Consider the following 111315-nt stretch of genomic DNA (forward strand, 5'->3'; position numbering starts at 1 on the left):
ACGGGGCTCGAACCCGCGACCCCCGGCGTGACAGGCCGGTATTCTAACCAACTGAACTACCGCTCCTTGTAGCGTTTGAAGAATCCGGTTTGGTGGGTGCTGAGAGGCTCGAACTCCCGACCTACGCCTTGTAAGGGCGCCGCTCTACCAACTGAGCTAAGCACCCGGACTCTTCTGCTCGCTTCGCTAGGAACACCGTTCCCAGCGAGTCCGCTAGTTTAGCGCATCCTTTAGCGCTTTGCCAGGGCGAAATTTAGGTACCTTCGCTGCCTTGATCTTGATCGCGTCTCCCGTGCGCGGATTGCGGCCCGTGCGCGCCGTGCGCTTGCCCACTGCGAACGTGCCGAAGCCCACGAGCGTCACCGTCCCGCCCTTCTTCAACGTCGTGCTTACGCCTCCGATTACGGCTTCGAGCGCGCGTTGTGCGGCTGCCTTGGAGATATCGGCTTGCTGCGCGATATGGTCGATCAGTTCCGTCTTGTTCATTGTGATCCCCGAATCTGTATTGGCACGATGTGGTCGGTCCGATGCCGCATCGAAGCCGTTGCGTCGATACGATGCGCATCGCGAATGGTCGGATGCGGGGTCATTAAACGCAGACGAAACGGTACTGTCAACGAGGGTTGCGCCCGATGCAGCGTGCCTTTAGAAGATGTTGTCAACTCATTCGGCATGCCAAAAGAAAAACCCGCGAGGCAAAGCCTCGCGGGTTTAGCAGAACAGCGCGCAACAAGTGCTTCTTAGTGCGTCACGATTAATGCTTAACGACATCACCGGTCGCCGGCGCATCCTTCTTCGCCTCTGCTGCCACAGGCGTTGCTTTCGCATCGTCCTCAGCAGGCAGCGCTTCAGGCGCGCGTTCCAACGCCAATTCCAACACGCGATCGATCCAGCGAACCGGCACGATCTCGATGGCGTTCTTCACGTTGTCGGGGATATCGGCCAGGTCCTTGGTGTTCTCTTCAGGAATCAGCACGAGCTTGATGCCACCGCGATGCGCCGCCAGCAGCTTCTCCTTCAACCCGCCGATCGGGAGCACTTCGCCGCGCAGCGTGATTTCACCCGTCATCGCGACATCCGCGCGAACCGGAATACCGGTCAGCACCGACACCAGCGCCGTAGTCATCGCGATACCGGCGGACGGACCGTCCTTCGGCGTCGCGCCTTCCGGCACGTGGATGTGGATGTCCTTCTTCTCGAACGATTCATCCGTGATGCCGAGTCGGCGCGAACGCGAACGCACCACCGAACGCGCCGCTTCGACCGATTCCTTCATCACATCGCCGAGCGAACCGGTGCGGATCACGCCGCCCTTGCCAGGCATCACCGCCGCTTCGATCGTCAGCAGATCGCCGCCGACTTCCGTCCACGCGAGACCCGTCACCTGACCGATCTGGTTTTCCTTCGCGGCCAGACCGAAGTCGTACTTGCGCACGCCGAGGAAGGTATCGAGGTTGGAGCCATCGACCTTCACCGCGCCTTCGGCCTTCTTCAGCAGCAGCATCTTCACGACCTTGCGGCAGATCTTCGACACTTCGCGTTCGAGCGAGCGCACGCCCGCTTCACGCGTGTAGTAACGAATGATGTCGCGGATAGCCTGTTCCGTGACGTCGATCTCGCCTTCCTTCAGGCCGTTGTTGCGCTTCTGCTTCGGCAACAAATAACGTTGCGCGATGCTGACCTTCTCGTCTTCCGTGTAACCCGACAAGCGGATCACTTCCATCCGATCGAGCAGCGGCGGCGGAATGTTCAGCGAGTTCGACGTCGCCACGAACATCACGTCCGAAAGATCGAAGTCCACTTCGATGTAGTGGTCCGCGAACGTATGGTTCTGTTCCGGATCAAGCACTTCGAGCAGCGCGGAAGCCGGGTCGCCGCGGAAATCCATGCCCATCTTGTCGACTTCGTCGAGCAGGAAAAGCGGATTGCGCACGCCGACCTTGGTCAGGCTCTGCAAAATCTTGCCGGGCATCGACCCGATATACGTGCGGCGATGACCGCGAATCTCGGACTCGTCATGCACGCCACCCAAGGCCATACGCACGAACTTGCGGTTCGTGGCACGCGCGATGGACTGACCCAGCGAAGTTTTACCCACGCCCGGAGGTCCGACGAGGCACAGAATCGGCGCTTTCACCTTCTCGACGCGTTGTTGAACCGCAAGATATTCGAGAATGCGTTCCTTGACCTTTTCCAGACCGAAGTGGTCTTCATCCAACACGCGCTCGGCGTTGGTAAGGTCGTTGTTGACCTTGCTCTTCTTGCGCCACGGCAAGCCAATCAGCGTGTCGATGTAGTTGCGCACGACGGTGGCTTCAGCCGACATCGGCGACATCAGCTTGAGCTTCTTAAGCTCGGCGTCGGCCTTCTTCTTGGCTTCCTTCGGCATGCGCGCGGCGGTGATGCGCTTCTCGAGTTCTTCGAGATCCGCGCCTTCTTCGCCTTCGCCCAGTTCCTTCTGGATAGCCTTGACCTGCTCGTTCAGGTAGTACTCGCGCTGGCTCTTTTCCATTTGACGCTTCACGCGTCCACGGATGCGCTTTTCGACCTGAAGAATGTCGATTTCGGCTTCGAGCTGGGCAAGCAAATGCTCCAGACGCTCGATAACCGGGAACATCTCAAGAATGTGCTGCTTCTGGTCGAGTTTGAGCGGCAGATGCGCAGCGATCGTGTCTGCCAGACGACCCGCTTCGTCGATACCCGACAGCGAAGTCAGGATCTCCGGCGGAATCTTCTTGTTCAGCTTCACGTACTGATCGAACTGCGAGACGATCGCGCGACGCAGCGCTTCGGTTTCAGCGCTGTCGGCGTGATCCGGTTCGAGCGGCATCACGTCGCAGGAAAACTGCGTTTCCTGCTCTTCGATCGAGAGCGTCTTGGCGCGCTGCAGACCTTCCACGAGCACTTTCACCGTGCCGTCGGGCAGCTTGAGCATTTGCAGGATGTTGGCGACACACCCTACTTCGTACATGTCCTTTTCGGTCGGCTCGTCCTTCGCCGCCGTTTTCTGGGCGACGAGCATGATGTGCTTGCCGCCTTCCATGGCGGCTTCGAGGGCCTTGATCGACTTGGGCCGCCCAACGAAGAGCGGAATCACCATATGCGGGAAGACGACCACGTCGCGCAGCGGGAGCAGCGGCAGCGTAATGCGTTCCTGCGGCAGGAGTTGGGTTCCTGACATTTTCATTTCCCCATTAATGGAATCGGTTCGTTCGTAAGTAAGGCCGTGATGCGCTATTGCAAGCCTTTATCGGAAGGGAAAAGTCGTTAGTCCACGTTTTCGTCAGTCACGTCCACACAATAAACCGAAAAATAAAACAAAGGCCGTTCACGTCGCCATGAACGGCCTTTCGCCGACACACAGCTACTTCAGTTGGAACCCGCTACCTTCGGCGCATCTTCATAGATGAGCAGAGGCTTGCCGTCACCGTCGATAGTGTTGTCATCGACGATCACCTTCGACACGCCCTTCATGGTCGGGAGTTCGTACATCACGTCGAGCAACGCCTGTTCCAAGATGGAGCGCAGACCACGCGCACCGGTCTTGCGGCGAATTGCTTTCTGCGCAATGGCTTGCAGTGCGGCCGGACGAATCTCCAGCTCGACGCGTTCCATCGCGAACAGCTTGTGATACTGCTTCACCAGCGCGTTCTTCGGCTCGATCAAAATCTTGACGAGCGCCGCTTCGTCCAGCTTGCCGAGCGTGGCCACCACCGGCAGACGGCCGATCAGTTCGGGAATCAGACCGAACTTGATCAGATCTTCCGGTTCGACTTCGCGCAGCACTTCGCCGGCGTCGCGATCCTGCTTGCTCTTCACGCTCGCGCCGAAACCAATGCCGGTCTTCTCGGTGCGATCCGTAATGACCTTCTCCAGCCCGTCGAACGCACCGCCGCAGACGAACAGAATGTTGGTCGTATCGACCTGGATGAAATCCTGATTCGGGTGCTTGCGTCCGCCTTGCGGCGGCACCGACGCCATCGTGCCTTCGATCAGTTTCAGCAGCGCCTGCTGCACGCCCTCGCCCGACACGTCGCGCGTGATGGACGGGTTATCCGACTTGCGGCTGATCTTGTCGATTTCGTCGATATACACAATGCCGCGCTGCGCCTTATCGACTTCGTAGTTGCAGTTCTGCAGCAGCTTCTGAATGATGTTCTCGACGTCCTCGCCCACGTAACCGGCTTCGGTCAGCGTCGTTGCGTCCGCGATCACAAACGGCACGTTCAGCATGCGCGCGAGCGTCTGCGCGAGCAACGTCTTGCCCGAGCCTGTCGGTCCGATCAGCAGAATATTGCTCTTCGACAACTCGATTTCGTCTTTCTTGTCGAGATGCTTGAGCCGTTTGTAGTGGTTGTACACGGCCACCGCGAGAATCTTCTTCGCGCGTTCCTGGCCGATCACGTACTGATTGAGAATGTCGCTGATTTCCTGCGGGCTCGGCAGGTCCGATTTGGTCAGCCCGGCCTCTTCCGCCGCGCCAGCCGCTTCGTCGCGAATGATCTCGTTGCACAAGTCGATGCATTCATCGCAGATGAACACAGACGGGCCCGCAATGAGTTTCTTGACCTCATGCTGGCTCTTTCCGCAAAACGAGCAATACAGCAGCTTTTCGCTACTGGAACCTTTCTTGTCCGCCATAAAAGTGTAAGCCTCCGGACACTCTTGTTACATGATACGCCCTTCGATCAGACCACGCAGTCTGGTGCCCGCGCGGCCCGTCCGAAGCGCGTTTGCGCCATGCGCCAGTTACGTTTTTGATAACCGGCGCGGCGCTTGTTTCAACGCCTTAAGGACGCTTGTGAAGCACCTGATCGACGAGGCCATATGCCTGCGCATCGTCGGCCGACATGAAGTTGTCGCGGTCCGTGTCGCGCGCGATGCGCTCCACCGGCTGACCCGTGTGATGCGACAGCAACTGATTCAGGCGTTCCTTCAGATACAGGATTTCGCGCGCCTGAATTTCGATGTCCGACGCTTGTCCACGTGCGCCACCGAGCGGCTGATGAATCATCACGCGGGCGTTGGGCAGTGCAACGCGCTTGCCCTTTGCACCCGATGCGAGCAGGAACGCGCCCATGCTCGCCGCGAGACCCATGCACAGCGTGGTGACGTCAGGCTTCACGAACTGCATGGTGTCGTAGATCGCCATGCCCGCCGATACCGAACCGCCTGGGCTGTTGATGTAGAGGCTGATGTCCTTGTCAGGGTTTTCACTCTCAAGGAACAGCAACTGCGCGACGACGAGATTGGCCGACTGGTCATTCACTTCGCCAACGAGAAACACCACGCGCTCCTTCAGCAGGCGCGAGTAGATGTCATAGGCACGCTCACCACGGCCGCTCGTTTCCACGACCATCGGAACGAGGCCGAGCGCCTGGGCTTCGAAGTCCCGCGATGCGTGGGACGCCAACGTGTCGAGCAATTCAGCGCGAAAGGTCATGCAATTTCCTTATTCGGAATAGGGATACTGAACGACAAGGAACATTCACTAGAACGGCAAGCGAACGATCAAACTTTAATGCAAAAAAGGCGTGCGGGCCGTCTTCGTCCGACGACCCCGCACGCCCCTTACCTAACGCGTCAGGCTTGTGCCGTCGCGCTGGCCAGTTCCTCGAAGCTGACTTCCTTGTCGGTCACCTTGGCCTTGCCGAGCACGAAATCGACGACGTTGCTTTCAACGACGTACGCTTCCATCTCCGCGAGGCGCTGCTGGTTCGAATAATACCAGCGGACGACTTCCTTCGGGTCTTCGTAGCTCTTGGCGAATTCATCGACTTCGGCGCGGATCTGCTCGGGCTTTGCCTGCAGTTCGTTGGCCTTCACCAGCTCGGCCAGAACCAGGCCCAGCTTCACGCGGCGTTCGGCTTGTTCAGCGAACATTTCGGCCGGGATCGGTGCGTCGGCGGCGTTCGGCACGCCACGTTGTTGCAGGTCCTGACGGGCCATATCGACGAGACGTTGCTGATCCTGTTCGATCAATGCCTTCGGCACGTCGAGTTCGGAAATCTTCAGCAGCGCGTCCATGACCTGATTCTTCACGATCTGCTGCGTGCGGCGCTTGGCTTCGCGCTCAAGGTTGTCCTTGATCTCGCCGCGCATCTTGGTCAGATCGCCGTCTTCGATACCGAGCGACTTCGCGAACTCACCATCGATTTCCGGCAGATGCGGCCATTCAATCTTCTTCACGGTGATGGTGAACTGCGCCGTCTTACCAGCGACGTCCTTGCCGTGATAGTCCTCGGGGAACTTGAGGTCGAACTCACGCGATTCACTGACCTTCAGGCTCGTGGTCGCTTGTTCGAATTCGGGGAGCATGCGGCCTTCGCCCAGCACGAACGCGAAGTCTTCCGCGCTGCCGCCTTCGAACGCGACGCCGTCGAGCTTGCCGACGAAGTCAACGGTCACGCGGTCGCCGTTCTTGGCTGCGGTGTCTGCACCGCCGTCGCCGTGCTCGTCGCTTTCGCCGCGTGCGTGGAAGTGCACGCGCTGCTTGCGCAGGATGTCCAGCGTACGATCGACTTCGGCTTCCGAAATGGTCGTGACAGTGCGCTCGATTTCAGCCGTGGCGACGTCGCCCAGCTTGACTTCCGGATACACCTCGAAGGTGGCGTCGAAAGCGTAGTCTTGTTCTGCCGCTTCGGCCTTCGGCGCGAAGCTCGGCTGACCTGCCACACGCAGGTTTTCAGCGCGCGTGACGTCGAAGAATTCCTTGCCGACCTTGTCGCTCAGCACTTCTGCTTCGACCTGGCCGCCGTACTGCTGCGTCACCATCTTGAGGGGCACCTTGCCCGGGCGGAAACCCGGCATGCGCACGGTCTTGGCCAGTTGGCGGATACGCGAATCAACTTCCTTCTGCACGGTGTCTTTCGGCAGGGAGATGGTCACGCGGCGTTCGAGCTTGCCGAGGTTTTCAACTACGTTAGCCATGGCTTCAATCGTCCTAGAAAATCAGTGTTCGGTGTTCGGTTCTTCCGCGGTTCTTAAGGCGCGGGTCCGGTGGTTTCTGCTTCGGCCACGTCTTCGCGCGCCGCCGTACCCCGAAGGCCGGCATGATGCAGCGGCAATTCGAAGCCCGGACGGCCGCCGATGCGGCCTCGTCTACAGAACCAACGATTCTAGCAAACAATTCCGACGCGTCCGCGATGCGATCCCCGTCGTCGCCGGTTTGATGCGGAATTCGAGCGAATAAGCATGAAATTCGGCGTAAATCCGCGCTTTCCGACATGATCGGCATGCGCAACAATTCCGGTTATCGCGATGCCGCTATTTTGCGCCGCGCGCCTCGCTGATAAGCTTGGCGGCGCATGAAGCGCGTGCATCGGCTTGAGAACGTGCGTCCTATTGATGCTTCGCATGCGGCTTATGCGCGAAGCGCATACATGCGGTTTTTTCTGCGCGTTTCAAGCATCTTTCCTACCAGAACATTTAGAACATTCGAGACACCATGCCTAACGTCACGCCTGCTCCCGTCGTTGTTATCGCGCCCGATTCGTTCAAGGGATCGCTGTCCGCAGAAGGCGTCGCGAACGCCATCGCGGAAGGCATCCGGCGCGCCCGTCCGGACGCCGAAATCCGCATTCGTCCGATGGCCGATGGCGGCGAAGGCACGCTCGACGCCATGCTCGTAGCGGGCGGCGAGCGGCGCATGCTGAACGTGCGCGGTGCATCGGTGGCGCGGCGCGATGCGGCCACCGGCCTGCTCGCCGATGGCAGCGCGATCCTCGAAACCGCGGAAGTCGTCGGCATCACCGATCCGGACGGCATGTCCGTGCCCGTCACGGAGCGCAGCACGCTCGGCATGGGCGAAGCGATCCGCGCCCTGCTCGACTCCGGCGCGCGGCGCTTTTTCGTCGCGCTCGGCGGCAGCAGCACGAATGATGGCGGCGCAGGTCTGCTCGTCGGCCTCGGCCTGAAATTGTTCGATGCCGATAACAACGAACTCGAACCCGTGCCGTCCGCGCTGCCAAAGATCGCGCGTATCGACGCATCGGGGCTCGATGCGCGTGTGAAGGAGGCGGAGTTCGTCGGCATGTCGGACGTCGATAATCCGCTCAACGGCGATCACGGCGCGACCGCGATCTTCGGTCCGCAAAAAGGCGTGATGCCGGAACAGATTGCATCGATCGATGCGGCACTCGCGCATTTCGCCGATGTGCTCGAACCCGCGATGGGCGTGGCCAAACGCGACGAACCCGGCGCGGGCGCGGCAGGCGGATTGGGCTTCGCGCTGCATATGCTCGGCGCGCGTTTCGAGACCGGCGCGGAAGTCGTAGCGCGCGAAATCGGACTGGATGAAGCGCTCGAAGGCGCGGACTGGCTCATCACCGGCGAAGGCCGTTCGGATGTGCAGACGCTGCATGGCAAGGCGCCGTTCATTGCCTGCAAGCACGCGCGCGATGCGGGCGTCGCGGCGACTCTGTTGTCGGGCGCAGTGGATTCGGCTGCGTTGCCGCGTCTGTCGGAATACTTCAGCGGATGCTTCTCGCCCGCGCCGGGTCCGATCACGCTCGACGTCGCGATTCGGGACGCGGCGCGTTTGCTTGCCAACGAAGCCGAGCAAATGACGCGGCTGCGTTATGGCTCCGTTTGAGCGCTGGTTTCGTCCGTGTCCGCGCGCCAGTTTTGCAGCAGCCAATCTTCACGCAATTTGGCAGACACCGCGAAACGGAATCGGTTAGAATTTCGGGCTTGGCACAGTGGACCGGTGCCGGACACGGCGAAAAGACATAGCAGCGCCGGGCATGATCGAACAGCGGCGTGAACAACGCAACGTCGCGAAGTCATCAAACCCGAAGCGGCAGCCGTGCTGCGAGGGTGGCGAAATTGGTAGACGCACCAGGTTTAGGTCCTGACGCCCGCAAGGGTGTAGGGGTTCGAGTCCCCTCCCTCGCACCACCCAACACAAAAACCCCTTTGAATCGCAAAGGGGTTTTTGTGTTGGGTTTTCTATTTGTACTGCCGGAAATGCGGCTCAGGCCTTGATGTCGTGCAGCTCGATGTTCAGCACTTCGCCCTTCGGCTGCGAACGTCCCGCGAAATCCACACCCGACTGGCTCATCAATTTTTTGATTTCCTCAGGGATTCGATCGCTGGCGCGCGCGGCTGCGATCGGACGGTCGAGGTTGGTCAGGAATTCGCGCACGCCCGACGGCTGCCAGTACACGAACACATTCAGCGGAAACGACTGCTTCGCGCCCGTCTGACGGTTGGCCGTGATGTGCAGGCCCATCGTCGGCGAGACGCTCATCTGCCGCGGACACACGCGGAAGTCGAAGCCGAAGTCCGACGCCACGCTCTTGATGAGAAAGGGCAGGCATTTGTCGCCGAACTGCTTGTTTTCGGTTTTGCTGAGGGCCATGACGCCTCCGATAATCGGCCGGGGATGGATCGCCCCGTTCACGCGATTTCATTCGTTTTCATTCGATCCCACTCGATGCGCGAGTGTTGCGCTTCGGAATTTCGCCGTCAGTGGTTCGCCGCACATCCCGCGCGATGCGCCCGCCTGGCCACGCGGCTAAAATGAGCGCCCGCACGCTTAACGTGCTTCGTGCGTCAAATAAACCAAGGCGGCAAGCCAAAAGCCGTCGAAACCTTACCCGCCCCGCTTCGTGAATTTCGACGATTACTGCCAGCAAAAGGCCGCGCCCGAAGGCTCCGCCACTTATTACGCGCTGCATCGCGCGCCGGCATCGCGTCAGGCGCTGCTGACGGCGCTGTATGCCCTCTATCGCGAGTTGGAAGAAACCGTGAAGGAGACCAGCGATCCGACCATCGGCCGGACCAAGCATGCGTGGTGGCAAAACGAAATCGGCCGATTGGATAGCGGTGAGCCAACGCATCCGGTGACCAAGGCATTGCAGGCGCACGGCGGCGGCTCCATCGATACCACGCAACTGATGGCGTTGGTCGAAGGCTTCGGCATGGATCTCGATCAGGCGCGCTATCTCGACTGGCCGGGTTTGCGCCGCTATCTCGATCAGGTCGGCGGCGTGTTTGCGAGCGTGATTGCGGACAAAGCACCGTGGGCCGCGCCGCTCGGTTCGGCGCTGATGCTGGCCGAACGCGTGCAGGAAATCGGCAACGATGCGCGTCATGGCCGCATCTACATTCCGATCGATGAGTTGCAGCGCTTTAACGTAACGGCGGCGGACATCATCAATCGCAAGTACAACGATGCGTTCAGCGAACTGATGCGCTTTCAGATCGACCGCGCCCGCCGCGCGCTCGACGATGCGCTCGCCGCGATTCCGACTGCGGATCGCAAGGCGCATCGCGTGTTGCTGGCGCAGGCGGCGTTATCGCGGGCGCGGCTGGATGAGATCGAGCGCGAAGGTTTTCAGGTGCTTCATCAGAGCATTTCGCTGACGCCGATCCGCAAGCTGTGGATTTCGTGGCGCGCGCGTTAAACGAATTTCAACGGCTCGAAACGCGAGCCGAGAATCTTCGTCGAATCGATCGAACAGGCTTCCAGCGCCGTGGCGTAAATGCGGCGAAAGTCGATATCGACGGGAAGCGCGCCTTCGCTGCTCAGTTCGTTGAGACGCGGTGCGTCGCCATATAAGCCGCCGCGAACGCTGCCGCCAAGCACGAACATCGAAGACGCGGACCCATGTTCTGTGCCGCACGATGCGTTCTCGTACGCCGATCGTCCGAACTCCGAAATAGTCAGCACCAGCGTGCGATTCCAATCGCCCGATCGCATCAACTTCGAACGAAGCGATGCGAGTCCTTGCGCGAGTTGTGTGAGCAGCAACGCGTGGCGATCGGCTTGACGTTCGTGTGTATCGAAGCCGTGAAGCGTGATGTGCAGCATCCCATGTTTGCGCTGCGCAATCGTCTGAGCGACGGCCGCGAACGAAGGTTCATCGAACGCCGCAGCATGGTTCAGCCAGTTCGCGCTCGCATAATCATGCGATGCCGTCGCCCAAATCTGCTTCGACCGAAAGTGCGATGCGTGGCCATCCTCCGGGTCGCCCACGCCCTGCACGATTGCCATGTGACCGTTGCGCCACGCCGGCATCAACGCAGCCAGCGACGGATGCAACCCTATCGCGCGATCGATCGGCAACGCCGCTTCACGCGCGATGGCAAGCGTCGGTCGCAGCGCGCGATAACGCGGATCGGCGAACGGAACCACGGTATTGAGGCCATCGTTGCCGCCATCGAGTTCGACGATCACGAGCGTGTCGATCGAACGATGGGAAGCCAGGGCTGGCATGGCGGCGAAGGCGCCGGACCATCCCGCGAGCGATAGAAACGCGCGTCGATCCATCAACGCTTATAGAGATCGCGAACGGCTTCTTCGATGTGCTGACGCAAGAGCCGACGCTCATCGGCGGTCATCACGGTATGGCGCGGCGGACGCGCGGGCGGCGTGGCATCGAGTTGCTGCACGGGCTGCATGGCAGGCTTCGGATCGTGATCCGTGGCAGCGGGCGTTTTGGCGCTGCGTTGCTGCGCGCGAATCATGCGGCCCTGGCCTTCAAGGCGGCTGGGCGGATAGGAAGTACTGCGGTCGAACGAAGCAGGCGGACGAACAACGGGATCTTGCGCGTAGGCGTGATGCGCGCTCAGTGCGGCACAGAGCGCACTGGCGAGGAGCGTTTGTTTGAAGTTGCGCTCGGCGCGCCGAGGTCTGCGCCGCCGCGCTCCCTTCATGTTGTTCCCATCGTTGCTCGACAACCGGACAGCCTCATTCTTTTCATGCACGTCTCTTGGCCTGGTCATGCCGCACGACGCACTGGTCTAATGGAGTATCTACCGAATGGCGGGCTTAGGTACGGAGTGTACGCATTGGAGCATTGGGCCGTGCCACCTTCGCGGTAATTTTTGTAACTGACTGTTACACTGACTTTTGTTACAAACTAGTTGCTGGATCAACGCGCTAAGATGCCGCCATGGAAACCAAGAATCCTTCAAAAATTCTCGTTGTCGACGACGACCCGCGCTTGCGCGATTTGCTCCGTCGTTATCTCGGTGAACAGGGCTTCAATGTCTATGTCGCCGAGAACGCGCCGTCGATGAACAAGCTCTGGGTGCGCGAGCGTTTCGATCTGCTCGTGCTCGATCTGATGCTGCCCGGCGAAGACGGTCTGTCCATCTGCCGTCGTCTGCGTGGAAGCAACGATCGCACGCCGATCATCATGCTCACCGCCAAGGGCGAAGACGTGGACCGCATCGTCGGTCTGGAAATGGGCGCGGACGATTATCTGCCGAAGCCATTCAATCCGCGTGAACTGGTGGCACGCATTCATGCGGTGCTGCGCCGTCAGACGCCGTCTGAATTGCCGGGCGCGCCGTCCGAAACCACCGAAGTATTCGAGTTCGGCGAGTTCGCGCTGAATCTCGCTACGCGCACGCTCACGAAGAACGGCCAGGAAATCCCGCTGACGACCGGCGAATTCTCCGTGCTGAAAGTCTTCGCGCGCCATCCGCGTCAACCGCTGTCGCGCGAAAAGCTGATGGAACTCGCGCGTGGCCGTGAGTACGAAGTGTTCGATCGAAGCCTCGATGTGCAGATCTCGCGTCTGCGCAAGCTGATCGAACCCGATCCGAGCAGCCCGCGCTTTATTCAAACGGTCTGGGGTTTGGGTTACGTGTTCATTCCCGACGGCGCAGCTTAAACATTCGAGGGCGCTTCTTCGCTTCTTGTCATCGACCGAAGCGCCTTCGATTTTCCGAGCGAGTCCGCTACGCTTTATCCTCTTCACCGAACCGACCACGATCGACCCATGCGCATCGACAGGCGGCTCTTGGCGCTTGCGTTCGGCGGCCTGTTCTGGCGCACTTTCGCGCTTATCGCACTGCTTATCGCGGTCAGTCTCACCGCATGGTTCCAGAGCTTTCGCGTGATCGAGCGCGAGCCACGCGCGCAACGTGTCGCGTTGCAGCTCGTCGCGGTGGTCAAGCTCACGCGTACCGCGCTGCTCTATTCCGATCCCGATCTGCGTCGCGCCTTGCTTCAGGATCTCGAAAGCAACGAAGGCGTGCGCGTGTATCCGCGCGAGACCACCGACAAGTACAAGCTTCAGCCGGATGAATCGCTCAATCGATTGATCGAACGCGATGTGCGCGGGCGGCTCGGCAACGACACGATCATCGCGCAGTCGGTGAACGAGATTCCGGGCGTGTGGATCAGCTTCAAGATCGATGATGACGACTACTGGGTCGCGCTCGACCGCGATCAACTCGATACCGTCACGGGCCTGCAATGGGCCGGCTGGGGCGTGTTTGCATTGGCGCTGTCGCTGTTCGGCGCGGCGTTCATCACGAGTCTGGTGAACCGGCCGTTCGCGCGGCTGGCGCTGGCGGCACGCAAGGTCGGTTCGGGGCAAGCGCCCGATCCGTTGCCCGAACGCGGCATGGGCGTGGCGGCGGAAACCAATCGAAGCTTCAACCAAATGGTGCAGGATCTCGAACAGCTCGAAGCCGATCGTGCGTTGATGCTCGCCGGTATTTCGCACGACTTGCGCACGCCGCTGGCGCGTCTGCGGCTTGAAACGGAGATGAGTCCGTCGGACGAAGCGACCAAGCTCGCGATGATCGACGACATCGAGCAGATGGACATGATCATCGGTCGATTCCTCGACTATGCGCGGCCAATGCAGCGCATGCCCGAAGCCGTCGATCTGTCGATGATCGCGAGCGAACTCGCCGCACGCTTCCAAGCCGACGAAGGCGTCATCATGAAGACGGATCTGGCACAAGGCGCGGTGATCGAAGGCGATCCGACCGATGCGCGCCGCGTGGTCGGCAATCTGCTGGAGAACGCGCGCAAATACGGCCGCAGTGAATCCGACGACATCGCCCGCATCACCATGCAAACGCGCGTCACGCACGGCAAGGTCGAAATCTCGGTGATGGACGAAGGCCGCGGCATCCCCGACGATCAGGTCGCGCTTATCACACGGCCCTTCTATCGCGTCGATACGGCGCGTACGCAGGCGAACGGCACGGGTCTTGGCATGGCGATCGTGCAACGCCTTGTCACCCGACAACGCGGCACCTTGCGGTTGCGCAATCGCACACCGCTGGCGGGCTTCGAAGTCACCATCGATTTCCCGCCGATGAAAGGCGGCGCGCGCTTCGACGGCGCGCGCGACTAACACTTTCTGGCTATCGACGCGTCCGGAATTTAAATATCCGACGCTTTAGCCAAAAACTATTTTTCGATTATTTTCATAGCGCTAAGATGGAGCGGGTTAACGCTCGGCGCATCTGGCATGGAAGTGTCACGCGAGCGTTACGGCGATCCGGTAGTTTTGTTTGAAGTTTCACCTTTCAACGAACACAGGAGCACTGCATGAAGACCGTTGGCGATAAAGTCGAAGCGTTCACCGTCACCGCTGCAAAACCGGGTTTCAACCATCACGAAGAGAACGGCCAGTCCGCGTTCGAGGAGATCACCGAAACCTCGTTCCCGGGCAAGTGGAAGATCATCTACTTCTATCCGAAGGATTTCACGTTTGTTTGCCCGACGGAAATCGTCGAGTTCGGCAAGCTGGCGAGAGACTTCGAAGACCGCGATGCGGTGTTGCTCGGCGGCAGCGTCGATAACGAATTCGTCAAGCTGGCCTGGCGTCGTGAGCACAAGGATCTGAACAAGCTGAACCACTACTCGTTCGGCGATGTGAAAGGCGAACTGATCGATCAACTCGGCGTGCGTGACAAGGACGCGGGCGTGGCGCTGCGCGCGACCTTTATCGTCGATCCGGACAACACCATTCAACACGTGTCGGTGAATAACCTGAACGTGGGCCGCAATCCGGAAGAAGTCCTGCGTATTCTCGATGGCCTGCAAACCGACGAACTCTGCCCGTGCAATCGCGCGGTCGGCGGTTCGACGCTCTAAGTCCTGCATGACAGAAGCCCGCCACGCTACGCGCTGGCGGGCTTTTTAACGCCATCGAAAAAGGAGAGATGAATGGAATTCCTGTCCTCGATCAAGGAACTGGTTCCCGATTACGCGAAGGATATCCGCCTGAATGTGGATGGCACCATCGCGCGCTCGTCGCTCGAAGGTAACGATGCGGTCGGCGTGGCGCTCGCTTCTGCATACGCGGCGAAGGCGACGAAGCTCGTCGCCATTATTCGCGATGCGGGTGTTTTATCGCCCGAGGAAACCAACGCGGCGCTCACGGCGGCCGCGCTGATGGGCATGAACAACGTGTGGTATCCGTATCTGGAAATGGCCGATAACGCCGATCTCAAGACGCAGCCCGCGAACCTGCGGATGAACGCGTACGCATCGCATGGGGGCGTGGATAAGCGGCGTTTCGAGATGTACGCGCTGGCGGCGTCGATCATCGGCAAGTGCCACTTCTGTGTGAAGTCGCATTACGAAAATCTCGTCGCCGAAGGGATGTCAACGACGCAACTACGTGACGTTGGCCGGATTGCGGCGGTGATTAACGCAGTGGCGTTGACGATCGAAGCCGAAGGTAAATGACGACGCAAACGCCACGCTGATCCGACGCGTGGCGTGCTCTCACCACGCCATCAATCAATCGACGTCTTCCTCAGCAACACCGCCGCCTGCGCTTCGATCCCTTCCTTGCGCCCGAGATAGCCCAGCTTCTCGTTGGTCTTCGCCTTCACGTTGACGCGATCGATCGGCAAATCGAGATCCGCCGCGATATTCACGCGCATCGCTTCGATATGTGGCGCGAGCTTAGGCGCCTGCGCGATCACCGTGCTATCGACATTGGCGATATCGAAGCCCGCTTCCGTCACGCGCTTCATCGCTTCGCGCAGCAGCACGCGGCTGTCCGCGCCCTTGAACTCCGTCGCCGTGTCCGGAAAATGCCGGCCGATATCGCCGAGCGATGCCGCGCCGAACAGCGCATCCGTGATTGCGTGCAGCAGCACGTCGGCGTCCGAATGGCCGAGCAAGCCACGCTCATAAGGAATCGTCACGCCGCCGATGATGAGCGGTCGTCCTTCGACGAGCTGATGCACGTCGTAACCCTGTCCGATTCTGAAATCCATCGATCCAAACCTTGCAGTAGTAGATAAGTTCGTTATGCCTTTGCAGAAAGCATCGCGCCCGCGAGTGCGAAGTCTTCCGGATAGGTCACCTTGAAGTTGCGCAAGCTGCCCTGAACTAATTTGGGCGAGTGGCCGAGCCATTCGATCGCGCTGGCTTCGTCCGTCAGATCGTGGCCGTCATGTCGCGCACGTTCGATCGCTTCGCGCAGCATGCCGAGCCGGAACATCTGCGGCGTCTGCGCCTGCCACAAACCATCGCGCGATTCGGTTCGTGCAATCCGCACGCCCGTGGAAGGCGCGTCGGGCATGCTCGCTGCGACGCGTTTGAGCGTGTCCGCGACCGGCAGCGCGAGAATGCCGCCCACCGTATCATCGCGCAGTTCCGCGACAAGCTTGCGAATCAACTCGGGCGAAATGCCGGGGCGCGCGGCGTCGTGGACCAGCACCCAGTCGTCGTCGCGCGCGCCGAAGCGTTTCAGCGCGACCAGCCCGTTGTACACCGACGCCTGCCGTGTCACGCCACCGCAGCGCTCCACCGCGAAGCGCAGTCCGGCGAAGCGGCGCGCATCGAAATGGTGATCGTCCGGTGCGAGCACGACCAGGGTCTGCGAGAATTCGGAGCACGCGTCGAATGCCGCGAGCGTGTAGCCGAGCATCGGGCGGCCGGCGACGGTCTGATATTGCTTGGGCATCGGCGCGCCGGAGCGGCTGCCGGTGCCGGCGCAGGGAATCAGGGCGAACAAACGAGGGGCGGAGGCGGCGGACGAAGTCACGTGCAGTCGGTGGCCGAGTCAAAGTGAAGCCCGGATTTTATAATAGGTCTTTCGCGGCCATGTCCCGCGCGCCGTTCCGGCGCACATCGGCGGCCGCATCAACGCATAGCTTATGTCTTCCAAAGCCGTCAACGCGCAGTCCAGTTCTCCCATCGCGCTCGTCAAGGCCGGTCAGCGCTTCGTGTTCGATGGCGCCATCGGCTCGTCGGATGCCCTCGCCATCGCGCGCTATCACCTGGCGTATCGCGAGTCCGTGCCCTTGCTGACGGTCGTTTGCGCCAGCGCCGTCGATGCCCAGCGCCTCGCTGCCGAACTGCCCTACTTCGCGCCCGACGCCCGTGTGCGCCTGCTGCCCGACTGGGAAACGCTGCCTTACGATACGTTTTCGCCGCATCAGGACCTCGTTTCCGAGCGACTCGCCACGTTGCACGATCTCGGCGAAGGACGCTGCGACATTCTCATCGTTCCAGCGACGACGGCGCTGTACCGCATGCCGCCCGCCTCGTTTCTCGCGGCCTACACGTTCTCTTTCACGCAAGGTGAACGTCTGGACGAAGCGAAGCTCAAATCGCAGTTGACGCTCGCGGGATACGAGCACGTCAGTCAGGTCGTGCGTCCCGGCGAATACTGCGTGCGCGGCGGGCTGATCGACTTGTTTCCGATGGGCTCGCCGCTGCCATATCGGCTTGATCTATTTGACGATCAGGTCGATTCCATCCGCGCCTTCGATCCAGACACGCAGCGCAGCCTCTATCCCGTGAAAGACGTGCGCCTGCTGCCCGGCCGCGAATTTCCCTTCGATGAAGCCGCCCGCACCGCCTTCCGCAGCCGCTGGCGCGAAGTCTTCGAGGGCGATCCGAGCCGCTCGCAGATTTACAAGGACATCGGCAATGGCGTGCCGTCGGCGGGTATCGAGTACTACATTCCGCTGTTCTTCGAAGAGACCGCGACGCTGTTTCACTACTTGCCGCAAGGCTCGCAACTCACCTTCGTCGGCGATCTCGATGCGGCAATCAAACGCTTCACCAACGACACCAAGCAGCGCTTCGATTTTCTGTCGCATGACCGCGAGCGGCCGCTGCTGGAACCGCGTCGCCTGTTCCTGAGCGACGACGATTTCTTCACCTTCGCCAAACCGTTCGCGCAGCTCAAATTCCCGAGCGCGCCCGAAGGCGGCTGGTCCGCGCCGTTGCCCGGTCTCGCGCTCGACCGACAAGCCGATGAGCCTTTGCTTGCGCTGCGCCACTATCTCGACCAAACCGACGATCGCGTGATGCTGGTGGCGGAATCGGCGGGACGGCGCGAGACCATTCAGCAATTACTCGCCGATAACGGCCTGCGCGGCGAATCGCGCGATACGTTCCAGGAATGGCTCACCGCCGACGCCAAGTTCACGCTCGGCATCGCACCGCTGGCGAACGGCTTCTCGCTGCCTGCGGAAAAGCTCGCGATCATCACCGAGACGGAGTTGTACGGGCCGCTTGCGCGTCGTGCGGGGCGTCGTCGGCAGGAACAAGCCAGCAATGTCGATTCGATGGTGCGCGATCTCGCCGAACTCAAGGTCGGCGATCCGGTTGTGCACGCGCAACACGGCATCGGCCGATATATGGGTCTGGTGTCGATGGACCTGGGCGAAGGCGAAACCGAGTTCCTTCACCTCGAATATCAGAACGAGTCGAAGCTGTACGTGCCGGTGTCGCAATTGCACGTGATTTCGCGCTACAGCGGCGCGGACCCGGAAAGCGCGCCCTTGCATCAGCTCGGCTCGGGTCAGTGGGAAAAAGCCAAGCGCAAGGCCGCGCAGCAAATCCGCGATACCGCCGCCGAACTGCTGAACCTCTACGCCCGCCGCGCCGCGCGCGAAGGCTTCGCGTTCAAGCTCGAGCCGCGCGATTACGTGAAGTTCGCGGAGAGCTTCGGCTTCGAGGAAACGCCCGATCAGGCGGCGGCGATTGCAGCCGTCATCGGCGATATGACCAGCGGCAAGCCGATGGACCGTCTCGTGTGCGGCGACGTCGGCTTCGGCAAGACGGAAGTGGCGTTGCGCGCGGCGTTTATCGCGGTGATGGCGGGCAAGCAAGTAGCGATTCTCTCGCCTACCACGCTGCTCGCCGAACAGCATACGCAGACCTTCACCGACCGTTTCGCCGACTGGCCCGTTCGGATCGCGGAGTTGTCGCGCTTCAAGACGGGCAAGGAAGTATCGACGGCGGTGCAGCAGATCGACGAAGGCACGGTCGATATCGTCATCGGCACGCACAAGCTCTTGTCGAGCGATGTGAAATTCAAGCGCCTCGGACTCGTCATCATCGACGAGGAACATCGGTTTGGCGTGCGGCAGAAGGAAGGTCTCAAAGCCCTGCGCGCCGAAGTCGATGTGCTCACGCTCACCGCCACGCCGATTCCCCGCACGCTCGGCATGGCGCTCGAAGGTCTGCGCGATTTCTCCGTGATCGCGACCGCGCCGCAAAAGCGCCTCGCCATCAAGACCTTCGTGCGACGCGAGGAAGACGGCGTGATCCGCGAAGCGATGCTGCGCGAACTCAAGCGTGGCGGACAGGTGTACTTCCTGCATAACGAAGTCGAGACCATCGAGAATCGGCGTGCGATGCTGGAAGCGCTGGTGCCGGAAGCGCGGATTGCTGTCGCGCACGGTCAGATGCACGAGCGCGAACTCGAACGCGTGATGCGCGATTTCGTCGGTCAGCGCGCCAATGTGCTGCTCTGCACGACGATTATCGAAACCGGTATCGATGTGCCGAGCGCGAACACCATCCTCATGCATCGCGCGGACAAATTCGGGCTGGCGCAGCTGCATCAGTTGCGCGGACGTGTCGGGCGCTCGCATCACCAGGCGTATGCGTATCTGCTGGTGCATGATCCGCAGTCGTTGACCAAACAGGCGCAGCGCCGACTCGAAGCCATTCAGCAGATGGAGGAACTCGGTTCCGGCTTCTATCTCGCCATGCACGATCTTGAAATTCGCGGCACCGGCGAAGTGCTCGGCGATAAACAATCGGGCGAGATTCATGAGATCGGCTTCCAGCTCTACACCGACATGCTGAACGACGCCGTGCGCGCCCTGAAGGAAGGCCGCGAACCCGATCTCAACGCGCCGCTCGCCGCGACGACCGAAATCAATCTGCACGCGCCCGCCATACTGCCCGCCGATTACTGCGGCGACGTGCAGGAGCGTCTGTCGCTCTACAAGCGGCTGGCAAATTGTGAATCGAGCGATGCCATCGACGGCATTCTCGAAGAACTCGTCGATCGATTCGGCAAGCTGCCGCCGCAGGCACATGCGCTGGTGGAAACGCATCGTCTGCGGCTGGCGGCGAAGCCGCTCGGCATCTCCAAGATCGATGCGGGCGAAGTGTCCATCTCGCTGCAATTCATCCCCAATCCGCCGGTCGATGGCATGCGGATCATCGAGATGGTGCAGAAGAACAAGCACATCAAACTGGCGGGACAGGACAAGTTGCGCATTGAGTCGCGCAGTCCGGATCTTGCGGTGCGGATATCGACGGTGAAGGAGACGCTGCGCGCGCTGGGCGGACCGGTTCGTGTAACCGCTGCGGCACGTTAAAGCCACGTTAAAGCGCGATTTTGCTGCGCCTGCGGTAAGCCTCGATGCCCCATTTGGGCTATCATCAACGCTTACCGCAGGAGCAAAAAAATGTCACAGTCCGCTGCCCCGGCGCACATCGAACCATCCAATACGAGCACGCAACCGGCTTCCTTGCCGTGGATCGAACGACTCGTTTCGATCGATACCGTCAGCCGCAATCCCAATCTCGGTCTGATCGAAACCGTCCGCGACGATCTGCGTAAAGCAGGCATCGAAGCGACCATCACCACGGACCCGCGCGGTCAATGGGCCAACCTCTTCGCCACGGTGCCGGCGCACGATGGCACAACGAACGGCGGCATCGTTCTGTCGGGTCATACGGATGTCGTTCCGGTCGATGGTCAGGATTGGCAGAGCGACCCGTTCAAGCCCGAAACGCGCGATGGCCTGCTGTATGGCCGTGGCACGTGCGATATGAAAGGCTTCATCGGCGCGGCTTTGACGATGCTGCCGCAGATGCAGGCCACCAAGCTCGCCAAGCCGATCCACTTCGCACTTTCATACGATGAAGAAATCGGCTGCGCGGGCGCGCCGCTGATGATTCAGGATTTGCAGAAGCGCGGCGTGAAACCGGATGGCTGCATCGTCGGTGAGCCGACTTCGATGCGACCGATCATCGCGCATAAAGGCATCAACACGTATCAGTGCTGCGTGCGTGGCTTTGCGGCGCATTCATCGCTGACGCCGCGCGGCTTGAACGCGATCGAATATGCCGCGCGCCTGATCTGCTATATCCGCGACATCGCCGATGAATTCCGCGCGAAAGGTCCGTTCGACGAACTCTACGACGTGCCCTTCACCACCGCGCAAACCAGCACGATCAAAGGCGGCAACGCGATCAACACCGTGCCCGCCGAATGCAATTTCCAGTTCGAATTCCGCAATTTGCCGACGATGGACCCGGAGGCGATTTTCAAGCGCATCGAAACTTATGCGCATGAGACCTTGTTGCCGAAGATGCAGAAGGAACACGCCAACGGCGCGATCGAATTCTCGCGGATTGCCGCAGCGCCGGGACTCGATGCCACCGAACAGGCCGCGATCACGCAACTGGTGCGCGCGCTGACGGAGAATCAGGAGAAGCGCAAGGTCGCGTACGGCACGGAAGCGGGCTTGTTCGCGCTGGCCGGTGTGCCGAGCATCGTGTGCGGGCCGGGGAATATCGAGCAGGCGCACAAGGCGAACGAGTATGTGTCGCTGGAACAACTCGCGCAATGCGAAGCGTTCCTCGGCAAGTTCATCCACAGCATGTCGGTCGAAGCGCACACGCGCTGATTACACACGCTTATGTCCACGCATTCCGACAACACGATCGACGGCACGCCGATCCCCACGCTCGACGATATCGCCGGGCAGCATATGGCGTTGATACCTTGGGTCGCGCGCACGCCGATCTTCGAGAAGCACGATTTTCCGACGCTGGAAGATACGCCCATCACGTTCAAGTTCGAGTTGTTGCAGGCGAGCGGCACGTTCAAGGCGCGCGGCGCGTTTTCCAACATTCTCGCGTTGACGGATAGCGAGCGTGAAGCCGGCGTGACCTGCGTATCGGCGGGGAATCATGCGGTCGCGGTGGCGTATGCGGCGCATCGTATGCAAGTCGGTGCCAAGGTCGTCATCATCAAAAACGCGAGTCCGGCGCGTGTCGAGCTGTGTCGTCGATACGGCGCCGATGTGGTGTTCGCGGAGAACGTGGCCGAAGCGTTCGAAGTCGTGCGGCGCGTGGAGGCTGAGGAAGGACGCGTGTTTATCCATCCGTTCAATGGCTACAACACCGTGCTCGGCACGGCGACGCTCGGTTACGAGTGGGCCTCGCAAGCGCCTGATCTCGATGCGGTGATCATTCCGATCGGTGGTGGCGGATTGGCGGCGGGGGTATCGACCGCGATGCGGCTGGCGAATCCATCGCTCCACGTGTACGGCGTGGAACCGGAAGGTTCGGACGTGATGAAGCGCAGCTTCGAGGCGAATCACACCGTCAAGATGGGCGCGATGCAAGGTATCGCCGATTCGCTGATGGCGCCGCATACCGAGCAGTACAGTTACGAGCTATGTCGCCGGCATATCGACGAAATCGTCACCGTTTCCGATGATGCGTTGCGCGATGGTATGCGTCTTCTCTTCAGCGAGATGAAACTGGCGGTCGAGCCTGCGTGCGCGGCGGCGACGGCTGCCTTGCTCGGGCCGTTGCGTGAGCGCTTGCAGGGTAAGCGCGTGGGCGTGTTGTTGTGCGGGACGAATACCGATACGCAGACGTTCCTGCGGCATATCTCGGCCTGAAGCAAAAGAGCCTCACGCGGTGTGAGGCTCTTTTTGATCACAACACTTCAGCCAACCTTCGTCGCTCGCTCCGCAACATAAACCAGTTCGCCGCGATCACCCCTACCGTCACCAGCGCGATAAACAAAGTCGCCAGCGCGTTCATCTCCGGATTCAAGCCCAGCCGCACACGCGAGAACACGACCAGCGGCAGCGTCGTCGATCCGGGACCGGACAGGAACGCCGACAACACCAGATCATCGATCGACAGCGTGAACGACAGCAGCCAGCCTGCCACCAACGCCTGCGAAATCAGCGGCAGCGTGATCGAGAAAAATACCCGCAACGGCGTTGCGCCGAGATCGAGCGCCGCTTCCTCCAGCGACGGATTCAACTCCCGCACACGCGATTCCACGATGATCGCGACATACGAGATGCACAGCATCACGTGCCCGATCCAGATCGTGAACAAGCCGCGCCCCGCCGGCCAGCCGATCAGCTTCGCCATTTCGACGAACAGCAGCAGCAGCGAAATACCCTGAATGACTTCGGGAATCACCAGCGGCGCGTTGATCATGCCGGTATAAAGCGTGAAACCGCGAAAGCGCCCCATGCGCGCGAGCACGAATCCCGCCCACGTTCCAATCACGACCGACGCACACGCCGTCAAAAACCCAATACGCAATGACAGCCACGCCGCATTGATCAACTCATCATCGGTCCACAGCGCGCGATACCACTTCAGCGAAAACTCCGTCCACACTGTCACCAGCGGCGACTCGTTGAACGAATAAACAATCAGACTAAGAATCGGGATATACAGAAACGCAAACCCGATACCGAGCGCAGTAATCTGCAGCGGACGGCTCGGCTTGATCATCGCTTTTCCTCCAGTTGCTTCGCCTGGTAATACTGGAAGATCGCCATCGGTACAAGCAGCAATAAGACCATCGCGCAGGTGACGGCGGAGGCCATCGGCCAATCGGCGTTATCGAAGAACTCGTTCCACATGACGCGGCCGATCATCAGCGTATCCGCACCGCCGAGGAGTTCGGGAATCACGTACTCACCCACCGCCGGAATGAAAACCAGCAAGCAGCCCGCGATAATGCCGTTCTTCGACAGCGGCAAGGTAATCTGCAAGAACGCCTTCCACGGCTTCGCGCCAAGGTCATAAGCGGCTTCGAGCAAGGTCAAATCCATCTTCACCAAATGCGCATAAAGCGGCATCACCAGAAACGGCAAATACGAATACACCATGCCGATATACACCGCGATATTCGTGTGATAAAGCTCGATCGGTGAATGAATCAGCCCGATCGACATCAAAAAATTATTCAGCAATCCGTTGTTCTTGAGAATGCCGATCCACGCATACACGCGAATGAGGAATGACGTCCAGAACGGCAGCATCACGGCCATCATTAACAGATTGCGCGAGGCCGGATTCGATCGCGCGATGTAATACGCCATCGGATAGCCAATCAGAAGACACAGCAAAGTCGATACCGCCGCGACCAGCAGCGAATTCATATAGGTCGCGAAGTACAGACTGTCCTGCACGAGGAACAGATAGTGCGAGAAATCGAGCGCGATATTCATCACGCCCTCTTTCATCGCCACCAGTTCCGTGTACGGCGGAATACCAAGCTGGCTGTCCGCGAAGCTGATCTTCACGACCAGCAGGAACGGCACGAAGAACAGCAGCAACAGCCAGATATACGGCCCGGCAATCACCGCCGTGCGGCCCGAAAGCCCCAGACGCTTGAACACGTTCATGCGCAACTTCATGACGTCAGCACCACACCGGCGGACGCGCTCCATCGCACATAGACTTCGTCGTCGAATGTGGGCGAATCGATTTCGCCGATCGCCAGACTCGACAGGTTCGCGACCACGGTTTTGCCGCTATCGAGCGTGACGTGATACAGCGTATAGCCGCCCATATACGCGATATTGCTGACCTTGCCGCGTCCCCAGTTGTACGAACCTTCGGGCGGCTTTCTCATCAGCGCGATCCGCTCCGGCCGCACGGAAATAGTCACCGGCATGCCGAGCGGCCCAGTAATTCCGTGATTCACATACATGCGCACCGGCAAATCCGGCGTTTCGACGAACACGTGATCCGGTTCGTCTTCGACCACATGACCATCGAACAGATTGGTCGAGCCGATAAACTGCGCCGAGAAGCGCGTATTTGGATACTCGTACACCTGATGCGGCGTGCCCAATTGCACGATCTGACCTTCGCTCATCACGGCGAGTCGATTGGCCATGGTCATGGCTTCTTCCTGATCGTGCGTGACCATGATGCACGTGACGCCGACCGTATCGAGAATATTGACCAGTTCGATCTGCGTGCGCTGACGAATCTGCTTGTCGAGCGCGGACATGGGTTCATCGAGCAAGAGCAGTTTTGGACGCTTGACGAGACTGCGCGCCAGCGCCACGCGCTGCTGCTGCCCGCCCGACAACTGATGCGGCTTGCGCTTGGCGTACTTGTCCATCTGTACGAGTTTGAGCGCGTTCTGCACGCGGTCCTTCAACTCGCCGCCCTTCACGCCTTCCTGCTTCAGCCCAAACGCGACATTCGCCTCCACCGTCATATGCGGAAACAGCGCGTACGACTGGAACATCATATTCACCGGCCGTCGATACGGCGGCATCTGCGCGAGGTCTTCGCCATCGATCAGAATCTGCCCTTCGGTGACGCTTTCCAGCCCGGCGAGCATGCGCAGCAGCGTGGACTTGCCGCAGCCCGAACTGCCGAGCAGCGCGAACAATTCGCCCTTCCTGACCGACAGATTCACGCCGCGCACAGCAGTCGTCTCGCCGAACTTCTTGACGACATTGACGACCTGCACGAAGTTGTCGTCCGGATTCGCACCGGACAGAAAACCGCCCGGTTCCTGGCGACCAGAACCGGAAGCGGAATTTGGCGAATTGGGCGCTGCCTTCAACGCGCTCGACTGCTCACTCATGATTACCTGTTCGACTCCTGCATCAATCAATCGATTGTCGTGACTTGTGTTTCGCAACCCTGCCACGAACAAAGCCCCCGGCGGTCCAGGGGCTTCGTCATTTCAAAGAATAACCGGATTTCTCAACTCGACACTCAGCGCCCGGACTTGAACTCGGTCCACAGGCGCGTCTGCAAGCGCTGGATTTCGGGCGGCAGCGGCTTGAGCAGGAACAGCGTCTTCACCACATCCGACGACGGATACACCGCCGGATCGTTCGCCACGTCCTTATCGACATACTTCTTCGCTTCGGCGTTCGCGCTCGGATAGTACACGGCGTTGGTGATCGCGGCGTGGACCTGCGGCGTCTCGATATAGTTGATCCATTCGAGCGCGGAATCCTTGTTCTTCGCGTCCTTCGGAATGGCCATTACGTCGAACCAGATTGGCGCTCCGCCCTTCGGAATGTAGTAGTCGATCTTGTACGGCTTCTTGGCTTCCTGCGCGCGATGCTTGGCGATCACCACATCGCCCGACCAGCCGTACGCGAAGCAGATATCGCCGCCGACCATATCGTTGATATAGCCCGACGAGTTGAACTGCGTGATGTACGGGCGGATTTTCTTGAGCATCGCCAGCGCTTCGCGATAATCGGCCGGATTCGTGCTCATCGGATCCTTGCCGATGTAATGCAGCGCGGCGGCAAACATCTGATCCGGAGCATCCAGCACCGAAACGCCGCATGCCTTCAGCTTCTTGATGTTCTCGGGCTTGAACAAAATATCCCAATTGGCGAGATCGACGTTGTCGCCGAGAATCTTCTTGGCTTTATCGACGTTATAGCCGAGGCCGGTCGTGCCGTACGCCCAGGGCACCGCAAACTTGTTGCCGGGGTCCGCGCCTTCGAGCAGCTTCATCAAATCCGGATCGAGATACTTCAGATTCGGAATCTTCGATTTATCCAGCGGCGAAAAGATATTCGCGGCAATCTGCTTGCCCGCGTAATTGCTGGTCGGCACGACGATGTCGTAGCCCGAATTGCCCGTGAGCAGCTTGGCCTGGAGCGTGTCGTCGCTGTCGTAGTTGTCGTACTTCACCTTGATGCCGGTCTGCTTGGTGAAGTTGGGGATCGTGTCCTTGGCGATGTAATCCGACCAGTTGTACACGTTGAGTTGCTTGTCGGCTGCGTGTGCCGTCAACGGCATCAGGGCCAGCGCGCACGCTACGGCGCCTGCCAGCTTTGCCACCGAGGCCGCCAGTTTCTGGTTCATCTCGATTCTCCCTTGTTACGACTTATCACGGCGTGGCGCCGCGCGGGGCCGGTTTATCGTCCGGTGGTTCGCGCAGACCCGCGACTCCTTTAAAAACCCGAAAACTACCATTAAACGCGGACGCGACAAAAAACATTGCGCCGCATGTCGCGAGAAATGCACAAGGTTCGGGCAACTTCGCTCCGGTGGCTTGCCACGCGGGACTTTCCGCCGCATTCGAACCTGACGGACGGCTTGCTGGCGAGCCGTTCATCGAGTTACATCGACCGGAAAAGTGCGCGCATTTTAGCCCCTAATTCCCGATGAGGGGACCGAATAAAACCACACTCGTCAAAGTGGCTCATCGGACTATCTCGCCGATGCAATGTCATTATTCGTAAAAGGGCTTTGGCATCCCGCGCCGGTCTCATCCGTATAGCTGGAATGAGATACGCGAACGCGGGAACAAGCCGCCCGACGAATAGCCAGCGGAATGGACGTTGCTAGCCAATTCGACGTGCGTCGCGTGTATTTGCAATGGTTTGCATGAACGCGCCGCTACTTCAATCCGGCAACGCGCGCTGTTTGGAGCGATCAACTTTTGTCGCCCGCCGCCGTTGCAACGCTATTCGGGGTCGTCGTCTGCATGAACACCAATCCGTCCGCGCTTGCCCAGATTTCCGCCGCGACTGCCGAGGCGACGGTTCGTCGCGGCCGTCGTCAGGGTCCGCCACGCGCGCCGCGCGGACGCTGGTATTCGTTTGCCGGCGCGGGCGCGCTCGTCGCGGTCGGTTATATGGACCCCGGCAATTGGGCGACGGCGTTGGCGAGCGGCGCGCGCTATGGTTACCAATTGCTGTTCGTCGTGCTAATCGCCAGTTTGATGGGCATGCTGCTGCAATGGGTCGCGTCGCGCGTGGGCGTGGTGACCGGGCGCGATCTGGCGCAATTGTGCCGCGAACGGTATAGCCGGCGTACGACGATCGCGCTGTGGATCGCGTGTGAGATTGCGATCATCGCGTGCGATGTGGCCGAAGTCGTTGGCAGCGCGGTGGCGTTGCAATTGCTGTTCGGGGTATCGCTGACAGCGGGTGTGCTGATGTCCGCCGTCGCCACCTTCGCGATGCTCGCACTGCAAAGCCGCGGCCAACGCCCGCTGCAACGCGCGGTCACGGCGCTGATTCTGTTCGTGAGCTTTTGCTTCGTGGTCGAACTGGCCCTGGCGCATCCCGTGTGGATGGACGCGCTGCGCGGCCTCGCGCCCTCGCCGCAACTCGTACGCGATGCCGGCATGCTGTGGCTCGCTGCCGGCATTCTCGGCGCGACCGTGATGCCGCATAACTTGTATCTGCACTCGGCGCTCGTGAAAGACCACGTCCCGACTCGCGACGATGCCACCATCGGTCAGGCGTTGCGCGGCGTGAATATCGATACATTCGTGTCGCTGGGGATCGCGTTCGTGGTCAACGCGTCCTTGCTGATCGTCGCTGCGGCAGTGTTTCATGCGGGCGGCTACACGACCATTGACGATCTTGCGGATGCGCATCGGCTGATCGCGCCGCTGGTCGGCAGTCATTGGGCCAGTATCGCGTTTGCGGCGGCGCTGCTGGCGTGCGGGCTGAACGCGACGGTCACCGGAACGCTCGCCGGTCAGGCGGTGATGGAAGGCTTTCTGCAACTGAAGATGGCGCGCTGGGCGCGGGCGCTTTTGACGCGCGCGCTTGCAATCGGTCCTGCGCTGGTTGCGGTGGCAAGCTTCGGGCAGCACGGCTCGAATACGCTGCTGGTGGCCACGCAGGTCGTCCTGAGCCTGCAATTGCCGCTCGCGGTCATCCCGCTCGTGCGCTTCGCCTCCGATGCCGGTTTGATGCGCCGCTGGCGTGTCGCACGCGTGCCGCTTGCCTTGGCCTGGGGATGCGCGGGCGTGATCGTCGCGTTGAATGGGACGTTGATCTGGCAGGCGGTAACATCGAACTGACGGTCGGGCACACGCATTGCTCTGTCCGTTCGATTCTTTTGCCCGACCTTTCAGTTCAGTTTGGTATCTCAGCCATGCTGCCTGCGCGGGCGATTCGCTCAGGACACTCACTACATGGCTCAACGCCCGCTCGCTTTTTTTGTACTCGCTCTGGGCGCCGCTGGCAGCGCGCACGCAACCGTCGCCGTGCTGCAACCCGCGCGCGAAGCCGCCGCCGCGCAACCCGCGCGCGAAGCCGCCGCCGCGCAACCGCTCGAACTCACGCTCCTCTATACCGACGACGACACCAAACCGCTCAACGTCGATGTCCCGAAGCAACTGACCGTGAATCTCACCAACGGCGACTTGCCGCCCGCGCCGCTGACACTCGCGCGCGATCCGAAAGCGCCGGACCATCTGCGTCTGACGCCGGGACAATATCGCCGGGTGCGCTACACGGCGGCTTGGCCCGATACGGCGCGCGGCACGATCAAGATCGATCCGGTCGGCTTCGATGCCTCGCCGATGCTCGTCACGCTCAACCGTGGCGACAAGCAGGAACAAGTGGTTGCGGCGGAGCATCGCGAAGCGCAGGCCGCTACGCCTTCGCAACTCGCCAGCGCGACTGCCGCAGCGAACACCGCCGCCGTGCCCACCACGACGCAGGACACGATGCTTTCGGGCCGTTTCTCCAGCTTCGAACCGAGCTACTTCGCCGATGGCAAAAACGGCGATCAACTCGCCAAATTCCAGTTCAGCTTCAAATACCGCCTGCATCTTCCGGACGATCCGCGTTCACGCGGCTTCCTCGATAACCTGTACTTCGGCTATACGCAGACGGCGATCTGGAACCTGTCCGCCGATTCCGTGCCGTTTCGCGATATCAGCTTCCAACCGCAACTCTTCTATTACGTCGAAGACACCGGCTGGAAAAGCGCGCTGTTCACGCGTATGGGCGTGGCAGCGGGTATCGGACATGAATCGAATGGTAAAGGCGGCGACACGTCACGCGCGATCAACATCGTCTACGTGCGTCCGACCTGGGATTTCGGCGATCTCAACGGCAATCACCTGACGCTGTCGCCGAAGATTTACTACTACCTGTCGAAAAGCGGCAACGAAGATATCGCCGACTATCGCGGCTATGTGGACTTTCTCGTGAAGTACGGCAGCCCGGATAGCTGGCAACTCGCGACGACGATCCGCAAAGGCACCAAGCATTGGTACGGCAGCGTCGAATCGCAGTTGACGTATCCGCTGGCGAAGCTGGTCGGCAGCGCCTGGGGCGGCTATCTGTTCGCGAGCTATTTCAACGGCTACGGCGAAGATATCCTCGACTACAACCAGCGTCGTCACTGGATCGCGCGGATCGGCTACAGTATCACCCGTTGAGTTTTTTTACGGTTTCCTCGCTTTATGGCTTCGAATCTTCACGATCTGCCCGACAGCCCTTGCATCGGCGTGTGTTCCACCTTGTTCGACGATGTCTGCAAAGGCTGCGGCCGCACGGCGGGCGAAGTATCGAACTGGGTGTTTCTCTCGGATGAAGAGAAACGCGCAATCTGGGAACGCATCAGCCGCGAAGGTACGGCGATGCGCTTCAAGTACGACAAGATCTGATCGCTCGCATAAGAAAAAACGGCTCGCCTTCTTTCGAAAGCGAGCCGTTCTTTTTGAGGCGTCGTGAAACTTACTGAATCCCCTGACTCGACAGGAAATCCTCGTAATTCCCGCCAAAGTCGCGCAGCGTGCCATCCGTTTTCACTTCGATAATCCGATTCGCCAGCCCGCTCACAAACTCGCGGTCATGCGATACGAAAATCAGCGTGCCTTCGAACTTGTCCAGCGCGATCTGCAGCGATTCGATCGATTCCATATCCATGTGATTGGTCGGCTCGTCCATCAACAGGACGTTGTGGCGGCCGAGCATCAGCTTGCCCCAGATCATGCGGCCCTTCTCGCCGCCCGACAGCACCTTGACGTTCTTCTTGATGTCGTCCGCGTTGAAGAGCAGACGGCCGAGCGTGCCGCGCATCATCTGCTCGTCGTCGCCTTCCTTGCGATACTGGTCGATCCAGTCGGTCAGCGTCTCATCCTTCGGAAACTCTTCGTAGGTGTCCTGCGGCATATAGCCGACGTTCGCGTTTTCCGCCCACTTCACGTTGCCGTGATCGAGATCGAGCGCGCCCTTCAGCGCCTTGAGCAAGGTCGTCTTCCCCGCGCCGTTCTCGCCGATGATCGCAATTCGTTCGCCCGGCTGCACGCTCAGATTGAAGTTCTGGAAGATGGTCCGATCGTACTTCTTGGTGATCTCATCGGCCACGACGGCGATGTTATGCAGCTTTTTCTCGTACTCGAATCGAATAAACGGATTCTGACGCGACGACGGCTTGAATTCCTCGATCTTGATCTTGTCGATCATCTTCAGACGGCTGGTCGCCTGACGCGCCTTGGACTTGTTGGCCGAGAAACGGCGCACGAAGTCCTGAAGATCGGCGACGCGTTCCTTGGCCTTCTGATTCGCGGCCTGCTGACGCTCGCGCGCCTGCGTCGATGCCAGCATGTAGTCGTCGTAGTTGCCCGGCCACACTTTCAGCGTGCCGTAATCCATGTCCGCCATGTGCGTGCAGACCTGGTTCAGGAAGTGCCGATCGTGGGAGATGATGATCATCGTCGAGTTGTACTGGTTGAGCACGTCTTCCAGCCAACGGATCGAGTTGATGTCGAGGTTGTTGGTCGGCTCGTCCAGCAGCAGCACGTCCGGCTTTGAGAACAGCGCCTGCGCCAGCAGCACGCGCAGCTTCCAGCCTGGCGCCACGTTGCTCATCGGCCCGGTGTGATCCGAGATGTCGATGCCGATGCCCAGCAGCAGTTCGCCCGCGCGCGCTTCGGCCGTGTAGCCGTCGTATTCGGCGAACTTGGCTTCGAGGTCGGCGGCGCGCATGTAGTCGTCGTCGGTGGCGTCGGGGTTCGCGTAGATGGCGTCGCGCTCGGTCATGGCGGCCCACATTTCGGTGTGGCCCATCATGACGACGTCGAGCACGCGCATGTCTTCGTAGGCGAATTGATCCTGACGCAGCTTGCCCAGACGCAGATTCGGCTCAAGCATGACGTTGCCTGCGGACGGCTCCAGATCGCCGCCGAGAATCTTCATAAAGGTCGACTTGCCGCAGCCGTTGGCGCCGATCAGGCCATAGCGATTGCCTTCGCCGAACTTGACCGAGATGTTCTCGAAGAGGGGCTTGGGCCCGAATTGCATGGTGATATTGGCGGTAGACAGCACGGCGTGTCCTTTTGAATGGTGTACGGCGAAAAACCTGAGATTTTAACAGCTTTTAGCGGTGTTTTGATGGGCGGCGGTGCGGTGGCCGGCGCGACGCAAATAAAATAACCTGCCGAAAAAACGACGGGGCGCGGCCTCGTCAGCCGCGCCCCGCGCGTATTCCGGCTTAGTCTCGCCGGTCTTGACCCTTAAGTCCGCTCGGCGATAAATGCCTTCACGACGCCCGCATCTGCCGGGACGATATCGAACCTTTGTGGCAGTTTTTCAAGTCCTGCGAATGCCGCCGGCCGCTCCGGCTCACGATTCAACGCCTCACGAATCGTCTCGCCGAATTTGATCGGCTGGGCGGTTTCGAGCACGATCATCGGCACGCCGGGCTTCAGGTTTTCGCGCGCGACCTTCAAGCCGTCCGCCGTATGCGTGTCGATCATCGTGTTGTAGCGTTCGAACACGTCGCGGATGGTTTTTACGCGGTCGTCGTGATCGCTTTTACCCGATACGAAGCCGAATTCCTTCACGCGCGCGAAATCGCCGCTTGCCGCGAGATCGAAACCGCCCTTCTTTTCGACATCGTGGAACAGTTGCACCACGCGTGCCGGATCGCGGCCGAGCAGGTCGTACACGAAGCGTTCGAAGTTCGATGCCTTCGAAATATCCATGCTCGGCGAAGTCGTGTGATACGTCTCCGCCGCCCCGCGCACGCGATACACACCGCTCTTGAAGAACTCGTCCAGCACATCGTTCTCGTTGGTGGCGACCACGAGCTGATCGATCGGCAAGCCCATCATGCGCGCGATATGCCCCGCGCACACATTGCCGAAGTTGCCCGACGGCACCGTGAACGACACGCGCTCATCATTGCTCTGCGTCGCGGCGAAATAGCCCTTGAAGTAGTACACAACCTGTGCGACCACGCGCGCCCAGTTGATCGAATTGACCGTGCCGATCTTGTGCTTCGCCTTGTAAGCGTGATCGTTCGATACCGCCTTCACGATGTCCTGGCAGTGATCGAAATTGCCTTCGACCGCGATGTTGAAGATGTTCGGGTCTTGCAGCGAGAACATCTGCGCGGTCTGGAACGCGCTCATCTTCTTGTGCGGCGACAGCATGAACACGCGCACGCCGGTCTTGCCGCGCATCGCGTATTCGGCGGCGCTGCCGGTGTCGCCCGAGGTCGCGCCGAGGATGTTCAGCGTTTCGCCGTGTTTGGCCAGCGTGTACTCGAACAGATTGCCGAGCAGTTGCATCGCCATATCTTTGAAGGCGAGCGTCGGGCCGTTCGAGAGCTCCAGCAGCGAGATGGGCGTGCCGTTTTCAACGCCGAGCGTTTTCAGCGGCGTGATCTGCGCCGCGCTCTCCTCGTGGCGCACGTTGCTGTAGACCTGCGCGGTGTAGGTCTTGCGCGTGAGCGAGCGCAGGTCTTCGGCGGGAATGTCATCGCTGAATTTGGACAGCACTTCGAACGCGAGGTCCGCGTACGAGAGCGTGCGCCATTTGGCGAGTTCATCGGCGGAAACGCGCGGGTATTCGTTCGGCAGATATAAACCGCCGTCCTTCGCCAGACCGCCAAGCAGGATGTCGGAGAACGTGTGGCGCTCGTTCGAGCCGGCACCGCGCGTCGAGATGTAGTTCATGTCGCTTGACCGTAAATGAGCGTTATTGAGCGTTTCAGTTGAGCGAAGCCATACGCAGCTTCGTCACTCTCGAGACCACCGTGGACAAGGCTTCGATTTCGGCGATGGCCGCGTTCGCGTTCTTTTCCACCGTCTCGTGTGTGATCAGGATGATGTCCGTCTCGCCCTTGTTCGCCCCGCCGACTTCTTCCGATTCCTTCTGCAACAGCGCGTCGATGGAGATGCCCTTGTCGGCGAGAATGCGCGTGATGTTGGCGAGCACGCCGGTCACATCGGCCACGCGCAGGCGCAGATAGTAGCCGCTGGTCACATCATCGATCGGCAGGATCGGCGTGTTGGACAGCGAGTCCGGCTGGAACGCCAGATGCGGCACACGATGCTCCGGATCGGCGGTATGCAGGCGCGTCACGTCGACCAGATCGGCCACCACGGCCGATGCCGTCGGTTCCGCGCCCGCGCCCTTGCCGTAGTACAGCGTGGTGCCGACCGCATCGCCATGCACGACGACGGCGTTCATCGCGCCTTCCACGTTCGCCAGCAAGCGCTTCTCCGGAACCAGCGTTGGATGCGTGCGCAATTCGATGCCCTTCTCCGTGCGCCGCGCAATCCCCAGCAGCTTGATGCGATAACCGAGTTCCTCGGCATAACGAATATCGATCGCCGACAGTTTGCTGATGCCTTCCACATACGCGCGATCGAACTGCACCGGCACGCCGAACGCAATCGCGCTCATGATCGTGACCTTGTGCGCGGCGTCCACGCCTTCGATATCGAAAGTCGGATCGGCTTCGGCATAACCGAGTTCTTGCGCGGCCTTCAGCGCGGTTGCGAAGTCCAGCCCGCGATCACGCATCTCCGAGAGAATGTAGTTCGTCGTGCCATTGATGATGCCCGCAATATATTCGATGCGGTTGGCCGTCAGCCCTTCACGCAGCGCCTTGATGATCGGAATGCCACCCGCCACCGCTGCTTCGAACGCGACCATCACGCCTTTGGCGCGCGCGGCTTCGAAAATCTCCGTGCCGTGCACGGCGAGCAGCGCCTTGTTGGCCGTCACCACATGCTTGCCATTGGCAATCGCGCGCAGCACCAGCTCACGCGCCACGCCCGTGCCACCGATCATCTCGCAGACGATGCCGATGGAAGGATCATCGACGACCGCGCCGAAGTCATCCGTAACCGCGATGCCTTCGTCCTTCGCAGCCTGCGCCTTCGACGGCGTGCGCACCGCGACGCGCGCGATCTCGATGCCGCGACCCGCGCGGCGTTTGATTTCTTCCTGGTTACGGCGCAGCACCGTGAAGGTGCCGCTGCCGACCGTGCCGAAGCCCAAGAGTCCTACTTTGATCGGTTCCATGCAGCGTGCTTCTATAAAAGAGATTTAGGCGGAATGACGTTTTCGGTAGCCGTCGAGGAAGCGCGCGATGCGATTGATCGAATCGGCGAGATCGTCCATGTTCGGCAGGAACACGACGCGGAAGTGATCGGGCGTCGGCCAGTTGAAGCCGGTTCCCTGCACGAGCAGCGTGCGCTCTTCGAGCAGCAGATCGGTGATGAATTGCTGATCGTCCTGAATCAGGTACATCTTCGGATCGAGCTTCGGGAACATGTACAGCGCGGCCTGCGGCTTCACGCATGTGACGCCGGGAATGGCGGTCAGCATGTCGTAGGCGAGTTCGCGCTGTTTGTAGAGCCGGCCGCCCGGCAGGATCAGATCGTTGATGCTTTGATAGCCGCCGAGCGCGGTTTGAATCGCGTATTGGCCGGGCACGTTCGGGCACAGGCGCATGGACGCGAGAATGCCGAGGCCTTCGAGATAATCCTTGGCGCGGCGGCGGTTTTCTTCGATCAGACCGGAAATTGCCATCCAGCCCGCACGATATCCGCACGAACGGTAGCTTTTCGACAAGCTGTTGAAGGTGACCGTGATGACGTCTTCCGACAGCGCGCCCATGGCCGTATGCGTCTTGCCGTCGTAGACGATCTTGTCGTAGACCTCGTCGGCGAAGATGATGAGGCCGTGCTCACGTGCAATCGCGATCAGTTCGCGCAGCAGATCGTCCGAGTACAGCGCGCCGGTCGGGTTGTTCGGATTGATGACGACCAGCGCCTTGGTGTTCGGCGTGATCTTGGCACGGATATCGTCGAGATCGGGCATCCAGCCGTTGGACTCGTCGCACAGATAGTGGCGCGGCGTGCCCGCCGACAGGCTCACCGCCGCCGTCCACAGCGGATAATCCGGCGCGGGCAGCAGCACTTCATCGCCGTCGTTGAGCAGCGCCTGCATGGCCATCACGATCAGTTCGGACGCGCCATTGCCGATGTAGATATCGTCCAGTTCCACGCCCGGAACGCCCTTCTCCTGCGTGTAGTGCATGATCGCCTTGCGCGCCGCGAACACGCCCTTCGAATCCGAATAGCCCGACGAGCCGGGCAAATTGCGGATCATGTCCTGAATAATCTCGTCCGGCGCTTCGAACCCGAACGCCGCCAGATTGCCGATATTCAACTTGATGATGCGATGCCCTTCTTCTTCGAGGCGCTTCGCATGCTCGAGCACGGGTCCGCGAATGTCGTAGCAGACGTTTTGCAGCTTGTTGGATTTGAGAATCGGTTTCACGGCGGGCGGCTCTGGTGATGACGGAGTGGAATGCGTGCTTGTGTCCGGGCGCGGCGCCCGGAAATCGGCAAAACGAGATACTGCGGAGTTGCGCCTTCGGCCGGCGGCGCTTCGGATGGACAAGCCGCGCCAGGTAAGGCACGCGCGTTGCGGACCGGCTCATGCGGCGTGGACAGCGCGGGCGGCTTGTGGCCGGCCCAGCGGCTCCAGCAAGCCCGATGACCGAAAAGTTATAATTTACTGATTATGTGGCAGTTCCGCAATGCACCAAAGGACAGCGCGTCGCCGCGATGTCGGTGCATAAGCGCATGCCGCAGCCCTTCTGACCTCTAGCCTGCCGGATCATCGTTTTGAAACTCCATCAGGAAGCCAGCAACGCGCTCAACACGATCACGAGCTACGGCGACGATTTCGTCGCGATCAATCTCGAACGACACACGGGCAGCGTGATCGTGATGCCGCAGTCGCCCGTCGAGGCGTGGCCGGTGTCGTCGTTCGAGGCGCTCACCGCCGAACATTTCGATGCGCTTCTCCAGGCCGCGCCGGAAGTGGTGATTTTCGGCAGCGGATCGAGGCTGCGCTTTCCGCATCCGCGGCTGACGGCCCAACTGGCGAAGCATCGCATTGGCGTGGAAACGATGGACTTCGGCGCGGCCTGCCGCACGTATAACATCCTGATGTCGGAAGGCCGGCGCGTGGCGGCGGCGCTTTTGATCGAAGCCTGAGCCGATCTGCGCGAAAATCCTAAGCGAACCCTAAGCAATCGCGCGGCACAATCGCGCTCCGCTGACGAAGCGCCTGATCGTGCGCCAAATTGACGAATCGCGCCGCGCCGTGCGTTACACTCCCGCCCGGCGCGGGTTTCGCTGTGGGTTTCGCTGTGATTCTCACGGGCCGCGAGCCGCAATTTCGCTTTCGGCGCGCTTTCGGGGTGCATCATCAATCGTCGCGCAACCGGGCGCACGGTCATAACTGCCCGCTTCGTTTCACCAAAACGCCGCCTTGCGGCATCGGATAGGTTGACTTCATGAACGATACGCCCGCGCGGCTACCGCTCACCCGTCTCTCACTCATTCTTCTGGTTCTCGCGCTCGCGATCATCTGGTTCGGGCCGCTCGGGCTGCGCCATCTGGTGCCGAGCGACGAAGGCCGCTACGCCGAAATGGCGCGTGAGATGTTCGTCACCGGCGACTGGATCACGCCGCGCTACAACGGCTACAAGTACTTTGAAAAGCCGCCACTGCAAACCTGGGCCAATGCGCTCACGTTCGCGTGGTTCGGTATCGGCGAATGGCAGGCGCGGCTCTATACCGCGCTGACGGGCTTCGCCGGCGTGCTGCTGCTCGGCTATACCGGCACGCGCGTGTTTAACGCGGTGACGGGTTTCACGGCCGCCGTTGTGCTCGCGACCTGCCCGTACTGGAACCTGATGGGCCACTTCAACACGCTCGACATGGCTCTGTCGTTCTGGATGGAGCTGACGTTCTGCGCGCTGCTGCTCGCTCAGCGTCCCGGCCTGCCGACACGCGAAGTGCGCCTGTGGATGTGGCTTTGCTGGGCCGGCATGGGCGCGGCGGTGCTGTCGAAGGGATTGGTCGGTTTGATTCTGCCGGGCGCGGTGCTGGTGCTGTATTCGCTGATCGCGCGTGATTGGGCGTTGTGGAGGCGCTTGTATATCGGCAGTGGATTGATCGTGTTTCTGATCGTCGTCGCGCCGTGGTTCGTGCTCGTGCAGATAAAGAACCCCGAGTTCTTCAACTTCTTCTTTATCGTGCAGCAGTTCCAGCGCTATCTGACGCCTGCTCAGAACCGCCCCGGACCGTTCTATTACTTCGTGCCGGTGCTGATCGTCGGCTTTTTGCCGTGGCTGTCGGTGGTCGTGCAGAGCGTGCGCCACGCAGTCAAGACGCCGCGTCAGCCCAATGGCTTCGCGCCCGTCACGCTGCTGCTGATCTGGACCGCGTTCATCTTTCTGTTCTTCAGCGCTTCGCATTCGAAGCTGCTTTCCTATACTTTGCCGATTGCTCCGACTATCGCGCTGGTGATCGGGCTGTATCTGCCGTCGCTGACGAAGCCGCAATACCGCATGCATCTGATCGGCTACGCGGTGTTTTTGATCGCGGCGGCGTTCGGCGCGATTTTCATCGGACGGGCGGGCAGCGTGAATACGCCGAACGTGCTGTATCGCGAGTTTCAGGTCTGGGTGTATGCGGGGCTGGCGGTGGCTTTTGTCGTCACGCTGTTCGCAATCTGGCTGAACCGGCGCAGCGTGCTGGCGGGCGCGGCGGGATTGGGCGCGGCGTGGCTGCTGCTCGGCACCATCGCCGGGACGGGACATGACGTGTTCGGCACGCAGAGTTCGGGCGTGACGCTCGTGCCGGCCGTGAAGGCCGCGATGGCAAAGATGCCCGCCGACGCGCCGTTCTATTCCATCGCCAAGCTCGATCACACTATGCCCTTCTACCTCGGCCACACGATGATCATGGTGCAGGAAGCGGATGAACTGACCTTCGGCGTGCAGACGGAGCCGCAGAAGTGGATTCCCAGCATCGCCGAGTGGATCAAAGTGTGGGATTCGGAACGTTACGCGCTTGCGCTGATGCCGCCCGGCCGCTACGACGAACTCGCCGCGCAACATGTGCCGATGCAGGTGATTGCGCGCGACGAGCGGCGCGTGATTGTGGAAAAGCCGCAGCCGTAAGCAGATATGTTGCGGCGCACTGTGCCGTATCGCGCGGTACGACCGTTCGTCGATCGGCCGCGAACCGAGTATTCTTGAAAACTACCCGATGAACCCGATTTCCCTGATTTGCATTATCACCGGCGTAATGTTGAACGCTGTCGCGCAGTTGCTGCTCAAAGCAGGCGTGAACGCCGTCGGCCACTTCGACATCACGCCCGCGAACATCCTGCCGGTCGGTTTCAAGATCGCGACGCAGTTGCCGATCATCGGCGGTCTCACGTGCTACGTGCTGAGCGTTGGCGTGTGGATCGTCGGGCTGTCGCGCGTGGACGTGTCGATCGCCTATCCGATGCTCTCGCTCGGTTACGTGGTCAACGCGTTCGCGGCGTGGTATCTGTTCGGCGAAGTGCTGTCGGTGCAGCGGCTCGTGGGTATCGGCATCATTCTCGTCGGCGTCGTGGTGCTCGCGCGCGGCTGAAAATCTTTTCCTCACTTTTTAAGCAACTTGCCCATGACTCAGACTTCGCGGCCGTTCCTGCCCTTCGTCAAACCCGACATCGACGAAGAGACCATTCAGGGCGTCGTTGACGTGCTGCGCTCCGGCTGGATCACGACCGGCCCGCAGAATCAGCAGTTCGAAGCGGAATTGTCGGCGTATTTCGGCGGCCGTCCGGTGCGCGCGTTCAATTCCGGCACCTGCACGATGGAAATCGCCCTGCGCATCGCGGGCGTGGGTGACGGCGACGAAGTCATCACCACGCCGATGACCTGGGTATCGACGGCCAACGTGATTCTCGAAGTGGGCGCAACGCCGGTTTTCGTCGATATCGACCCGGCCACGCGCAATATGGACCTGAACCTGCTCGAAGCCGCCATCACGCCGCGCACGAAGGCGATCATGCCGGTCTATCTCGCAGGTTTGCCGGTGGACATGGACCAACTCTACGAAATCGCGCGCAAGCACAAGCTGCGCGTGATCGAAGATGCCGCGCAGGCGTTCGGTTCGACGTGGAAAGGCAAGCGCATCGGTTCGTTCGGCGATCTCGTTTCGTTCAGCTTCCACGCGAACAAAAACGTGACGTCGATTGAAGGCGGCGCGCTGGTCATGAACAATGACGACGAAGCGGAACTCGCACGGAAGTATCGTCTGCAAGGCATTACGCGCACGGGCATGGACGGCATGGATTGCGACGTGCTCGGCGGCAAATACAATCTCACTGATGTCGCGGCGCGCGTCGGTCTCGGTCAGCTCAGACAAGTCGAGCGTTTCACGCAGAAGCGCCGCGAACTCGCCCGCGCGTATTTCGATGCGTTCGAAGGCGGCGCGGCGGTGAAACTCGGCGTCGGTTTGCCGCCGGAGAATTTCACCGACAGCAACTGGCATATGTTCCAGATCGCGCTGCCGCTGGATCGGCTGAAGCTCACACGTGCGGAATTCATGGAGCAGATGAAAGCGCGCGGCGTCGGCACCGGCCTGCACTATCCGGCGCTGCATCTGTTCACGCTGTATCGCGCGCGCGGTTTCAAGGAAGGCATGTTCCCGCATTCGGAGCGCTACGGCGCATCCACGGTCACGCTGCCGCTCTTCACGCAGATGAGCACGGACGATGTCGCCCACGTCGTCGCTTCGATCAACGAGATTTGCGCTCAGCACGGATAACCCAGGGAAACCCACAGCAACATGAGTCATACGGACTTTCCGACGACCGGCCCCGAGCTTTCGGTCATCATCCCGGTGTACAACGAAGAAGCCGGCCTGGCCGAGCTGTTTTCGCGCCTGTACCCGGCACTCGATGCGCTCGACACGTCGTACGAGGTGATCTTCATCAACGACGGCAGCCGCGACAAATCCGCCGCGCTGCTGGCGCAGCAATTCCACGTGCGCCCCGACACCACGCGCGTGATTCTGCTGAACGGCAACTACGGCCAGCATATGGCGATTCTCGCGGGCTTCGAGCAATCGCGCGGCGATATCGTCGTCACGCTCGATGCGGATTTACAGAATCCGCCTGAGGAAATCGGCAAGCTGGTGAACAAGATGCGCGAAGGTTACGACTATGTCGGCACCATTCGCCAGCAGCGTCAGGACAGCATGTGGCGCAAGAAAGCCTCGCGCGCGATGGACCGTCTGCGCGAGCGCATCACCAAGATTCGCATGACGGATCAGGGCTGCATGCTGCGCGCATACAGCCGCCATATCATCGATACGATCAACCGTTGCGGCGAAATCAACACCTTCATTCCGGCGCTCGCTTACACCTTCGCGCAGAATCCGATCGAAGTGGATGTGGCGCATGAAGAGCGCTTCGCGGGTGAATCGAAATATTCGCTGTATAGCCTGATTCGCCTGAACTTCGATCTCGTCACCGGATTTTCGGTGGTGCCGCTGCAATGGCTGTCGTTTATCGGCGTGATTCTGTCGGTGGGATCGGCGGCGCTGTTTCTCTTGCTGTTGATTCGCCGCTTTATGTTTGGCGCGGAAGTTCAGGGTGTGTTCACCCTGTTCGCTATCACGTTCTTCATGCTCGGCGTGATCATCTTCGCGCTTGGGCTGCTTGGCGAATATATCGGGCGGATTTATCAGCAGGTCCGCGCGCGTCCGCGGTATCTCGTGCAGACCATTCTCGAACAACGCGATGGCTTGTCGATCGCCAAGCAGCCGCTGCAACAAGCCGTGCAGCAGGTCGCCGTCGTCACGCGTGAGGACAATGGCCGATGAAGCCGCCCGCAGTCGTTTTCGCGTATCACAACGTTGGCGTGCGTTGTCTGCAAGTGCTGCTGGCGCGCGGTGTGGATGTGGCGCTGGTCGTCACGCACGAGGACAGCGCGAGCGAGAATATCTGGTTCGGCAGCGTGGCGCAGGTCGCGGCGGAGCATGGCATCGAAACCATCACGCCGGCCGATCCCAAATCGCAGGAACTGCACGACGCCGTGGCCAAGGCCGCGCCGGATTTCATCTTCTCGTTCTACTACCGGAACATGCTGCCGGTGCCGCTGCTCGCGTTGGCGAAGCGCGGCGCGTACAACATGCACGGCTCGTTGCTGCCGAAGTATCGCGGACGCGTGCCGACGAACTGGGCGGTCATCAACGGCGAAACCGAAGCGGGCGCGACGCTGCATGAAATGGCCGCCAAGCCCGACGCTGGCGCGATCCTCGCGCAAACGCCTGTCCCCATCCTCCCCGACGATACCGCCGCGATGGTCTTCGACAAGACCGTCGTCGCCGCGGAGCAGACCTTGTGGCGCGTGTTGCCTGCCTTACTCCGAGGCGAAGCGCCGCATCTGCCGAACGATCTCGCCAGTGGCAGCTACTACGGCGGACGCAAGCCGGAGGACGGCCGTATCGACTGGACGCAGCCGGCTCAGCGCGTCTATAACCTGATTCGTGCCGTGGCGCCGCCTTATCCCGGCGCGTTCACGGATATCGGCGCACAGCGATTTATCGTCGCGCGCGCGCGGCTGGTGCCGGAAACCGGCGCGCCGGGTGTATCCATCGAAAGGCTCGGGGAGTTGCGCAGTTTGCCCCCCGGCCTCAGCGTGACGGATAATGCTTTGTTTGGCGTCTGCGGCGACGGCCGCGTTATCGCCATCCACGAATTGCGCCATCGGTCATTGAATACCGATTCACAACCCGTGGACGAAGAGCGCACCGTCGATCCCGCCGAATTCGGCCGAATCATTCAATCTTCTCGTCATTCATGAAAAAAGTTCTGATTCTGGGTGTGAACGGCTTTATCGGCCATCACCTGTCCAAGCGCATCCTCGAAACCACCGACTGGGAAGTCTTCGGGATGGACATGCAAACCGATCGTCTGGGCGACCTCGCGAATCACGAGCGCATGCACTTCTTCGAAGGCGACATCACGATCAACAAGGAGTGGGTCGAGTATCACGTCAAGAAGTGCGATGTGATCCTGCCGCTGGTGGCGATCGCCACGCCCGCGACGTACGTGAAGCAGCCGCTGCGCGTGTTCGAACTGGACTTCGAGGCGAATCTGCCCATCGTGCGTTCGGCGGTGAAGTACGGCAAGCATCTGGTCTTTCCTTCGACGTCCGAGGTGTACGGCATGTGCACCGACGAGCAGTTCGATCCGGAAAACTCCACGCTCTCCTACGGTCCCATCAACAAGCCGCGCTGGATTTACGCCTGCTCCAAGCAATTGATGGATCGCGTGATCTGGGGTTACGGCATGGAAGGCCTGAACTTCACGCTGTTCCGTCCGTTCAACTGGATCGGGCCGGGACTGGACTCCATCTATACGCCGAAGGAAGGTTCGTCGCGCGTGGTGACGCAGTTCCTCGGCCACATCGTGCGCGGTGAAAATATCAGCCTCGTTGATGGCGGCGCGCAGAAGCGTGCGTTCACGGATATCGACGACGGCATCGGCGCGCTGATGAAGATCATCGAAAATAAGAACGGCGTGGCGACGGGCAAGATCTATAACATCGGCAATCCGAAGAACAACTTTTCGGTGCGCGAACTCGCCAACATGATGCTCAAGCTCGGCAACGAGTTCCCTGAGTACGCCGATACCGCGAAGAAGGTGCAGTTGGTCGAAACCTCGTCGGGCGCGTACTACGGCGAAGGCTATCAGGACGTGCAGAACCGCGTGCCGAAGATCGACAACACCATGCAGGAACTCGGCTGGGCGCCGCAAGCCACGATGGACGACGCGCTGCGCAAGATTTTCGAAGCGTATCGCGGCAGCGTGGGCGAAGCGCGCAAGCTGGTCGAGCAGGCATAAGGCGCTAAGCGTGGCTCGCATCGTTCTCAAGATCGACGTCGATACGCTGCGCGGCACGCGCGAAGGCGTGCCGAATCTCGCGCGTATCTTCGATAAGTTCAGCGCCCGCGCGACGTTTCTGTTCAGTCTCGGGCCGGATCACACCGGCTGGGCGCTGCGTCGCGTGTTTCGGCCGGGGTTTCTGCAGAAAGTGTCGCGGACATCGGTCGTCGAGCATTACGGTGTGAAGACGCTGATGTACGGCGTGCTGCTGCCGGGACCGGATATCGGCAGGAAAGGCGTGTCGGAAATGCGCGCCATCCACGAAGCCGGTTTCGAATGCGGTATCCACACGTGGGATCACGTCTACTGGCAGGACAACGTGCGCGCGCGTGACCGCGAATGGACGGTCGCGCAGATGAAGCAGAGCCACGCGCGCTTTGTCGATGTGTTCGGTGCGCCGCCCGTCACGCACGGCGCGGCGGGCTGGCAGATGAACGGCTACGCCTTCGAACAAATCGATGCCTGGGGCATGCAGTACGCCTCCGACGGTCGCGGCCACACGCCCTACATTCCCGTGCTCGACGGCCGCACGCTGAATCACGTGCAGATGCCGACCACGCTGCCCACGCTCGACGAAGTGCTGGGCGTGGACGGCATCGACGAAAGCAATGTGGCCGCGCATCTGCTCAAGCGCACGGAAAACAATCCGCACGATCAGGTGTTCACGCTGCACGCAGAACTCGAAGGCCAGAAGCTTGCGCCCGTGTTCGAGCAATTGCTCGCCGGCTGGCGCGCGCAGGGACACAGCTTCGCCACGATGGGCGATTATCATGCGACGCTGGACCGTTCGAGCTTGCCCACGTACCCTGTGACGTGGGGCGAGATTCCGGGCCGCGCGGGCGAATTGATCGTTCAGCCGGGCTGAAGCCTCCCTGCTCCGATTGTCCGGTCCACGAAAATGCCGGACACGAACGTCCCAATCATAAAAACACCGGAGGAAGCTTCGTGCCAGTTGCAGTCGATCAGCCCGTACCCGACTTCACCGCACCCGCCACGGGTGGCGAATTCACGTTTTCCAGTCTGCGCGGCAAGAAAGTCGTGCTGTTTTTCTATCCGAAAGACAACACGCCGGGCTGCACGCAAGAGAACTCGGAATTCCGCGATAACTACGCCAAGTTCAAGAAGGTCGGCGCGGAAATCATTGGCATCTCGCGTGACAGCTTGAAGTCGCACGAGAACTTCAAGGCCAAGCTCGAATTGCCCTTCACGCTCGTATCGGATGCGGATGAAGCCATCTGCGCGCTGTTCGACGTGATCAAGATGAAGAAAATGTACGGCAAGGAAGTACGCGGTATCGAACGTTCGACCTTTCTCGTCGATGCCGACGGCGTGCTGCGCCACGAGTTTCGCGGCATTCGCGTGCCGGGGCATGTGGACGCCATCGTCGAGGCCGTAAAGGGCATTTGACGCGCGCAATTGACGCTTGTTATATTGGTTCGCAATGAGCGCCTGTTCTCCCCATTCCTCCCTTTCCAGCACGAGCCGCCGTGCGCCGTGTGGCGTGGTCGGCATGGATCCGGGCTACGTGGATCGGATGCGGTACAGGTGCGCTGAAGCTGTTTTGCAGTAGCAGTGAGCCGCTGGTTCCGGTAGTCGGAACGGCGGCTTTTTTGTTGGCGTCGCGCAAAAGCCACGCTTGACCGGCTCGCGCGATGTGACGGGACGCAACCTCAAGGAGCAGATCGAAACTTAGGCGAACCGGCGTTTTCGACAACGAAGCGCGCCACCGGGCGCAAACTGCCAGTTACGGATCGCTGCGAGGGCGAACGGGCAGGATGCGACAGGCGGCGCACGATACATGACCCGATTCCTTTCGAGGGAACACCATGCCTTTGCCTACCGCCCCGGCCAAGCTCGGCCACCTCCTTCCGTCTGAAGAGTACAAGGCCCGAGCACGGCCGTCGAAGCAGTCGAAGAAAACGGCTGCGGCCAGCGATGAAGACGCCTACGGCGGCGTCGAGACCGTCGCAGGCGAACGCCCCGCGTCGAACGCGGCGCACACGCTGCGCGCCATCGCCAGCGACGTGCTGAACCAGATTCCCGCCGAAGCGCCTGCGGAGGCCGCGGTGCCGTCGCCCGCGCCTGGCAACGCGACGGCTCGCGGCCGAAAATCGAAGCAGACTGCGGCCTTGCTGCAACCGAAAACCGAGGAAGCGGAAGCGCGCCTCGAGGCACCGGTTGCTGCACCGGCTGCGGCTGCATCGAAGGAAACGCGCGCGCAACCGAAGCGCCAGAAGCGCGTGTCGCAGGAAGCCGAATTGCGCAAGCTTTTCGTGCTCGATACCAACGTGCTGATGCACGATCCAAGCTCCCTCTTCCGCTTCGAAGAGCACGACGTCTATCTGCCGATGATGACGTTGGAAGAGCTCGACAATCACAAGAAAGGCATGTCGGAAGTGGCGCGCAATGCGCGTCAGGTCAGCCGCACGCTCGACGCGCTCGTCGCCAACGCGGGCAAGATGACCGAAGGCATTCCGCTCGCCGCGCAAGGCAATCGCGATGCGCTCGGCCGGCTGTACTTCCAGACCACGCTGACCGATATCGAACCGGTCGAAGGCTTGCCCATCGGCAAGGCGGATAACCAGATTCTGGGTGTCGTGCGGGCGTTGCAGAAGGAGCGGCCGGATCGGCAGGTCGTGCTGGTGTCGAAAGACATCAATATGCGGATCAAGGCGCACGCGCTTGGTCTGCCCGCCGAGGATTACTTCAACGATCAGGTTCTCGAAGACAAGGACCTGCTCTACTCGGGCGTGCGCGCGCTGCCGCAGGATTTCTGGACCAAGCACGCCAAGGGCATGGAAAGCTGGCAGGACACCAAGACCGGCACCACGTACTACCGCGTGACCGGGCCGCTGTGTCCATCGATGCTCGTGAACGAGTTCGTGTATCTGGAACCGCAGAACGGCGAGCCGTCGTTCCATGCGGTCGTGCGTGAACTGAACGGCAAGACGGCGCTCTTGCAGACATTGCGTGACTACGGCCATCACAAGAACAACGTGTGGGGTATCACGGCGCGCAATCGCGAGCAGAATTTCGCGCTCAACCTGCTGATGAACCCGGAAGTCGATTTCGTCACCCTGCTCGGTCAGGCCGGCACCGGCAAGACGCTGATGGCGCTCGCCGCAGGCCTGGCGCAAGTGCTCGATGACAAGCGCTACAACGAGATCATCGTGACGCGGGCGACCGTGCCGGTCGGCGAGGATATCGGCTTTCTGCCGGGCACCGAGGAAGAGAAGATGCAGCCGTGGATGGGCGCATTCGACGATAACCTCGAAGTCCTGCAAAAGACCGACGATGCAGCCGGCGAATGGGGCCGCGCGGCGACGCAGGAACTCATCCGTTCGCGTCTGAAGGTCAAGAGCATGAACTTCATGCGTGGTCGCACGTTTGTCGATAAGTACGTCATCATCGACGAAGCGCAGAATCTGACGCCCAAGCAGATGAAAACGCTGGTCACGCGCGCAGGTCCGGGGACGAAGATCATCTGTCTCGGGAATATTGCGCAGATCGATACGCCTTACCTGACAGAAGGCAGTTCGGGGCTGACATACGTGGTCGATCGCTTCAAGGGATGGACGCACAGCGGGCACGTGACTCTGGCGCGCGGCGAACGTTCGCGTCTGGCGGATTACGCGTCGGACATTCTGTAAGTTTCTTGCACGTTGGAAACGTGCCCGGCGGAGCAATCCGCCGGGCCGTTTTTTTGTCTGAACGTTTCGCAAAGGCCACATTTAGCGCGCAAAGTTCATGTGAATTCTTAAGAAATCTTGTCGCACGCCCGTTCGGCGGGCTAGTATCCGAGATATTGTCCTGTCCGTGGCGAGGCCGTGCTCGCCTGTTTGAAATGCGTCGAGTCGGCTTACTGCTGCTTGTTACCGTTTTGCTTGCCGCGTGTGGAAGCGCGCCGCAGCAGGCATCGCGCAAGCCATCGGCTGGTTCGAGCGCGACGCGGACTTATCAGCCGCCAGCCGGATTTCCGACGTTCGTGGACCACAGCATCGGCCGCGAAGAGATTTCGATTCAGGCGATGGCGCTGGTCGGTGTGCCGTATCGCTGGGGCGGCAATACGCCGGATGCGGGCTTCGATTGCAGCGGGCTGGTGCGATACGTGGTGGATCGCGCGGCATCGGTGAATCTGCCGCGTACGACGGCGGAGATGAGCGGGCGCGGTGAATCCGTCGAACCGGGCGAAGTTGCGCCCGGCGATCTGATCTTCTTCAATACGACCGGGCGGCCGCATTCTCACGTCGGTATTTACGTGGGCAAGTTGCGTTTCGTGAACGCGCCATCGACGGGCGGCACGGTGCGGCTCGATTACCTCACCAATCCGTATTGGGCGAAACGGTTCGACGGCATTCGTCGTGTGGCGCCGCCAAAAACCACGCCGTTCGATGCACCGACTTACACGGCGTCGGCGCCTGCGCCTACTCAGCCTGTTGCGAAACCGGCGCCGGTCACGCCCGTTGCCGCTGCCGATGCCTTCGAACCGCCGCCTTCATCGCTGAGCGCGGCACAACGGCAATCGCAAAACGCGGGTGGCATCGCACCGACGGTCGCGCGTCAGGCCGATGCCTTCGAACCACCGCCCTCATCGCTCAGCGCCGCTCAGCGACAAGCTCAGGCCGCAGGCGCGATCAACGCATCGCCTGATCCGATTCAGGCCGCCGCTGATGCCTTCGAACCGCCGCCCTCGTCCGCCCGCGCCGCGCAGCAACAAGCGCGCGACGCCGATCCACCCGTGCGCGTGATGCGCGCATCGACCCATTCGCTCACCACGCCCGCCGACGACCCCATCGCTCGCTTTGCCAACGGCAGCAACTGACGCCCGCTCCGCCTCTCTGCTATCGTGTTCCGATCCATCTCAAACCCGCGGCACTGAGCTTCGAAGGAGCGATACATCATGGATCTGGGTCTCGCCGGCAAGGTCGTCCTGATTACGGGCGGCAGCAAGGGAATCGGCTTCGCCTGCGCGAAAGCGTTCGCGAGCGAAGGCGCGAAAGTCGCGATCGTCTCGCGCAATGCCTCCAACCTCGCCCGCGCGCGCGAACAACTGGCCAGCGCCGGCCATCACGTTCATCTGGCGCGCGCCGATCTGCATGAAGCGCACAGCGCGGAAGACGTGGTTGAGGAAGCGAGCGCCGCGCTCGGTCCCATCGATATTCTGATCAACAGCGCAGGCGCCGCGCGCCGCTACGATCCCGATACGCTCGATGCCGCCGCCTACAAAGCCGCGATGGACGCGAAATACTTTTCCTACGTGTATCCGCAGCAAGTGGTGTTGAAGCGCATGGCCGAACGGTTGCGCAACGATCCGAACGCGGAGCCTGGCGCGATCGTGAACATTATCGGGATGGGCGGGAAGATTGCGACGGACATTCATATCGCGGGCGGCGCGGCGAATGCGGCGCTGATGCTGAATACCGTCGGCCTCGCGCATCACTATGCAAAGCTCGGCATTCGCATCAACGCGATCAATCCGGGTTCGACGCTCACCGAGCGCGTGGAAGAAGCGCTCGATCTGGAAGCGCAGCGCGCCGGCAAGACACGTGATGACGTGCTTGCCGACGGTCAATCAAAAGTGCCGCTCGGACGATTCGCGAAGCCCGAAGAAATCGCCGATGTCGCGTTGTTCCTGGCGAGCCACCGCGCGAGTTACGTTTCCGGCGCGATCATTCCGATGGACGGCGTGTCGTCGCCCATCATCTGAGATCTGAATCGCGTCAGGTCACAGAAACCGGTGACCGATCCACCAGCCGATGGCGGCCAGCAACGCGGACGCGGGAATCGTCAGAATCCACGCCCACACGATGTTGCCCGCCACGCCCCAGCGCACCGCGCTGAACTTCTGTGTCGCGCCGACACCGACGATTGCGCCAGTGATCGTATGCGTGGTGGATACCGGAATGCCGAGGAATGACGCGACGAACAGCGTGATCGCCCCGCCCGTCTCCGCGCAGAAGCCGCCGACCGGTTTGAGCTTGGTGATCTTCTGCCCCATCGTGCGCACGATGCGCCAGCCGCCGAACAGCGTGCCCAGCCCCATCGACAGATAGCACAGGCCGATCACCCAAATGGGCGGCGCTTCAGCCGTGGCGGATGCGTAGCCGGTCGCGATCAGCAGCATCCAGATAATGCCGATGGTCTTCTGCGCATCGTTGCCGCCGTGCCCGAGCGAATACAGCCCCGCCGAAACCAATTGCAGGCGACGGAACCGCCGATCCACCTTCGAAGGCGGCGTGCGGAAAAACATCCACGACACCAGCAGCATAAAAAACGAGCCGAGAATGAACCCGAGAATCGGCGAGATAAAGATAAACGCGACCGTCTTAAGCAAGCCGTCCCAGTTGAGCGATCCCCAGCCCGATTTGGCCAGCGCCGCGCCCACCAGCCCGCCGATCAGCGCGTGCGATGAACTCGACGGAATGCCGTAATGCCACGTGACGATGTTCCAGCCGATCGCCCCGACCAGCGCGCCGAAGATCACGTAATGATCGACGATGGAAGGATCGATCGTGCCCTTGCCGACCGTGGCCGCGACCTTCAGGTGAAAGATGAAATACGCGATGACGTTGAACGCGGCGGCAAACGCGACCGCTTGCTGCGGCTTGAGCACGCCCGTCGAAACGACTGTCGCGATGGAATTGGCCGCGTCGTGAAAGCCGTTCATGAAATCGAACGCAAGCGCGACGATCACGAGCAGGCTGACGGCCCAGATAGCGAGTTGAATCGAATGCATCGGATAGTGTTCAGGCGTTTTCGAGCACGATGCCTTCGATGATGTTGGCGACGTCCTCGCACTTGTCGGTGATCGTTTCGAGCAATTCGTAGATCGCCTTTAGCTTGATGAGCGTCTTCACGTCGTCTTCTTCGCGGAACAGCTTGGACATGGCCGAGCGCAGCACGCGGTCCGCATCCGATTCCAGACGATCGATGTCCTCGCAAATCTTGAGGATTTCGCTGGCGCGCTTCATGTCCGCGAGCAAGCCGACCGCCTGTTGCACGCGTTCGCACGACGCCGTGCAGATATGCGCAAGCTGGCTCGCTTCCGAGGTGACCGCGCGCACGTCGTATAGCGAAATGGCGGTGGCGACGTCCTCCATCAGATCGAGGATGTCGTCCATCGTGGTGATGAGTTTGTGGATTTCGTCGCGGTCGAGCGGCGTGATGAAGGTCTTGTGCAGCAGATCGATGGTTTCGTGCGTGAGCTTGTCCGCACGCTTTTCGTTGGTCTGGACGTTCTGCTTATGGATTTCGGCTTCGTCCAGATTGTCGATCAGCAATTCAAGCTCATGGCTTGCATCGACCATGCACTTCGCGTGCGCGTTGAAAATTTCGAAGAACTTGCCCTCGGTGGGCATGAAACGACCAAACATGAAAATCCCGCTAAGTGGGTCAATTAGGCAGACATCAAACTGACATATTGTACCTTTTGGCGGCATTTCGCGGCTGCGCGGGGTTGCCGCGCGTCAGCTCAACGATCAGGACTTGACAGCTTGAATTACTCGCTGCCGTAGAAATTCTGCGCGCCGGCGAAGTTGTCGAACTTCGTGTATTGACCATGGAACGTAAGACGAACCGGACCGATCGGACCGTTACGCTGCTTGCCGATAATGATTTCCGCCGTGCCTTTGTCCGGACTGTCCGGGTTGTACACCTCGTCGCGATAAATGAACAAGATCACATCCGCATCCTGTTCGATAGCGCCCGATTCGCGAAGATCGGACATGATCGGGCGTTTATTCGGCCGCTGTTCCAATCCGCGATTCAACTGCGACAGCGCGATCACCGGCACATCCAATTCTTTCGCGAGACTTTTCAGCGAGCGGGAGATTTCGGAGATTTCGGTCGCCCGGTTTTCGCCGCCGCTGCCCGAGCCCGACATGAGCTGCAAATAATCGACGATGATCAGCCCGAGCTTGCCGCACTGCCGCGATAAGCGTCGCGCGCGCGAACGCAATTCCATCGGATTCAGGCCGCCGGTTTCATCGATAAAAAGCTGCGCCTCGCTCATTTTCTGCACGGCGTGCGTGAGCTTCGGCCAATCTTCGTCGGTGAGACGGCCCGTACGCATGCGGTGCTGATCCAGCCGCCCGACCGAACCGAGCATACGCATGGTCAATTGCGTGCCGGGCATTTCCATCGAGAACACGGCAACGGGCAAGCCGTACTCCACCGCCACGTACTCACCGATGTTCATCGAAAACGCCGTCTTACCCATCGACGGACGGCCCGCGACGATGATCAGCTCACCGCCGTGCATCCCTGACGTCATGCGATCCAGATCGACGAAACCCGTTGGCGTGCCGGTGACATCGCTCGGATTGGCGGTGTGATAAAGCGTGTCGATACGCTCCACCACTTGCGTCAGCAGCGGCCCGATTTCCAGAAAGCCCTGCGTGCCGCGCGCGCCGTCTTCCGCAATCGAAAACACGCGCGATTCCGCTTCGTCCAGAATCTGGCGCACTTCCTTGCCTTGCGGATTGAACGCATCGGCGGAAATTTCATCGGCGACGGACACGAGACGACGCAGCACCGCGCGGTCGCGCACGATTTCGGCGTATCGGCGGATGTTGGCCGCGCTCGGCGTGTTCTGCGCCAGCGCATTGAGATACGCGAGCCCGCCCACTTCCTCGGCCTTGCCGGCATTGTTGAGGGCTTCGTAGACGGTAATCACGTCGGCAGGACGCGTGGACGCGATCAGCTTGCCGATATGCTCATAAATGATCCGATGGTCGTAGCGATAAAAATCGCTTTGCGCCATGACATCGGCGATACGGTCCCATGCGGCGTTGTCCAGCAGCAGGCCACCGATCACCGACTGCTCGGCTTCGATCGAGTGCGGCGGAACCTTCAGCGCATCGAGTTGCGGGTCTTTGGACGGAGCGTTCATGGGGTGGAATTATCGAACAATGCAGATGCGTGGACAAATAAAAAAATGGCAGACGCCGATTAAGCGCCTGCCATTCTTGTACAACTCGCGAGGCACGAAGCCTCGCGTCAACCTTAAGCGTGCTCGCCGAGCACCGACACCGTAACGTCGACCACGACGTCCGTGTGCAGCGCGACTTGAACCGAATGGTCGCCGATCATCTTCAGCGGACCTTGCGGCAGACGAACCTGCGCCTTTTCGATATCGCCGAAGCCTTGGCCCTTCAGAGCCGTAGCGATGTCAGCGTTGGTGATCGAGCCGAACAGACGGCCGTCCACGCCAGCCTTCTGCGAGATCTGAACGGTCAGGCCGTTCAGCTTTTCGCCTTGAGCTTGCGCTGCCGACAGCTTTTCTGCTGCAACCTTTTCCAGCTCGGCGCGGCGCGTTTCGAATTCAGCGATTGCGTCCTTCGTTGCGCGGCGTGCCTTCTTGCCGGGGATCAGGAAGTTACGTGCGTAGCCGTCCTTGACCTTGACGATATCGCCGAGGTTGCCCAGGTTGACGACCTTTTCCAAGAGAATGATTTGCATGTTTTGCTATCCCTGTTGCGTCGTCTGATTAGGCCTTGTGCAGGTCGGTGTACGGCAGCAGCGCGAGGAAACGTGCGCGCTTGATGGCCGTGTCGAGCTGGCGCTGATAGTGCGCCTTCGTGCCGGTCAGACGAGCCGGCGTGATCTTGCCGTTTTCGCCGATGAAGTCCTTCAGCGTTTCCGTGTCCTTGTAGTCGATGTACTCGACACCGGCTGCCGTGAAACGGCAGAACTTCTTGCGCTTGAAGAGCGGGTTTTGTTGCTGACGACGCTTGTCGAATTTCTTACCAGTCGGGCGGGGCATGATTAGTCCTTTCCAATGTCCTGCAATTCTGTGATGTGAAACACCAGGGTTCGCGCGTTGCGGCTCTTTTTCGCCAGAAAGCCCGTGAAGCGTGTTTCTACGCCCATCGGACAGCTTTCCAGTCTGCCGCTCGCTTCACCGGCCGCTACCGCCTGCAAAGTCAGTTCGATTTTCCGGGCGATGCCCGCTTCGACCACTTCTGCCGCGTGTTGCAACGTGCAGCTTGCGATGGGAATGCCGGCGGGCGTATATCGCACCGGTTCGCGTTCCACGACGCTTGCTGTCAGTTGCAGCCGGTTCACTGAATTCCTGGTGGCTGTGACAGTGTTGAACTGTCCTTAAGCCTGCGCTTCGGACGGCTGAGCAGCCGCCTTCTTGGCTTCTTCGCGCTGCACTTCCTTCATCATCGGCGACGGGCTGGTTTCAGCCTTCTTCATCTTGACGATGAGGTGGCGCAGCACGGCGTCGTTGAACTTGAATGCGTGTTCCAGCTCTTCGAGCGTGGCTTGATCGCATTCGATGTTCATGCAGACGTAGTGAGCCTTCGCGAGTTTCTCGATCATGTAGGCCAGTTGGCGGCGGCCCCAGTCTTCGATACGGTGGATCTGGCCACCGTGCGACGTGATCGTGCCCTTGTAGCGCTCGATCATGGCGGGCACTTGCTCGCTCTGATCCGGGTGCACGATAAAGACGATTTCGTAATGACGCATATTCACTCCTTGTGGATATAAGCCACCCGGGCGTCGGACCGGTGCGGCAAGTGAGAAGCCCGAGACTATAGCGCGATTCGGCTATGCGGGCAAGCCAAATCGGCGGTTTCCGAGTGACTTTGGCCGTAAATTCAAGTGCTTACGGCAGGCGCGCGCGGCGGCTGCGGTTCGCCCGGAAGCGTCAGCGGGCGTTTCCAGTAATCCGGCTGCGCGAAGATTTCCTTAAGATAATCAATGAAGTAGCGCACGCGTGCCGGCACATAGCGCTGCTGCGGATAGACCGCGAGGATGTCGTAATCCGGTAATTCGAATTCGTCGAGCACCGTTTCCAGTTCGCCCGATGCCAGTTGCCGCTGAATCTCCCATGTCGAACGCCAGCCCAGTCCCAGCCCTTCCAGCGCCCAGCGATGCAGCAGTTCACCGTCGTTGCAATCGAGATTGCCGCTGACGCGCACGGTCGCGAGCTTGCCGTTGCGTCGAAAGTACCAGCCGCGGTTCTGACCGCCTTGCAGGTTGAACGCGAGGCAATTGTGATTCGGCAGGTCTTCTAGCGTCTTCGGCCGTCCATGCTTCTTGAAGTAAGCGGGCGTGCCACACACCACGCGCCGATTATTCGCCAGCTTCACCGCGACGAAATTTGGATCGACCGCTCCGCCGATCCGTATCGACAAGTCGTAGCCCTCACGCACCAGATCGACGACGCGGTCGGTGAGATTGAACGACATCTGCAATTCTGGCTTGTCGCGCAAAAACGCGGGCGCATGCGGCGCAACGTGCATGCGCCCGAACGCCGCCGGCGCCGAGACGATCAGATGCCCGCCCACCGCGCGCCGTCCCGCCGATAGCTCGTTCTCCGCCTGATCCCACTCCGCCAGCAGATTCTTGCATCGGTCCAGAAACGCCGCGCCGTCTTCGCTGACCACCAGCCGCCGCGTCGAGCGATACATCAGCTTCACGCCGAGCCGCTTCTCCAGCGCGTCGATACGCCGCCCGAGAATCACCGGCGACACGCCCTCCTCCAGCGCCGCCGCAGCCAGACTGCCCGCCTCGGCCACGCGCACGAAGGTCTCTATCTGCTTGAAACGATCCATCTCTGTCTCCTGCCGTCGCGCGATTACAAACTTTTTGTACGGGAAAAAGCGACCGTAGCTGATCTTATCAAACCTTTTACACAGTTCTAAAGTTGGCACAACCCTACGAAACATGACTTGAAGGAGACAGACATGCCCAAGATGAGAGCCGTCGACGCAGCCGTCCTCGTGCTGGAGAAGGAAGGCATCGACACCGCGTTCGGCGTGCCCGGCGCGGCCATCAACCCGTTCTACTCGGCGATGAAGAAGTCGGGCGGCATCAGCCATGTGCTCGCTCGCCACGTCGAAGGCGCATCGCATATGGCCGAAGGTTATACGCGCGCCGCGCCGGGCAATATCGGCGTTTGCATCGGCACGTCGGGACCGGCGGGAACGGACATGATCACCGGCCTCTACTCGGCGCAGGCGGATTCGATCCCCATTCTCGCGATCACCGGCCAGGCGCCGCGCGCGCGTCTGTACAAGGAAGACTTCCAGGCCGTCGATATCGAATCGATCGCCAAGCCGGTCACCAAGTGGGCCGTCACGGTGCGCGAACCGGCGCTGGTGCCACGCGTGTTCCAGCAGGCATTCCATCTGATGCGCTCGGGCCGTCCGGGTCCGGTGCTGGTCGATTTGCCGATCGACGTGCAAATGGCTGAGATCGAATTCGATATCGATACGTACGAGCCGCTGCCGGTCTACAAGCCGAAAGCGACGCGCGCGCAAATCGAAAAAGCATTGTCGATGCTGAACGACGCGGACAAGCCACTGATCGTTTCGGGCGGCGGCGTGCTCAACGCAGCAGCCGAAGACTTGCTGGTGCAATTCGCGGAAACGCTCGGCGTGCCCGTCATTCCGACGCTGATGTCCTGGGGCGCGATCCCCGACGATCACCCGCTGATGGCCGGCATGTGCGGTCTGCAAACGTCGCACCGCTACGGCAACGCCACCATGCTCGCTTCCGACTTCGTGCTCGGGATCGGCAACCGTTGGGCGAATCGCCATACGGGCAGCGTCGAGGTTTATACGAAGGGCCGTAAGTTCGTGCACGTGGATATCGAACCGACGCAGATCGGTCGCGTGTTCGGTCCGGATCTGGGCATCGTGTCGGATGCCAAGGCTGCGCTCGAATTGTTCGTCGAAGTGGCGAAGGAATGGAAGGCGGCGGGCAAGTTGAAAGACCGCAGCGCGTGGGTTGCGGATTGCCAGGAACGCAAGCGCACCCTGCTTCGCAAGACGCACTTCGACAACGTGCCGATGAAGCCGCAACGCGTCTACGAAGAGATGAATCTCGCGTTCGATCGCGACACTTGCTTCGTCAGCACGATCGGTTTGTCGCAGATTGCCGGTGCGCAATTCCTGCATGTGTTCAAGGCGCGCAACTGGATCAACTGCGGTCAGGCCGGCCCGCTCGGCTGGACGATTCCTGCAGCGCTCGGCGTGCGCGCTGCGGACCCGCAACGCAAGATCGTCGCTTTGTCGGGCGACTATGACTTCCAGTTCATGATCGAAGAACTCGCGGTCGGCGCGCAATTCAAGCTGCCGTATGTGCATGTGGTCGTGAACAACTCGTACCTCGGTCTGATCCGTCAGGCTCAGCGCGGCTTCGAGATGGACTACTGCGTGCAGCTCGCGTTCGACAACATCAACGCGCCTGAACTCGATGGCTACGGCGTGGATCACGTCGCAGTGGCCGAAGGTCTCGGCTGCAAGGCGATCCGCGTGTTCAAGCCGGAAGAGATCGCACCGGCGCTGAAGCAAGCGCAGGCGTTGGCAGCGGAACATCAGGTGCCGGTGGTCGTCGAGATGATTCTCGAGCGCGTGACCAATATCGCGATGGGCACGGAAATCGACGCCATCAACGAGTTCGAAGAGCTTGCCGAATCGAAGGCCGACGCGCCCACCGCCGTCACGCCGCTCGACTGAGAAGCGCTTCCCTACTGACCGACCAACAGGATTAAACAATGCCGAAGTTTGCCGCGAATCTGACCATGTTGTTCAACGAAGTCCCGTTCCTCGACCGCTTCGCGGCGGCGGCGAACGCGGGTTTCAAAGCGGTCGAGTTTCTGTTTCCGTACGCGTTTTCGATCAGCGATATCCAGCAACGTCTGAAGGACAACGATCTTCAGATCGTGCTGCACAACCTGCCTGCCGGTAACTGGGAAGGTGGCGAGCGCGGCATCGCGTGTCTGCCGGATCGAATCAGCGAATTCCGTGAAGGCGTGCCGCGTGCGATCGAGTACGCGAAGGCGCTGAACGTGCCGCAACTGAACTGCCTGGTCGGGATTCCGACGGCGGGGGTATCGGCGGAACAGGCGCGTACGACGATCGTCGAGAACCTGCGTTTTGCAGCGGAAGCGTTGAAGAAGGAAGGCATCAGACTGCTGGTCGAGCCTTGCAATTCATACGACATTCCGGGCTTCGCGCTGAACCGTTCGAAGGACGGGCTCGATGTGATCCGCGCGGTCGGATCGGACAATCTGTTCTTGCAGTACGACATCTATCACATGCAGCGCATGGAAGGCGAACTGGCCGCGACGATCAAGAAGAATCTGCCGCAGATCGCGCATATCCAGCTCGCCGATAACCCCGGCCGTAACGAACCGGGCACGGGCGAAATCAACTACCCGTTCCTGTTCAGTCTGCTCGAGTCGATCGGCTACCAAGGCTGGATCGGTTGCGAGTACAAGCCGCTCAATGGCACGGATGCGGGACTGGGCTGGCTGCAGAGCATCGGCGGCGTGAAGTCGCACGAACACGCATAACCGCCGCGTAATAAACGAACACAGGAGGAGCACAGAGTATGGCAACGATTGGTTTCATCGGACTCGGCATCATGGGCGCGCATATGGCGCGCAACCTCATCAAGGGCGGTCACAAGCTGGTGGTGAACGGCAAGTTCCCGGTGCCCGACGATATCCGCGCGCAAACGCAAGTCGAAGCCGATTCGACCGCTGTCGCGCAAGCCAGCGAAATCGTCATCACGATGGTGCCCGACACGCCTGACGTCGCCAACGTGCTGTTCGCCGATGACGGCGTGGCGGCAGGTCTGAGCAAGGGCAAGCTGGTGATCGACATGAGCTCGATCAACCCGCTCGATACGCAAGAGTTCGCCAAGAAGATCAACGCACTCGGCTGCGATTATCTCGATGCGCCCGTGTCCGGCGGCGAAGTCGGCGCACGCGATGCGACGCTGACGATCATGGTCGGCGGTCCGGAAAAGTCGTTCGGCATCGCCAAGCCGTTGTTCGATCTGATGGGCAAGAACATCTCGCATATCGGCGATAACGGCGCGGGCCAGACCTGCAAGGTCGCGAACCAGATCATCGTCGCGCTGAATATCGAAGCCGTGGCGGAAGCGCTGTTGTTTGCGGCGCGTTCGGGCGCGGACCCGGAGCGTGTGCGCAAAGCGCTGATGGGCGGATTCGCGGCATCGCGCATTCTGGAACTGCACGGCGAGCGTATGACCAAGCGCACGTTCAATCCGGGCTTCCGTATCGAACTGCATCAGAAGGACTTGAATCTGGCGCTCGATGGCGCGCGCAAGATGGGTCTCGCCCTGCCGCATACCGCGAGCGCGCAACAGTTGTTCAGCGTGTGCGCGGCGAACGGTGGCAAAGCGTGGGATCACTCGGCGATGGTGCGTGCGCTCGAGATCATGTCCAACTTCCAGGTGGCCGATGAGCCGCAGCAAAGCAAGGCTGCTGCGTAACATCGACATCTGAACCGTGGGGCGTCCCGCGTATGGGCACGCGGGACAAATGCCGCTCTGGGCTGAGGGCGGCAAGTGGGGTCCGAGAAGCGGCATCCGGCGATAAGTCGGGTAAGCCTTGGTCGGTCAGACGGTTTGTCGTCGGGTGTCCGCGTCGGATTGTTTAGTACGTATCGAATACGCGTTGCAGGTCTTTTTTGTTGGCTGCAAGCGCGAGCAGTAACAACACACGCGCTTTGTACGGATTCAGCGTGCCTGCGCTGATCGTGCCGAGTGCATCGTCCGATGCGGCGCCGTTGTGCATCACATGGCCCGATCCGACTCGCGATGCACGCACCACCGAAACGCCTTGTTTTACGGCATCGGATAATGCTTGCGTGATATTCGCGTGCATCGAGCCATTGCCCGTTCCGGCAACGACGATGCCTTTCACGCCCGCTGCCACTAACGCATCCACCATCACGCGCGAAGCATCCGCGTAACTCGCAACGATTTCCACCGAAGGCCATTTTTCAGCGATAGCGAATTCGCTTGCCGTCGTATGCGGCTTCGTCACGCTGCGCTGGAATTCCACGCGTCCGTCCTGCACGAAACCGAGCACGCCGACTTCGGGCGAGCGGAAGGCATCGACGGCATAGGTGCTGGTTTTGGTGACATCGCGCGCGCTGTGAATCTGATTGTTGAACGCGACGAGTACGCCCTGCCCCGCAGCATTTTTCGATGCCGCGACCGTCACCGCATTCAGCAGATTCAGCGGGCCATCGGCGGAAAGCGCAGTTGAAGGACGCATGGCCGCCGTCAGCACGACGGGCTTCTCGCTCTTCACCGTCAGATGCAGAAAATACGCGGTTTCTTCGAGCGTATCCGTGCCGTGCGTAATCACGACGCCATCGATATCGTCCTGTTTTAGGAGCGTCTCGACACGCGCGGCAAGCGCGGACCACAACGCAAGGCTCATGTCCTTGCTGTCGATGCTCGCAACCTGTTCCGCGTGAATGGACGCGACGGACGCGAGCGCGGGCACCGCATCGAGCAACTTATCGACGCCGACGACGCCCGCTTTATAGCCCGCGGTCTTGGATGCATCGCCCGCCTGTCCGGCGATGGTGCCGCCCGTTGCCAGCACCGCGATACGAGGAAGAGAGGAAGTATTCATGCCGGCGATTGTAAATCAGCCGGCATGCGATTCACGCGGGATTTACGCAGCTTCGCGCAACTGCGCCGCGATCTGCGCTTCGCTAAGCTGCGGCGCAAACATTTCGATCAGACGATACGCATACGCCCGCAAAAACGCGCCCTTACGCAGACCGACACGCGTGGTGCTCGCTTCGAAAAGATGCTGCGTATCCAGCGCGACAAGTTCGCTGTCGCGCTTCGGGTCATACGCCATCGCCGCGACGATGCCGATACCCATGCCCAGTTCCACATACGTTTTAATCACATCGGCATCGATAGCGGTAAGCACGATATCGGGAATCGCGCCGACGTTGGCGAACGCCTGATCGATATGCGAACGGCCCGTGAAATCCTGGTCGTAAGTGACGATCGGATAATCTGCGATCTGTTCGAGCGTGATGTTCTCCACGCCCACTAGCGGATGATCCTTCGGCACCACAACCGTGTGATGCCACGAATAGCACGGAAACGTGACGATATCCGGATACCGATCCAGCGCTTCGGTCGAAATACCGATATCCGCTTCGCCGTTGATGATCATCTGCGCGATCTGCTGCGGACTGCCCTGACGCAGCGCAAGATGCACCTTCGGAAATACTTCGGTGAACTGTCGAATCACTTTGGGCAGCGCATAACGCGCCTGCGTGTGCGTAGTCGCTACGACCAGATGCCCGTTATCCTGATCCGCAAACTGACGCGCCACGCGACGCAGATTCTCCGCATCGAGCAACATCCGTTCGATCAGTTGATGCACCTGTTTGCCCGGTTCCGTGAGTCCCGTCAGACGCTTGCCGCGACGGATAAAAATATCGACGCCGAGTTCGTCTTCGAGATCCTTGATCTGCTTCGACACGCCCGATTGCGACGTGTAAAGCACATTCGCCACTTCGGTCAGATTCATGTTCTGACGTACGGCCTCGCGCACGAAGCGCAATTGCTGGAAGTTCATCTCTATCCTCTTTCTAGTTATGTTCGTTGCGCGGGGAACACGCGCAGCGCGCGCGGCACGGCGGTCACGCCATCGCCGACATTGAGCCTGAGTTCGCGCCAGGTTTCGCGATCCAGTTCCGCTTCGAGCACGCCACCCGCGTTGCCTTCGAGTTCGACGCGCACCGATCCGCCCAGCGTAATCACGCGCCGCACACCGACCACGATGCCATCGCGATGCGCGCCATCGGCCGGATACAAGCTCAGGTCATGCGGACGCACATACGCGGTTGCAGGCCCGGCAAAATGCGCTTCCGCAGCGATTGCATTCGATGCGCCATCGGCGGTGAAACCTTTCGCATCGACATGACCTTGCAGACGATTGGCCGCGCCGAGGAACTCGTAAACGAAGGACGTTTGCGGATGATCGTACACGTCCTGCGGACTGCCCACCTGCTCCACATGCCCATGATTCATCACGACGATCCGATCCGCCACTTCGAGCGCTTCTTCCTGATCGTGCGTGACGAACAGCGTCGAAATATGCAGATCGTCATGCAAGCGACGCAGCCAGCTACGCAGTTCCTTGCGCACCTTTGCATCGAGCGCGCCGAAGGGTTCATCGAGCAGCAGCACTTTCGGTTCGACGGCCAGCGCACGCGCCAGCGCGATCCGCTGACGCTGCCCGCCCGACAGCTCCGAAGGAAAACGTTGCGCGAGCCAATCGAGCTGCACGAGCTTCAATAATTCATGCACTTTCTCGCGGATCACCGCTTCTGAAGGCCGTTCACGACGCGGCTTCACGCGCAGCCCGAACGCGACGTTTTCGAACACCGTCATATGACGGAACAGCGCGTAATGCTGAAACACGAAACCGACCTGACGCTCACGCGCGCCGACATCGGCGACGTCTTCGCCATTCAAGACCACTTGTCCTGCATCGGCGAATTCGAGGCCTGCGATCACGCGCAGCAGCGTGGTCTTGCCACAACCCGAAGGCCCGAGCAGCGCGACCAGTTCGCCAGCGGGAAAGTCGAGCGTGACGTTATCGAGCGCGGTGAAATCGCCGAAGCGCTTTTGCAGATTGCGTACGTTGATACTCATGATTTTGGGCCTCTCAATTCGTGGCGATGGCGCGGGCTTCGGTGACCGCTTGCGTCATGCGACGCTCCGCGATCAGCTTGAGGCCGAGCGTCACGAGCGCGAGCAACGCCAGCAGCGATGCCACCGCGAACGCGGCCGAAAAGTTGTATTCGTTGTAGAGAATTTCGACGTGCAGCGGCATGGTGTCGGTCTGGCCGCGAATATGCCCCGATACCACCGATACCGCGCCGAACTCGCCCATCGCGCGCGCGTTACAGAGAATCACGCCGTAGAGCAGACCCCATCGCACGTTCGGCAAGGTCACGCGCCGGAAAATCTGCCAACCGGAAGCGCCGAGCACATGCGCGGCTTCTTCTTCGTCGGTGCCTTGCGACTGCATCAGCGGAATCAGTTCGCGTGCGACGAACGGGAACGTGACAAAGATCGTCGCCAGCACGATGCCGGGCACGGCGAAGATGATCTGCACATCGTGATCCGCGAGCCACGGACCGAACCAGCCTTGCGCGCCGAACATCAGCACGTAAATCAGGCCGGAAATAACCGGCGAGACCGAGAACGGCAAATCGATCAACGTCGTCAGCAAGGCTTTGCCACGAAACTCGAACTTGGCGATCGCCCACGATGCCGCCAGCCCGAACGCCACGTTCAGCGGCACGGCAATCGCGGCGGTCATCAGCGTGAGCTTGATGGCGGACCACGCGTCCGGATCTTTCAACGCCTCGAAGTAATAGTCGATGCCCTTGGCAAACGCCTGCACGAATACGGCGACCAGCGGCACCAACAGGAACAGCGCGAGAAACACCAGTGCGATGATCGTCAACAGCCAGCGCACGAGGCGCGGCTCGGTCACCGGATTGAGCTTCTGCGCGGAGCGGCGCGCGGTCGTGTTGAGCGGAAGAACTTTGCTCATGCTTTACCTCCGCTCGCGTGCGATACAGGCACCGCGCCTGTTTTGCTCGTACGTCGTTGCAGAAACCATTGCAGCGTATTGATGAACAGCAGCATCAGGAACGATACGCACAGCATCACGACCGCAAGCGCCGTCGCACCGGCATAGTCGTATTGCTCCAGCTTGGTGATGATGAGCAACGAGGTGATTTCCGACTTCATCGGCACATTTCCGGCGATAAAGATCACCGAGCCGTATTCGCCGAGCGCACGCGCGAACGCGAGCGCGAAACCGGTCAGCAGCGCAGGAAACAACGCGGGCAGAACCACACGGCGAAACGTCAGCCAGCGCGTCGCGCCGAGGCACGCGGCCGCTTCTTCCTGCTCACGCTCGAAATCCTCCAGCACCGGCTGCACCGTGCGCACCACGAACGGCAATCCGATGAACGTCAGCGCCACCAGCACGCCAAGCGGCGTAAACGCGACCTTGATGCCCAGCGGCGCGAGATATTGTCCGATCCAGCCATTGCCCGCATACACCGCCGCGAGCGAAATGCCCGCGACCGAAGTCGGCAACGCGAACGGCAGATCGACGATGGCATCGACCACACGTTTGAACGGGAACGTGTAGCGCACCAGCACCCACGCGACCAGAAAGCCGAAGATCGCGTTGAGGATCGCGCCACCGAGCGCGGCGCCGAAGGTCAGCTTGTATGAGGCCAACACGCGCGGCGATGTGACAGCCGCGACGAACTGCGGCCAATGCAGCGTCGCGGTCTTGGCGAATGTTGCCGCAAGCGGAATCAGCACCACGAGGCTCAGATAAGCCAGCGTGATGCCGAGTGTCAGTCCGAAGCCGGGTAAGGCGCTTGGCTTCTTGAATGTGAGGGTCGTCATCCTGGGTTCCATTGCGCCTGGGGAGGCGTCCTGCTTATGCGATGCGCGGCGTCATGAACGCGCCGCGTCATCGCTGCTCAAAAACTTATTGCGGCTGATAGATTGAATCGAATACGCCGCCGTCCGCGAAGTGCGTTTTCTGCGCCTTGGTCCAGCCGCCGAAGGTGTCATCGACGGTATAGAGCTTCAGCTTCGGAAACTGCTTCGTGAGTTCAGCGGGCACCTTGTTCGAGCGTGGGCGATAGAAATTGCGCGCCGCGATCTCCTGCCCTTCGTCGCTGTACAGATACTTCAGATACGCCTCGGCCAGCTTGCGCGTGCCGTGTTTGTCAACGACCTTATCGACGACAGCGACCGGCGGCTCGGCCAGAATGCTCACCGACGGCACCACGATCTCAAACTTGTCCGGGCCGAATTCCTTCAGCGACAGAAACGCCTCGTTTTCCCAGGCGATCAGCACATCGCCCTGACCGCGTTGCACGAAGCTGGTCGTCGCGCCGCGTGCGCCGGAATCGAGCACGCCAGCGTTCTTGTAGAGCTTGCTGACGAAGTCTTTCGCGGTTTGTTCGTTGCCGCCCTGCCTGTGCAGCGCATACGCCCACGCCGCGAGATAGTTCCAGCGCGCGCCACCCGAAGTCTTCGGATTCGGCGTGACGATGGACACGCCCGGCTTGGTCAGATCATCCCAATCCTTGATGTGCTTCGGATTGCCCTTGCGCACCAGAAACACAATCGTCGATGTGTACGGCGATGCGTTGTCCGGCAAGCGCTTCTGCCAGTCCGCGTTGACCAGTCCCTTCGATGCCAAGGCATCGATGTCGTAGGCGAGCGCCAGGGTCACCACATCGGCCTGCAAACCGTCGAGCACCGCGCGCGCCTGACCGCCCGAGCCGCCGTGCGATTGCTTGAACGTGACCGTCTCGCCGGTGTCGGCTTTCCACTTCTTCGCGAACGCCTGATTGAAATCCTGATATAGCTCGCGCGTGGGATCGTAGGACACGTTCAAAAACGATGTGTCCGCGTGTGCCGGCGCCGCGCCGATCAAGCCTGCCGTCAACGTCGCCGCAGCGAACAAGCGCCCCAATCCCGCCTTGATGCTTTGCATTCCCCGTTCTCCGTCTTATTGATTGACGGAATCAGTCTATCGATCGGGCTATATGATTGAAAATAATCGTTTCTTACTCTTTTATATCGAAGCTTGCTAAGAAGCTTATTCGTTTTTGGAAGAAGGCCGTTTGTGGCGTGGATGCCGACGCTCGGGTGCGGTCGGGCGCGAACTTAAAGTAAAGCTTGAAAAGCGCGGAATACTGTATAAAAATACAGTTACCTGTCCATCCATACAGTGTGTAGCTGTCTACAAGCGGGGATTGAGCCTGTGACTACCAGAACGACAAAACTTACCGCGCGTCAGCAGCAGGTGTTCGAGCTTATCCAGCGCGCCATCGACCGTACGGGCTTCCCGCCTACGCGGGCGGAGATCGCGGCAGAGTTGGGATTCAGCTCGGCCAATTCGGCGGAAGAACATCTGCGGGCGTTGGCGCGCAAGGGCGTGATCGAACTGGCTGCCGGTTCATCGCGCGGCATTCGGCTGTTGAGCGACTCGGCGCGTTCGGAAGACTTCCAGCATCAGCTTACGTTGCCGCATCCGAGCATCATGCAATTGTCGCTGCCGCTGGTCGGGCGCGTGGCTGCCGGTAGTCCCATCCTGGCGCAAGAACACATCTCGCAGCATTACACCTGCGATCCCGCGTTCTTCTCCAGCAAACCGGACTATCTGCTGAAAGTACGCGGCTTGTCGATGCGCGACGCCGGCATTCTCGACGGCGACCTGCTCGCGGTGCAAAAGCGTACGGAAGCGAAGGACGGGCAAATCGTCGTGGCGCGTCTCGGGGACGACGTCACGGTGAAGCGCTGGAAGCGGCATCGCGATGGCGTGGAACTAATTGCGGAGAACCCGGATTACGAGAACATTTTCGTGCGATCGGGAAGCGCGGAGTTCGCGCTCGAAGGCATTGCCGTGGGTCTGATTCGCTCGGGCGAATTCTGAGTTTTTTCAACGGTTTGAAGCGCTTTAAAGGCCCGAAGAAATTTGCGACACCGGGACACGAATTGTCTCAGTAGACGATCAAGATAGTCCCTGTAGTCGCGGTTGTCTCAACGTCTCGCGGCTGTTCCCGCCAACTCGGCGCGTTTCGAAAACAACAAGCATGTCGGCCATCGTTCGCGGTGCGCCGCGGTGCGTCCTATCGTCTGGAGAGTCATCATGGAACTTTTTGCCCGCTTGCTGCCCTTCCGCCAATTCGGCCGTCTTCGCCATCTGCGTACGCTGATCGGCTGCGGCACGGCGCGTACGGAAGCTTCGCCCGATCTCTTCGACGATATGCCCGCGCTGCCGTCGCGTCAGCCTGCGTTTGCGCGCGTATCGCTCAATAGCGGTGTGCATGCCGAAGCGGCGCAGCGTGCGCCGGTCAGGGTGTATCGCGGGGAAACGCGGGTGATTCTGGTCGGCAAGATCGGCGAAGTGTCGCGCATGCTGGACCGGTATATCGATGAAGAACGCGCGGGTGTGCGCGGCAGCATGCTTGCCTAACCGAAACGTTTCAAAAGCATTAGCGACAAATTTTCGGGATTTATCGGGCGTGCGGGCGGTCCACTTCTCACTGTTATTAGCTTGAGGCTTGGCCGCAGCATGTCCCGCACCACCCGTTATGTACTGACCACCTTCGTCGTATTGCTGATCGTTGCGGCGCTGGGTTTCGTTTATGCGTCGCCGTATATCGCGCTGGATCACGTGAAAAAGGCGGCCGATGCGCGTGATGCGCAGACCGTCAACGAATACGTCGATTTCCCCGCGTTGCGTTCCAGTCTCAAGGAGCAAATCGCTGCGTTGCTCACGCGGCGCGTCGATATTCAGAAGAACGAGAATCCGCTCGCCATCATCGGGGCGATGATCGGCGCGGCGCTGGTCGGTCCGCTGGTGGATTCGTATGCGACGCCGGATGGCGTGGCCGCCATTCTCAACGGCATTCCGCCGCACGGAGATCCCGGTGAGCGTCCGCCTGCGCCGGAAGCAAATGCAAATGCGGAAGCGCCTGTTGCTTCATCGGGCGCAACGACGGCGCAGGAAACGCCGAAGCAACCGCCGCAAACCACGGCGCGATATCGCAGCTTCGACACTTTCGTCGTCACTTACCAACACGGCGCCGGCGATGCGCGTTATTCCGCGATCTTCCACCGCAACAGCCTCGTGTCATGGAAACTCGTCGCGGTCGATCTCAACGGTTAATACCGAGTCTCAGGCGCTGGCCTCAGCCTTAACTTCATCTTCCGCTTCAGCCGATTCACCCGCCTGACAAACCGCCACCAAAATGCTGCACTTGACGCGATCGAGCAGTGGCGTGTTGCCCGCGCCCATCCACCATCGCGACAAGCCATTGCGGCACCGGTGCCCGACCACGACGAGATCGACCTGAAGGGTGTCCGCCAGATTCGCGATTTCATCAATTGGATGGCCGAACGCGAAATGCCCCTGCGCCTGCAAGCCGCGTTCGCGCAACCAATCGACGCCCTCCTGCAAGATATCGCGCGCGGCGTCTTCGAAACGTCCGCAGGCCATATCGGTTAGCAGTCCGGCACTCTGCGCGATGCTGGATCGCATATCGACCACGGCGAGCACATGCGTTTCCGCATTGACGTCGAGCGCGAGATTCGCGCCTTGCCGCAATGCTTTGCGGCCCTCCCGTGAGCCGTCGTAGCACAGAAGGATTTTTCGGTAGCTGGACATCATGACCTCCCTGCCGCTTCGTGATTGCGGCTAAACATGCGCTTAACGCGTTCGAACGCTCTGTGCGCGGTCTGCGCGACTTCATCATCATGCGTCGCAACCCACATGGCAACGATGGAAAACGCTAATCGAACCGGCGTCCGCGACAGCGTTAGCTCGCACCGTGCCAGAACCCGCCATCCCTTGACGGACAAGGCTCAGGCGTATTCCGACGCGGTCAGCAAAACCCACGCGCCGCACTCATTTGACACGCCGACGCCACGCCTGGTTGCACGTCAGCGCCGGCTTGGTGCATTGGATTACACTAGCCCGCTGGATTGCTCATCGCTATACCCGCAGGATCAGTGAATGACAGATCAATCATTGCAGACGAGCGAACAACAAGCACCCGCGATCGACTTCCGCGAAGTCCGCAAACACTACGGCGACAAACGTGTTGTCGATGGCTTGTCGTTCGATGTTCAGCCGGGCGAATGTTTCGGCCTGCTCGGCCCGAACGGCGCAGGCAAAACCACGACGCTCAAGATGCTGCTCGGCATCACCTCGCCCGACAGCGGCGCGATTCGTTTGGTCGGTGAACCCGTTCCGGCGCGCGCCCGTTTCGCGCGTCAGCGCGTGGGCGTCGTACCGCAATTCGACAATCTCGATCCCGACTTCACGGTGCGCGAAAACCTGCTGGTCTTCGGCCGATATTTCGGTATCGCGGGGGCGCGCATGGAGGCGCTGGTGCCATCGCTGCTCGAATTTGCGCGGCTCGAAAGCAAGGCCGATGCGCGCGTCGGCGAATTGTCGGGCGGCATGAAACGCCGGCTGACACTGGCACGCGCGCTCGTCAACGATCCCGACGTCCTCGTGATGGACGAACCGACCACCGGACTCGATCCGCAAGCGCGCCACTTGATCTGGGAACGTCTGCGCTCGCTGCTCGCGCGCGGCAAAACGATTCTGCTGACCACGCATTTCATGGAAGAAGCCGAGCGTTTGTGCGACCGCCTGTGCGTGATCGAAGAAGGCAGAAAGATCGCGGAAGGCCGTCCGCGTGAACTTATTGAATCGGTGATCGGATCGGATGTGATCGAGATTTTCGGGGCCGATCCGCAGGCGCTGGCTGCGGAACTGGAGCCGTTCGCGCAACGTATCGAAATAAGCGGCGAGACACTGTTCTGCTATGTCGATGATCCGCAGCCCGTGCACGCGCGCGTCAAGGGCCGCGCCGATGTGCGCTATCTGCATCGGCCAGCGAATCTGGAAGATGTGTTTCTGCGGCTGACGGGCCGTGAAATGGTGGACTGAGCATGGATAGCCGCGTAGACAACAAGCGCATCGACACGATGCCAACAGAAGCCGACAGCTACACGCCGATGTCCAGCGCCCTGCCCGCCAACGCCACGCACTGGATGTCGGTGTGGCGGCGCAACTATCTCGTGTGGAAGAAACTCGCGATCGCGTCGATGATCGGCAATCTCGCCGATCCGATGATCTATCTCTTCGGCTTAGGCCTCGGTCTCGGCCTGATGGTCGGTCATGTGGATGGCGTCTCGTACATCGCGTTTCTCGCGGCGGGCACGACTGCATCGAGCGTGATGATGTCGGCGAGTTTCGAGGCGATGTATTCGGGATTTTCGCGGATGCACGTTCAGCGCACGTGGGAGGCGATCATGCACACGCCGCTCACGCTCGGCGATATCGTGCTGGGCGAAATCGTCTGGGCGGCGAGCAAGTCGATGCTCTCGGGCGCGGCGATCATGCTCGTCGCGGGCGCGCTCGGTTACGCGAATTTTCCGTCGATGCTGATCGCGCTACCGGTGATCGTGCTGACAGGTCTGGCGTTCGCGAGTACCGCGATGGTGATTACGGCCATTGCGCCGAGCTACGACTTTTTCATGTTCTATCAGACGCTCGCGCTCACGCCGATGCTGCTGCTTTCCGGCGTGTTTTTCCCGGTGACGCAGTTGCCGGGCATCGCGCGGCATGTGACGCAGGCCTTGCCGCTGTATCACGCGGTCGAGCTGATTCGTCCGGCGATGCTCGCGCGTCCGGTGGAATCGGCGGCGCTGCATGTGGTCGTGCTGCTCGCGTATGTCGTTGTGCCGTTCTTATTGTGCGCGTGGCTGTTCAGGCGGCGCATGATGAAGTGACGCCCAGATTCAGCCGTAGTGCTTCGCGTCCTGCCAGAAACGCGGCCACGGTTGAATCGGTCCATCGCAGACGAAGACGTTTTTTCCGCCGATCGCACTGTTTTCGATCCCCACGCGACCCGCTTTCACGCACGACGCCAGGTGCCGTTGCACGAACGCGTCCGGAAAGCCGACCACGATCAGCGGCTTCGGCGGCGGATTGCCGTAGCCGCGAAACCAATGCGAATTGGCCACGGAAATGGCATGCGGAAGCTCGGGCGCGTAAAGATCGATGGCTTCGGCTTGCGCAGTATCGGCAACGGGGATGCCGGTTTGCGCAGGGAGCGTCGCGCGAATCTGTGCCACGGTGTGCGCGAGTTCGGGCCAGCCGATTTGCTCGTTGAAATTGCCGCCGTTCACGCGATCCGCAAAGCGCCAGAATGATGAATCGACCGGTGCGATTGGCAGAACTGGGGCTGCCCAAAGCAACCCGCCCGTCGCGAGCAGCACGATGACCAACCAACGCTTCACCAATCGCTCGCACCAGACTGCGCCTGCGGCCAGCAGCATCGGATAAGCGGGCGCCATGTAGTAATCGCGTCCCTTGGCGAGAACGAACAGCACGAGCGGAATGACGAACATCCAGCCGAGCATGCGGAACCTGCGCCCGGCTTCGTTCGTGAAAAGAAACACCAGACCCGCGATCCATAACGGCACCGTGAACGAATTCGTGGCTATCCAGAATTGTCCGCTGAGAAAGCCATCGGTTCGGCCGAGTTGCACATCGCGCGCGTGAATGCTGCGCAGAAAATCCAGCGTGACGAAGTCGTGTCGAATCTGCCAGATCAGGTTCGGCAAAAAGATGACGAACGCAAGCGCGACGCCGCCCCACAGCCAGCCGCTGCGCAAATACCGGCGCGCAGGCGTAAAAACGATTCCCGCGCCGATGCCCGCCATCAGAAACACGATGCTGTACTTCGTCATCAGACCGAGGCCGACCGCCGCGCCCACGCCGAGCCACGCACGCGCATCGTTCGATGCGAGCAGCCGCACGACGAAGTACGCCGCCATCACCCACCACAAATAATCGAGGCTCACATACTCGAACAACGCGCCCGCGCTCAACGCCACGCCGCTGATCGCCGCCGATACCGCCGCCACGCTCTGCGCGAATCGCCCGCCGCCCATGTGCCGCGCCATCAATCCCGTCAGCACGAACGCGACGGCCATCGCCAGCGAGGCAAAGAAGCGTAGTCCGGCTAGCGACGGCCCGAACATCGCGAACGCCACACGCGCCAAAAACGGCGTCAGCGGCGGCGCGCCGACATAACCCCAATCGAGCGATGCGGCGTCCGCAAGCGTGGACAACTCGTCGCGATGAAAACCGTACTGGCCGTTGGTCAGCGCGTGCAAGCCAAGCAGCGCAACGGCCATGACGATAAGAAGGTGTCGCTTCATAAGCGTCAATAAAAAAGCGGCGAGCATCGCTCGCCGCTAGTCCAAACCGAAACGAACAGAATCGACGGCGCGCGCCTTATTTCACGCCGAATTCCTTGTGGCCGCCGAACCCGAAGCGCATCGCCGACAGCATGCGTTCGGGGAACGATTCGGCATCGCGCGAGCGGAACCGTGTGTACAGCGCCGCCGACAAGACCTGCGCCGGCACCGCCTCTTCGATCGCCGCTTCGATGGTCCAGCGCCCTTCGCCGCTATCCGCGACTTCGGTCGAATAGCGATCGAGCGAACCATCGCCCGCCAGCGCGCCCGCAGTCAGATCGAGCAGCCACGACGACACCACGCTGCCGCGTCGCCACACTTCGGCGATATCGGCGACATCGAGCGAATAGCGCTCGTTCTCGGCGAGATCGGTCGAATCCTTGTGTTTGAGAATGTGGAAGCCTTCGGCATACGCCTGCATCAAGCCATATTCGATGCCATTGTGCACCATCTTCACAAAGTGCCCCGACCCGACCGGCCCGCAATGCATATAGCCGTTTTCCACGCGCGGATCGCGTCCTTCGCGTCCCGGCGTTTCGGGAATATCGCCGCGTCCCGGCGCGAGCGTCGCCAGAATCGGATCGATACGCCGCACGACTTCATCCTCGCCGCCGATCATCATGCAATAGCCGCGCGTCAAACCCCATACACCGCCGGACGTGCCGACATCGACGTAATGGATGCCTTGCTCGAGAAACTGCGCGGCGCGGCGGATATCGTCTTTATAGAAGCTGTTGCCGCCGTCGATCACCACATCGTCCTTGCTCAACAGCTTGTGCAAGTCGCCGAGCGTGTCTTCGGTGATCTTGCCCGCTGGAAGCATCAACCAGACGACGCGCGGCGTGGCGAGCTTGCCGACGAGATCGCCCAGATCCGCAGCGCCCGTCGCGCCATCGGTGACCAGTGCCTGCGTGGCTTCCGGCGCGTGATCGTATGCGACGCACTGATGTCCGCCGCGCATGAGACGGCGCGCGATATTGCCGCCCATGCGTCCCAGTCCTACGATGCCGATCTGCATAATCGCTTACTCCTTGCCGTTGGATTTGACGCGTTCGATCTGTTTCTTCGCGGCCTCGTAGACGGCCTCGGGCGTGAAACCGAACTTGGTCTTGAGCGCCTTCAGCGGCGCCGATGCGCCGAACGTATGCATGACGATCTGCGAGCCGAGCCGGCCGACATAGCGGTCCCAGCCCAGCGTCGCCGCCTGCTCGACGCCCACGCGCGCGTTCACGTCCGGCGGCAGCACCGAGTCCTTGTACGCCTGATCCTGCTTCTCGAAAAGATCCCACGAAGGCATCGACACGACGCGCGCCGCGATACCTTCGCTCTTGAGCTTTTCATAAGCATCGACGCACAGCGAGACCTCGCTGCCCGTCGCGAGCAACAGGACTTCGGGCTTCTTGCCGCCATCGGTATCGGCGAGGATGTAGGCCCCGCGCGCCACGCCGGACGCCGCGCCGTATTTCGTGCGATCGAAGGTCGGCAACGGCTGACGCGTCAGCACGATGCACGACGGCTCCTTCGGATGCGTCAGCGCGACGCGCCATGCTTCCGCGACTTCGTTGGCATCGCCGGGGCGCATGGTGCACAGGCCGGGAATCGAACGCAGCGCGGCGAGTTGTTCGATCGGCTGATGCGTCGGACCATCCTCGCCCACGCCGATGGAATCGTGCGTGAAGACCCAGATCGACGGCACTTCCATGATCGCGGAAAGGCGGATCGGCGGCTTCATATAGTCGCTGAAAATCAGGAACGTCGATCCGTAAGGCCGCAGGTTCGACAAAGCCAAGCCGTTACACACCGAGCCCATGCCGTGCTCGCGAATCCCGAAGTGGAGATTGCGCCCGCCGTAGTTATCGGCTTCGAAACTGCCCGCGCCGTCGAACTTCAGATTCGTTTTCGTCGATGGCGACAAATCCGCCGCCCCGCCGATCAGCCAGGGCACGCGCTGCGCGATGGCGTTGATGACCTTGCCGGAGGAATCGCGCGTGGCGAGGCCTTTTTCGTCGGCATCGAAAGTGGGAATGTCGGCGTCCCAGTTTTCGGGAAGTTTGTTGGCGAGCATGGTCGCCAGTTCTTTGGCGAGTTCGGGCTGCGCTTTGCCGTACGCGTCGTAGCGCTTCTGCCAGGCTGCGTGCGCTTCCTTGCCACGTTTGCCGAAGACATCGGCGAAATGCTGCATGACGCCGTCGGGCACGTAGAACTGCTTGTCTTCCGGCCAGCCGTAGAACTTCTTCGCCAGCTTGATTTCGTCTTCGCCCAGCGGTTCGCCGTGCGCGCTCGCCGTGTCCTGCTTGTGCGGCGCGCCCCAGCCGATGATGCTCTTCACCACGATCAGCGTCGGCTTGTCCGTGGTCGCCTTCGCCTTGTTGATGGCGGCTTCGAGCGCGGCGGCGTCGTTGGCGTCATCGACGTGGAGCGTGTTCCAGTTGTAGCCGTGGAAGCGCGCTTCGACGTCGTCGCTGTACGCGAGATCCGTGTGACCTTCGATGGTCACGCGGTTGCTGTCGTAAATCCAGATCAGGTTCGACAGCTTCAAGTGCCCCGCCAGCGACGCCGCTTCGTGCGATACGCCTTCCATCATGCAGCCGTCGCCACATAGCGCGTAGACGCGATAGTCGAACACTTCGCCGTCCTGCGCGCCTTCCTTGTTGAAGTGCGCTTCCTTCCAGCGCGCGGCCATCGCCATGCCGACGCTGTTGCCAAGACCCTGCCCGAGCGGTCCGGTGGTCGTCTCGACGCCGGTCGTCATGCGGAATTCCGGGTGGCCCGGCGTCTTGCTGTCGAGCTGACGGAAGTTCTTGATATCGTCCAGCGACACGGCGGGCTTGCCGGTCGGCTTGCCGTTTTCATCGACTTCCTTCACGCCTGCGAGATGCAGCACGGAATACAGCAGCATCGACGCGTGACCGACCGACAGCACGAAGCGGTCACGATTCGGCCACAACGGCGCGTCCGGGTCGTAACGCAAGTGGTTCTGCCACAAATGGAACGCGACGGGCGCGAGCGCCATCGGCGTGCCGGGGTGGCCGGAATTGGCTTTTTGCACGGCATCCATCGCCAGCGTGCGGATGGTGTCGATCGTCAGGCGATCGAGATCTTTGGATTGCGGTGATGCTTCAGACATGAGCGACGACTCCTTTGCAAAGAGCGCGCTGTGGCACAAGAGGCGCCGCAGCGGGCAACCAGGACCATCGAGCAAGTGTAGTGCCTCGGCCGGCGCACTGCACTGCGAGTGTGAAACGGGAAGCGCGTCGCGGTTTTCGCGGCGGCGTTATTGCAGAGACTTACAAGAAGCTGGCGGCGCGCGTTCAGGCACGTACGACCATCCATGCTGACACAATCGGCGCAAAGCAGTTCGATTGCGCAGCAAATACCTGTCGCGACAGGATAAATTTATTCGCCGCGCGTGCTTCGCCTGACGCGTTACGGCGCCGGATTCGGCTGGCGTTCGTGCAGCGCGTCGATTTCCGCAAGGATTTCATCGGACAGTTCGACGTCCACGCTCGCGATGTTCTCCTTCAATTGCGCCATCGATGTCGCGCCGATCAGATTGCTGGTCATAAACGGCCGCGAGTTGACGAACGCGAGCGCGAGTTGCGCGGGCGACAAGCCGTGGCGCTTCGCCAGTTCCACGTAGGATGAGATCGCTGAAATTGCCTGCGGCTTGCTGTATCGCTGGAAACGTTCGAACAGCGTGATCCGCGCGCCCGCCGGACGTGCGCCGCCTTCGTACTTGCCGGAGAGCCAGCCGAACGCCATCGGCGAATACGCAAGCAGGCCGACGCCTTCCTTGTGCGTGAATTCGGACAGCCCGAGTTCGAAGGTACGATTCACGAGACTGTACGGATTCTGAATGCTGACGATCTTCGGCAATCCCGCCTTCTCGGCCGCGCGCAAAAACTGCGCGACACCCCAGGGCGTTTCGTTCGATACCCCGACATGCCGCACCTTCCCCGCCTTCACGAGCTCACCCAGCGCCGACAGCGTCTCTTCGATCGGCACCGTGTACTCGTCTTCCAGATACGGATAGTTCGAGCGCCCGAACGTCATGGTGCTGCGATCCGGCCAGTGCAACTGATACAGATCGACGTAATCCGTTTGCAGACGTTGAAGACTCGTATCGATGGCAGAAAAAATATTCTTGCGATCGAACTGATTTTCCGCGCCGCGAATATGCCGCGGATTGTGCGGCTGACGCGCCGGACCCGCGATCTTGGTCGCCAGCACGATCTCGGCGCGCTTGCCCGGATTTTTCGCCAGCCACGTACCGATGTACTGCTCCGTGCGGCCCTGCGTTTCCGGGCGCGGCGGCACGGGATACATTTCGGCGGCATCGATCAGATTCACGCCTTGCGCCAGCGCGTAGTCGATCTGTTCGTGCGCTTCGCTTTCCGTGTTCTGCTCGCCCCAGGTCATGGTGCCGAGCCCGATCAGGCTCACGTCGAGACCCGAATCGCCCAGTTTCCGAAACTTCATCGTCTGATTCCCTCTTGTTGGTTTCCTGTCGGCGCTTCGTCATGAACGCAACGCAGCGCGGGCAATCGCAAAAATTACCATAGCGACGCGAGGTCTGCTCTGGCGGCTAGAATGACGGACTATCCCAGATTACCCAACTGGAACATTTCGTCGATGCCGTCCACTGCCGAATCGAGAAGTTCATCGCTCATCATCACTCTGGTGGCGGCGACGTTTTTCATGGAGAACCTCGACGGCACGATCATCGCGACGGCGCTGCCGCAAATGGCGCGCTCCTTCGGCGTCCATCCCGCCGATATGAGTCTGGGGATCACGTCGTATCTGCTGACGCTGGCGGTGTTCATCCCGATTTCCGGCTGGGCGGCGGATCGCTTCGGCCTGCGCACGGTGTTCGGCAGCGCGATCGCGGTGTTCACGGCGGCGTCGGTGTTGTGCGGCATGACATCGACCTTGCCGACGTTCACGGCGGCGCGCGTGCTGCAAGGCATCGGCGGCGCGATGATGGTGCCGGTCGGCCGGCTCGCCGTGCTGCGCGCGACGCCGAAAGACGATCTGATGCGCGCCATCGCCATCATTACGTGGCCGGGACTGGTCGCGCCGGTAATCGGGCCGCCGCTGGGCGGTTTCATCACGACGTATTCTTCGTGGCGATGGATTTTCTATCTGAACGTGCCGCTCGGGATCATCGGCTTGCTGCTGACGCTGCGTTTCGTCGATAACGTGCGTGAAGATGCCAAACGCCGGTTCGATGTGACCGGTTTTCTGCTCTGCGGCCTCGCCTGCACGACGCTGCTCTACGCGATGGAACTTATCGGCCGAAGCGATGCGAACTGGCCGCATATCGTCGTGTTCTTTTTAGTGGGCGTGGCGGCGAGCGTGGCGTCGTGGTGGCATCTGAAGCGCGCGGCGCAACCGGTGGTCGATCTGTCGGCGCTGAAGGTGAAGACGTTCGCCGTCGCGATGGGCGGCGGCTCGCTGTTTCGCATCGCCATCAGCGCGGCGCCGTTTCTGTTGCCGCTGATGTTTCAGGTCGGTTTCGGCATGAACGCGTTCGAATCCGGCCTGCTCACGCTCGCAGTCTTCGCCGGCAATCTGTCGATGAAAGTCGTCACCACGCAGGTGATGCGGCGCTTCGGCTTCCGGCCGGTGCTGATCGTCAACGGCCTGCTCGCCGCCGTCTCGCTCGCCGCGATGAGCCTGCTGACACCATCGACACCGAAGTTTGTGATCGCGCTGGTGCTGTTCGCCAGCGGCCTGTCGCGCTCGCTCCAGTTCACCGCGCTCAATACGCTCAGCTTCGCCGATGTGCCCAAATCGCAGATGAGCGGCGCATCGGCCTTATCCAGCACGCTGTTTCAGATGACGATGGGTATCGGCGTGGCGGTCGGCGCGATCGCCTTGCGGATCGGCGAATGGATGCATAGGCACGATGCGCATTCCATCGGCCCGGAGGATTTCGGCGTGGCGTTTTTGATCGTGGCGCTGGTGGGATTGGTCGGCGTGGTCGATTTGTTCGGCTTGTCGAAGGATGCCGGCGCGCTGGTTTCGGGGCATGGGAAGGGGAAGGTTTGACACTTCGTCTTCCCCTTCTCGTTTTTCACGAAACGCTCACCAGTTCGAATTTGAATCGCTTTCCCAACGCGGCCGCCGCGCTCGCCAGTGTCGTCAGAGTCAAGCTTGTATCGGTCTCATCTAGAAGGCGATTCAGCGCAGAGCGACTCGTTTTCATTCTGACGGCCATCGCAGTCTTGGTGATGCGCTGCGCTTTCATTTCCTCCTCGATTTGCCACGCGATCACGCGTTTGATCGCTGTCGCGGTCGATTCTTCGAGAATGCCTTCGTCACGCAGAAAGTCGTCGAATGACGACCCGACATGTTCGTTTGTCATTTGATCCTCTGTGATCGGGCTAGTGCAGTTTCGTTGCCTGGTGAACATCGCTCAGGCGAGCTGCTGCAAGGCTGAGATCCGATCTGGGCAATGCCTGCGACTTTTTGATGAACCCGTGCAGCAAAATCATTTCTCTTGCGATCACCGTAAAAAGTATGCGGGCGATTCGTCGATGAAGATGAACTCGAATTTCCCATAGATCCTTCCGGATCTTTCGAACGAGCGGCATTCCAAGCGGCCACCCGATCTGCACGGTTTTGATATCGGCGCCGATGGCTTTCTTATCGGAACCGTCCAACGTAGCGAGCCAGTCGCGGACCGGCTCATTGCCCTGCGTCTGGCGAAAAAAGCGAACTTCCAGCACAAAGTGCTGCATAACGTCTTGTCCTCTTGCTGCGTCGATTGATGGACGTCATATGCACTCCTGCTCCGATATACCACTTAAATTTATTGGCCGAACGGCGAACCGTCAGCAGACTGAATCGTACCAATAATGATACGTTTTGGCAAAATTTCTGTGCGTAATTGAAAGAAGGCAAATCTGACGCTCAAGTCCTCCCCGCCCCCGCCGTAAATCCCCCCATGAACACGCACACACTCGATTCTCTCGCCGCCCTCACCGAGGCCATCGCTGCGGTCCGTCACGCACGTGGCCTGAAAAATCCGCACGATCTTCCGCTCGATACCCCGGAACGCGCAGCCGACGCCGATGCCTTCGCCGACGATTTCCTGCACGCGCTCGATGGCATCTTCGCCCCGGCGCGTTGACTGTCACGCTCAAGACACATCCAGAACGCGCGGGCAAACTTACCGCCGCCCGCGCACACCCTTCCCAAAATCTCCCGCTCCCGAGTCAACTTTTGCTTTTTGGCAGATGTTGACGGCTGGCCATCAAGTCGGTCGCGTCGCCGCCGAAAACTGAGCTATCGCCATGATCAATTCGGGAGCTGCCAGTGAAGCTGGCCTTATCTTCTATTGCCGCCATCGCGCTGATCGCCCTCACCGGCTGCGCGCCGATGCCCGCGACCAATGCCGCTGCGCCGGCCGATAAAACGTCCGCGCCTGCGGGCGTGATGAGTTTCGAGATTCCCGCCGATGCCCTCGGCGCGCACGATCCGCAACTCACCGCCGTGCTTGCCAAAGCCGGCGCGCTTGCCGCCGCGCAGAAGCAGCCGACGACGATCCTCGTCACCGCGCTGGCGCAGGACTTTCCGTATATCAATCAGGCCATCTGGAAAGGCGTGCCCGCGAAACATACGGTCCGCCTCAGCCTCGAAAATCTGACCGCCGGCGCGCATCAGGCGTACAGCGTGTCGATCAAACCGACGCAGGGAGGCTGATGTGATGTATCGAATTCTTGTCGCTGTTTGCGCGTCTCTCGTGTCGGTCAGCGCGTTTGCCGGTGCGCTCGATGTCAGCGCGCCCGCGTCTGCCCAAACCATCGCTGCGTTGTCGCCGGTCGCGGGCAAGGTTTATCCGCCACTGCCGACTTTGGCGATGCTGCCCGCATCGTCCAATGAAGACGACGATACGCCGGTCAGCAAAAGCATCGCGAAGAAAGGAAAGAAGGCGACGCGCCGCGTGGCGGATTGCAAATGCAATAACCCCGAGCCGCGCCTCGTCGTGTCCGACGACTCGCGCGCCTATCTGAAAGATATCGAGTCGCGGCTCGATGCCGCCCTTGCCCGCTGACGTTCAAAGCAAAGGAACACGATCCATGTCGCATTCCACTTGCGCGAAGTTGCTGCGCACTCTCGGCGTTACCGCGTTGTTCGGGCTGGCGCTCGTGTGTCAGTCGGCGCACGCGGCCGACGATTGCTTCGAGCAGGCCGGCGCGTATCAGGGCGTCAATCCGCTGGTGCTGCGCGCGGTCGCGTGGCGCGAATCGAAGGGCGATTCCGCCGCGATCAATCGCAATGCCAACGGTTCCATCGACGTCGGCCAATTGCAGATCAATTCGATCCACTTTCCCGATCTTGCGCGCCAAGGCATTCCGCATCGCGCGCTGACCGATCCGTGCATCAACGTGTTCGTGGCGGCGTGGCTGCTCAAGCAGAAGATGGTGAAGTACGGCAATACGTGGCGTGCGATCGGCGCGTATCACTCGGAATCGCCGAAGCGGCGCGATGCCTACGCGCGCAGCATTCAGCAGATTCTCGTCAGTTGGGGCGAATTGCGCTCGGTGATGTGAACGTTGTAAGCGCAACTCGCCTTTGCAGAACAATCAAAGCTGGCTCATCCCGCCATCGATGATGATCTCCGTGCCGACGATAAACGCCGATTCCGCAGCCGACAAATGCAGTACCGTCGATGCCACTTCCGCCGACGTACCGAAGCGTCCGAGCGGAATTTGGGCTTGCAGTTGCGCGGCGGCTTCATCGGGCATGCCGAGTTTGACGTGCAGCGGCGTGGTGACCGGACCGGGACTCACGACGTTCACCCGCACGCCGCGCGGCAGCAATTCCGCCGATAGCGTCTTGGCAAACGTGATCAGCGCGGCTTTGCTCGCGGCATAGACCGACGACGTCGGCATGCCGATATGCGCGTTGATCGACCCGTTCAGCACGATCGAAGCGCCTTGATTCAGCAAGGGCAACAGCGCCTGAATCTGGAAGTACGGACCTTTGACGTTGATATCGAAGGTTTCGTCCCACACGCTTTCCGACATATCCGCGAACGGCGCCAGCTTGGCGATGCCCGCGTTGATGAACACGGCATCGAGCCTGATGTTGCTATCGGTGAGCTTTTGCGCGAGTTCGCGCGCGGCGGCCACGGTGCCGGCCACATTGCGAATGGCGACCGCATTCGCGCCGAGCGTCGCACGCACCGTTTCCAGCGATGCCTCGTCCCGTCCCGTAATCACCACGCGCGCACCTTCGGCCGCGTAAGCCTGCGCCGTCACCAGACCGATGCCGCTGTTGCCGCCGGTCACCAAAACCGTCTTGCCTTCGAAGCGATTCATGACGTTCTCCTTAGAACGTTGATCAGTGTGAAAGCATTATGGGCGGGCTTTCGAGCCTTGCCGTGCGACGGATTTGGCGAACACGTTCGGTTTTATCGAACGTGTGCGGGAACATTCAGCGATCGTTGGACATACCTTTGAGACGATCCGTACCGGCGTCACGCGCGGCATCAGCGGTAGCGAAGTTTTCTTCCGAGACGAGCGCGCGCTTCAGTTCGCGCGTTTCGAAATCCACCAGCGCGATGACCCACACGAAGCCGCCCGCCTGCTCCGCGGTCTGAACGAATGCCTGCCTTGCCTCATTGGATGAACTGGACGATGCCATCATGACCTCCTGAGATTTGTTGGGTTGGCAATGCGATCACGCCTCGAAGTCCAGCCCGCCGACGAGCACGGTCGGTTCGCTTTGCGAGCGCGAGATCAGATCGACGTCGCGCACGCCTTGCCAGGCGTCGAGCTTGGCGGCGGTCGCATCGAGATATCGCAGGAAACGCGCCTCCCCGTCGGCTTGAAACAGGCGCGCGATTTCATCGTCGTCCCAGGTGAGGACGACGTTCAGATCGTATGAAAAGCGGCTCGGACGATCGGCGGAATCGTGACGCGCGGCGCTGACCCGAAGCCGCGTCGGCGAATTTGAGTTTTCATACGGAGCGATGTCGATGCGCACGCCGCGCCCGACCAGCCGCGCCACGCTTTCGACAATTCGCGGCATGAACGCGGCTTCAAACCGATGCGCCTGTTCGGGCGTCACACGCCGATACCGTCAGACGCCCGGCAGATCTTCCAGCGATTTCTCGATCTGCCCATCCTGCACGCGCGCCTCGATGCCGACGTGCCCATTGGTATAAGGCAGCGCGCTGACTTTCGGTCCGAGAAAAGTGCGGCCGCCGAGCGTGAAAAGCGTGCGCACTTCCTTGCCGCTTTTGATCGCATCGACCACCTGATGCACGTCCACGATGGTGGTGGGCGCGGCCCAGTCGTTCGTCGATTGATCGAAGTTTCCCCAGCGCACGTTGGTCACACGATCGTTGACCCAGCGCACGCCGTCGATCGCCAAAGTAGCCATTGCGGCCTCCGTTGTTCGTCGGTTCGGGGTGGTGCTGTGGCCATCGTAGCACGGTGGCGGGGGCGAGGCGCGCGGCAAATTGCTTGCATTGCTGAGCTAAAATAGCGCTTTCGCCGTCATTTTCAGCCGTATCGCCATGTCAGCCGTTTCTAAGATCAGCCCCCGCCGAGTATCCGTCGCGCCGATGATGGATTGGACGGATCGTCATTGCCGTTCACTGCATCGGATGGTGTCGCGTCATACGTGGCTTTACACGGAGATGGTCACCACCGGCGCGCTCTTGTACGGCGATGTCGCGCGGCATCTCGCCTTCACGCCCGCCGAAGCGCCCGTCGCGTTGCAACTCGGCGGCAGCGAACCGGTCGATCTTGCCAAAAGCGCGAAGCTCGGCGAGCAGTGGGGCTATGACGAGATCAACCTCAATTGCGGATGCCCGTCCGAGCGCGTGCAGCGCGGCGCATTCGGCGCGTGCCTGATGAAAGAGCCGCAACTCGTCGCCGATTGCGTGAAAGCCATGCGCGATGCCGTCTCGATTCCGGTGACGGTGAAGCATCGCATCGGTGTGGATACAGTGGAGAATTACGCGTTTGTGCGCGATTTTGTCGGCACGGTGGCGGATGCGGGCTGCGAAGTGTTTATCGTTCACGCGCGTAACGCGATTCTCAAGGGCCTCAGTCCGAAGGAAAACCGCGAGATTCCGCCGCTCAAATACGAGTACGCGTATCAACTCAAGCGCGATTTCCCGCATCTGGAAATTTCGATCAACGGCGGCATCAAGACGCTCGACGAAGTCGAAGAACATCTGAAACACGTCGATGGCGTGATGCTCGGCCGCGAGGCGTACCACAACCCTTACATCCTCGCCGATGTCGATACACGCTTCTACGGCGCGACGACGCCGGTTCTGTCGCGCGAAGCAATCGAACAGGGTTTGATCGACTACGCGCGGGCCGAACTGGCGCGCGGCACGTATCTCGGCGCGATTACGCGGCATGCGCTGGGTTTGTATCGCGGCGTGGCGGGTGCGCGTGGTTGGCGACGCGTGCTGTCCGACAGCCGCAGCCTCGCCAAAGGCGACCTCGCCATTTTCGATGAAGCACGCACGCATCTGCGCGATGCAGTTGAAGCGGTGGAATCGTAAGCGCCTTCCGCAAAAGGATGCTCGAAAGGGCTAGGCAAGCGCAATTTTAGTTCGTATAATCTCGCTTCTTGATCGGGCACGCCTTCGAAAGCAGGCCGGAACAAGAGAAAAAGTAGTCAGTGGTGGCTGTAGCTCAGTTGGTAGAGTCCAGGATTGTGATTCCTGTCGTCGTGGGTTCGAGTCCCATCAGCCACCCCAAAGAATTCATGCAGAAGCCCGGTCGAGTGACCGGGCTTTTTGCTTTTCAGCGCGTGGACTGTGCGATCAGGCAGGTGGTCCAAATCTTTCTATAGTCGAAGGATCTATCCGGAGACGATCATGCGCATTAAATCTCTCGCCACCACCCTGCTTCTCACCGCCCTCGCCGCGCACGCCCAAAGCGCCAAACCCGACAACGGCGCGTCGATGGTCAAGCCACCTGACGCAGCTTCCGCAAACACCACGCGCCCCGACAATCCTGACAACATGCCCGTCAAGCGCCCGACTGCGCCGCCCGCCAGCGACCGCATGCTGCATCACAGCCCGGCGAGCGACGCCATCGCTAAGTAGCGAAAACAGCGGAAAACAGCGCCGGAAAGCCCGGCCGACGCCACTATAATGTCGCTCGTCACAATAATCCGAGCGAGCCGCAGCGTCGGTCGCAAGCGGTCCAGCCAATGCAAAAAGTCATTCTGCCGTTCGTTTCCGGTTTTCTCGCCTCACTGTTCTTCAGGGAATCCACGCTGGCGCTGCTCCATGCAGCAGGTCTTATCGATCCGGCCGGCTTTTCCGTCGATCCGTTTCTTCCGCTCGGCATACCGACGTTTATCGCCAATGCGCTGTGGAGCGCGGTGTTCGGCATTCTGATGGCGTGGCTGCTGCGCGTCGCGCCGGAGAATCGCGCGCCGTGGATCGGTGCGCTGGTGTTCGGCGGCATCGTGTTGACGGCGGTCGGCGCGTTCATCATCGATCCGGCGCGTGGCACGTGGCCGAGCGGCAATATGCTGCCGCGTCTCGCGCCGAATTTCATCGCGAATGCAATATGGGGCTGGGGAACGCTCGTGTTTATCCGCGCGTTCATGGCGGGTCATGAAGCGGACTGAGCAAGCCGCTTCGGTAGCTCAGTCCTTCAGCAAGCGCAGCGGATGCGCCGCTGGCGTCCACGCGCTTTCGAACAAGCGATCGACATCGGCCTTGTTCACGTCTTCCGCCCGCGCGACCTTCCACGCCGGCTGATTGTCCTTATCGACGATACGCGCGCGAATTCCTTCCACCACGTCGCCACGCTCAAACACTGAGCGCGTGAGATCCAGATCGCGCCGCAGCGTCTCCGCCATCGTCGAAAACTTTGCGCGATCCACTTGCTGCAAAGCCACATCGACCGATAAGGGTGAACGCTCGCGCAGTTCCGCCGCCGTGCGCTCGGCCCATTCGCTGGTATCGCGCTCCAGCGACGCCAGAATCGACGCGCCGTTGCCCGTGGCAAAGTGCTTGTCGATCAACGTGCGCGCCAGTGCGAACTCACACTTGTCCAGCGTCGGTGATACCTTGAACTTCTGCGTCTCGCTTTCGACGAAGCGCACGATATCCACGCCGTCCATAAAGCGCCTGTGCTGCAAGGATTCGATCAGACCGGGCAGCGCGCCATCGTCGAGATAGGCGTCGGCCATGCGGGCATAAAGCGCGTCGGTGGCGGTCATGCTTGCGCCGGTCGCGGCGAGATATCGGCCGATCGCGCCCGGCGTGCGCGCGAGAAACCAACTCACGCCAACGTCCGGAAACAGCCCGATCCGCGTCTCGGGCATCGCCATCTTGGTGGACTGCGTAACGATGCGCAGCCCGCCGGTATGATGCGCGCCCTGCGAAATGCCCATGCCGCCGCCCATCACCACGCCGTTCATCACCGCGATATACGGCTTCGGGAACGTGAAAATGGTGTGATTGAGCTTGTATTCGTCGGTGAAGAAGGTGTCGATCGCGTCGCGGTCGCCGGACTTCGCCGAGTCGTACAGAAAGCGAATATCGCCGCCCGCGCAGAACGCGCGTACGTGCGGGCTGTAGACGATCACGGCGCGGATGGCGTGGTCATGGCGCCAGGCGCGCAATGCTTCGCTGATGCTGCGCAACATCGCTGTGGTCAGCGCGTTGAGTGCCTTCGGACGGTCGAGCGTGATGAAACCAATGCCGTTGGCGGAGTCGATACGGATGTCTTCGGTGGTCATCGTGTTGGAGTGTCGGGTCGATTCGCTGATTCGGTTCCGAGTTCAGCTCGAAGTTCAGCTTCTCTGCTACGCGAACAGGCGCTCGCCGCCCTCTCTTCTCTTCACTTTCCACACATGCGCCGAGCCCATCAGGCATTGTCGGCATCGACGTAATTCGAGTCAAACGCGAATTCGAATGTCGATACGACCATCATGGGTAAGGCGCCTCAAACGATCATCTTGCCCTTGTCGTCCTCGGTGCGCGCCGGAACGTAAAGCGGCTCGTCCGATTCACGCAGCATCACCGACGCCAGCACCATCGAGAGTGCCAGTACCATGACGCCGCACGCGGCCCAAATGAGCCAGAGTGCATTGGACTCGGCAAGAGAATGCAGAAAAGAATAGAACATGGCGACCCCGCGCGATTTTTTATAGTGAATGCCCTGACGGGCTTATGCCGTCGAGCAAGTCTCGTGCCGAACGAATCGCATCGTCCGGCCTGTCTCGAAATACTACTCTCGTGCGGCTGCGCGGGAAAGATTGTGTAAGGGTTTGCAGAAGCTTTTTGTGCGGATTTCGGGCGATGCGGCAGCCTTTACATCACGGCATGTAAAGGCTGATCGCGGGGCGTTATGCCAGCACGCGTCCCGGCGGAAAGTGTCCGCTTTTGAGCAGCACGGGCATGCCGTTAGTCACGCGCAGATGCTCGCGCGCGACGGCCTCGATGCGCGCGCGGCCGGCGTCGAAGGCATCGATCCAGCCGGTGCTGTCGTACGTTTTAGCGCCGAAATGATCTTCGAGCGCTTCGACCGAAATCGCGCACGGCACGCGGCGGCCATCGACGAGTGCGGCGAATTCGATCGTCAGATTGGCGTCGCGGTAACCCGGCGCATCCGGCAGGAAATTGATGTCCATGGTGATCTCGCGGCGTGGTTTTTCGCGTGGTTCCTCGATCCGGCGACTATGGTACTCGCGGTTTTATCGCCCGGTCCAGAGACGGGTTTTAGGCGGCGAGCACGTCTTCGTCTATATCCACGACCAGCAAGGAACTGGCGAGCGGATCGGCGTAATTGAAGTCGAGATGGCGGCTCAGTTCGCGCACGCGTTCGCAGACGCGCTCGCGCGCTTGCTCGGAAAGATGCGGATAGTCACGCAGCACTTGCGCATCGAACCGGTAATGCACGCCCCACGCGATATTGCCCGGATGATTCGCCACGCCGCCCGTGCGCCAGCTTACGAACAGCGCGGGCGTCGCTTCGTGCCCGATTTCCGCGATATCCGCGCCGCTCGGGAACAAGTCGATCAGACAGTTCGCGACGTCGTACAGGACCGCGTTGCGGAGATGAATGGCGCGCATCGCACGTTACCGAAGCAGACGATCGACGTACTCACGCGCCGCGCGTTCGACATGCGCGAGCGCTTCGTCTTCGGTAAGAAAGCGTTGCTCGGGACCGAGATCGACCAGCGCCTCGAAGCGATGCACATCGTCGGGGCCGCCCTGCGCGAGACTGACCGATCCGACGTAGATCGGCGCATCGGCATTTGCATCTGTAGGCGTGGACGACTCGTGCGTGGATACGAGCCGCGCCGCAGCGCTGATGTAATAACCTCGATACGGTCCGGTGACTCTTTCCGCCATGTTCTTGTCCTCCGCGTAATTGGCTTCATCCCGTCGATACAAGCAATTTCACCCGATCGAACGATCTTTTTTGGGCGTGCGCGACAGCAATTAGTTCATCGCGGCGATTGCATCATTTGTATCAGGCGGTAAAAGGTGACTCGCAAGCCGCGAGCCAGCAAACGATGCTGTCACATCCGCTTACGAGATGCGTAAGGCGCGTGTGGGACAATGCGTATCCCAAAAATGTCGTGCGTGCGTGTTTTCGTTGGCTCTGCACGCTCTGCACGACGTGTCCAGCCGTTTTCCGAGGTCAAGCTCAAGATGAATCGAAACGATCGGCGCGCGCGCCGACCCTTCTTGCCTGCCATCGTGCGCGTTACGGCGCTGTGTGCGTCCGCGCTCGGTCTGGCGATGCTCGGTGCATGCGCATCGTCCAACGAGGCATCGCTTATTCATTTGCCCGACGGCCAGACGGGCTATGCCGTGAATTGCAGTGGCGCGGACGCCGGATCGAGCTGGGGAAGCTGCTATGTGCTCGCGGGCAAAAAGTGCGGCGCGACGGGCTACGACATCGTGTCGAAAGACAACGAAGAAGGCGGACCGACGGGCGGCGGAATCACCAACGTGATCTCGGCCAACGTAAAAAATCGCTCGATGATCGTGCGCTGCAAATAAGCCCCAACGCAAGCCTCACGCGCGCAGGATGGTCAGTGCGCGCTCATCTTCGAGAACACGTTCAGCACCACGACGCCCGATACGATCAGCCCCATGCCGAGCACGGCGGGCAGATCGGGCGTCTGCTTGAACAGCAGCGTGGCGACGAGCGTAATCAACACGATGCCCGCCCCCGACCACACCGCATACACGACGCCCACCGGCAACGCGCGCAAGGTCAGCGACAGCAAATAAAACGACAGCCCGTATCCGACCACGACGATGGCCGAGGGAATCGCACGCGTGAAGCCATCGGAGGCGCGCAACGCGGAAGTGGCGATGACTTCCGCGACGATCGCAATGGCGAGCAGCACATAAGCGGATGAACGCATTTTTATCGATATGTAGGCTTTATGCGCGGCCGAGCGACAACGCGCTGAAGTCCTGGCCGAGCACCGCGCACAATGCTTCGACAACGAACTGATGATCGTCACGCTGCGGCAATCCCGACACGGTCACCGCGCCGATCACGCCCGCATTCGCGACACGCAGCGGAAAACTGCCGCCGTGGACTGCGTACTGTTCGAGGCTCATCGCATATTTCTCGGTGAACGTCGCGTTAGCTTGTTGAAGCGACAAGCCGATCGCATACGAACTGCGATGAAAATGCTCGACGGTCCTCGCCTTTCGTTCGGCCCAGCGCGTATTGCTCGGCGTGGTGCCATCGAGCGCGACGTGAAAGAGTTGACGCCCGAAAGTTCGGATATCGATCACCAGCGCTGCGTCGCGAGCCACGGCCATCTCGCGCAACTGCGTGCCGAGTTGCCAGGCTTCATCGGCGTGAAACTGCGGGAACACGAGCGAGCGCTCCTGATGCGCGATGATTTGCAGATCGTGAGGGATGTCCATGTAAGCAGGTCTCCGTGTGCATGATGAGGGCGATGCGCTCTTGCATTCTGACATCGGCGTGTGTCGCGCGAGCGTGCCGTGCGCGTCATGAACCGGATCAAAAACGACGTCTTGAATGAAGCGCTGAAAAGCAAAAAGCCCGACGCGCTTGGTGACGTGTCGGGCTTTTTTGTTGATTCGTTGACGGGCGATGTTGATGCTTGGTTGCGGGGGTAGGATTTGAACCTACGACCTTCGGGTTATGAGGGCGAATCAATCTATCCAGTGTGGTCCAGTACAGTACGCGAATCCTTATTTTTCAAGGGTTTAGCCGGTTCCCTTGTCCAGTGTAATCCGGTGCTATCCAGTGCAATCCAGGGCGGCAAATGTCCTAGGCTTGTCCTGATCCGGCACCGCCTTAGACCTTACTGGACGGGCTTACGATGGGAACCAAGCATCAACGATTCAAGATCGACCGCGACTTCATGCGCGCCCTGCGCGGCACGGGCGAGTACCAGGCGTTTCAAGATTCCGAACTGCGCGGCTTCGGCGTAAAAGTCACGCCGACCGGCTCGGCGTCGTACACCTACCGCTGGACCAAGCCGGACGGCACCCAGGGCCGCCGCACGGTCGGTTACTGGCCAGCCATGAACCCCGGCGACGCGCGCGAGGCGGCGAAGCGTGAGTCGGAGATTATCGACCGCAAGGGCGATACCCTCACGGTTACGGCGGTGCGCCGCGCCAAGCGTACCGAAATCGCCAAATCCGCGCTTGGCGTGCCGACGCTGCGCCGCTTCCTCGAAGACAGCTATACGGCCGTCCTGCGGACCTACTGCAAGACGGCCAAACACGGCGACGCCAACGCCAGGATTATCATGCAGTCATTCCCCGATCTGCTCGACGAAGCCCTGGACACGATCACCGCCGACCGGCTCGAACGGTGCCGCGCCGCCATGCTCGCGCGAGGGCTAGCGAAGGCTACGACAAATCAAAAACTCACCGCCTTGCAAGGGCTATTAACTCACGCCGTCGATTGCGAAATTCTCTCAACGCATCCAATGCAAAAAATAGGGATGCTCCCTGAGCCGTCCGGCGTGGTGCGCTATCTCACGCCCGAAGAAGCGAAGCGCTTCTATGCCGCCATGATGGCGCGCGAGAACGACCTGCGCGCCGCCCGTGACCGCGCGAACGATCACCGCCGCCGCCGTGGTAATCCGCTGATGCCGTGTCTGCGCGATACCGAATTCGTGGACGCCCTGCGCCCGGCCGTGCTGGTGTCCCTGATGACCGGGCTACGCAAGTCGGAACTCTTTAACCTGCGCTGGACCGATATCGACCTGGTGAACCGCATCGTTACGGTACGGGACGAACACGCCAAATCGGGCAAGTTGCGCCGCATTCCGATCAACGCGGCACTCTATGACGTGGTGATAACGTGGAAGCCGCTGGCCCATGCTGAAAGTGAATACGTGTTCGCGGGCGAGTCCGGCGAGCCGATCCAGTGCATGAAGAAATCATTTGCGGCGGTCCTGAAAGCCGCGCGTATCGAGTCGTTCCGCTGGCACGATATGCGGCATACCTTCGCATCCTGGCTCGTTCAGTCCGGCGTCGACCTCAACATCGTTCGGGAACTTATGGGACACGCAACGCTGCAAATGACAATGCGTTACGCGCACTTCGCGCCGAACAACACCCTTCGCGCCGTGTCGGCGCTGCAACTCACGGGGCCGAACATCGTACAGATCGTTCCCACGTCACGGCTCGCCGCGTGAACATTCTCTACAAGGTAAAGAGCCCACTGTCGCCGATTGGGCAAGGTTACGTACGGTCAATGCGGAAAGCTCTTACGCTCACGGGCCGCTATGCTGGAAAAGATGAAAATAATTAGAGAAAAGTTTAGGATGCCGTTGGCGTAGCGGTAGTATTTTAGCTATGCAGCGATAGTAGCCGCTTCGATAGCAATCGAATGCTTCGGCTAGCCGATGCCGCTTGGTTTGGTACGTAGATGGTCCCAATTATCAACTAAAAACTCAGAAAATTAGGTTTATGGCAACTAGAAAAACTAAGGCAACATCGGTTACGGCACCGCGTGAGCCTGGAAAATTAAAAATGAGCGTCGTTGATGCACGGGCGGCGCTGACAGATCGAATTCAGGCCGGTGACACGCTTCTAAGCCACAGTATCGGTTCGTCGGGCGATCTCGACCGGCACAAGGCTGAATTTAATCAATGGGACGACTACAACAACACGTTGTTGCGTAAGATGTTCACGACCGACGAAGAAAAGGAGAAATACGACTACTTTTATATCGGGCCGATGTTCATAACAATGGGGTCAGGTCGTGATATACCTGGTGAAATACGCGAACATTTGAGAGAATTCAAAAAGCGGATTGAACGGTTGACATCAGTACGTGAACGATTACCTCTGTTCGATCTGGATGACTCGTTGGCACTCGATCAGTCATCGCGTCCGGTTTCGGAAAGCCCCACAACTTTCTCAGATGAAATTTTTATCGTGCATGGGCACGACAATGCAATTAAAGAAGCGGTTGCTCGACTCCTTCAAACATTAGGTTTGAGGCCCGTAATCCTTTCTGAACAGGCGAATCAAGGACGCACCATCATCGAGAAGTTTGAGGACAGCGCAGATGTAGGCTTCGCGATTGTGTTAATGACCGGCGATGATATCGGCGGGAAGGACAATAACAATCTTCACAAGCGCGCACGTCAGAATGTGATTCTGGAACTAGGCTATTTTGTAGGCCGACTACAGCGCTCGCGCGTTTGTGCCTTGCATGAAGATGGGGTTGAAATACCCTCTGATATATTGGGGGTGGGATATGTTAAGATCGATCCTGCAGGCCATTGGAGATATGAAGTTGCTAAGGAACTTCGGGCCGCTGGTTACAAGATCGACCTTAATAAGCTGTAACGTCATCGTCAAGGCAGTACTGCGCCTTACCGTCTTTTTTGCGCGTACCCGCGCTAGCGCCGAAGCCCTGCGCGGGCGGGCTTCTTATTTCCGGTTATAGTGCGCTCGTGCGTTTGTGTCGCCCGTTCACATAGCTTTCTGTTCCGTCTCCAACCGCCGTTCCCATTCGCGGGCACTGGTCGCCGTTATCAACGCCTTACGGCCGACCCTGATTTCGGCGGGCGTGCGCCCCTGTTGCTTCAACTCGAAGTAATGCGAACGGCTCAACGCATAGCGCTTGCAGAATTCATCAATCGTCATTGGCGGCGCATCCTTCGCCGTCTTCCTCGATGGCGTCGTAATGGCGGGCGGGAAAACGTCGGCACGCATGGCGGCGTTCATGGCGGTTTCTCCAGTGCAGCGGCCGGGCTCGCGCTCGGTGCGTGGCCCGGTATCACTTCGCAATAGTGGAATTACGCGTCGGCTTCGTCTTCGTCGGTTGCCTCGCTCGCATCGAGCGTCGCGGGTATCTCGCGTTTAAGCAACGTCAACAGTTTTGCTCCCACGGCTTCGGTGCGCGGATGCACCTGGGCGCGCGCCAAAAACGACCGTACCGCCTTCACGCGGTTGCATCGTAAGCCGTCCGAACGTCACGGCATCGAACGCCAGATCGTCGCGCGGTTTCGCGCCTGTATGCAGATGTAGGCGCATCGCGCGCCACGTCTCGGACCAACGCAATACGCCCAGGTGCGGATGGCGTATGCGCGTCAACGGCGGCCCTTCGTCACCCGCGAAAATATCAGGATCATTCGCCGCATCGAACAACGATGCGCGAAGCGACGGGCTTAGAACGTCCAATACCGTATTGGGTAGCTCAAAGGTTAGTTTCAGATCGACGGCGATAACTTCTTCGTCGCCGTGCGTTTCAGATCGCACATTGATATGCGCAATCTTCGTCGGATGCCGCGCGAACTCAATCATTGGCCGCACCCGCTTGCGTCACCGAAGATCAAACCGCCCATCCATTCGACCGCTTCGGCGGTGGATGCTTCCTGGAAGTCGTGCCACTCGCGCGCAACGTCTTTGATGAACTCGACGCGTTGCGGTTGATCCAGTTCGCCGGACTCGCATATCGCATCAAGCATCGCCCGTACACCCAGATAGTACGCAACGCGCATCGAGTGTCGTTGCATATTCGAACACGACGCAAGCGCGAGCGTTTGATCGTATGCGTTCCACGTTTCGCCTAGATAGCCCATTTCTTCACTCTCCTTGGTCAAAGTCCGCAGCGCGCGCGCTGTACAGTTGCGCAAGCTCGTTGCGTTGCTTCTCGTCGCTCACGCGGCGTATCAAGTCCGCCGCTTCGTTAAGTGCATCGAGCGTCGTTGCTCCCTGCAATGCGTCCGCGATCTGCGCATACGTTGGCGCGGCCTGGTCCTGATCGGGTGGCCTATCGTCGTGCGCGTCCGAATCATTCGCGGCCTGGGCAGCGCGTGCGGTGCGTGTCGTGCGTCGCGCTTTCATGCGCGATTTCACGGACGCGGCGCGCGTGTCGGCCGCCGCCGTGACGTTCGCGGCCGGATCGTCGGCGGGCATATCGAACCATTCGGCGGGGGCGCTCATACCATCGCGCAGCGAGTTATAAATATTGCGCAGCGATACGACCATTGCGGGCGTGATAGCGCCCAGGCGACGCTGTATGCGAACTTCGATCATTTCCTTTGTCACGCCGAACGCTTCGAAGCGCGCAACCATGTTCGCAATCAGTTCTTCGGTAATGTCCACTTCGGCCGCTTGCGTCGCCTTGCATTGCGTTAGCGCGGCCTCCACCACGTCACCGTCGATAAGCGCGAGAATGCAGGCGCGCTTACGGCGCGAGCCGTTGTTCGCGATCACCTCGTATATGTCGCGTTCGTCTTTGAGCGCGTAACCGCCTTCGCGCGTGTCGCGCCAGTGCCGCACGGTGAACGTTCGAACGTCGCGATAGTTCGTTTCATAGTCCCAGGCGTAGGCCATGCACTCGGACACGCCATTCGTGCGGCTCAACTCCTTGACCCCGGCCTCCATGTTTCCCCATCGCTTCGCGATCGTTTCCGCAAGCCGGATCGACGGGCCGGTTATGACGTTGCCGCCGCGCGCATATTCGTAGGTGGCTTCTTCGGCAAGGGATGCCCGCATACAGTCTTGCAGGATGCGATCGACCGCGCGCCGTGGATCGCGGGGATGCGTGCGCGCGATCAACAAGGCCGCTTGCACTTCTGCAATCGCTTTCGACTGTTCGGCCGCGACAAGTGCGCCCGTTTGCGTGGGCGCGCTGCTCCCGAACGGGTTTGTAACTGTTACGTCGTTTCGCGCGTCATTCATCGTTCGCTCCTTTCTTCGAGAAACGGAAGTCGATATAGCTATAGGGTTCGACGGTATGGCCCGGCTTCTTCACGATCTTGCGGCGGTACTCGCCGCCGCTCGACAGGCGGCCGATGGACGCTTCGCCCATTCCGCGCAGAATGTGCGCCTTTGCGCCATCGGCGACGCCCGCGTACTCTTTCGCCAGATCGGCCGATTGACGGTGTACGTTGTGCCAGTAATCCATATCGGCGGGTAGCTCGATCGCCTCGCCGTTCGTGCCTGGATAGAGGCGCTTGATAAGCGCGATTGCACCCGACCGCGCGTAGTCCATTTCGGGCGGCTCGCGCCGCTCGACGCATTGCCAGAATTCGCGTTCGCCTTCGATCAACTGTTCTTCCAGTTCGGCGTCGTCACGGCGCACGATGTAACGCGTAAGCCGGTTGCCGCCGACCAAGGCCGCCAGGTGCCATTCGCGATAGTCGAAAATCGTTGCGTAGTGCAGGCATTGCAGAAAATACGGTTCCGGTATCTGGTCCGTATCCGGTTCGCCCCATTCACCGAAGCGATGCGCGAACGTGTCCACGTTCTTTATTTCCAGGCCGATCCGCGCGCCTTCGATGACCCGATCCGGGTTGCCAATCATCCACGGGTAACGCGCGTGCCGCTTCATCGCGTGGCGGCGTAGCTTCACGTCGTAACGCTCGGCGAACACGTCGGCTATCGCGTCTTCGAGCGCGCGCCCCATCTGCATACGCTCGGTGTCTTCGCGCTCGATGACCGCTTCGCCCGTCTTGTCGTAATACAGTTCGAGCGCGGACATATACGGATGCAGGCCGCACGCAATCGCGGCATCGCTTCCGCCGACACCGCTACGGCGTTGCTCTAACCAGGCGGCGCGGGCATCATTCATGGCCTACCTCGCTTTCGTCGGTGGCGAGGCAAAGCCCGCGCGCGGCCAGCGCGGCCGTAACCTCGTTCAATGAAGTTCGGCCGAAGGACCGCAGGCGTAGCAGATCGTCACGCGTGCAACGGCACAAGTCCGCAACCGTCATTACGTTTCCCACGAAAAGCGCGTTACGCGAACGCGCCGAAAGCGCGAGCGCTTCAATGCGCGCGCTCGCTTCGACCGCTGCGGGCCGTGACGCGAGCGGCGCAATCATCGCGTCGATGCACTCGCGGGCGCGCGTCAGTTCGACAACATCGTCGGTTGCCTCGATCGTGATTCGCATAACGCCTCCTTATTGCAGACGCGGACAATTACGACGGACGGACGGCGGCACCCAGGCGCAACCGATATTCACGCGCGGCGTTGAATAGCGCATTCTCATTTCTATCCATGATCGGCGTAATTGCTTCGGGATATTTCGCAATACCGGGCGATACGATATTACCGACCGGCCGCTAAAGTCGATTTTCATGACGCTCATGTTTCGTGTAGGAATGGAAATGCAGCATAGTTCGCCGCCCGTGATTTTCAACGGCTAAAAATTTAAAGGGAAAGAACAGTATTTAACCTTGTTGCGCCGCAATCGTCGTTTATTGCGCATAGGCCACAAGACAATCAAATAGCGTCGCCGGAATTCGGCGTCTGCCCAGGAATCCCCGCCGTGTGCCGGCTTGCGGGCGAACCTTGTTGCGACCACGGACGCCGATGGTTTGTACGATTAAATTCGGTTTGATTGTGCGAGTGCGGTAATGCGAATTAAGGGAATACACCTAATTGGGCTATCTGTCCGTCAAAAATATTTTCCGAATCCTTGACTTCTGTAAATCTGGACTGGAGTGGATAGCACTGGATCGCACTGGCTTTTTAAAAACGGCACTGGATCGCACTGTACTTTAGATGCGGGATTTATGGCAAATCTGCCAGCTTGAATTAACCAATCTTCGGTATATCGTTCAACACCTGCGCGAATGCACATTAAGCGAGGCGAGTTATGAAACACGCGGCCAAATGTGAAGCGCCCGGCAATGGGCGCAGGGCTACCGCAGGTTATCCGCCGCCGTTGCGCGGTAATGAAACCACGGCCGCCCGGCTCATGCGTATTGCGCACCTGCGCGCGGCGTGCGCCCCGATGCCGCTTGCGCGCCCGATCCAGCGCGCCACGTCGCGCCCCATCGCGTAGGGGGCGAACATGGCGCGGGCTCGGATGCTTAAAGCGAAGTTTTTCACCAACGACGTACTCGGCCAGTTGCCGCCGCTCGCGCGTCTTCTGTTCGCGGGACTGTGGACGATCGCAGATCGTGCCGGACGTCTGGAAGACCGGCCCGCGCGCATTCACGCGGAAATCTTGCCTTACGACGCCGAAGCGGACGTCGAGGGCTTGCTCGACTTGCTCGAAGGCACGGGCTTTATCGCGCGCTATGCGGTGGACGGCGCGCGATACGTCGAAATCACCAACTGGACCAAACACCAACGCCCGCACCCGCACGAACCGGAAAGCGTCATTCCGCCATGCGCGCCCGCCGCAAAGCCCCGTACCAGGGCACGCCGTGACATTGCCGTACCACGTCACGCCAACGGTGCGACGTGTACCGACATTGGCGACACATGTACGCCGGGTTCATCGGGTTCATCGGGTTCATCCCGGCACTCGCGTTCGAAGGTATCGCCAGCTTTACCCGTAGAGCCGCGCGAAAAACGCGATTCGCGCGGCGCACGATTGCCCGAAGCCTGGACCTTGCCCGAAGCGTGGGCCGCGTGGGCGATGCGGGAATGCGAATTTTCGCCGCCGCAGGTTCGCGAAGCCGCCGCGCGATTCGCCGACTACTGGCACGCGAAAGCCGGTGCGGACGCCGCGAAACGGGACTGGGCCGCGACCTGGCGCAACTGGTGCCGCAGCGAACGCGACCGATCGCGCAACGCACACGGCCCGCCACGCGCCACGGCTGCACGCGACGGCGCGGGCTTGTGGACGCTCGACCACGCCGCGCTCAACGCGTTAGCGCGTGACCTCGGCATAGGCGAAGCACGCGTGGGCGAATCCGCACGGGCATTCATCGCGCGGATTCAAGCGGCGCAACACGGCCGCGACCGGCTGCACTGACAGACCGCAACCAGGGGCAGACATGGACGACGAAGCGCAGACGGAAGCGACCCCGCGCGATGCGCGTTGGAGGCTTTGCGGCGTGCCTGGTTGCCCGCTTGTCGGCACCATCGGCCGCGCCGGGCAATGGTGGTGCTATTGCCACTTCGACGCCGACACAAGCGCCAACGATGCGATTACGCGCGTGATTCGCAAGCATCGCGCGGTGTACCTGGCAACGGTAGACGTGCGTGCTTCGATCGGTACGGACGGCTGGCCGCGCATGTACCGCACGGTGCAGGAACGCTTACTCGACGCGCAATGCGCCGACCTGATGCCGTGCGAGTTGGACGCGTCGCCGTACCGCCCAGGCCGCCCGATCGTGTCGCAATGGCTCGCGCGGCTTGAACGCTACCTGCACGACGCGGCACGCGCGGAGTTGCAGCGTATGGCGCGCGATGCAACGCCCGAAGCCGTGACCAGGCGCGCGCCGCTTCCTAGCCGCGATTGCGTGGCACGAATGCGCGCGACGCTGGCACCGATCGCGGCGCGGGTGCTTTCGCCTCGGTGGGCGTTCGAACTGCTCGACGGCATCGCACGAAAGCCGACGCACGCGCCGCCGCCCGAAGCGCTGCGCGCCGCGCTTGATGCGATCCGCTCGCAGACCGGCCGCGCATACGTCGCGAATGCAACCGACGAACAACGCGCGCGCTGGCGCGCGGCGCTGGAAAGCATCGGCGGCACGGCGGCCGGCCTCATGCCGTCGCGTGTCCCTGGTGAAGACGACGAACCGATGGAAACAAACCCTACTGAAAGCGAGGCGCAATCATGATCCGTTTCGAAGACGACGACCGCACGCGCGGCGAACAGCACGTACTCGGCGCGGTCCTGCAAGGGAAACCGCTGCATCCGGGCGTATGGCAAACACTCTGCCCCGAAGACTTCGCGCACGATCTGCACGGGCGCATTTTCCGTCACGCGGAACGCCTTGCCGCCGTTGGCGTACAGGTGAATCCGGCCGCCGTGTACGAGTCGATGCGCCAGGACCGGCGCAAGCATCAACCCGCGCCAGCGCTCGACGGTGTAGCCGACTACCTCGAAGCGCTTTCCTGCTCGAAATCGAATCCGTTGCACAGCGCGCATATCCGGGCGCTTGCTGCATTCCATAACGCGAGCATCGAGCAACACACCGCGCGTGTCGCATCGGCACGGGGCAGCAAGTGAGCGCACTCACAATACGCCGCGATGCGGCGCTGCTCGCTCGCTTCGAAGCTCGCGTTACGCCTGAGCCAATGTCGGGTTGCTGGCTCTGGACCGGTCCACCGCGAGATGATCGACGGAACCAACAGTATGGGGTTGTCCGTGTCAACGGTCCGCAGATCGGCGCGCATCGCGCCGCTTGGTTGCTCTATCGAGGCGATATTCCGGGTGGTCTGCACGTCTTGCATCGTTGCGACAATCCCGCCTGCATAAATCCGGCGCATCTGTTCCTCGGAACAAACCTCGATAACGTTGCTGATCGGGTAAGGAAAGGCCGTTCAGGGTTTAGGGCGCATCCTGGCGACACGCATCCGATGGCGAAGCTAAAGGCGACAGACGTAGCGGCGATCCGCAAACGCCTAAGGGACGGCGAGCGAAATTGCGATCTTGCCGACGAATACGGCGTTTCAAGAACGACGATTTCGAACATCGCTCACGGCGACCGGTGGAAGGTGAAACCGCAATGAAAGTCGCCTTCACAATACATGGTCAGCCTTACTCCAAAGCCAACTCACGCGCGATTGTGACGCATCGATATCGGGCTCTGGACGGCCAGGTGCGCGAGCATCCGCGCTCGATCAAGCCACAAGATGCACTCGCATTCGAGCGCGCCGCTCTGCTTCAGATTCCGGTCGAATGCCGCAAACGGCTTACCGGCCCGGTGCGCGTGACACTCCGAATCTACTATGCGAGCAATCGGCCGGACCTGGACGAATCGTTAATCTTGGACGTGCTGCAAGACCGTTATGCGTGGCGTAAGACCACTACAGGCAAAGTGCGCGTACTCATTCAAGCGGGCGTATGTCGCAACGACCGCGCCGTATGGGAAAAGCACGTTCTTAAAGCCTTGGACAAGACGAACCCGCGCGCGGAAATCATCGTTGAGCCGTTGAGCGCTCAACAATGCGAACTGTGGTGCGATCATGGCTGATAGCGCGATGACGCGGTTAATGCTTCGCGTGGAACGTATTCCGATCTGCGGATGCTGGATTTTCGCCTTTGCCGATGATGGACGCGGCTACGGCCGTATTTGGATACACGGATGCGTTATGCGCGCGCATCGCGCCTCCTGGCTACTGCATCGCGGCGCTATTCCGCAGGGCGCAGACGTTTTGCATCATTGCGACGTACCGGCGTGCGTGAATCCCGATCACCTTTTCCTGGGCGACAAGACCGCCAACATGCGCGATATGGCGCGCAAGCATCGCCAGGTTTTCCAAGCGCACCCGGAGAAGATCAAACGCGGCGAGGCGTGTTTTCACGCGAAGTTAAGCGAGAACGCAGTTCGAGAAATCATCGTTCGCACAAGGTACGGCCACACGGGCGCAGACCTGGCAAGGGATTTCGGCGTTTCCCAATCCACCATATCGGCAATCTTGCACGGCCGCATCTGGCGGCACATATCGCGGACCTTCTTGCCAGCAGCGAATGACGACGCCGCGATCGTCGCGGCCGGGGGCCAATCGTGAACCCGAAACAACGTGAATCGCGGGTACTCCATGCGGACCAGATACGCGCGCGAGCGCTGCACGATTTGACGCGAGCGCGTGAAGCGCTGGCGTTGATTCGTGACATTGCCGAAGCGCACCCGTGCGCCGACTCGTTACGCAGCATCGCGCGACTGGCGCGTGCTGCACTCGCGGGCTCTGCGCCACCCGATCCGGCTCTGCAACACAGTGAAGAACATTAAGGGGATGCCCCGTGACGAAGCGAACTAAGCACGTCGAAACGGCAATCGAGCCGCGCACAAAAACGCTCGGCGATTTGGTAAGGGCGGAAGCGCTGCGCCGTCGTTGGCCGTGGCCGTCTGTCGCCGACGAATGCGCGCAGCGTGCCGAACGTTGGTACGGCCGCCGCCTTTGCAAAGGCGACGAACTCAAAGAGATTTTCTCTGAAGTGTTCCGCCCGGAGTAACGCGAACATGGCGACGATACAAAACGCTGCGCATCGTTGCGCCTGGCCGGATTGCGGCCGAATGGTGCCCCTCGATCGGTGGGGATGCCGCGAACACTGGCACGCCTTGCCGAATCACTTACGCGCGTGGATCGGCCGCTCGTATCGGCAAGGCTTCGAATCCGGGCGGCATCCGTTGCCGTCGTACCTCGACGCGCACCGCGCCGCGCTCGACTGGATACGCGAACAGCAAACAGAGGCACGCGCAGACCATGAAGCGAAACGCTAACGCCGTTGTCCGGCTCAACGTTGCACAACTGCGCGCGGCCAAAGCCGAAGGCTACAAGGAAGGCTTAACGGTCGGCCGCGCGTGCGCCGTCGATGATGCCGAAGCGCGCGGCTTCACGCGCGGCCTGTCGGCCTCGCGCTTTGCGTCGCGCATCATGCTTGAACGCTTCGAGCGCGAACGCGACGCGGCAACCGCCGACGCGCGACGCTATCGCGCGTTCTTCGATGTCGGCTTGCCCGTATGTTTCGGCGGCGTCGAATTCACTCGCAAGACGGATGCAGACCAGGCGATCGATACGGCAATCCGGGCGCTCGAACATGATCGACGTTAAGCCCGTCACGATCGGCCCGGCCACGCTGTATAACGCGGATGCGCTCGCGATCTTGCCTACGTTATCAGGGCTAGACGCGCTCTTATGCGATCCGCCTTATTCGAGCGGCGGGCAGTTCCGTTCGGATCGCGTACTCGATACGCGCAAAAAGTACATTCAAAGCGGATCGGCGGGCCAGTCACTTCCCGATTTCAGCGGCGATAACCGCGATCAGCGCGCGTTCGAGTATTGGGCCGCGCTCTGGTCGGCGGCAGCGTTGCGCGCGTGCAAGCTCGGTGCCGTTGGCATGTTCTTTACGGACTGGCGGCAACTCCCGGCGTCAACCGATTACATGCAATCGGGCGGGTGGATATGGCGCGGTATCGTGCCCTGGTGCAAGCCCGATGCGCGGCCGCAACTCGGGCGCTTCACGGCGCAATGCGAATACGTTATATGGGGCTCTGCGGGGCCGATGGCAGTTGACGCAGCGGCCGAAACCATACCGGGCTTCTACGAATGCACCGCGCCGCGCGATCGTGTCCACGTCACGCAGAAGCCGGTGGCGTTGATGCGCGAATTGCTGCGCGTCGTTCGGCCTGGCGCGTTGGTTCTCGATCCGTTTATGGGAAGCGGCACAACCGGCGTTGCAGCAATGCAGACCGGGCGGCGCTTCGTCGGAATCGAACTGGACCCGGTGCATTTCGAGCGCGCGTGCGAGCGTATCAACGACGCTCACCGCCAGGGCGCGCTTTTCGATCACGCCGACACGGCGCGGGAACAAAAACGATTAACACTCGAATAGCGGATCAGGACGTGAATCGTCTGGGTTGCGCGTTAGGCTGCTTGCTCACTCAACCCTTGGAGCCTGATATGTCTAAACCGTTCGATGACTTCGATTCGCCAACTAGCGGCGAAGTTGTATCGTTCCTTCGTGAACCCGGCAATGCGCCGGTAGATCGCGCAATCGTTATTCGCTTTGCACGCGAAATAGTGCGCGCGCGCTGCCTGCGGACGCAGCCATATGAATTATGCACGATTGGCAGAAAGAGCGCTAACGAAAGCGGAGCGGGCCGAATCGTCGCGCTCGAAGACCTTCACGCGCTCCTGGTCGAAGACAAGGGCCGAACGGGGGATTTCGCGGAGTCGCAGATAATCGGCGACGGCTTGCGCGTCTTCCCGGTAACGTTTTGACGCGCCACGCGCAAACAAAAAGCCCCGTCGAAACGGGGCTTTCTTTCTCGTTCACGCAATTACTTCAACAGAGAAACGAGGGCAATCGACGACGCAAGGAATATAGCGGCAGACGTGTAGAAGAACCATTCCGATCGAATAAATGCGAATCGACCGCGCGGGCGCTCGTCGGCCTCCTCATCACCAAGCCACCATTCCATCGTCGCCAGGCGCTCGTTAAACATAGCAACGAATAGGCAGGATAGCGCGAGAATGCAAACCGCTAATAAGATCCATACGCAAACTTCTCGCATTTATATCTCCTTCAATGCCACACAAAACTATTGAAGAACTGCAATTCGTCTTCGTAGATATCAGAAATTACTTGGCCGACCATTCCGCCCACGTTACTTCCAATTGCCACTGTCGCTATCGCGCACATCGGTTCCGCAGGACCGCATATAAAGGAAACTGCACCGCCTGCAATAGCCCCGCCAATCATCCCCGCCGCAATGATGTTGCCTTGACGTGCGGCTTCCCGAATTTTGTCCTTCGAGTTGGTAATCTCCCATACGGCAAGAATGGCGGTGATAAGGATCATTACTTTAGCCCGCCGCACCAAACGCTCAGCCTTAGCCGTCACTTTCGCGTTATCTCGGCCTGCTGCCTCAATCACCTTGTAATAGACCGTGCCGCGTTCCGTCTGCGACAATTCGGCAAAAGGTCTGTGATAGCTTTCCTGCGCGTACTTGTTCAGGTAGTAATCGAATCCGCGAGCCTTGAGTTTGATGGCTTCAGCCTCTGCCACGCCCTGCGCCGAAGTCCATTTTCGATATTCAGCGAATAGTTGGTCGCGCATCTGGTTGCAGAACTGCGCTCCTTCCAATGACGTCATCTTTCCTTTCGCTACTTGCGCCTTAACGTCGTCTGAAATGATCTTAATGTGCCTTTGGTACTGCTTTCGCACCGAGTTGTCGCTAATCATATCGACTGCAATTCGGTTCGCTACTTCCATGTAACTGTCGGCCGCAGACTGAAAGATTTGCGAGGGTAAGGAATGCTCCTGATTGGTTCGAAACGGGCCATGAAAGACGATGGGCTTATTTGATTGTACTTCTGACATGCTTACCTTGCGATTGCTGAAAGAATTGACTCTGTTACAGACCCGGACACACCCGCGCGATCGTCCAGCAACAGTTCGATACGGGCGCAGGCGTTCCCATTGTCGGCACGCTCGAATCGAACCGTGTTGCTTGCGTTAAATGTTTGATACTCGCTAGAGCCGTCCGCGAAATGCGCCACACATTGCAACCCTGCGCAGTTGTCGTCATCTGTCAGCCGAGATTCAATCCAATGAGTGGATGAACCGCTAACAGGACTAGCCATGGGGAGGGCATTTTTCGCATCCGAGTAAAAGGCGTTTGACGACCCAGCCGAAAGAACGAAATTTTTCATGCAAGGACATAGCACGCGATCACCTCCCTTGACCATCGGTTGGCCGCCGTCCATCCAATTGCTGGCCGTACCGTATATCGGCCATCCTCCTTTGCAATTTCCGCACGTCGCAAGGTTTCCCTTGCGCGCATAGGCTTTGCCTTGCTCATTGAATGAATCGCTACGCGCAATCACAACGCCGCCCGTGGATGTAGGATTCCCGTCTGCTACAAGACTGCCAAACATTGTTGCTCCTGTTATATCTAACCCGCGATTACCGAAAGTATGGATTCCGTAACTGAACCAGTAACGTCCTGGCTTTCGTCCATCGTGAATTCGATTCTGACGCATTCATCGCCGTTGCTTACCGGTTCAAATCGCACGGTGTTGTTTGCGTTGATGGACCCGGCCGCTTGGCTACCATCTGCAAAATGCGCTACGCAACGCAGTCCCTCGAACTTTCCCGGCTCCGCAAGTGTGAATCCAATCCAGTGCTCTCCTGCGAATACGGAGATAGCATCTTCCGTCGTGACTGATTTCCTCATTGCTTGCACATCGCTTTGATCGGTGATTCGCCAACTACGGCCATACCTAGCGATGATTTGCGGATGCGATGGACATTTGCACACAACCCAATCGCCGCCGACTGCCTGAAGACGCCCGCCTTCCATTAGATCGCGCATCCGCCGGTTAGTGTTGGCGCCGCCGATAATTCGTCCGGTCGTCGCACACGCATTGCAATACGCAGGATCGCCAATAAACGCCAGGCGTCGGCGTTTGCCGTCTTAGCCTTGGATCGTACCGGCGCGCCCAGTTGCGCACACGTAACCGCCGCTTGTGAGCGGATCGTCCTCGACTGCGGCATAGAAATATTCCGTCATTTATTAGCCTCCTATCGCATCCAGAAGACTCTGTGTAACGCAAGCGGCCCCAGTGGTGCTTTCGCGCGGCATTAACTCCAATCGCTTGCATAGGTTGCTGTTATCGGACCGCTCAAAACGTACCGTATTGTTTGCGTCGAACGTCCCCACGTCCGTATCTCCATCTTCGAAGTGCGCAACGCATCGAAGCCCCGCGCAGCTTGTGGGCTCGCTCAACTTAAACGCGATCCACTGATTAGCTAACCCATTTGAAGAATCGTGCGTCGCTGCGCGGGGCACCTTACTAATGGCGTCGACGTGGATTTCCATGAACATGCCCGCATCCGCACCAGCAAGCGTGCGATTCTTTCCGCATGGGCACAGTACGTAATCGCCATTGACGACGACGGCTCGCACACCTTCGCCGACGCCCTCGCCAGTTCCGGCTATTTTCCATAGACCGGGGCAATTTCCGCATGTTGCCTGATCGCCAAATAGCGCGACCTTTCGCCCGTTATCGTGAATTTCAGCGCTGAATGCCAACACGTGACCGCGCGTAGTAGTGGCGTCTCCATGACGCACAATTGCAACTCTCACAGAGACTCCATTACGCTTCTAACAATGCGACGCCGTGTTCATCGACAGGAACAAAAATGGTTGATGTACGGGGTTCGCGATGCGGACTGTCATTGATGCAATCGCCGTTATCTAGCAGACTGCCGACGACACCGTAAGCGTGTTTCGTGTCGCCTGCGATGCCGACGCCCGTAATGATGCGTGCGCGGCTACCGTCCGGGTACTGGACGAAATCACCAATTCGCGCAGCACGTCGTTCCACGTCTCTTACTTCGTATTCGCCTGTCACTTCGAGCAAGACGCCGCCGCGCGGCGTCGTCGCCCCACGCACCGCGAAGCGATGGGGCGGCTCACTCACGGGCGGCCACCAATCCGCATCGAACAAGCCGGGCGGTTCTTCTCCATCCCGAATCAGCAGACCCGAATCAAGATGCCCCCACGGGGTTTCCACGATCCGGTCGCCGTTGCTCAAACTGCTACCAACCAATGCGGCAGAACTTCCGCCGATAACGACCGCGTATCCTGCGCCGTTCATAATCACGGCTTCGCTACCATCGGCATACGTAACGATATCGCCAACGCACGCGATGGGAAGCCCGCAATATTTGTTGCCCGAACCCGACGTAACCCGGCCGCCGCGTTCGGTGCGCGCACCGATCGTTGCAAACGCGTATTTCGTGGCTTTTCGTTCCTGCTTCTCCACCATTTTCAAATCTCCACGAATTGAGACCTACCGGCCGAATGTGACCAGCAACCAGGCAAGCCAAAATGCGCCTGCGGGGGGCGATACTCTCGCGCCTGGGCGTCTTGTCGATATGAGACGGGTCCGAAATTAGGGTTTGATGCTTGCTGATTCTTGTCGAATATGGTTGACATTCGGCAGTTACCGCCTAATATGGCGATTTATTCGGATGGTCGGAACTTGTCCCGAATTTCTGAAGCCCGCGCAACGCGGGCTTTGTCATTTCTGCGCCTGTCGAATCCTCGAATTCCCGGAATGGCTCACCATGCGCGACCTGTACGCCAGTCATGCCGCCGCCTTGCGAGACGCACTACGCCATGCCGTTGAGCGCGGCGGCTTGTCTTCCCTCGCCGTGCTGCACCAGGGCGTGCCGTCCGCTTCAACGCTCACGGGGACCGATGCGACCGCCCAGGCCGCGCGCGTGCGTCGCCAACTCGACCGCCTCGCGCCGCTCCCGCGTGCGCTGATCGTGATTGCGTATGCGCCGCGCTCGCTCAAATGTTCGTGCGGCTCGCGGTGCTGCGCGGGCACGTTCCCGAACCCGGAGTGGAACGAAGCCATGCGCGCCACGCTCGCGCACGTCGCGCCATTGCTCGCGGGACGTGCGGCGAATGAACGCTTGCATCGCGCGCTCATTGCAAACGTGCTCACGCGCACGAAGGAAACGGCGGTATCGCTCGCGGAGCGCTGCGGCGTGCATCGCGACACCGTAGCGGCTCACGCTGCAATCATCGAAACGGATTTGGTAGGTAACCGACAAACGGCCGGCCGCTTCGATCACGCAAGCGCGCGCATCGATGCCCTGTTACGCGAGGCGGGCACCGTGGCCGACCAGGACACCAACGCCGCCAGGCTTGCGGATGTGGCAAACGACGCCCAGGCGCGGGCAACTTGACGCATTCACTAAGAGCCGTGTCCGGCCTGTCTTTACTCGCGACCACACGCGAAATCACGGCGGGCGCGAACCCGAAGGACGAAATACGCGCGATCGTGCGCGCGCTCAACAAGACCGCCGCGCAGGCGCGTACAGGCGCATCGAAAGCGGTACGCGCGAGCGGCTACAACATCAAAGCGAGCGCGATCAAAAAATCGTTTTCGATCGAGCGCGCGACGCCTGGCCGTCTATCGGTGACGCTGCGCGCAACGGGTGCGCCCGTGACACTCATTAACTACGGCGCGACGCAAACGAAGCGCGGCGTATCGGTGCGCGTGAAGAACGGCCGCAAACTGCTACGGCATGCGTTCATTGCAACGATGCCGAACGGCCATAAGGGCGTTTTCGAGCGCGAAGGAACGGGCCACAAGCTCATCACGAAGAACGGCCGCTCGTACATGAGTGGCCTTCCAATTCGCGAACTGTACGGGCCTTCGATACCGGACGCGTTGAGCAATGACGCGGTACAGAAGGCGCTCGCGCAGACCATCGCCGACAAGTACCCCGCGATCCTGGCGCATGAACTCGCCTGGCTCGCGGCGAAGGGTTAGCGGCGTTGCATGGTCGATCTACGCGCGCATTTCGGGCGCGTGGTGTTTCGTGCGGGCGGCGCGTGCGCGCGGCGTGTTCTCTTTCACCATATCGACGGCGCGCTCGGCGAGCAATCCCGCCGCATCGCCCGGCGTCATATGGACCGCTGGAAGCCCGCGTGCATCCTGCGCGATCGTGGCGAACAAGGTGTAATCCGCTTCGGCATCCGACGTATATTTTTCGGCAATCGCAAGCGTGCCACGCAGCACGCGTAACTGCGCAGTTTGTTCGGCCTGGGTTAGCGCGGGGCGTCGTATCGCCGTGGCGAGGACCGCCGCGATATCTTGAAGTTGCGTAATGTAGTTCTCGCAGATACGCAACGATGACATTGCCACCTGCTCGTATTGTGTGGGTTCCGCCTTGCCCGATGCCTGTTGCTTTGCTTTTGTTGATCCAGTCATTACGTGCTCCTGCTCTCTCAGTAGGGAGCCCGCAACGCCCTTACGGGTGAGCGGGCCATTGGCAGGATTGGAAGACCGGACGTAACACCAAACCGGCGAGCCGAAGCTCCCCCGCCAAGGCCCGCCCATTGATGAAAGCAACAGACGTGCAATGACAGCCGCACACCCTTTCGGGCGTGCGGGGTGTTACGTGACGGGCTTCCAAACCCGGCCGCCGTTGTCTACGGCAGCGACGGCGAATGTATAACACGCCGCTTTCGCGCAGTGCAACCAGGCGGGCTAATCTGAACTTTCGTTGATCTGCGGTGCCGCGTTCCGACAGGCGGCCGGGGCCGCTCAATGCCGCGCGGAGTGCCTAAAATTTCATCAAAAGGTACTTCTCGGCAACAAAATGCTGTGCGGGCGCGAAGACTCGCGGCTTTACGCTAGCTCATAGGACCCAAAGGTGTCCGCGCCAAATGCCGTTTCGCGCGTGTCGTCAGGGCATTGTGTAGATACGGCAAGCAGGAACATGCACGGACCCCTTCGAGTAAGGGCCTCGCGTTTTCGGTACGAAGTCCGTCGCAAGATCGAACGCACCGCGAAGTTGAGGAGTACGCCAGCGCTTCGAACGTCGATCGTAGCCGCCCGCTGGTTGTTCGTAGCCGCCCGCCTCGAACCAAGAACTTGAAGGAACGTGGATGAAGTGGTCGCCAAGGTGGAACGCCTCAAACGTTGCACCATCGCGCCAGTAGTACACGTTCCCGTAGTACGCCGCATGACACCACTTTTCCCAGGCGTTGGCGCTAATCCTCTTCGTACGCAGGTCGGCGCGAGGAAGCGCGATCCATAGTACGTACACCCCTAGCCGGTTGTATGCGAGGGTGCGCCGCGTTATTTCGCTCACGCTCAGCTTGCTTCGCTGTACTTCGATCGCGACAGGTACGCCACGAATACGGGCGAACACGTCGGCGACCGAACCGCCGAAATCCTTCTCTAACTCGACGGACTGAACACCTGCGGCCCGGCTTAGCGCATTGAAAACGTCCAATTTGCAGCGCATGTGTTCCACTGTCTCGCCTTGACCTCGATAGCAAGTAACGGGTGGCTTGTGGGCGAAATGGTGAACCTTGATGTGGCCTTTTCGTAGAACGACTTCGGTATCGCACGTTGGACACGCAAACGGTGCATCTATCTTGTCGGCCTGAAACGCGTAAAGCTTTTGGCCGTCGATCTTCCTGCTAGCGGTCAACATATTCTCTACTCCTACTTTGATTGCAGAAGCATAGGCGGCACTAGGTCGATTGCGTAAACAACTTTTTGTTTAGCGGTCAAATGACGGCGCGAATTCCACACTCCGCACGCATGGGCGTTTCCCTGCGCGAGTTTGCGCGGCTCGACGGATGCGACGACAAACTCGTTAGGCGTGGCATCGGGGAAGGACGCCTAAGCACGTTCCCCGATGGCTCGATTGATCCGGCGTTAGCTGGTACGGCGTGGCGCAAGTCAAACGCGCAACGCGGGGCGAATCCACCCGGCGCGAACCGGCGCACGAAGGCCGCCACGAATGCGGACACTTCCGCCGCGAATGCGGACACGCGCGCGAGCGTTGACGAAGCGCTGCGCCTGTTTGAGCAACAGGCCGCCGCCGTCACCGAACGGGTGTTAAACGGCGCGTCTTACTCGGATGCGTTGCGAATAAAAGAGAACTATTTGGCTCTGCTGCGCCAGCTTGAATACTCGATCAAGTCCGGCGCGGTTATCGACCTGGCGGAAGCCGAACAAACCGTATTCGACCTGTTCCGGGGCGTGCGCGATGCGTGGCTCAACTGGCCCGCGCGCGTTGCACCGCTGATCGCGGCCGACCTCGATTTCGAAGACGTGGAGCGGCTCGGCGACGTGCTCGTTGCACATGTTCGTAGTCAGTTACTGACCCTGGGGGAACCCGACATACAGTTTCGAAGGCCGGTGTCGGCGAAGAACTGAGAGCACTGGATGCGGAACTTACCTCCAGTTACTGTAACTACACTCCCATTCGTCTCGGACGACTGGTTCATACCCTTTCTCTCTCATGCACTGCTTAACAGCGTTCGTGGCTATATCTGAAAAAAGGGTATCCGTAGATTCCAGATGCAACTCCGAAACGTCGTTTGGAACTGGGTAAATATCGTCGCACAGGTACGACTTGTAATCTTTCGTGCATGTGCAGGCGATCTGATCGCGGTAGGTTTTCATCTGCCTTTTATATCGCCTGCTGCCTAGCGTTTTCCATCGCTCGCGCGTGACTTTAACTGTATGGCCTAGCGGACAGAAAAACGGACCGGTGAGATAGTCATACATAGTCCAAGCCGACCATAAACCAGCGGCCGCCATTGCGACGAAAAAGACAGTACTTCTTCGATTTTTCACTTTCTGAATATTTGGATAGCTAACGGCACGCTCTACGTGAAGCTAGTCGAATAGAACGGTGCGGACTTTATCACGTCACGTCAGCAGCAAATCATGGAGCGCGGTAACTCAGCGCAAGGTGACAGACTGCGCCGCGCTGCTCGTCGCGGGCTTACGCCGCCGCCGCACCTGTCGGTGCCTGCGTGGGCCGATCGCTTCCGGCAACTCGCGCGCGAAGCCGGTAGCACGTCCGGCCAGTGGAGTACGGCAACGGTAGAAGTCGCGCGCGGGCCGATGCTGGCCGTCACCGAACCAGGCGTACACGTCATATCGGTAATGGTGGCAACGCAGCTACTTAAAACGTCATTGCTCGAAAACGTAATAGGCTTCTTCGCGCACCTGGACCCGTGCCCGATGCTGCTATTGCAGCCGAAGGAAGACGCCGCCGAACAGTTCAGCAAGGAACGTATCGCGCCGATGGTGCGCGCGACGCCCGTACTGCGCGATTTGATCGGCACGCGGCGAATGCGTAACGCCGAAGAAACGCTATTGTTCAAATCGTTTCCGGGCGGCTTCCTCGCGCTCGCGGGCGCGGGTTCGCCGGACAACCTCGCGCGCCGTCCCGTGCGGATCGTACTGGCCGATGAAGTCGATAAGTACCCGTTGACACGCGAGGGCGAACCGATTGCTTTAGCGGAGGAACGTACCGCGACGTTTGCGAATTGGCTATCAGTGCGCGCCTGTTCGCCAACGATCGAAGAACAGAGCCGCATTGCATCGGCTTACGCGGAATCCGACCAACGCCGCGCGTCTGTCGCGTGCCCGCATTGCGGCCATCGGGCGTTCCTGGCTTTCTTCGATCATGTGAAATGGGCGCGCGATCCGGCCGACGAATCACGCCACTTGCCGAAGACGGCGCGCATCTATTGCGAGGCGTGCGGCGCGGCGTGGAGTGAAGCGCAGCGCTTGCACGCGTTGTCGACGGTGCGCTGGCACCAGACCGCGCCGTACACCTGTTGCGGCGCGCATCGCGAACCGCTCGAAGACTATAAGCGCGCATGGCGTGCGCTCGATGCGAACGCCGAACCCGGCGTGGCCGTGTCGGCCGTGTGGGATTGGTGGGCGTCTGATCTGCACGCCGTCTATCGCGCGCGGTGCCCGCAATGCGGCGCGTGGCCCGTTGATAACCGGCACGCGGGTTTTACTGCAAGCAAACTCTATAGCCCCTGGGCGAAGGATCGGCCCGCCGAAATCGCGATGAAGTGGTTAGCCGCGCGCGGCGATGAAACGCTAAAACAAGTCTGGTACAACACCCAGGCGGGGCTTCCGTATCGCATTCACGCGGGTAAGGAAGTGAAGCTCGAAGCGCTCGCCGCTCGCGCGGAACGATGGGCGGGCGAAGTCCCGGCCGGTGTCGGCGTGTTGACGGCCGGTATCGACGTACAGGCTGATCGCGTGGAAATGGAAGTCGTTGGATGGGGACGCGATGAGGAATCATGGAGCATCGCATATGAAGTCATTGAAGGCGACCCCGCGACGCCGGACCTATGGCGCGAAGTCGATCAAGCATTGATGCAGACATATCGCCGCGACGATGGACGGCCGTTTCAGATCATGGCCGCATGTATCGACTCAGGCGGCCACGCTACGCAAGCGGTGTACGCCTTCGCGAAGGAACGCATAGGCCGCCGCGTATGGGCGATCAAAGGCGAAAGCGCGCGGACCGGCCAGCGTTCGCCCGTGTGGCCGACGAAGAAGCCCACGCGACGCACGAAGGCGACTTACCGGCCCGTCATACTTGGCGTGAACGCGGCTAAGGACTCGTTGCGCGACCGGCTCGCGCTCGACAAGC

At 60.4% G+C, this 111315-nt stretch carries 118 protein-coding genes, 3 tRNA genes and 1 pseudogene (1 of these 122 only partly in view); 61 read left to right on the forward strand and 61 right to left on the reverse strand.

The window, feature by feature from the left end; genetic code table 11:
- Positions 1 to 90: 90 nt before the first annotated feature.
- The 6 genes and pseudogenes from P7F28_RS25495 to tig all read right to left on the reverse strand — a co-directional run bounded on the left by P7F28_RS25495 (position 91) and on the right by tig (position 6930).
- A tRNA-Val gene (locus P7F28_RS25495) sits at positions 91 to 166 on the reverse strand.
- Between the two features lie 47 nt (positions 167 to 213).
- A pseudogene (locus P7F28_RS25500) lies at positions 214 to 510 on the reverse strand (HU family DNA-binding protein); the annotation flags it as partial.
- A gap of 244 nt (positions 511 to 754) precedes the next feature.
- Positions 755 to 3181, reverse strand: a complete 2427-nt coding sequence (gene lon / locus P7F28_RS25505) for an endopeptidase La (protein WP_277187553.1) — start codon at positions 3179 to 3181, stop codon at positions 755 to 757.
- Positions 3182 to 3369: 188 nt separating this feature from the next.
- Positions 3370 to 4641, reverse strand: a complete 1272-nt coding sequence (gene clpX / locus P7F28_RS25510; RefSeq protein WP_277187554.1) for an ATP-dependent Clp protease ATP-binding subunit ClpX — start codon at positions 4639 to 4641, stop codon at positions 3370 to 3372.
- A 148-nt stretch (positions 4642 to 4789) separates the two neighbouring features.
- Positions 4790 to 5443 (reverse strand): ATP-dependent Clp endopeptidase proteolytic subunit ClpP, encoded by a 654-nt coding sequence (gene clpP, locus P7F28_RS25515; RefSeq protein ID WP_277187555.1) that lies wholly within the window; start codon positions 5441 to 5443, stop codon positions 4790 to 4792.
- A 140-nt stretch (positions 5444 to 5583) separates the two neighbouring features.
- The gene (gene tig / locus P7F28_RS25520; RefSeq protein ID WP_277187556.1) at positions 5584 to 6930 is read right to left on the reverse strand and encodes a trigger factor; all 1347 of its coding nucleotides are present in this window, start codon (positions 6928 to 6930) and stop codon (positions 5584 to 5586) included.
- Positions 6931 to 7447: 517 nt separating this feature from the next.
- Between tig and P7F28_RS25525 the strand changes: the two genes are divergently transcribed.
- Together P7F28_RS25525 and P7F28_RS25530 are read left to right on the forward strand one after the other, a co-directional pair.
- On the forward strand, positions 7448 to 8593 hold the full coding sequence (locus P7F28_RS25525) for a glycerate kinase (protein ID WP_277187557.1): 1146 nt from the start codon (positions 7448 to 7450) through the stop codon (positions 8591 to 8593).
- Between the two features lie 218 nt (positions 8594 to 8811).
- Positions 8812 to 8898, forward strand: a tRNA-Leu gene (locus tag P7F28_RS25530).
- 76 nt (positions 8899 to 8974) lie between these two features.
- Here P7F28_RS25530 and P7F28_RS25535 read toward each other — a convergent pair.
- On the reverse strand, positions 8975 to 9361 hold the full coding sequence (locus P7F28_RS25535; protein WP_277187558.1) for a hypothetical protein: 387 nt from the start codon (positions 9359 to 9361) through the stop codon (positions 8975 to 8977).
- A 250-nt stretch (positions 9362 to 9611) separates the two neighbouring features.
- Between P7F28_RS25535 and P7F28_RS25540 the strand changes: the two genes are divergently transcribed.
- A complete protein-coding gene (locus tag P7F28_RS25540) occupies positions 9612 to 10409 on the forward strand; it encodes a squalene/phytoene synthase family protein (protein WP_277187559.1) in 798 nt (265 codons plus the stop codon).
- On the opposite strand, the gene P7F28_RS25545 is transcribed toward P7F28_RS25540, so the two are convergent.
- Both P7F28_RS25545 and P7F28_RS25550 read right to left on the reverse strand, forming a co-directional pair.
- Positions 10406 to 11275 carry a DUF1501 domain-containing protein gene (locus P7F28_RS25545; protein WP_277187560.1) on the reverse strand — a complete coding sequence of 290 codons (870 nt, stop codon included), beginning with the start codon at positions 11273 to 11275 and terminating at the stop codon, positions 10406 to 10408. The genes P7F28_RS25540 and P7F28_RS25545 overlap by 4 nt on opposite strands.
- Positions 11275 to 11661, reverse strand: coding sequence for a hypothetical protein (locus P7F28_RS25550; RefSeq protein ID WP_277187561.1), 387 nt, complete (start codon positions 11659 to 11661; stop codon positions 11275 to 11277). The genes P7F28_RS25545 and P7F28_RS25550 overlap by 1 nt, the downstream gene beginning before the upstream one ends.
- A gap of 239 nt (positions 11662 to 11900) precedes the next feature.
- On the opposite strand from P7F28_RS25550, the gene ompR reads away from it, so the two are divergent.
- The 4 genes from ompR to P7F28_RS25570 all read left to right on the forward strand — a co-directional run bounded on the left by ompR (position 11901) and on the right by P7F28_RS25570 (position 15451).
- Complete coding sequence (ompR, locus tag P7F28_RS25555; RefSeq protein ID WP_008349770.1) at positions 11901 to 12626, forward strand: two-component system response regulator OmpR; 726 nt, start codon at positions 11901 to 11903, stop codon at positions 12624 to 12626.
- A gap of 108 nt (positions 12627 to 12734) precedes the next feature.
- Positions 12735 to 14108: an ATP-binding protein gene (locus P7F28_RS25560; RefSeq protein ID WP_277187562.1), complete on the forward strand. Its 1374-nt coding sequence runs from the start codon at positions 12735 to 12737 to the stop codon at positions 14106 to 14108.
- Between the two features lie 197 nt (positions 14109 to 14305).
- Positions 14306 to 14854, forward strand: a complete 549-nt coding sequence (locus P7F28_RS25565; protein ID WP_277187563.1) for a peroxiredoxin — start codon at positions 14306 to 14308, stop codon at positions 14852 to 14854.
- Positions 14855 to 14926: 72 nt separating this feature from the next.
- Positions 14927 to 15451 (forward strand): carboxymuconolactone decarboxylase family protein, encoded by a 525-nt coding sequence (locus P7F28_RS25570; protein WP_277187564.1) that lies wholly within the window; start codon positions 14927 to 14929, stop codon positions 15449 to 15451.
- A 50-nt stretch (positions 15452 to 15501) separates the two neighbouring features.
- Here P7F28_RS25570 and ispF read toward each other — a convergent pair whose 3' ends face one another.
- Positions 15502 to 15990, reverse strand: coding sequence for a 2-C-methyl-D-erythritol 2,4-cyclodiphosphate synthase (gene ispF / locus P7F28_RS25575; RefSeq protein ID WP_277187565.1), 489 nt, complete (start codon positions 15988 to 15990; stop codon positions 15502 to 15504).
- A 32-nt stretch (positions 15991 to 16022) separates the two neighbouring features.
- Complete coding sequence (ispD, locus tag P7F28_RS25580) at positions 16023 to 16682, reverse strand: 2-C-methyl-D-erythritol 4-phosphate cytidylyltransferase (RefSeq protein ID WP_306806010.1); 660 nt, start codon at positions 16680 to 16682, stop codon at positions 16023 to 16025.
- Positions 16683 to 16875: 193 nt separating this feature from the next.
- On the opposite strand from ispD, the gene mfd reads away from it, so the two are divergent.
- From mfd to P7F28_RS25595, 3 genes are all read left to right on the forward strand, one after another.
- The gene (gene mfd, locus P7F28_RS25585; RefSeq protein WP_277187567.1) at positions 16876 to 20349 is read left to right on the forward strand and encodes a transcription-repair coupling factor; all 3474 of its coding nucleotides are present in this window, start codon (positions 16876 to 16878) and stop codon (positions 20347 to 20349) included.
- A gap of 90 nt (positions 20350 to 20439) precedes the next feature.
- A complete protein-coding gene (gene argE, locus P7F28_RS25590) occupies positions 20440 to 21666 on the forward strand; it encodes an acetylornithine deacetylase (RefSeq protein ID WP_277187568.1) in 1227 nt (408 codons plus the stop codon).
- 12 nt (positions 21667 to 21678) lie between these two features.
- On the forward strand, positions 21679 to 22671 hold the full coding sequence (locus tag P7F28_RS25595) for a threonine/serine dehydratase (RefSeq protein WP_277187569.1): 993 nt from the start codon (positions 21679 to 21681) through the stop codon (positions 22669 to 22671).
- Between the two features lie 37 nt (positions 22672 to 22708).
- Here the strand turns inward: P7F28_RS25595 and P7F28_RS25600 are convergent, their stop codons facing one another.
- The 4 genes from P7F28_RS25600 to P7F28_RS25615 all read right to left on the reverse strand — a co-directional run bounded on the left by P7F28_RS25600 (position 22709) and on the right by P7F28_RS25615 (position 26881).
- Positions 22709 to 23527: an ABC transporter permease subunit gene (locus P7F28_RS25600; protein WP_277187694.1), complete on the reverse strand. Its 819-nt coding sequence runs from the start codon at positions 23525 to 23527 to the stop codon at positions 22709 to 22711.
- Positions 23527 to 24429, reverse strand: a complete 903-nt coding sequence (locus tag P7F28_RS25605) for an ABC transporter permease subunit (RefSeq protein ID WP_277187570.1) — start codon at positions 24427 to 24429, stop codon at positions 23527 to 23529. The genes P7F28_RS25600 and P7F28_RS25605 overlap by 1 nt, the downstream gene beginning before the upstream one ends.
- An 8-nt stretch (positions 24430 to 24437) precedes the next feature.
- Positions 24438 to 25631: an ABC transporter ATP-binding protein gene (locus P7F28_RS25610; protein WP_277187571.1), complete on the reverse strand. Its 1194-nt coding sequence runs from the start codon at positions 25629 to 25631 to the stop codon at positions 24438 to 24440.
- Between the two features lie 134 nt (positions 25632 to 25765).
- Positions 25766 to 26881: a polyamine ABC transporter substrate-binding protein gene (locus P7F28_RS25615; RefSeq protein ID WP_277187572.1), complete on the reverse strand. Its 1116-nt coding sequence runs from the start codon at positions 26879 to 26881 to the stop codon at positions 25766 to 25768.
- A 625-nt stretch (positions 26882 to 27506) separates the two neighbouring features.
- On the opposite strand from P7F28_RS25615, the gene P7F28_RS25620 reads away from it, so the two are divergent.
- From P7F28_RS25620 to P7F28_RS25630, 3 genes are all read left to right on the forward strand, one after another.
- Positions 27507 to 28838, forward strand: a complete 1332-nt coding sequence (locus tag P7F28_RS25620; RefSeq protein WP_277187573.1) for an Nramp family divalent metal transporter — start codon at positions 27507 to 27509, stop codon at positions 28836 to 28838.
- Between the two features lie 114 nt (positions 28839 to 28952).
- On the forward strand, positions 28953 to 30209 hold the full coding sequence (locus P7F28_RS25625) for a phospholipase A (RefSeq protein WP_277187574.1): 1257 nt from the start codon (positions 28953 to 28955) through the stop codon (positions 30207 to 30209).
- A 24-nt stretch (positions 30210 to 30233) separates the two neighbouring features.
- Positions 30234 to 30437: a DUF1289 domain-containing protein gene (locus tag P7F28_RS25630; protein ID WP_277187575.1), complete on the forward strand. Its 204-nt coding sequence runs from the start codon at positions 30234 to 30236 to the stop codon at positions 30435 to 30437.
- A 70-nt stretch (positions 30438 to 30507) separates the two neighbouring features.
- On the opposite strand, the gene P7F28_RS25635 is transcribed toward P7F28_RS25630, so the two are convergent.
- The 4 genes from P7F28_RS25635 to P7F28_RS25650 form a co-directional block, all read right to left on the reverse strand.
- Complete coding sequence (locus P7F28_RS25635) at positions 30508 to 32100, reverse strand: ABC-F family ATPase (RefSeq protein ID WP_277187577.1); 1593 nt, start codon at positions 32098 to 32100, stop codon at positions 30508 to 30510.
- Between the two features lie 188 nt (positions 32101 to 32288).
- Complete coding sequence (gene thrC, locus P7F28_RS25640; protein ID WP_277187578.1) at positions 32289 to 33734, reverse strand: threonine synthase; 1446 nt, start codon at positions 33732 to 33734, stop codon at positions 32289 to 32291.
- 34 nt (positions 33735 to 33768) lie between these two features.
- Entirely contained in the window at positions 33769 to 35091 is a 1323-nt protein-coding gene (locus tag P7F28_RS25645) for a homoserine dehydrogenase (protein ID WP_277187579.1), read from the reverse strand.
- A gap of 24 nt (positions 35092 to 35115) precedes the next feature.
- Positions 35116 to 36354, reverse strand: coding sequence for a pyridoxal phosphate-dependent aminotransferase (locus P7F28_RS25650; protein WP_277187580.1), 1239 nt, complete (start codon positions 36352 to 36354; stop codon positions 35116 to 35118).
- 350 nt (positions 36355 to 36704) lie between these two features.
- Between P7F28_RS25650 and P7F28_RS25655 the strand changes: the two genes are divergently transcribed.
- The 12 genes from P7F28_RS25655 (at position 36705) to P7F28_RS25710 (ending at position 49531) form a co-directional block, all read left to right on the forward strand.
- Positions 36705 to 37079, forward strand: a complete 375-nt coding sequence (locus P7F28_RS25655) for an Mth938-like domain-containing protein (RefSeq protein ID WP_277187581.1) — start codon at positions 36705 to 36707, stop codon at positions 37077 to 37079.
- A 302-nt stretch (positions 37080 to 37381) separates the two neighbouring features.
- Positions 37382 to 39055, forward strand: a complete 1674-nt coding sequence (locus P7F28_RS25660; RefSeq protein WP_277187582.1) for a glycosyltransferase family 39 protein — start codon at positions 37382 to 37384, stop codon at positions 39053 to 39055.
- Between the two features lie 88 nt (positions 39056 to 39143).
- Positions 39144 to 39515, forward strand: a complete 372-nt coding sequence (locus P7F28_RS25665) for an SMR family transporter (RefSeq protein ID WP_277187583.1) — start codon at positions 39144 to 39146, stop codon at positions 39513 to 39515.
- A gap of 33 nt (positions 39516 to 39548) precedes the next feature.
- Complete coding sequence (locus P7F28_RS25670) at positions 39549 to 40697, forward strand: DegT/DnrJ/EryC1/StrS aminotransferase family protein (RefSeq protein WP_277187584.1); 1149 nt, start codon at positions 39549 to 39551, stop codon at positions 40695 to 40697.
- A 21-nt stretch (positions 40698 to 40718) separates the two neighbouring features.
- Positions 40719 to 41756, forward strand: coding sequence for a glycosyltransferase (locus P7F28_RS25675; protein WP_277187585.1), 1038 nt, complete (start codon positions 40719 to 40721; stop codon positions 41754 to 41756).
- On the forward strand, positions 41753 to 42739 hold the full coding sequence (locus P7F28_RS25680) for a formyltransferase (RefSeq protein WP_277187586.1): 987 nt from the start codon (positions 41753 to 41755) through the stop codon (positions 42737 to 42739). The genes P7F28_RS25675 and P7F28_RS25680 overlap by 4 nt, the downstream gene beginning before the upstream one ends.
- Positions 42736 to 43782: a bifunctional UDP-4-keto-pentose/UDP-xylose synthase gene (locus P7F28_RS25685; RefSeq protein ID WP_277187587.1), complete on the forward strand. Its 1047-nt coding sequence runs from the start codon at positions 42736 to 42738 to the stop codon at positions 43780 to 43782. The genes P7F28_RS25680 and P7F28_RS25685 overlap by 4 nt, the downstream gene beginning before the upstream one ends.
- A 10-nt stretch (positions 43783 to 43792) precedes the next feature.
- The gene (locus P7F28_RS25690; protein WP_277187588.1) at positions 43793 to 44689 is read left to right on the forward strand and encodes a polysaccharide deacetylase family protein; all 897 of its coding nucleotides are present in this window, start codon (positions 43793 to 43795) and stop codon (positions 44687 to 44689) included.
- 80 nt (positions 44690 to 44769) lie between these two features.
- Positions 44770 to 45231 carry a peroxiredoxin gene (locus P7F28_RS25695; protein ID WP_277187589.1) on the forward strand — a complete coding sequence of 154 codons (462 nt, stop codon included), beginning with the start codon at positions 44770 to 44772 and terminating at the stop codon, positions 45229 to 45231.
- Between the two features lie 419 nt (positions 45232 to 45650).
- Positions 45651 to 47474, forward strand: coding sequence for a PhoH family protein (locus tag P7F28_RS25700; RefSeq protein WP_277187591.1), 1824 nt, complete (start codon positions 45651 to 45653; stop codon positions 47472 to 47474).
- Between the two features lie 194 nt (positions 47475 to 47668).
- The gene (locus tag P7F28_RS25705; RefSeq protein ID WP_277187592.1) at positions 47669 to 48646 is read left to right on the forward strand and encodes an NlpC/P60 family protein; all 978 of its coding nucleotides are present in this window, start codon (positions 47669 to 47671) and stop codon (positions 48644 to 48646) included.
- 78 nt (positions 48647 to 48724) lie between these two features.
- Positions 48725 to 49531, forward strand: a complete 807-nt coding sequence (locus P7F28_RS25710) for an SDR family oxidoreductase (RefSeq protein WP_277187594.1) — start codon at positions 48725 to 48727, stop codon at positions 49529 to 49531.
- Positions 49532 to 49549: 18 nt separating this feature from the next.
- Here P7F28_RS25710 and P7F28_RS25715 read toward each other — a convergent pair whose 3' ends face one another.
- The 8 genes from P7F28_RS25715 to P7F28_RS25750 all read right to left on the reverse strand — a co-directional run bounded on the left by P7F28_RS25715 (position 49550) and on the right by P7F28_RS25750 (position 55388).
- Positions 49550 to 50560 carry an inorganic phosphate transporter gene (locus tag P7F28_RS25715; RefSeq protein WP_277187595.1) on the reverse strand — a complete coding sequence of 337 codons (1011 nt, stop codon included), beginning with the start codon at positions 50558 to 50560 and terminating at the stop codon, positions 49550 to 49552.
- A 10-nt stretch (positions 50561 to 50570) separates the two neighbouring features.
- Positions 50571 to 51197: a DUF47 domain-containing protein gene (locus tag P7F28_RS25720; protein ID WP_277187596.1), complete on the reverse strand. Its 627-nt coding sequence runs from the start codon at positions 51195 to 51197 to the stop codon at positions 50571 to 50573.
- A 125-nt stretch (positions 51198 to 51322) separates the two neighbouring features.
- Positions 51323 to 52714: a replicative DNA helicase gene (locus tag P7F28_RS25725; RefSeq protein ID WP_277187597.1), complete on the reverse strand. Its 1392-nt coding sequence runs from the start codon at positions 52712 to 52714 to the stop codon at positions 51323 to 51325.
- Between the two features lie 113 nt (positions 52715 to 52827).
- Positions 52828 to 53283: a 50S ribosomal protein L9 gene (gene rplI, locus P7F28_RS25730; protein ID WP_277187598.1), complete on the reverse strand. Its 456-nt coding sequence runs from the start codon at positions 53281 to 53283 to the stop codon at positions 52828 to 52830.
- A 28-nt stretch (positions 53284 to 53311) separates the two neighbouring features.
- Positions 53312 to 53587 carry a 30S ribosomal protein S18 gene (gene rpsR / locus P7F28_RS25735; RefSeq protein WP_007000150.1) on the reverse strand — a complete coding sequence of 92 codons (276 nt, stop codon included), beginning with the start codon at positions 53585 to 53587 and terminating at the stop codon, positions 53312 to 53314.
- Between the two features lie 2 nt (positions 53588 to 53589).
- Positions 53590 to 53889, reverse strand: a complete 300-nt coding sequence (gene priB, locus P7F28_RS25740; RefSeq protein WP_007000151.1) for a primosomal replication protein N — start codon at positions 53887 to 53889, stop codon at positions 53590 to 53592.
- A 36-nt stretch (positions 53890 to 53925) separates the two neighbouring features.
- The gene (gene rpsF / locus P7F28_RS25745; protein WP_277187599.1) at positions 53926 to 54297 is read right to left on the reverse strand and encodes a 30S ribosomal protein S6; all 372 of its coding nucleotides are present in this window, start codon (positions 54295 to 54297) and stop codon (positions 53926 to 53928) included.
- A gap of 131 nt (positions 54298 to 54428) precedes the next feature.
- Positions 54429 to 55388, reverse strand: coding sequence for a LysR family transcriptional regulator (locus P7F28_RS25750; protein ID WP_277187600.1), 960 nt, complete (start codon positions 55386 to 55388; stop codon positions 54429 to 54431).
- Positions 55389 to 55520: 132 nt separating this feature from the next.
- On the opposite strand from P7F28_RS25750, the gene gcl reads away from it, so the two are divergent.
- From gcl to P7F28_RS25765, 3 genes are read left to right on the forward strand one after another with little or no spacing between them, the layout of a single operon-like run.
- Positions 55521 to 57296, forward strand: coding sequence for a glyoxylate carboligase (gcl, locus tag P7F28_RS25755; RefSeq protein WP_277187601.1), 1776 nt, complete (start codon positions 55521 to 55523; stop codon positions 57294 to 57296).
- A 38-nt stretch (positions 57297 to 57334) separates the two neighbouring features.
- Positions 57335 to 58135 (forward strand): hydroxypyruvate isomerase, encoded by an 801-nt coding sequence (hyi, locus tag P7F28_RS25760; protein WP_277187602.1) that lies wholly within the window; start codon positions 57335 to 57337, stop codon positions 58133 to 58135.
- 38 nt (positions 58136 to 58173) lie between these two features.
- A complete protein-coding gene (locus P7F28_RS25765; protein ID WP_277187603.1) occupies positions 58174 to 59082 on the forward strand; it encodes a 2-hydroxy-3-oxopropionate reductase in 909 nt (302 codons plus the stop codon).
- Between the two features lie 163 nt (positions 59083 to 59245).
- On the opposite strand, the gene P7F28_RS25770 is transcribed toward P7F28_RS25765, so the two are convergent.
- The 6 genes from P7F28_RS25770 to P7F28_RS25795 all read right to left on the reverse strand — a co-directional run bounded on the left by P7F28_RS25770 (position 59246) and on the right by P7F28_RS25795 (position 65179).
- Positions 59246 to 60238, reverse strand: a complete 993-nt coding sequence (locus P7F28_RS25770; RefSeq protein WP_277187604.1) for an asparaginase — start codon at positions 60236 to 60238, stop codon at positions 59246 to 59248.
- Positions 60239 to 60280: 42 nt separating this feature from the next.
- Positions 60281 to 61207, reverse strand: coding sequence for a CysB family HTH-type transcriptional regulator (locus tag P7F28_RS25775; RefSeq protein ID WP_277187605.1), 927 nt, complete (start codon positions 61205 to 61207; stop codon positions 60281 to 60283).
- A gap of 17 nt (positions 61208 to 61224) precedes the next feature.
- Positions 61225 to 62289, reverse strand: a complete 1065-nt coding sequence (locus tag P7F28_RS25780) for a sulfate/molybdate ABC transporter ATP-binding protein (protein WP_277187606.1) — start codon at positions 62287 to 62289, stop codon at positions 61225 to 61227.
- Between the two features lie 13 nt (positions 62290 to 62302).
- Entirely contained in the window at positions 62303 to 63199 is an 897-nt protein-coding gene (gene cysW / locus P7F28_RS25785; RefSeq protein ID WP_277187607.1) for a sulfate ABC transporter permease subunit CysW, read from the reverse strand.
- Positions 63196 to 64074, reverse strand: a complete 879-nt coding sequence (gene cysT, locus P7F28_RS25790) for a sulfate ABC transporter permease subunit CysT (protein WP_277187608.1) — start codon at positions 64072 to 64074, stop codon at positions 63196 to 63198. Before cysT ends, cysW begins: the two co-directional genes overlap by 4 nt.
- Positions 64075 to 64159: 85 nt before the next feature.
- Positions 64160 to 65179, reverse strand: a complete 1020-nt coding sequence (locus tag P7F28_RS25795) for a sulfate ABC transporter substrate-binding protein (protein ID WP_277187609.1) — start codon at positions 65177 to 65179, stop codon at positions 64160 to 64162.
- 270 nt (positions 65180 to 65449) lie between these two features.
- Here P7F28_RS25795 and lexA point away from each other — a divergent pair, with 270 nt between their 5' ends.
- From lexA to P7F28_RS25810, 3 genes are all read left to right on the forward strand, one after another.
- Positions 65450 to 66121, forward strand: coding sequence for a transcriptional repressor LexA (gene lexA, locus P7F28_RS25800; RefSeq protein WP_277187610.1), 672 nt, complete (start codon positions 65450 to 65452; stop codon positions 66119 to 66121).
- 216 nt (positions 66122 to 66337) lie between these two features.
- Positions 66338 to 66664, forward strand: coding sequence for a hypothetical protein (locus tag P7F28_RS25805; protein ID WP_277187611.1), 327 nt, complete (start codon positions 66338 to 66340; stop codon positions 66662 to 66664).
- Positions 66665 to 66763: 99 nt separating this feature from the next.
- On the forward strand, positions 66764 to 67360 hold the full coding sequence (locus P7F28_RS25810; protein WP_277187612.1) for a DUF2939 domain-containing protein: 597 nt from the start codon (positions 66764 to 66766) through the stop codon (positions 67358 to 67360).
- A gap of 9 nt (positions 67361 to 67369) precedes the next feature.
- Here P7F28_RS25810 and P7F28_RS25815 read toward each other — a convergent pair whose 3' ends face one another.
- Complete coding sequence (locus tag P7F28_RS25815; RefSeq protein WP_277187695.1) at positions 67370 to 67858, reverse strand: universal stress protein; 489 nt, start codon at positions 67856 to 67858, stop codon at positions 67370 to 67372.
- Between the two features lie 348 nt (positions 67859 to 68206).
- Between P7F28_RS25815 and nodI the strand changes: the two genes are divergently transcribed.
- Together nodI and P7F28_RS25825 are read left to right on the forward strand one after the other, a co-directional pair.
- Positions 68207 to 69151, forward strand: coding sequence for a nodulation factor ABC transporter ATP-binding protein NodI (nodI, locus tag P7F28_RS25820; protein ID WP_277187613.1), 945 nt, complete (start codon positions 68207 to 68209; stop codon positions 69149 to 69151).
- Between the two features lie 38 nt (positions 69152 to 69189).
- Positions 69190 to 69996 carry an ABC transporter permease gene (locus P7F28_RS25825; protein WP_277187697.1) on the forward strand — a complete coding sequence of 269 codons (807 nt, stop codon included), beginning with the start codon at positions 69190 to 69192 and terminating at the stop codon, positions 69994 to 69996.
- 9 nt (positions 69997 to 70005) lie between these two features.
- Here P7F28_RS25825 and P7F28_RS25830 read toward each other — a convergent pair whose 3' ends face one another.
- The 4 genes from P7F28_RS25830 to P7F28_RS25845 all read right to left on the reverse strand — a co-directional run bounded on the left by P7F28_RS25830 (position 70006) and on the right by P7F28_RS25845 (position 75951).
- Positions 70006 to 71433 carry a glycosyltransferase family 39 protein gene (locus P7F28_RS25830; RefSeq protein ID WP_277187614.1) on the reverse strand — a complete coding sequence of 476 codons (1428 nt, stop codon included), beginning with the start codon at positions 71431 to 71433 and terminating at the stop codon, positions 70006 to 70008.
- Positions 71434 to 71509: 76 nt separating this feature from the next.
- Positions 71510 to 72490: a phosphogluconate dehydrogenase (NAD(+)-dependent, decarboxylating) gene (gnd, locus tag P7F28_RS25835; RefSeq protein ID WP_277187615.1), complete on the reverse strand. Its 981-nt coding sequence runs from the start codon at positions 72488 to 72490 to the stop codon at positions 71510 to 71512.
- A 6-nt stretch (positions 72491 to 72496) separates the two neighbouring features.
- Positions 72497 to 74599 carry a transketolase gene (gene tkt / locus P7F28_RS25840; protein ID WP_277187616.1) on the reverse strand — a complete coding sequence of 701 codons (2103 nt, stop codon included), beginning with the start codon at positions 74597 to 74599 and terminating at the stop codon, positions 72497 to 72499.
- Between the two features lie 299 nt (positions 74600 to 74898).
- On the reverse strand, positions 74899 to 75951 hold the full coding sequence (locus tag P7F28_RS25845; RefSeq protein ID WP_277187617.1) for an NADP(H)-dependent aldo-keto reductase: 1053 nt from the start codon (positions 75949 to 75951) through the stop codon (positions 74899 to 74901).
- 153 nt (positions 75952 to 76104) lie between these two features.
- On the opposite strand from P7F28_RS25845, the gene P7F28_RS25850 reads away from it, so the two are divergent.
- The gene (locus P7F28_RS25850) at positions 76105 to 77523 is read left to right on the forward strand and encodes a DHA2 family efflux MFS transporter permease subunit (RefSeq protein ID WP_277187698.1); all 1419 of its coding nucleotides are present in this window, start codon (positions 76105 to 76107) and stop codon (positions 77521 to 77523) included.
- A 25-nt stretch (positions 77524 to 77548) separates the two neighbouring features.
- Here P7F28_RS25850 and P7F28_RS25855 read toward each other — a convergent pair whose 3' ends face one another.
- Positions 77549 to 77839, reverse strand: a complete 291-nt coding sequence (locus tag P7F28_RS25855) for a Fis family transcriptional regulator (protein ID WP_277187618.1) — start codon at positions 77837 to 77839, stop codon at positions 77549 to 77551.
- 19 nt (positions 77840 to 77858) lie between these two features.
- Entirely contained in the window at positions 77859 to 78215 is a 357-nt protein-coding gene (locus tag P7F28_RS25860) for a type II toxin-antitoxin system RelE/ParE family toxin (protein ID WP_277187619.1), read from the reverse strand.
- Between the two features lie 206 nt (positions 78216 to 78421).
- On the opposite strand from P7F28_RS25860, the gene P7F28_RS25865 reads away from it, so the two are divergent.
- From P7F28_RS25865 to P7F28_RS25880, 4 genes are all read left to right on the forward strand, one after another.
- Positions 78422 to 78607 carry a hypothetical protein gene (locus tag P7F28_RS25865; protein WP_277187620.1) on the forward strand — a complete coding sequence of 62 codons (186 nt, stop codon included), beginning with the start codon at positions 78422 to 78424 and terminating at the stop codon, positions 78605 to 78607.
- Between the two features lie 248 nt (positions 78608 to 78855).
- Entirely contained in the window at positions 78856 to 79179 is a 324-nt protein-coding gene (locus P7F28_RS25870) for a hypothetical protein (protein WP_277187699.1), read from the forward strand.
- Between the two features lie 4 nt (positions 79180 to 79183).
- Complete coding sequence (locus P7F28_RS25875) at positions 79184 to 79531, forward strand: hypothetical protein (protein WP_277187621.1); 348 nt, start codon at positions 79184 to 79186, stop codon at positions 79529 to 79531.
- 25 nt (positions 79532 to 79556) lie between these two features.
- Entirely contained in the window at positions 79557 to 80030 is a 474-nt protein-coding gene (locus P7F28_RS25880) for a lytic transglycosylase domain-containing protein (RefSeq protein WP_277187622.1), read from the forward strand.
- A gap of 33 nt (positions 80031 to 80063) precedes the next feature.
- Here P7F28_RS25880 and P7F28_RS25885 read toward each other — a convergent pair whose 3' ends face one another.
- The 4 genes from P7F28_RS25885 to P7F28_RS25900 all read right to left on the reverse strand — a co-directional run bounded on the left by P7F28_RS25885 (position 80064) and on the right by P7F28_RS25900 (position 81867).
- The gene (locus P7F28_RS25885; RefSeq protein WP_277187623.1) at positions 80064 to 80801 is read right to left on the reverse strand and encodes an SDR family oxidoreductase; all 738 of its coding nucleotides are present in this window, start codon (positions 80799 to 80801) and stop codon (positions 80064 to 80066) included.
- A 115-nt stretch (positions 80802 to 80916) separates the two neighbouring features.
- On the reverse strand, positions 80917 to 81126 hold the full coding sequence (locus tag P7F28_RS25890; protein WP_277187700.1) for a hypothetical protein: 210 nt from the start codon (positions 81124 to 81126) through the stop codon (positions 80917 to 80919).
- Between the two features lie 36 nt (positions 81127 to 81162).
- Positions 81163 to 81552: a DUF5594 family protein gene (locus P7F28_RS25895; RefSeq protein WP_277187624.1), complete on the reverse strand. Its 390-nt coding sequence runs from the start codon at positions 81550 to 81552 to the stop codon at positions 81163 to 81165.
- A 12-nt stretch (positions 81553 to 81564) separates the two neighbouring features.
- Positions 81565 to 81867, reverse strand: a complete 303-nt coding sequence (locus P7F28_RS25900; RefSeq protein WP_277187625.1) for a hypothetical protein — start codon at positions 81865 to 81867, stop codon at positions 81565 to 81567.
- 136 nt (positions 81868 to 82003) lie between these two features.
- On the opposite strand from P7F28_RS25900, the gene dusA reads away from it, so the two are divergent.
- From dusA to P7F28_RS25920, 4 genes are all read left to right on the forward strand, one after another.
- The gene (gene dusA / locus P7F28_RS25905; protein ID WP_277187626.1) at positions 82004 to 83008 is read left to right on the forward strand and encodes a tRNA dihydrouridine(20/20a) synthase DusA; all 1005 of its coding nucleotides are present in this window, start codon (positions 82004 to 82006) and stop codon (positions 83006 to 83008) included.
- 122 nt (positions 83009 to 83130) lie between these two features.
- A tRNA-His gene (locus P7F28_RS25910) sits at positions 83131 to 83206 on the forward strand.
- Between the two features lie 120 nt (positions 83207 to 83326).
- Positions 83327 to 83557, forward strand: coding sequence for a hypothetical protein (locus P7F28_RS25915; protein WP_277187627.1), 231 nt, complete (start codon positions 83327 to 83329; stop codon positions 83555 to 83557).
- 107 nt (positions 83558 to 83664) lie between these two features.
- Positions 83665 to 84090 (forward strand): hypothetical protein, encoded by a 426-nt coding sequence (locus P7F28_RS25920; protein ID WP_277187628.1) that lies wholly within the window; start codon positions 83665 to 83667, stop codon positions 84088 to 84090.
- An 18-nt stretch (positions 84091 to 84108) separates the two neighbouring features.
- On the opposite strand, the gene P7F28_RS25925 is transcribed toward P7F28_RS25920, so the two are convergent.
- The 4 genes from P7F28_RS25925 to P7F28_RS25940 form a co-directional block, all read right to left on the reverse strand.
- Complete coding sequence (locus P7F28_RS25925; RefSeq protein WP_277187629.1) at positions 84109 to 85209, reverse strand: enoyl-CoA hydratase/isomerase family protein; 1101 nt, start codon at positions 85207 to 85209, stop codon at positions 84109 to 84111.
- A 609-nt stretch (positions 85210 to 85818) separates the two neighbouring features.
- On the reverse strand, positions 85819 to 86103 hold the full coding sequence (locus P7F28_RS25930; protein WP_277187630.1) for a DUF1488 domain-containing protein: 285 nt from the start codon (positions 86101 to 86103) through the stop codon (positions 85819 to 85821).
- A gap of 88 nt (positions 86104 to 86191) precedes the next feature.
- A complete protein-coding gene (locus P7F28_RS25935; protein ID WP_277187631.1) occupies positions 86192 to 86545 on the reverse strand; it encodes a hypothetical protein in 354 nt (117 codons plus the stop codon).
- 6 nt (positions 86546 to 86551) lie between these two features.
- On the reverse strand, positions 86552 to 86827 hold the full coding sequence (locus P7F28_RS25940; RefSeq protein ID WP_277187632.1) for a hypothetical protein: 276 nt from the start codon (positions 86825 to 86827) through the stop codon (positions 86552 to 86554).
- Positions 86828 to 87130: 303 nt separating this feature from the next.
- Between P7F28_RS25940 and P7F28_RS25945 the strand changes: the two genes are divergently transcribed.
- Entirely contained in the window at positions 87131 to 87484 is a 354-nt protein-coding gene (locus P7F28_RS25945) for a hypothetical protein (RefSeq protein ID WP_277187633.1), read from the forward strand.
- A 32-nt stretch (positions 87485 to 87516) separates the two neighbouring features.
- Here the strand turns inward: P7F28_RS25945 and P7F28_RS25950 are convergent, their stop codons facing one another.
- Together P7F28_RS25950 and P7F28_RS25955 are read right to left on the reverse strand one after the other, a co-directional pair.
- The gene (locus P7F28_RS25950; protein WP_277187634.1) at positions 87517 to 87855 is read right to left on the reverse strand and encodes a multidrug efflux SMR transporter; all 339 of its coding nucleotides are present in this window, start codon (positions 87853 to 87855) and stop codon (positions 87517 to 87519) included.
- 19 nt (positions 87856 to 87874) lie between these two features.
- Positions 87875 to 88372 (reverse strand): heme-degrading domain-containing protein, encoded by a 498-nt coding sequence (locus P7F28_RS25955; protein WP_277187635.1) that lies wholly within the window; start codon positions 88370 to 88372, stop codon positions 87875 to 87877.
- Between the two features lie 87 nt (positions 88373 to 88459).
- Between P7F28_RS25955 and P7F28_RS25960 the strand changes: the two genes are divergently transcribed.
- The 3 genes from P7F28_RS25960 to P7F28_RS25970 all read left to right on the forward strand — a co-directional run bounded on the left by P7F28_RS25960 (position 88460) and on the right by P7F28_RS25970 (position 91285).
- The gene (locus P7F28_RS25960) at positions 88460 to 88588 is read left to right on the forward strand and encodes a hypothetical protein (RefSeq protein WP_277187636.1); all 129 of its coding nucleotides are present in this window, start codon (positions 88460 to 88462) and stop codon (positions 88586 to 88588) included.
- 206 nt (positions 88589 to 88794) lie between these two features.
- A complete protein-coding gene (locus P7F28_RS25965; RefSeq protein ID WP_277187637.1) occupies positions 88795 to 90123 on the forward strand; it encodes a site-specific integrase in 1329 nt (442 codons plus the stop codon).
- Positions 90124 to 90460: 337 nt separating this feature from the next.
- A complete protein-coding gene (locus P7F28_RS25970) occupies positions 90461 to 91285 on the forward strand; it encodes a nucleotide-binding protein (RefSeq protein WP_277187638.1) in 825 nt (274 codons plus the stop codon).
- 126 nt (positions 91286 to 91411) lie between these two features.
- On the opposite strand, the gene P7F28_RS25975 is transcribed toward P7F28_RS25970, so the two are convergent.
- The 6 genes from P7F28_RS25975 to P7F28_RS26000 all read right to left on the reverse strand — a co-directional run bounded on the left by P7F28_RS25975 (position 91412) and on the right by P7F28_RS26000 (position 94839).
- Positions 91412 to 91666 (reverse strand): hypothetical protein, encoded by a 255-nt coding sequence (locus P7F28_RS25975; protein ID WP_277187639.1) that lies wholly within the window; start codon positions 91664 to 91666, stop codon positions 91412 to 91414.
- Between the two features lie 71 nt (positions 91667 to 91737).
- The gene (locus P7F28_RS25980; RefSeq protein WP_277187640.1) at positions 91738 to 91887 is read right to left on the reverse strand and encodes a hypothetical protein; all 150 of its coding nucleotides are present in this window, start codon (positions 91885 to 91887) and stop codon (positions 91738 to 91740) included.
- A 354-nt stretch (positions 91888 to 92241) separates the two neighbouring features.
- Positions 92242 to 92523, reverse strand: a complete 282-nt coding sequence (locus tag P7F28_RS25985) for a hypothetical protein (RefSeq protein WP_277187641.1) — start codon at positions 92521 to 92523, stop codon at positions 92242 to 92244.
- A gap of 4 nt (positions 92524 to 92527) precedes the next feature.
- The gene (locus tag P7F28_RS25990; protein WP_277187642.1) at positions 92528 to 93628 is read right to left on the reverse strand and encodes a hypothetical protein; all 1101 of its coding nucleotides are present in this window, start codon (positions 93626 to 93628) and stop codon (positions 92528 to 92530) included.
- Positions 93621 to 94520 carry a YqaJ viral recombinase family protein gene (locus tag P7F28_RS25995; RefSeq protein ID WP_277187643.1) on the reverse strand — a complete coding sequence of 300 codons (900 nt, stop codon included), beginning with the start codon at positions 94518 to 94520 and terminating at the stop codon, positions 93621 to 93623. Before P7F28_RS25995 ends, P7F28_RS25990 begins: the two co-directional genes overlap by 8 nt.
- The gene (locus tag P7F28_RS26000; RefSeq protein ID WP_277187644.1) at positions 94513 to 94839 is read right to left on the reverse strand and encodes a DNA-directed RNA polymerase subunit alpha C-terminal domain-containing protein; all 327 of its coding nucleotides are present in this window, start codon (positions 94837 to 94839) and stop codon (positions 94513 to 94515) included. Before P7F28_RS26000 ends, P7F28_RS25995 begins: the two co-directional genes overlap by 8 nt.
- Positions 94840 to 95760: 921 nt before the next feature.
- Between P7F28_RS26000 and P7F28_RS26005 the strand changes: the two genes are divergently transcribed.
- The 10 genes from P7F28_RS26005 to P7F28_RS26050 all read left to right on the forward strand — a co-directional run bounded on the left by P7F28_RS26005 (position 95761) and on the right by P7F28_RS26050 (position 101579).
- The gene (locus P7F28_RS26005; RefSeq protein ID WP_277187645.1) at positions 95761 to 96657 is read left to right on the forward strand and encodes a hypothetical protein; all 897 of its coding nucleotides are present in this window, start codon (positions 95761 to 95763) and stop codon (positions 96655 to 96657) included.
- Between the two features lie 22 nt (positions 96658 to 96679).
- The gene (locus P7F28_RS26010) at positions 96680 to 97468 is read left to right on the forward strand and encodes a hypothetical protein (RefSeq protein ID WP_277187646.1); all 789 of its coding nucleotides are present in this window, start codon (positions 96680 to 96682) and stop codon (positions 97466 to 97468) included.
- Positions 97465 to 97860 carry a DnaB-like helicase N-terminal domain-containing protein gene (locus P7F28_RS26015; protein ID WP_277187647.1) on the forward strand — a complete coding sequence of 132 codons (396 nt, stop codon included), beginning with the start codon at positions 97465 to 97467 and terminating at the stop codon, positions 97858 to 97860. Before P7F28_RS26010 ends, P7F28_RS26015 begins: the two co-directional genes overlap by 4 nt.
- Entirely contained in the window at positions 97857 to 98363 is a 507-nt protein-coding gene (locus P7F28_RS26020; protein ID WP_277187649.1) for an HNH endonuclease, read from the forward strand. Before P7F28_RS26015 ends, P7F28_RS26020 begins: the two co-directional genes overlap by 4 nt.
- On the forward strand, positions 98360 to 98827 hold the full coding sequence (locus tag P7F28_RS26025; RefSeq protein WP_277187650.1) for a hypothetical protein: 468 nt from the start codon (positions 98360 to 98362) through the stop codon (positions 98825 to 98827). Before P7F28_RS26020 ends, P7F28_RS26025 begins: the two co-directional genes overlap by 4 nt.
- The gene (locus tag P7F28_RS26030) at positions 98820 to 99365 is read left to right on the forward strand and encodes an HNH endonuclease (RefSeq protein WP_277187651.1); all 546 of its coding nucleotides are present in this window, start codon (positions 98820 to 98822) and stop codon (positions 99363 to 99365) included. The genes P7F28_RS26025 and P7F28_RS26030 overlap by 8 nt, the downstream gene beginning before the upstream one ends.
- Positions 99366 to 99871: 506 nt before the next feature.
- Positions 99872 to 100078, forward strand: coding sequence for a hypothetical protein (locus P7F28_RS26035; protein ID WP_277187652.1), 207 nt, complete (start codon positions 99872 to 99874; stop codon positions 100076 to 100078).
- Entirely contained in the window at positions 100062 to 100409 is a 348-nt protein-coding gene (locus P7F28_RS26040; protein WP_277187653.1) for a hypothetical protein, read from the forward strand. Before P7F28_RS26035 ends, P7F28_RS26040 begins: the two co-directional genes overlap by 17 nt.
- The gene (locus tag P7F28_RS26045; RefSeq protein ID WP_277187654.1) at positions 100396 to 101190 is read left to right on the forward strand and encodes a DNA methyltransferase; all 795 of its coding nucleotides are present in this window, start codon (positions 100396 to 100398) and stop codon (positions 101188 to 101190) included. Before P7F28_RS26040 ends, P7F28_RS26045 begins: the two co-directional genes overlap by 14 nt.
- An 11-nt stretch (positions 101191 to 101201) precedes the next feature.
- The gene (locus tag P7F28_RS26050; protein ID WP_277187655.1) at positions 101202 to 101579 is read left to right on the forward strand and encodes a hypothetical protein; all 378 of its coding nucleotides are present in this window, start codon (positions 101202 to 101204) and stop codon (positions 101577 to 101579) included.
- A 304-nt stretch (positions 101580 to 101883) separates the two neighbouring features.
- On the opposite strand, the gene P7F28_RS26055 is transcribed toward P7F28_RS26050, so the two are convergent.
- Together P7F28_RS26055 and P7F28_RS26060 are read right to left on the reverse strand one after the other, a co-directional pair.
- Positions 101884 to 102681: a hypothetical protein gene (locus P7F28_RS26055; RefSeq protein ID WP_277187656.1), complete on the reverse strand. Its 798-nt coding sequence runs from the start codon at positions 102679 to 102681 to the stop codon at positions 101884 to 101886.
- A gap of 2 nt (positions 102682 to 102683) precedes the next feature.
- Positions 102684 to 103238 (reverse strand): PAAR domain-containing protein, encoded by a 555-nt coding sequence (locus P7F28_RS26060; protein ID WP_277187657.1) that lies wholly within the window; start codon positions 103236 to 103238, stop codon positions 102684 to 102686.
- A 932-nt stretch (positions 103239 to 104170) separates the two neighbouring features.
- Between P7F28_RS26060 and P7F28_RS26065 the strand changes: the two genes are divergently transcribed.
- Positions 104171 to 104311, forward strand: a complete 141-nt coding sequence (locus P7F28_RS26065; RefSeq protein WP_277187659.1) for a hypothetical protein — start codon at positions 104171 to 104173, stop codon at positions 104309 to 104311.
- A gap of 148 nt (positions 104312 to 104459) precedes the next feature.
- Here P7F28_RS26065 and P7F28_RS26070 read toward each other — a convergent pair whose 3' ends face one another.
- The gene (locus P7F28_RS26070) at positions 104460 to 105134 is read right to left on the reverse strand and encodes a PAAR domain-containing protein (RefSeq protein WP_277187660.1); all 675 of its coding nucleotides are present in this window, start codon (positions 105132 to 105134) and stop codon (positions 104460 to 104462) included.
- A 301-nt stretch (positions 105135 to 105435) separates the two neighbouring features.
- Between P7F28_RS26070 and P7F28_RS26075 the strand changes: the two genes are divergently transcribed.
- Together P7F28_RS26075 and P7F28_RS26080 are read left to right on the forward strand one after the other, a co-directional pair.
- Complete coding sequence (locus P7F28_RS26075; RefSeq protein ID WP_277187661.1) at positions 105436 to 106065, forward strand: hypothetical protein; 630 nt, start codon at positions 105436 to 105438, stop codon at positions 106063 to 106065.
- Entirely contained in the window at positions 106062 to 106655 is a 594-nt protein-coding gene (locus tag P7F28_RS26080) for a phage tail protein (RefSeq protein ID WP_277187662.1), read from the forward strand. Before P7F28_RS26075 ends, P7F28_RS26080 begins: the two co-directional genes overlap by 4 nt.
- 18 nt (positions 106656 to 106673) lie before the next feature.
- Here the strand turns inward: P7F28_RS26080 and P7F28_RS26085 are convergent, their stop codons facing one another.
- Entirely contained in the window at positions 106674 to 107096 is a 423-nt protein-coding gene (locus tag P7F28_RS26085) for a hypothetical protein (RefSeq protein ID WP_277187663.1), read from the reverse strand.
- A gap of 478 nt (positions 107097 to 107574) precedes the next feature.
- Complete coding sequence (locus P7F28_RS26090) at positions 107575 to 108330, reverse strand: competence protein CoiA (protein ID WP_277187664.1); 756 nt, start codon at positions 108328 to 108330, stop codon at positions 107575 to 107577.
- A 110-nt stretch (positions 108331 to 108440) separates the two neighbouring features.
- Here P7F28_RS26090 and P7F28_RS26095 point away from each other — a divergent pair, with 110 nt between their 5' ends.
- Positions 108441 to 109061: a hypothetical protein gene (locus P7F28_RS26095; protein ID WP_277187665.1), complete on the forward strand. Its 621-nt coding sequence runs from the start codon at positions 108441 to 108443 to the stop codon at positions 109059 to 109061.
- A gap of 516 nt (positions 109062 to 109577) precedes the next feature.
- Positions 109578 to 111315, forward strand: the 5' portion of a protein-coding gene (locus tag P7F28_RS26100) for a terminase gpA endonuclease subunit (protein ID WP_277187666.1). 308 nt of this gene lie beyond the right edge of the window; the window shows 1738 of its 2046 coding nt (coding positions 1-1738); it begins with the start codon at positions 109578 to 109580; its stop codon lies beyond the right edge, outside the window.

It is taken from the genome of Caballeronia sp. BR00000012568055 (assembly GCF_029439455.1).
Taxonomy (GTDB): Bacteria; Pseudomonadota; Gammaproteobacteria; order Burkholderiales; family Burkholderiaceae; genus Caballeronia.

Excerpts from the sequence above, each read along its gene's own strand:
- P7F28_RS25670 (WP_277187584.1), top strand. The coding sequence starts at position 39,549 with ATGACTCAGACTTCGCGGCCGTTCCTGCCCTTCGTCAAACCCGACATC.
- tkt (WP_277187616.1), bottom strand. The coding sequence starts at position 74,599 with ATGTCTGAAGCATCACCGCAATCCAAAGATCTCGATCGCCTGACGATC.
- P7F28_RS25890 (WP_277187700.1), bottom strand. The coding sequence starts at position 81,126 with ATGGCATCGTCCAGTTCATCCAATGAGGCAAGGCAGGCATTCGTTCAG.
- P7F28_RS26010 (WP_277187646.1), top strand. The coding sequence starts at position 96,680 with ATGGACGACGAAGCGCAGACGGAAGCGACCCCGCGCGATGCGCGTTGG.
- P7F28_RS25860 (WP_277187619.1), bottom strand. The coding sequence starts at position 78,215 with ATGCAGCACTTTGTGCTGGAAGTTCGCTTTTTTCGCCAGACGCAGGGC.
- P7F28_RS25990 (WP_277187642.1), bottom strand. The coding sequence starts at position 93,628 with ATGAATGACGCGCGAAACGACGTAACAGTTACAAACCCGTTCGGGAGC.
- P7F28_RS26060 (WP_277187657.1), bottom strand. The coding sequence starts at position 103,238 with ATGTTTGGCAGTCTTGTAGCAGACGGGAATCCTACATCCACGGGCGGC.
- P7F28_RS25995 (WP_277187643.1), bottom strand. The coding sequence starts at position 94,520 with ATGAATGATGCCCGCGCCGCCTGGTTAGAGCAACGCCGTAGCGGTGTC.
- P7F28_RS25675 (WP_277187585.1), top strand. The coding sequence starts at position 40,719 with ATGAGTCATACGGACTTTCCGACGACCGGCCCCGAGCTTTCGGTCATC.
- dusA (WP_277187626.1), top strand. The coding sequence starts at position 82,004 with ATGTCAGCCGTTTCTAAGATCAGCCCCCGCCGAGTATCCGTCGCGCCG.
- P7F28_RS25870 (WP_277187699.1), top strand. The coding sequence starts at position 78,856 with ATGCCCGCGACCAATGCCGCTGCGCCGGCCGATAAAACGTCCGCGCCT.
- P7F28_RS25850 (WP_277187698.1), top strand. The coding sequence starts at position 76,105 with ATGCCGTCCACTGCCGAATCGAGAAGTTCATCGCTCATCATCACTCTG.
- P7F28_RS25825 (WP_277187697.1), top strand. The coding sequence starts at position 69,190 with ATGCCAACAGAAGCCGACAGCTACACGCCGATGTCCAGCGCCCTGCCC.
- P7F28_RS25945 (WP_277187633.1), top strand. The coding sequence starts at position 87,131 with ATGAATCGAAACGATCGGCGCGCGCGCCGACCCTTCTTGCCTGCCATC.
- P7F28_RS25920 (WP_277187628.1), top strand. The coding sequence starts at position 83,665 with ATGCAAAAAGTCATTCTGCCGTTCGTTTCCGGTTTTCTCGCCTCACTG.
- P7F28_RS25935 (WP_277187631.1), bottom strand. The coding sequence starts at position 86,545 with ATGCGCGCCATTCATCTCCGCAACGCGGTCCTGTACGACGTCGCGAAC.
- P7F28_RS25805 (WP_277187611.1), top strand. The coding sequence starts at position 66,338 with ATGGAACTTTTTGCCCGCTTGCTGCCCTTCCGCCAATTCGGCCGTCTT.
- P7F28_RS25930 (WP_277187630.1), bottom strand. The coding sequence starts at position 86,103 with ATGGACATCAATTTCCTGCCGGATGCGCCGGGTTACCGCGACGCCAAT.
- P7F28_RS25950 (WP_277187634.1), bottom strand. The coding sequence starts at position 87,855 with ATGCGTTCATCCGCTTATGTGCTGCTCGCCATTGCGATCGTCGCGGAA.
- P7F28_RS26055 (WP_277187656.1), bottom strand. The coding sequence starts at position 102,681 with ATGTCAGAAGTACAATCAAATAAGCCCATCGTCTTTCATGGCCCGTTT.
- P7F28_RS25615 (WP_277187572.1), bottom strand. The coding sequence starts at position 26,881 with ATGAACCAGAAACTGGCGGCCTCGGTGGCAAAGCTGGCAGGCGCCGTA.
- cysT (WP_277187608.1), bottom strand. The coding sequence starts at position 64,074 with ATGACGACCCTCACATTCAAGAAGCCAAGCGCCTTACCCGGCTTCGGA.
- P7F28_RS25940 (WP_277187632.1), bottom strand. The coding sequence starts at position 86,827 with ATGGCGGAAAGAGTCACCGGACCGTATCGAGGTTATTACATCAGCGCT.
- P7F28_RS25845 (WP_277187617.1), bottom strand. The coding sequence starts at position 75,951 with ATGAAGTTTCGGAAACTGGGCGATTCGGGTCTCGACGTGAGCCTGATC.
- P7F28_RS25630 (WP_277187575.1), top strand. The coding sequence starts at position 30,234 with ATGGCTTCGAATCTTCACGATCTGCCCGACAGCCCTTGCATCGGCGTG.
- P7F28_RS25965 (WP_277187637.1), top strand. The coding sequence starts at position 88,795 with ATGGGAACCAAGCATCAACGATTCAAGATCGACCGCGACTTCATGCGC.
- P7F28_RS25545 (WP_277187560.1), bottom strand. The coding sequence starts at position 11,275 with ATGGATCGACGCGCGTTTCTATCGCTCGCGGGATGGTCCGGCGCCTTC.
- gnd (WP_277187615.1), bottom strand. The coding sequence starts at position 72,490 with ATGCAGATCGGCATCGTAGGACTGGGACGCATGGGCGGCAATATCGCG.
- ispF (WP_277187565.1), bottom strand. The coding sequence starts at position 15,990 with ATGGATTTCAGAATCGGACAGGGTTACGACGTGCATCAGCTCGTCGAA.
- P7F28_RS25750 (WP_277187600.1), bottom strand. The coding sequence starts at position 55,388 with ATGGATCGTTTCAAGCAGATAGAGACCTTCGTGCGCGTGGCCGAGGCG.
- P7F28_RS25955 (WP_277187635.1), bottom strand. The coding sequence starts at position 88,372 with ATGGACATCCCTCACGATCTGCAAATCATCGCGCATCAGGAGCGCTCG.
- P7F28_RS25880 (WP_277187622.1), top strand. The coding sequence starts at position 79,557 with ATGTCGCATTCCACTTGCGCGAAGTTGCTGCGCACTCTCGGCGTTACC.
- rpsF (WP_277187599.1), bottom strand. The coding sequence starts at position 54,297 with ATGCGTCATTACGAAATCGTCTTTATCGTGCACCCGGATCAGAGCGAG.
- P7F28_RS25705 (WP_277187592.1), top strand. The coding sequence starts at position 47,669 with ATGCGTCGAGTCGGCTTACTGCTGCTTGTTACCGTTTTGCTTGCCGCG.
- P7F28_RS25565 (WP_277187563.1), top strand. The coding sequence starts at position 14,306 with ATGAAGACCGTTGGCGATAAAGTCGAAGCGTTCACCGTCACCGCTGCA.
- P7F28_RS26030 (WP_277187651.1), top strand. The coding sequence starts at position 98,820 with ATGGCTGATAGCGCGATGACGCGGTTAATGCTTCGCGTGGAACGTATT.
- P7F28_RS25715 (WP_277187595.1), bottom strand. The coding sequence starts at position 50,560 with ATGCATTCGATTCAACTCGCTATCTGGGCCGTCAGCCTGCTCGTGATC.
- P7F28_RS25625 (WP_277187574.1), top strand. The coding sequence starts at position 28,953 with ATGGCTCAACGCCCGCTCGCTTTTTTTGTACTCGCTCTGGGCGCCGCT.
- P7F28_RS25770 (WP_277187604.1), bottom strand. The coding sequence starts at position 60,238 with ATGAATACTTCCTCTCTTCCTCGTATCGCGGTGCTGGCAACGGGCGGC.
- P7F28_RS26015 (WP_277187647.1), top strand. The coding sequence starts at position 97,465 with ATGATCCGTTTCGAAGACGACGACCGCACGCGCGGCGAACAGCACGTA.
- P7F28_RS25620 (WP_277187573.1), top strand. The coding sequence starts at position 27,507 with ATGAACACCAATCCGTCCGCGCTTGCCCAGATTTCCGCCGCGACTGCC.
- argE (WP_277187568.1), top strand. The coding sequence starts at position 20,440 with ATGTCACAGTCCGCTGCCCCGGCGCACATCGAACCATCCAATACGAGC.
- P7F28_RS26085 (WP_277187663.1), bottom strand. The coding sequence starts at position 107,096 with ATGACTGGATCAACAAAAGCAAAGCAACAGGCATCGGGCAAGGCGGAA.
- ompR (WP_008349770.1), top strand. The coding sequence starts at position 11,901 with ATGGAAACCAAGAATCCTTCAAAAATTCTCGTTGTCGACGACGACCCG.
- P7F28_RS25660 (WP_277187582.1), top strand. The coding sequence starts at position 37,382 with ATGAACGATACGCCCGCGCGGCTACCGCTCACCCGTCTCTCACTCATT.
- P7F28_RS25830 (WP_277187614.1), bottom strand. The coding sequence starts at position 71,433 with ATGAAGCGACACCTTCTTATCGTCATGGCCGTTGCGCTGCTTGGCTTG.
- clpX (WP_277187554.1), bottom strand. The coding sequence starts at position 4,641 with ATGGCGGACAAGAAAGGTTCCAGTAGCGAAAAGCTGCTGTATTGCTCG.
- P7F28_RS25595 (WP_277187569.1), top strand. The coding sequence starts at position 21,679 with ATGTCCACGCATTCCGACAACACGATCGACGGCACGCCGATCCCCACG.
- P7F28_RS25855 (WP_277187618.1), bottom strand. The coding sequence starts at position 77,839 with ATGACAAACGAACATGTCGGGTCGTCATTCGACGACTTTCTGCGTGAC.
- P7F28_RS25700 (WP_277187591.1), top strand. The coding sequence starts at position 45,651 with ATGCCTTTGCCTACCGCCCCGGCCAAGCTCGGCCACCTCCTTCCGTCT.
- P7F28_RS25550 (WP_277187561.1), bottom strand. The coding sequence starts at position 11,661 with ATGAAGGGAGCGCGGCGGCGCAGACCTCGGCGCGCCGAGCGCAACTTC.
- P7F28_RS25780 (WP_277187606.1), bottom strand. The coding sequence starts at position 62,289 with ATGAGTATCAACGTACGCAATCTGCAAAAGCGCTTCGGCGATTTCACC.
- P7F28_RS26000 (WP_277187644.1), bottom strand. The coding sequence starts at position 94,839 with ATGCGAATCACGATCGAGGCAACCGACGATGTTGTCGAACTGACGCGC.
- P7F28_RS25795 (WP_277187609.1), bottom strand. The coding sequence starts at position 65,179 with ATGCAAAGCATCAAGGCGGGATTGGGGCGCTTGTTCGCTGCGGCGACG.
- P7F28_RS25685 (WP_277187587.1), top strand. The coding sequence starts at position 42,736 with ATGAAAAAAGTTCTGATTCTGGGTGTGAACGGCTTTATCGGCCATCAC.
- P7F28_RS26090 (WP_277187664.1), bottom strand. The coding sequence starts at position 108,330 with ATGTTGACCGCTAGCAGGAAGATCGACGGCCAAAAGCTTTACGCGTTT.
- nodI (WP_277187613.1), top strand. The coding sequence starts at position 68,207 with ATGACAGATCAATCATTGCAGACGAGCGAACAACAAGCACCCGCGATC.
- thrC (WP_277187578.1), bottom strand. The coding sequence starts at position 33,734 with ATGAACTACATCTCGACGCGCGGTGCCGGCTCGAACGAGCGCCACACG.
- P7F28_RS25765 (WP_277187603.1), top strand. The coding sequence starts at position 58,174 with ATGGCAACGATTGGTTTCATCGGACTCGGCATCATGGGCGCGCATATG.
- P7F28_RS25720 (WP_277187596.1), bottom strand. The coding sequence starts at position 51,197 with ATGTTTGGTCGTTTCATGCCCACCGAGGGCAAGTTCTTCGAAATTTTC.
- P7F28_RS26070 (WP_277187660.1), bottom strand. The coding sequence starts at position 105,134 with ATGGTGGAGAAGCAGGAACGAAAAGCCACGAAATACGCGTTTGCAACG.
- P7F28_RS25680 (WP_277187586.1), top strand. The coding sequence starts at position 41,753 with ATGAAGCCGCCCGCAGTCGTTTTCGCGTATCACAACGTTGGCGTGCGT.
- P7F28_RS25815 (WP_277187695.1), bottom strand. The coding sequence starts at position 67,858 with ATGTCCAGCTACCGAAAAATCCTTCTGTGCTACGACGGCTCACGGGAG.
- P7F28_RS26035 (WP_277187652.1), top strand. The coding sequence starts at position 99,872 with ATGGTGCCCCTCGATCGGTGGGGATGCCGCGAACACTGGCACGCCTTG.
- P7F28_RS25535 (WP_277187558.1), bottom strand. The coding sequence starts at position 9,361 with ATGGCCCTCAGCAAAACCGAAAACAAGCAGTTCGGCGACAAATGCCTG.
- P7F28_RS25810 (WP_277187612.1), top strand. The coding sequence starts at position 66,764 with ATGTCCCGCACCACCCGTTATGTACTGACCACCTTCGTCGTATTGCTG.
- hyi (WP_277187602.1), top strand. The coding sequence starts at position 57,335 with ATGCCGAAGTTTGCCGCGAATCTGACCATGTTGTTCAACGAAGTCCCG.
- P7F28_RS25985 (WP_277187641.1), bottom strand. The coding sequence starts at position 92,523 with ATGGGCTATCTAGGCGAAACGTGGAACGCATACGATCAAACGCTCGCG.
- P7F28_RS26040 (WP_277187653.1), top strand. The coding sequence starts at position 100,062 with ATGAAGCGAAACGCTAACGCCGTTGTCCGGCTCAACGTTGCACAACTG.
- P7F28_RS26045 (WP_277187654.1), top strand. The coding sequence starts at position 100,396 with ATGATCGACGTTAAGCCCGTCACGATCGGCCCGGCCACGCTGTATAAC.
- P7F28_RS25865 (WP_277187620.1), top strand. The coding sequence starts at position 78,422 with ATGAACACGCACACACTCGATTCTCTCGCCGCCCTCACCGAGGCCATC.
- P7F28_RS26005 (WP_277187645.1), top strand. The coding sequence starts at position 95,761 with ATGCTTAAAGCGAAGTTTTTCACCAACGACGTACTCGGCCAGTTGCCG.
- P7F28_RS25970 (WP_277187638.1), top strand. The coding sequence starts at position 90,461 with ATGAGCGTCGTTGATGCACGGGCGGCGCTGACAGATCGAATTCAGGCC.
- P7F28_RS26095 (WP_277187665.1), top strand. The coding sequence starts at position 108,441 with ATGGGCGTTTCCCTGCGCGAGTTTGCGCGGCTCGACGGATGCGACGAC.
- P7F28_RS25570 (WP_277187564.1), top strand. The coding sequence starts at position 14,927 with ATGGAATTCCTGTCCTCGATCAAGGAACTGGTTCCCGATTACGCGAAG.
- P7F28_RS26075 (WP_277187661.1), top strand. The coding sequence starts at position 105,436 with ATGCGCGACCTGTACGCCAGTCATGCCGCCGCCTTGCGAGACGCACTA.
- P7F28_RS25975 (WP_277187639.1), bottom strand. The coding sequence starts at position 91,666 with ATGAACGCCGCCATGCGTGCCGACGTTTTCCCGCCCGCCATTACGACG.
- P7F28_RS25775 (WP_277187605.1), bottom strand. The coding sequence starts at position 61,207 with ATGAACTTCCAGCAATTGCGCTTCGTGCGCGAGGCCGTACGTCAGAAC.
- tig (WP_277187556.1), bottom strand. The coding sequence starts at position 6,930 with ATGGCTAACGTAGTTGAAAACCTCGGCAAGCTCGAACGCCGCGTGACC.
- P7F28_RS25610 (WP_277187571.1), bottom strand. The coding sequence starts at position 25,631 with ATGAGTGAGCAGTCGAGCGCGTTGAAGGCAGCGCCCAATTCGCCAAAT.
- rplI (WP_277187598.1), bottom strand. The coding sequence starts at position 53,283 with ATGCAAATCATTCTCTTGGAAAAGGTCGTCAACCTGGGCAACCTCGGC.
- P7F28_RS25665 (WP_277187583.1), top strand. The coding sequence starts at position 39,144 with ATGAACCCGATTTCCCTGATTTGCATTATCACCGGCGTAATGTTGAAC.
- rpsR (WP_007000150.1), bottom strand. The coding sequence starts at position 53,587 with ATGCCCCGCCCGACTGGTAAGAAATTCGACAAGCGTCGTCAGCAACAA.
- P7F28_RS25900 (WP_277187625.1), bottom strand. The coding sequence starts at position 81,867 with ATGGCTACTTTGGCGATCGACGGCGTGCGCTGGGTCAACGATCGTGTG.
- P7F28_RS25560 (WP_277187562.1), top strand. The coding sequence starts at position 12,735 with ATGCGCATCGACAGGCGGCTCTTGGCGCTTGCGTTCGGCGGCCTGTTC.
- cysW (WP_277187607.1), bottom strand. The coding sequence starts at position 63,199 with ATGAGCAAAGTTCTTCCGCTCAACACGACCGCGCGCCGCTCCGCGCAG.
- P7F28_RS25710 (WP_277187594.1), top strand. The coding sequence starts at position 48,725 with ATGGATCTGGGTCTCGCCGGCAAGGTCGTCCTGATTACGGGCGGCAGC.
- gcl (WP_277187601.1), top strand. The coding sequence starts at position 55,521 with ATGCCCAAGATGAGAGCCGTCGACGCAGCCGTCCTCGTGCTGGAGAAG.
- P7F28_RS25960 (WP_277187636.1), top strand. The coding sequence starts at position 88,460 with ATGAACCGGATCAAAAACGACGTCTTGAATGAAGCGCTGAAAAGCAAA.
- P7F28_RS25725 (WP_277187597.1), bottom strand. The coding sequence starts at position 52,714 with ATGAACGCTCCGTCCAAAGACCCGCAACTCGATGCGCTGAAGGTTCCG.
- mfd (WP_277187567.1), top strand. The coding sequence starts at position 16,876 with ATGTCTTCCAAAGCCGTCAACGCGCAGTCCAGTTCTCCCATCGCGCTC.
- clpP (WP_277187555.1), bottom strand. The coding sequence starts at position 5,443 with ATGACCTTTCGCGCTGAATTGCTCGACACGTTGGCGTCCCACGCATCG.
- ispD (WP_306806010.1), bottom strand. The coding sequence starts at position 16,682 with ATGCCCAAGCAATATCAGACCGTCGCCGGCCGCCCGATGCTCGGCTAC.
- P7F28_RS25645 (WP_277187579.1), bottom strand. The coding sequence starts at position 35,091 with ATGGAACCGATCAAAGTAGGACTCTTGGGCTTCGGCACGGTCGGCAGC.
- P7F28_RS25605 (WP_277187570.1), bottom strand. The coding sequence starts at position 24,429 with ATGAACGTGTTCAAGCGTCTGGGGCTTTCGGGCCGCACGGCGGTGATT.
- P7F28_RS25525 (WP_277187557.1), top strand. The coding sequence starts at position 7,448 with ATGCCTAACGTCACGCCTGCTCCCGTCGTTGTTATCGCGCCCGATTCG.
- P7F28_RS25925 (WP_277187629.1), bottom strand. The coding sequence starts at position 85,209 with ATGACCACCGAAGACATCCGTATCGACTCCGCCAACGGCATTGGTTTC.
- P7F28_RS26025 (WP_277187650.1), top strand. The coding sequence starts at position 98,360 with ATGAAAGTCGCCTTCACAATACATGGTCAGCCTTACTCCAAAGCCAAC.
- P7F28_RS25875 (WP_277187621.1), top strand. The coding sequence starts at position 79,184 with ATGTATCGAATTCTTGTCGCTGTTTGCGCGTCTCTCGTGTCGGTCAGC.
- lon (WP_277187553.1), bottom strand. The coding sequence starts at position 3,181 with ATGTCAGGAACCCAACTCCTGCCGCAGGAACGCATTACGCTGCCGCTG.
- P7F28_RS25915 (WP_277187627.1), top strand. The coding sequence starts at position 83,327 with ATGCGCATTAAATCTCTCGCCACCACCCTGCTTCTCACCGCCCTCGCC.
- P7F28_RS25885 (WP_277187623.1), bottom strand. The coding sequence starts at position 80,801 with ATGAATCGCTTCGAAGGCAAGACGGTTTTGGTGACCGGCGGCAACAGC.